92 protein-coding genes and 1 tRNA gene (1 of these 93 running past the window's edge) are annotated in these 90,721 nt (G+C 67.3%); 29 read left to right on the top strand and 64 right to left on the bottom strand.

The features are described 5' to 3' along the window. Positions 1-287: 287 nt before the first annotated feature. On the bottom strand, positions 288-1,541 hold the full coding sequence (gene murA, locus RMCB_RS02005) for a UDP-N-acetylglucosamine 1-carboxyvinyltransferase (protein WP_062827411.1): 1,254 nt from the start codon (positions 1,539-1,541) through the stop codon (positions 288-290). A gap of 87 nt (positions 1,542-1,628) precedes the next feature. On the opposite strand from murA, the gene RMCB_RS02000 reads away from it, so the two are divergent. Then, the gene (locus RMCB_RS02000) at positions 1,629-2,201 is read left to right on the top strand and encodes a cob(I)yrinic acid a,c-diamide adenosyltransferase (protein WP_062827410.1); all 573 of its coding nucleotides are present in this window, start codon (positions 1,629-1,631) and stop codon (positions 2,199-2,201) included. Here the strand turns inward: RMCB_RS02000 and RMCB_RS01995 are convergent. The 16 genes from RMCB_RS01995 to fadD1 form a co-directional block, all read right to left on the bottom strand. Next, positions 2,195-2,641 carry a DUF2550 domain-containing protein gene (locus tag RMCB_RS01995; protein WP_029374104.1) on the bottom strand — a complete coding sequence of 149 codons (447 nt, stop codon included), beginning with the start codon at positions 2,639-2,641 and terminating at the stop codon, positions 2,195-2,197. The two genes, RMCB_RS02000 and RMCB_RS01995, sit on opposite strands and share 7 nt — an antisense overlap. Positions 2,642-2,648: 7 nt before the next feature. After that, positions 2,649-3,014 (bottom strand): F0F1 ATP synthase subunit epsilon, encoded by a 366-nt coding sequence (locus tag RMCB_RS01990; RefSeq protein ID WP_029374103.1) that lies wholly within the window; start codon positions 3,012-3,014, stop codon positions 2,649-2,651. A gap of 36 nt (positions 3,015-3,050) precedes the next feature. Continuing rightward, positions 3,051-4,481: a F0F1 ATP synthase subunit beta gene (gene atpD / locus RMCB_RS01985; RefSeq protein ID WP_029374102.1), complete on the bottom strand. Its 1,431-nt coding sequence runs from the start codon at positions 4,479-4,481 to the stop codon at positions 3,051-3,053. 36 nt (positions 4,482-4,517) lie between these two features. After that, positions 4,518-5,444 (bottom strand): F0F1 ATP synthase subunit gamma, encoded by a 927-nt coding sequence (locus tag RMCB_RS01980; RefSeq protein ID WP_029374101.1) that lies wholly within the window; start codon positions 5,442-5,444, stop codon positions 4,518-4,520. 7 nt (positions 5,445-5,451) lie between these two features. Next, a complete protein-coding gene (gene atpA, locus RMCB_RS01975) occupies positions 5,452-7,101 on the bottom strand; it encodes a F0F1 ATP synthase subunit alpha (protein WP_029374100.1) in 1,650 nt (549 codons plus the stop codon). Positions 7,102-7,183: 82 nt separating this feature from the next. Beyond that, entirely contained in the window at positions 7,184-8,521 is a 1,338-nt protein-coding gene (locus RMCB_RS01970; RefSeq protein ID WP_029374099.1) for a F0F1 ATP synthase subunit B/delta, read from the bottom strand. Continuing rightward, entirely contained in the window at positions 8,522-9,037 is a 516-nt protein-coding gene (locus tag RMCB_RS01965; protein WP_029374098.1) for a F0F1 ATP synthase subunit B, read from the bottom strand. It abuts the gene before it with no gap. Between the two features lie 9 nt (positions 9,038-9,046). Next, the gene (locus RMCB_RS01960) at positions 9,047-9,298 is read right to left on the bottom strand and encodes a F0F1 ATP synthase subunit C (RefSeq protein ID WP_018599073.1); all 252 of its coding nucleotides are present in this window, start codon (positions 9,296-9,298) and stop codon (positions 9,047-9,049) included. A gap of 61 nt (positions 9,299-9,359) precedes the next feature. Continuing rightward, on the bottom strand, positions 9,360-10,112 hold the full coding sequence (atpB, locus tag RMCB_RS01955; RefSeq protein WP_029374097.1) for a F0F1 ATP synthase subunit A: 753 nt from the start codon (positions 10,110-10,112) through the stop codon (positions 9,360-9,362). 11 nt (positions 10,113-10,123) lie between these two features. Next, entirely contained in the window at positions 10,124-10,579 is a 456-nt protein-coding gene (locus tag RMCB_RS01950; RefSeq protein WP_029374096.1) for an ATP synthase subunit I, read from the bottom strand. Positions 10,580-10,803: 224 nt separating this feature from the next. After that, entirely contained in the window at positions 10,804-12,036 is a 1,233-nt protein-coding gene (locus tag RMCB_RS01945) for a glycosyltransferase family 4 protein (protein ID WP_062827409.1), read from the bottom strand. Between the two features lie 7 nt (positions 12,037-12,043). Then, complete coding sequence (locus RMCB_RS01940) at positions 12,044-12,706, bottom strand: L-threonylcarbamoyladenylate synthase (RefSeq protein ID WP_029374094.1); 663 nt, start codon at positions 12,704-12,706, stop codon at positions 12,044-12,046. A 15-nt stretch (positions 12,707-12,721) separates the two neighbouring features. After that, positions 12,722-13,591: a peptide chain release factor N(5)-glutamine methyltransferase gene (gene prmC, locus RMCB_RS01935; RefSeq protein WP_062827408.1), complete on the bottom strand. Its 870-nt coding sequence runs from the start codon at positions 13,589-13,591 to the stop codon at positions 12,722-12,724. After that, complete coding sequence (gene prfA / locus RMCB_RS01930; protein ID WP_029374092.1) at positions 13,588-14,661, bottom strand: peptide chain release factor 1; 1,074 nt, start codon at positions 14,659-14,661, stop codon at positions 13,588-13,590. Before prfA ends, prmC begins: the two co-directional genes overlap by 4 nt. Positions 14,662-14,746: 85 nt before the next feature. Continuing rightward, positions 14,747-14,986: a 50S ribosomal protein L31 gene (gene rpmE / locus RMCB_RS01925; RefSeq protein WP_029374091.1), complete on the bottom strand. Its 240-nt coding sequence runs from the start codon at positions 14,984-14,986 to the stop codon at positions 14,747-14,749. A gap of 128 nt (positions 14,987-15,114) precedes the next feature. Beyond that, complete coding sequence (gene fadD1, locus RMCB_RS01920; RefSeq protein WP_062827407.1) at positions 15,115-16,668, bottom strand: fatty-acid--CoA ligase FadD1; 1,554 nt, start codon at positions 16,666-16,668, stop codon at positions 15,115-15,117. Between the two features lie 128 nt (positions 16,669-16,796). Between fadD1 and RMCB_RS01915 the strand changes: the two genes are divergently transcribed. Then, a complete protein-coding gene (locus tag RMCB_RS01915) occupies positions 16,797-17,402 on the top strand; it encodes a TetR/AcrR family transcriptional regulator (protein WP_062827406.1) in 606 nt (201 codons plus the stop codon). Positions 17,403-17,468: 66 nt separating this feature from the next. On the opposite strand, the gene rho is transcribed toward RMCB_RS01915, so the two are convergent. From rho to argS, 6 genes are all read right to left on the bottom strand, one after another. Continuing rightward, entirely contained in the window at positions 17,469-19,391 is a 1,923-nt protein-coding gene (rho, locus tag RMCB_RS01910) for a transcription termination factor Rho (RefSeq protein ID WP_062827405.1), read from the bottom strand. 286 nt (positions 19,392-19,677) lie between these two features. Beyond that, positions 19,678-20,631 (bottom strand): homoserine kinase, encoded by a 954-nt coding sequence (thrB, locus tag RMCB_RS01905; protein WP_062827404.1) that lies wholly within the window; start codon positions 20,629-20,631, stop codon positions 19,678-19,680. A gap of 3 nt (positions 20,632-20,634) precedes the next feature. Further along, positions 20,635-21,741, bottom strand: coding sequence for a threonine synthase (thrC, locus tag RMCB_RS01900; RefSeq protein ID WP_234791956.1), 1,107 nt, complete (start codon positions 21,739-21,741; stop codon positions 20,635-20,637). Next, positions 21,738-23,060, bottom strand: coding sequence for a homoserine dehydrogenase (locus RMCB_RS01895; RefSeq protein ID WP_029374085.1), 1,323 nt, complete (start codon positions 23,058-23,060; stop codon positions 21,738-21,740). The genes thrC and RMCB_RS01895 overlap by 4 nt, the downstream gene beginning before the upstream one ends. Next, positions 23,057-24,481: a diaminopimelate decarboxylase gene (lysA, locus tag RMCB_RS01890; protein WP_062827402.1), complete on the bottom strand. Its 1,425-nt coding sequence runs from the start codon at positions 24,479-24,481 to the stop codon at positions 23,057-23,059. The genes RMCB_RS01895 and lysA overlap by 4 nt, the downstream gene beginning before the upstream one ends. Further along, the gene (gene argS / locus RMCB_RS01885; RefSeq protein WP_062827419.1) at positions 24,478-26,127 is read right to left on the bottom strand and encodes an arginine--tRNA ligase; all 1,650 of its coding nucleotides are present in this window, start codon (positions 26,125-26,127) and stop codon (positions 24,478-24,480) included. The genes lysA and argS overlap by 4 nt, the downstream gene beginning before the upstream one ends. Positions 26,128-26,241: 114 nt before the next feature. Between argS and RMCB_RS01880 the strand changes: the two genes are divergently transcribed. Then, positions 26,242-26,314 (top strand) — tRNA-Arg (locus RMCB_RS01880). A gap of 249 nt (positions 26,315-26,563) precedes the next feature. On the opposite strand, the gene RMCB_RS01875 is transcribed toward RMCB_RS01880, so the two are convergent. After that, entirely contained in the window at positions 26,564-27,226 is a 663-nt protein-coding gene (locus RMCB_RS01875; protein ID WP_062827401.1) for a DUF1942 domain-containing protein, read from the bottom strand. A gap of 420 nt (positions 27,227-27,646) precedes the next feature. Between RMCB_RS01875 and RMCB_RS01870 the strand changes: the two genes are divergently transcribed. After that, positions 27,647-29,587 (top strand): G1 family glutamic endopeptidase, encoded by a 1,941-nt coding sequence (locus RMCB_RS01870; RefSeq protein ID WP_062827400.1) that lies wholly within the window; start codon positions 27,647-27,649, stop codon positions 29,585-29,587. Here RMCB_RS01870 and RMCB_RS01865 read toward each other — a convergent pair. Continuing rightward, the gene (locus RMCB_RS01865) at positions 29,584-29,814 is read right to left on the bottom strand and encodes a hypothetical protein (protein ID WP_029366810.1); all 231 of its coding nucleotides are present in this window, start codon (positions 29,812-29,814) and stop codon (positions 29,584-29,586) included. The genes RMCB_RS01870 and RMCB_RS01865 overlap by 4 nt on opposite strands. A 183-nt stretch (positions 29,815-29,997) precedes the next feature. Here RMCB_RS01865 and RMCB_RS35760 point away from each other — a divergent pair, with 183 nt between their 5' ends. Continuing rightward, a complete protein-coding gene (locus tag RMCB_RS35760) occupies positions 29,998-30,333 on the top strand; it encodes a hypothetical protein (protein ID WP_131805476.1) in 336 nt (111 codons plus the stop codon). 18 nt (positions 30,334-30,351) lie between these two features. On the opposite strand, the gene RMCB_RS01860 is transcribed toward RMCB_RS35760, so the two are convergent. From RMCB_RS01860 to RMCB_RS01850, 3 genes are all read right to left on the bottom strand, one after another. Next, positions 30,352-30,912 carry a cadmium resistance transporter gene (locus RMCB_RS01860; RefSeq protein WP_062827418.1) on the bottom strand — a complete coding sequence of 187 codons (561 nt, stop codon included), beginning with the start codon at positions 30,910-30,912 and terminating at the stop codon, positions 30,352-30,354. Positions 30,913-30,977: 65 nt separating this feature from the next. Continuing rightward, positions 30,978-31,229, bottom strand: a complete 252-nt coding sequence (locus RMCB_RS01855; RefSeq protein WP_234791955.1) for a hypothetical protein — start codon at positions 31,227-31,229, stop codon at positions 30,978-30,980. Positions 31,230-31,425: 196 nt separating this feature from the next. Next, on the bottom strand, positions 31,426-31,989 hold the full coding sequence (locus tag RMCB_RS01850; RefSeq protein ID WP_062827398.1) for a PadR family transcriptional regulator: 564 nt from the start codon (positions 31,987-31,989) through the stop codon (positions 31,426-31,428). Between the two features lie 117 nt (positions 31,990-32,106). Between RMCB_RS01850 and RMCB_RS01845 the strand changes: the two genes are divergently transcribed. Genes RMCB_RS01845 through RMCB_RS01825 form a run of 6 tightly spaced genes read left to right on the top strand, consistent with a single transcriptional unit; the run spans position 32,107 to position 36,863 of the window. Beyond that, positions 32,107-32,517, top strand: coding sequence for a nuclear transport factor 2 family protein (locus RMCB_RS01845; protein WP_062827397.1), 411 nt, complete (start codon positions 32,107-32,109; stop codon positions 32,515-32,517). 26 nt (positions 32,518-32,543) lie between these two features. Further along, positions 32,544-33,587: an LLM class F420-dependent oxidoreductase gene (locus tag RMCB_RS01840; RefSeq protein ID WP_062827396.1), complete on the top strand. Its 1,044-nt coding sequence runs from the start codon at positions 32,544-32,546 to the stop codon at positions 33,585-33,587. 46 nt (positions 33,588-33,633) lie between these two features. After that, positions 33,634-33,903 (top strand): hypothetical protein, encoded by a 270-nt coding sequence (locus RMCB_RS35755; protein ID WP_029366804.1) that lies wholly within the window; start codon positions 33,634-33,636, stop codon positions 33,901-33,903. 2 nt (positions 33,904-33,905) lie between these two features. After that, on the top strand, positions 33,906-34,793 hold the full coding sequence (locus RMCB_RS01835; RefSeq protein ID WP_062827395.1) for a GlcNAc-transferase family protein: 888 nt from the start codon (positions 33,906-33,908) through the stop codon (positions 34,791-34,793). After that, positions 34,790-35,398: a 2OG-Fe(II) oxygenase gene (locus RMCB_RS01830; RefSeq protein WP_062827394.1), complete on the top strand. Its 609-nt coding sequence runs from the start codon at positions 34,790-34,792 to the stop codon at positions 35,396-35,398. The genes RMCB_RS01835 and RMCB_RS01830 overlap by 4 nt, the downstream gene beginning before the upstream one ends. 37 nt (positions 35,399-35,435) lie before the next feature. Then, entirely contained in the window at positions 35,436-36,863 is a 1,428-nt protein-coding gene (locus tag RMCB_RS01825; RefSeq protein ID WP_062827393.1) for an MFS transporter, read from the top strand. Between the two features lie 4 nt (positions 36,864-36,867). Here the strand turns inward: RMCB_RS01825 and RMCB_RS01820 are convergent, their stop codons facing one another. Both RMCB_RS01820 and RMCB_RS01815 read right to left on the bottom strand, forming a co-directional pair. After that, entirely contained in the window at positions 36,868-37,749 is an 882-nt protein-coding gene (locus RMCB_RS01820; protein ID WP_062827417.1) for an LLM class flavin-dependent oxidoreductase, read from the bottom strand. A gap of 13 nt (positions 37,750-37,762) precedes the next feature. Further along, positions 37,763-38,905, bottom strand: a complete 1,143-nt coding sequence (locus RMCB_RS01815; RefSeq protein WP_062827392.1) for a TDT family transporter — start codon at positions 38,903-38,905, stop codon at positions 37,763-37,765. Between the two features lie 105 nt (positions 38,906-39,010). On the opposite strand from RMCB_RS01815, the gene RMCB_RS01810 reads away from it, so the two are divergent. From RMCB_RS01810 to RMCB_RS01800, 3 genes are read left to right on the top strand one after another with little or no spacing between them, the layout of a single operon-like run. Continuing rightward, the gene (locus RMCB_RS01810; RefSeq protein WP_062827391.1) at positions 39,011-40,318 is read left to right on the top strand and encodes a sensor histidine kinase; all 1,308 of its coding nucleotides are present in this window, start codon (positions 39,011-39,013) and stop codon (positions 40,316-40,318) included. After that, a complete protein-coding gene (locus RMCB_RS01805) occupies positions 40,306-40,950 on the top strand; it encodes a response regulator transcription factor (protein ID WP_029366797.1) in 645 nt (214 codons plus the stop codon). Before RMCB_RS01810 ends, RMCB_RS01805 begins: the two co-directional genes overlap by 13 nt. Before the next feature lie 43 nt (positions 40,951-40,993). Then, on the top strand, positions 40,994-41,878 hold the full coding sequence (locus tag RMCB_RS01800; RefSeq protein ID WP_407662095.1) for a DUF4097 family beta strand repeat-containing protein: 885 nt from the start codon (positions 40,994-40,996) through the stop codon (positions 41,876-41,878). Positions 41,879-41,897: 19 nt separating this feature from the next. Here the strand turns inward: RMCB_RS01800 and RMCB_RS01795 are convergent, their stop codons facing one another. Then, positions 41,898-42,422: a GNAT family N-acetyltransferase gene (locus RMCB_RS01795; protein ID WP_062827390.1), complete on the bottom strand. Its 525-nt coding sequence runs from the start codon at positions 42,420-42,422 to the stop codon at positions 41,898-41,900. A gap of 55 nt (positions 42,423-42,477) precedes the next feature. Here RMCB_RS01795 and RMCB_RS01790 point away from each other — a divergent pair, with 55 nt between their 5' ends. Then, the gene (locus tag RMCB_RS01790) at positions 42,478-42,861 is read left to right on the top strand and encodes a VOC family protein (protein ID WP_062827389.1); all 384 of its coding nucleotides are present in this window, start codon (positions 42,478-42,480) and stop codon (positions 42,859-42,861) included. A gap of 8 nt (positions 42,862-42,869) precedes the next feature. On the opposite strand, the gene RMCB_RS01785 is transcribed toward RMCB_RS01790, so the two are convergent. From RMCB_RS01785 to RMCB_RS01750, 7 genes are all read right to left on the bottom strand, one after another. Then, positions 42,870-43,340 (bottom strand): Rrf2 family transcriptional regulator, encoded by a 471-nt coding sequence (locus tag RMCB_RS01785; protein ID WP_029366793.1) that lies wholly within the window; start codon positions 43,338-43,340, stop codon positions 42,870-42,872. Between the two features lie 19 nt (positions 43,341-43,359). After that, on the bottom strand, positions 43,360-44,025 hold the full coding sequence (locus tag RMCB_RS01780; RefSeq protein WP_062827388.1) for a pyridoxamine 5'-phosphate oxidase family protein: 666 nt from the start codon (positions 44,023-44,025) through the stop codon (positions 43,360-43,362). 6 nt (positions 44,026-44,031) lie between these two features. Further along, entirely contained in the window at positions 44,032-44,628 is a 597-nt protein-coding gene (locus RMCB_RS01775) for a cysteine hydrolase family protein (protein ID WP_029366791.1), read from the bottom strand. A gap of 164 nt (positions 44,629-44,792) precedes the next feature. Beyond that, positions 44,793-45,527 (bottom strand): 3'(2'),5'-bisphosphate nucleotidase CysQ, encoded by a 735-nt coding sequence (locus tag RMCB_RS01765; RefSeq protein WP_062827386.1) that lies wholly within the window; start codon positions 45,525-45,527, stop codon positions 44,793-44,795. After that, positions 45,524-47,368, bottom strand: a complete 1,845-nt coding sequence (cysC, locus tag RMCB_RS01760) for a sulfate adenylyltransferase subunit CysN (RefSeq protein WP_062827385.1) — start codon at positions 47,366-47,368, stop codon at positions 45,524-45,526. The genes RMCB_RS01765 and cysC overlap by 4 nt, the downstream gene beginning before the upstream one ends. A gap of 61 nt (positions 47,369-47,429) precedes the next feature. Beyond that, positions 47,430-48,359 carry a sulfate adenylyltransferase subunit CysD gene (gene cysD, locus RMCB_RS01755; protein WP_062827384.1) on the bottom strand — a complete coding sequence of 310 codons (930 nt, stop codon included), beginning with the start codon at positions 48,357-48,359 and terminating at the stop codon, positions 47,430-47,432. A gap of 90 nt (positions 48,360-48,449) precedes the next feature. After that, positions 48,450-49,784: an MFS transporter gene (locus RMCB_RS01750; RefSeq protein WP_062827383.1), complete on the bottom strand. Its 1,335-nt coding sequence runs from the start codon at positions 49,782-49,784 to the stop codon at positions 48,450-48,452. A 107-nt stretch (positions 49,785-49,891) separates the two neighbouring features. On the opposite strand from RMCB_RS01750, the gene RMCB_RS01745 reads away from it, so the two are divergent. Then, on the top strand, positions 49,892-50,311 hold the full coding sequence (locus tag RMCB_RS01745) for a PaaI family thioesterase (RefSeq protein WP_062827382.1): 420 nt from the start codon (positions 49,892-49,894) through the stop codon (positions 50,309-50,311). Between the two features lie 82 nt (positions 50,312-50,393). Here RMCB_RS01745 and RMCB_RS01740 read toward each other — a convergent pair whose 3' ends face one another. From RMCB_RS01740 to RMCB_RS01715, 6 genes are all read right to left on the bottom strand, one after another. Then, positions 50,394-50,885 (bottom strand): beta-class carbonic anhydrase, encoded by a 492-nt coding sequence (locus RMCB_RS01740; protein WP_062827381.1) that lies wholly within the window; start codon positions 50,883-50,885, stop codon positions 50,394-50,396. A 160-nt stretch (positions 50,886-51,045) separates the two neighbouring features. Then, positions 51,046-52,962 carry an ArnT family glycosyltransferase gene (locus RMCB_RS01735; RefSeq protein WP_084388337.1) on the bottom strand — a complete coding sequence of 639 codons (1,917 nt, stop codon included), beginning with the start codon at positions 52,960-52,962 and terminating at the stop codon, positions 51,046-51,048. A 27-nt stretch (positions 52,963-52,989) separates the two neighbouring features. Then, the gene (locus tag RMCB_RS01730; protein WP_029366783.1) at positions 52,990-54,297 is read right to left on the bottom strand and encodes a bifunctional glycosyltransferase family 2/GtrA family protein; all 1,308 of its coding nucleotides are present in this window, start codon (positions 54,295-54,297) and stop codon (positions 52,990-52,992) included. Between the two features lie 64 nt (positions 54,298-54,361). After that, the gene (locus tag RMCB_RS01725; protein WP_062827380.1) at positions 54,362-56,221 is read right to left on the bottom strand and encodes an ArnT family glycosyltransferase; all 1,860 of its coding nucleotides are present in this window, start codon (positions 56,219-56,221) and stop codon (positions 54,362-54,364) included. A gap of 4 nt (positions 56,222-56,225) precedes the next feature. Then, entirely contained in the window at positions 56,226-57,857 is a 1,632-nt protein-coding gene (locus RMCB_RS01720; protein WP_062827379.1) for a sensor histidine kinase, read from the bottom strand. After that, the gene (locus RMCB_RS01715) at positions 57,835-58,539 is read right to left on the bottom strand and encodes a response regulator transcription factor (RefSeq protein WP_029366780.1); all 705 of its coding nucleotides are present in this window, start codon (positions 58,537-58,539) and stop codon (positions 57,835-57,837) included. Before RMCB_RS01715 ends, RMCB_RS01720 begins: the two co-directional genes overlap by 23 nt. A 172-nt stretch (positions 58,540-58,711) precedes the next feature. Here RMCB_RS01715 and RMCB_RS01710 point away from each other — a divergent pair, with 172 nt between their 5' ends. Then, complete coding sequence (locus RMCB_RS01710) at positions 58,712-59,158, top strand: hypothetical protein (protein WP_029366779.1); 447 nt, start codon at positions 58,712-58,714, stop codon at positions 59,156-59,158. Here the strand turns inward: RMCB_RS01710 and RMCB_RS01705 are convergent. Further along, complete coding sequence (locus RMCB_RS01705) at positions 59,152-59,394, bottom strand: hypothetical protein (RefSeq protein WP_029366778.1); 243 nt, start codon at positions 59,392-59,394, stop codon at positions 59,152-59,154. The genes RMCB_RS01710 and RMCB_RS01705 overlap by 7 nt on opposite strands. 204 nt (positions 59,395-59,598) lie before the next feature. Between RMCB_RS01705 and RMCB_RS01700 the strand changes: the two genes are divergently transcribed. Genes RMCB_RS01700 through RMCB_RS01685 form a run of 4 tightly spaced genes read left to right on the top strand, consistent with a single transcriptional unit; the run spans position 59,599 to position 65,043 of the window. After that, positions 59,599-60,576, top strand: a complete 978-nt coding sequence (locus RMCB_RS01700) for an oligopeptide ABC transporter permease OppB (RefSeq protein ID WP_062827378.1) — start codon at positions 59,599-59,601, stop codon at positions 60,574-60,576. Further along, complete coding sequence (locus RMCB_RS01695) at positions 60,573-61,496, top strand: oligopeptide ABC transporter permease OppC (RefSeq protein ID WP_062827377.1); 924 nt, start codon at positions 60,573-60,575, stop codon at positions 61,494-61,496. Before RMCB_RS01700 ends, RMCB_RS01695 begins: the two co-directional genes overlap by 4 nt. Then, on the top strand, positions 61,493-63,319 hold the full coding sequence (locus tag RMCB_RS01690) for an oligopeptide ABC transporter ATP-binding protein OppD (protein ID WP_062827376.1): 1,827 nt from the start codon (positions 61,493-61,495) through the stop codon (positions 63,317-63,319). Before RMCB_RS01695 ends, RMCB_RS01690 begins: the two co-directional genes overlap by 4 nt. A 47-nt stretch (positions 63,320-63,366) precedes the next feature. Continuing rightward, positions 63,367-65,043 (top strand): oligopeptide ABC transporter substrate-binding protein OppA, encoded by a 1,677-nt coding sequence (locus RMCB_RS01685; protein WP_062827375.1) that lies wholly within the window; start codon positions 63,367-63,369, stop codon positions 65,041-65,043. Here RMCB_RS01685 and RMCB_RS01680 read toward each other — a convergent pair. After that, positions 65,033-66,271 (bottom strand): alpha/beta fold hydrolase, encoded by a 1,239-nt coding sequence (locus tag RMCB_RS01680; protein ID WP_062827374.1) that lies wholly within the window; start codon positions 66,269-66,271, stop codon positions 65,033-65,035. The genes RMCB_RS01685 and RMCB_RS01680 overlap by 11 nt on opposite strands. Before the next feature lie 80 nt (positions 66,272-66,351). On the opposite strand from RMCB_RS01680, the gene RMCB_RS01675 reads away from it, so the two are divergent. Continuing rightward, positions 66,352-67,566 carry an acyl-CoA dehydrogenase family protein gene (locus RMCB_RS01675; RefSeq protein ID WP_062827373.1) on the top strand — a complete coding sequence of 405 codons (1,215 nt, stop codon included), beginning with the start codon at positions 66,352-66,354 and terminating at the stop codon, positions 67,564-67,566. A 34-nt stretch (positions 67,567-67,600) separates the two neighbouring features. Here the strand turns inward: RMCB_RS01675 and RMCB_RS01670 are convergent, their stop codons facing one another. After that, positions 67,601-68,248, bottom strand: a complete 648-nt coding sequence (locus tag RMCB_RS01670) for a TetR/AcrR family transcriptional regulator (RefSeq protein WP_029366697.1) — start codon at positions 68,246-68,248, stop codon at positions 67,601-67,603. Positions 68,249-68,353: 105 nt separating this feature from the next. Here RMCB_RS01670 and RMCB_RS01665 point away from each other — a divergent pair, with 105 nt between their 5' ends. Together RMCB_RS01665 and RMCB_RS01660 are read left to right on the top strand one after the other, a co-directional pair. Beyond that, entirely contained in the window at positions 68,354-69,805 is a 1,452-nt protein-coding gene (locus tag RMCB_RS01665; protein ID WP_063979562.1) for a purine-cytosine permease family protein, read from the top strand. After that, positions 69,802-70,563: an MBL fold metallo-hydrolase gene (locus tag RMCB_RS01660; protein ID WP_063979561.1), complete on the top strand. Its 762-nt coding sequence runs from the start codon at positions 69,802-69,804 to the stop codon at positions 70,561-70,563. The genes RMCB_RS01665 and RMCB_RS01660 overlap by 4 nt, the downstream gene beginning before the upstream one ends. Before the next feature lie 6 nt (positions 70,564-70,569). Here RMCB_RS01660 and RMCB_RS01655 read toward each other — a convergent pair whose 3' ends face one another. Further along, the gene (locus RMCB_RS01655; protein WP_062827372.1) at positions 70,570-73,197 is read right to left on the bottom strand and encodes an AAA family ATPase; all 2,628 of its coding nucleotides are present in this window, start codon (positions 73,195-73,197) and stop codon (positions 70,570-70,572) included. Then, complete coding sequence (locus RMCB_RS01650) at positions 73,194-74,378, bottom strand: metallophosphoesterase family protein (RefSeq protein WP_062827371.1); 1,185 nt, start codon at positions 74,376-74,378, stop codon at positions 73,194-73,196. The genes RMCB_RS01655 and RMCB_RS01650 overlap by 4 nt, the downstream gene beginning before the upstream one ends. A gap of 129 nt (positions 74,379-74,507) precedes the next feature. On the opposite strand from RMCB_RS01650, the gene RMCB_RS01645 reads away from it, so the two are divergent. Beyond that, entirely contained in the window at positions 74,508-75,020 is a 513-nt protein-coding gene (locus RMCB_RS01645) for a SixA phosphatase family protein (RefSeq protein ID WP_062827370.1), read from the top strand. 9 nt (positions 75,021-75,029) lie between these two features. Here RMCB_RS01645 and RMCB_RS01640 read toward each other — a convergent pair whose 3' ends face one another. Beyond that, the gene (locus RMCB_RS01640; protein WP_062827369.1) at positions 75,030-75,587 is read right to left on the bottom strand and encodes a DUF3558 domain-containing protein; all 558 of its coding nucleotides are present in this window, start codon (positions 75,585-75,587) and stop codon (positions 75,030-75,032) included. Next, positions 75,584-76,177 carry a DUF3558 domain-containing protein gene (locus RMCB_RS01635; protein WP_072278388.1) on the bottom strand — a complete coding sequence of 198 codons (594 nt, stop codon included), beginning with the start codon at positions 76,175-76,177 and terminating at the stop codon, positions 75,584-75,586. The genes RMCB_RS01640 and RMCB_RS01635 overlap by 4 nt, the downstream gene beginning before the upstream one ends. Before the next feature lie 118 nt (positions 76,178-76,295). On the opposite strand from RMCB_RS01635, the gene RMCB_RS01630 reads away from it, so the two are divergent. Next, the gene (locus tag RMCB_RS01630; RefSeq protein WP_062827368.1) at positions 76,296-78,074 is read left to right on the top strand and encodes an ABC transporter ATP-binding protein; all 1,779 of its coding nucleotides are present in this window, start codon (positions 76,296-76,298) and stop codon (positions 78,072-78,074) included. A gap of 23 nt (positions 78,075-78,097) precedes the next feature. Next, positions 78,098-79,960 carry an ABC transporter ATP-binding protein gene (locus tag RMCB_RS01625; protein ID WP_109784141.1) on the top strand — a complete coding sequence of 621 codons (1,863 nt, stop codon included), beginning with the start codon at positions 78,098-78,100 and terminating at the stop codon, positions 79,958-79,960. 73 nt (positions 79,961-80,033) lie between these two features. Here the strand turns inward: RMCB_RS01625 and RMCB_RS01620 are convergent, their stop codons facing one another. From RMCB_RS01620 to RMCB_RS01575, 10 genes are all read right to left on the bottom strand, one after another. Beyond that, the gene (locus RMCB_RS01620; RefSeq protein WP_062827366.1) at positions 80,034-80,582 is read right to left on the bottom strand and encodes an ATP-binding transcription factor AbmR; all 549 of its coding nucleotides are present in this window, start codon (positions 80,580-80,582) and stop codon (positions 80,034-80,036) included. 79 nt (positions 80,583-80,661) lie between these two features. Then, complete coding sequence (locus RMCB_RS01615; protein ID WP_029366681.1) at positions 80,662-80,865, bottom strand: hypothetical protein; 204 nt, start codon at positions 80,863-80,865, stop codon at positions 80,662-80,664. Positions 80,866-80,890: 25 nt separating this feature from the next. Then, positions 80,891-81,163, bottom strand: coding sequence for an Ada metal-binding domain-containing protein (locus tag RMCB_RS01610; RefSeq protein WP_062827365.1), 273 nt, complete (start codon positions 81,161-81,163; stop codon positions 80,891-80,893). Further along, the gene (locus tag RMCB_RS01605; protein WP_062827364.1) at positions 81,160-81,876 is read right to left on the bottom strand and encodes a 2OG-Fe(II) oxygenase; all 717 of its coding nucleotides are present in this window, start codon (positions 81,874-81,876) and stop codon (positions 81,160-81,162) included. Before RMCB_RS01605 ends, RMCB_RS01610 begins: the two co-directional genes overlap by 4 nt. Continuing rightward, complete coding sequence (locus tag RMCB_RS01600) at positions 81,873-82,454, bottom strand: methylated-DNA--[protein]-cysteine S-methyltransferase (RefSeq protein ID WP_062827363.1); 582 nt, start codon at positions 82,452-82,454, stop codon at positions 81,873-81,875. Before RMCB_RS01600 ends, RMCB_RS01605 begins: the two co-directional genes overlap by 4 nt. Beyond that, a complete protein-coding gene (locus tag RMCB_RS01595; protein WP_234791954.1) occupies positions 82,451-82,927 on the bottom strand; it encodes an RNA polymerase sigma factor in 477 nt (158 codons plus the stop codon). The genes RMCB_RS01600 and RMCB_RS01595 overlap by 4 nt, the downstream gene beginning before the upstream one ends. After that, the gene (locus RMCB_RS01590; protein ID WP_062827361.1) at positions 82,924-83,493 is read right to left on the bottom strand and encodes a methylated-DNA--[protein]-cysteine S-methyltransferase; all 570 of its coding nucleotides are present in this window, start codon (positions 83,491-83,493) and stop codon (positions 82,924-82,926) included. The genes RMCB_RS01595 and RMCB_RS01590 overlap by 4 nt, the downstream gene beginning before the upstream one ends. Before the next feature lie 87 nt (positions 83,494-83,580). Then, on the bottom strand, positions 83,581-85,776 hold the full coding sequence (locus RMCB_RS01585; RefSeq protein ID WP_062827360.1) for a heavy metal translocating P-type ATPase: 2,196 nt from the start codon (positions 85,774-85,776) through the stop codon (positions 83,581-83,583). Positions 85,777-85,783: 7 nt separating this feature from the next. Next, positions 85,784-86,629: a DUF8832 domain-containing protein gene (locus RMCB_RS01580; RefSeq protein ID WP_062827359.1), complete on the bottom strand. Its 846-nt coding sequence runs from the start codon at positions 86,627-86,629 to the stop codon at positions 85,784-85,786. Positions 86,630-86,633: 4 nt separating this feature from the next. After that, positions 86,634-86,840: a heavy-metal-associated domain-containing protein gene (locus tag RMCB_RS01575; RefSeq protein ID WP_062827358.1), complete on the bottom strand. Its 207-nt coding sequence runs from the start codon at positions 86,838-86,840 to the stop codon at positions 86,634-86,636. Positions 86,841-86,876: 36 nt separating this feature from the next. Here RMCB_RS01575 and RMCB_RS01570 point away from each other — a divergent pair, with 36 nt between their 5' ends. Further along, positions 86,877-87,602 (top strand): response regulator, encoded by a 726-nt coding sequence (locus RMCB_RS01570; RefSeq protein WP_062827357.1) that lies wholly within the window; start codon positions 86,877-86,879, stop codon positions 87,600-87,602. Continuing rightward, entirely contained in the window at positions 87,599-88,693 is a 1,095-nt protein-coding gene (locus tag RMCB_RS01565) for a HAMP domain-containing sensor histidine kinase (protein WP_062827356.1), read from the top strand. Before RMCB_RS01570 ends, RMCB_RS01565 begins: the two co-directional genes overlap by 4 nt. A 4-nt stretch (positions 88,694-88,697) precedes the next feature. Here the strand turns inward: RMCB_RS01565 and RMCB_RS01560 are convergent, their stop codons facing one another. The 3 genes from RMCB_RS01560 to RMCB_RS01550 all read right to left on the bottom strand — a co-directional run. Further along, complete coding sequence (locus RMCB_RS01560; RefSeq protein ID WP_062827355.1) at positions 88,698-89,348, bottom strand: DUF305 domain-containing protein; 651 nt, start codon at positions 89,346-89,348, stop codon at positions 88,698-88,700. 80 nt (positions 89,349-89,428) lie between these two features. Beyond that, positions 89,429-90,526 (bottom strand): adenylate/guanylate cyclase domain-containing protein, encoded by a 1,098-nt coding sequence (locus RMCB_RS01555; RefSeq protein ID WP_062827354.1) that lies wholly within the window; start codon positions 90,524-90,526, stop codon positions 89,429-89,431. A gap of 14 nt (positions 90,527-90,540) precedes the next feature. Continuing rightward, positions 90,541-90,721 carry the 3' portion of a GAF domain-containing protein gene (locus tag RMCB_RS01550; RefSeq protein WP_062827353.1) on the bottom strand. 1,097 nt of this gene lie beyond the right edge of the window, so only the last 181 of its 1,278 coding nucleotides appear in the window; the start codon falls outside the window, past its right edge; the stop codon is at positions 90,541-90,543.

The following is a 90,721-nucleotide window of genomic DNA, read 5'->3' as shown; positions in this document are numbered from 1 at the left end:
ACTGGCATCCAAAAAAACAAAAGGTCACACCCTAAACGGGAAAAAGAATGCAACCAAAAACAACAAACAAAAACCACCAAACACACTATTGAGTTCTCAAACAACAGACCAGATTGTTTCGAGTTAGCCCCTTTAGGGCAACCCTGCCAGCTTAAACCATCTTCGTCAGAGAGTCAAGCGGCTTTGTCTCCCCGCTGCCGGGGCAACTCGACTAGATTAGAACTATCCGCCTTGGAGAGTCAAATGCCCTGGTCAGAAGCGTTTCGGCCGCACTGCGGCCGCCCCGACTAGCTTGCCCGCTCGATCTCAGCCCCCAGGCTGATCAGGTTCTCCACGAACAACGGGTAGCCGCGATCGATGTGAAAGACGTCGTGGACCTCGGTATCTCCGTCCGCGACCAGGCCCGCCAGGACCAGGCCTGCGCCGGCGCGGATGTCCGACGACCACACCGGGGCACTCGACAGCTGCGGGATTCCGCGGACCACCGCATGGTGTCCGTCGGTCCGGGCATCGGCCCCGAGCCGGATCATCTCCTCGACGAAACGGAACCTGGCCTCGAACACGTTCTCGGTGATCATCGAGGTGCCGTCGGCGATCGACGCCAGCCCGATGGCCATCGGCTGCAGATCAGTCGGGAACCCCGGGAACGGCAGCGTCGCGACATTGACGGCTTTGGGCCGCTCGTACTGGACCACCCGGAAACCATCGTCGTTCTGGGTGACGGTCGCCCCTGCGTCGTGCAGTTTGTGCAGCACCAACTGCAGGTGCTGCGGGTCGACACCCGTCACCGATATGTCGCCGCGCGTCATCGCCGCCGCGATCCCCCACGTGGCCGCGACGATGCGGTCACCGATCACGCGATGCTCCGTGGGATACAGCCGATCGACGCCGGTGATGGTCAGAGTCGACGTGCCTGCCCCGCTGACCTGGGCACCCATCTGGTTGAGCATCGCGCAGATGTCGACGATGTCCGGTTCCCGAGCCACGTTGTGGATCGTCGTCACGCCCTCGGCCAACACTGCGGCCATCAGGATGTTCTCGGTCGCCCCCACCGAGGGGAACTCCAGCTGAATTTCGGCGCCCCGCAGGTGATCTGCTTCGGCCACCACACAACCGTGCTCGATGCTGCATCGGGCGCCGAGCTGCCGCAGTCCCGACTGATGCATGTCCAGTGGCCGGGAACCGATGGCGTCGCCGCCGGGCAACGCGACCCTGGCTTTCTTGCAACGGCCGACCAACGGGCCGAGAACACAGACCGAAGCCCGGAATTGTCTGACCGCGGCGAAGTCTGCGTCGTACTTGAGTTCGTCGGGAGACGTGATCCGAACCGTCCCCCCGTTCAACTCGACGGTGGCACCCAGCCCGCGCAGCACCTCCGCCATCAACGGCACATCCAGGATGTCCGGGCAGTTGGTGATGGTGCTGGTGCCCTCCGCCAGCAGCGCGGCTGCCATCAACTTCAGCACGCTGTTCTTCGCTCCGCTGACAGCAACTTCGCCTGACAACCGGTTTCCGCCGGTCACCACGAATCGCTCGCTCACGCGGGTTAGTTTAAGCGGCGACCGAGTCAGATTCAGAAAGCTCTCTCAGAATGCCGAGGTGCATGTTGGGCCCGGTACGGTTCCCACATGGCTGTTCATCTCACCCGTATCTACACCCGCACCGGTGACGACGGCACCACTGGGCTGAGCGATTTCAGCCGGGTCGCCAAGAACGACGCGCGACTGATTGCCTACGCAGATTGTGACGAAGCCAACGCCGCCATCGGCGTTGCGATCGCCATGGGAGCGCCCGCCGAGGAATTGCTCGCCGTGCTGCGGCAGATCCAGAACGATCTGTTCGACGCCGGCGCCGACCTCTCGACCCCGGTCGTGGAAAACCCGAAATATCCGCCGCTGCGGGTCACGCAGGACTACATCGACCGGCTGGAACGCTGGTGCGATGAGTTCAACGAGCCACTGCCCGCACTGAATTCGTTCATCCTGCCGGGCGGGTCTCCGCTGTCCGCGTTGTTGCACGTGGCGCGAACCGTGGTCCGGCGAGCAGAGCGCTCGGCCTGGACCGCCGTCGCCGAGCACGGTGACGGGGTGAGCATCCTGCCGGCGAAGTACCTCAACCGGCTGTCTGACCTCTTGTTCATCTTGTCCCGCGTCGCCAACCCGGACGGCGATGTGCTCTGGAAACCGGGCCAGGGTCAGTAGGTGCGGCGGCGCGCACGGGGCGACGGTCGCGACTCAAGCCACGACGTGAATGCGGTCAGGGCTCCCCTGTCGAGCGCGATCTCGTAGCCCTGGCGGCGTTCGGGACTGGTGTCACGCAGTTCGAGCACGACGATCTCGGACGTCATGATGTCGAATTCATCGCCGCGCGGGGTGCGTCGTGACACCACCTCAAGACCCCGTCGGCTCAGCCGGCGATCCGGCCACCACCGCATGCTCGACAGCCGGTAGAAGCCGGCTTCACCGCCGCGGTAACGCATGACTCCGTGCCGCCAGCCATGACCGCCGACCGCGGGATAATCCCGCAAAATCGCAGCTGTCCCACCGACCTGGCGCAATTTCCAGAGTCGGTAGGACAGCGCAGTTACTGCCAGTAGCAGCACACAGACCAGCGCGACCATGCCGATCATGGACGCGCTCATCGGCATATCAGTCGATCTGGCCTAGGGCGCGCAGCCGCGCCCGGCCCCATGCCGCAGTTGCCTCATCGTCGGATTCGGAATCCCGCTTGGCCGCATCGGCATCGATTTCGGATTCCAACTGAGCGTTCTCGACCAGGATCCGGACGGCCTCTTCCGTCACCGACAGAAAACCTCCGTCGACGGCGATCCGCAGATCGTCCTCGCCCTCGCGTTCGACACGCACCATGGCGTCGTCGACGAGTTGGGCGACCAACGGGATGTGCCGCGGCAGGATGCCGATCTCGCCCGCGGTGGTGCGGGTGAACACGAAAGTCGCGTCACCCGACCACAGCTCGCGCTCCACGGCGACGATCTCGACGTGCAATTCCGCCACGTCACACCACCTTTCGGGCTAGAGCTCGCTTTGCCATCACAGCTTGGCGCCGAGGCTCTCGGCCTTCTTTGCCAGGTCGTCGAGGCCACCGATGAGGAAGAACGCCTGCTCGGGCAGATGGTCGAACTCGCCCTTGGCCAGCTTGTCGAAGGCCTCGATGGTCTCCTTGAGCGGCACAGTCGAACCCGGCTGGCCGGTGAACTGCTCGGCCGCCATCATGTTCTGGCTCAGGAAGCGCTCGATCTTACGGGCGCGGTACACCAGCACCTTGTCCTCTTCCGACAGCTCGTCGATACCGAGGATGGCGATGATGTCCTGAAGGTCCTTGTAGCGCTGCAGGATCCGGATGACTTCCTGGGCGACGCGGTAGTGCTCGTCGCCGACGACGCTGGGGTGCAGGATCGTCGAGGAGGAGGCCAGCGGGTCCACCGCCGGGAAGATGCCCTTGGAGAACACCGCACGAGAAAGCTCGGTGGTGGCGTCCAGGTGGGCGAACGTGGTGGCCGGCGCCGGGTCGGTGTAGTCGTCGGCGGGCACGTACACGGCCTGCATCGAGGTGATCGAACGACCACGGGTCGAGGTGATGCGTTCCTGCAGCTCACCCATCTCGTCGGCCAGCGTCGGCTGGTAACCCACGGCCGAAGGCATACGACCCAGCAGGGTCGAGACCTCGGAACCGGCCTGGGTGAACCGGAAGATGTTGTCGATGAACAGCAGCACGTCTTGGCCCTGCTCGTCGCGGAAGAACTCGGCCATGGTCAGGGCCGACAGGGCGACGCGCATACGGGTGCCTGGCGGCTCGTCCATCTGACCGAACACCAGCGCGGTGTCCTTGAGCACGTTCGCGTCCGCGAGCTCGACCCACAGGTCGTTGCCCTCACGGGTGCGCTCACCGACGCCGGCGAACACCGAGGTACCACCGAAGTTGCGGGCAATACGGTTGATCATCTCCTGGATCAGAACCGTCTTGCCCACGCCGGCGCCACCGAACAGGGCGATCTTGCCACCGCGCACGTACGGGGTGAGCAGGTCGACGACCTTCAGACCGGTCTCCAGCATCTCAGTGCGGGGCTCCAGGTCGGCGAAGGCCGGCGGCTTGCGGTGGATGGACCAGTGCTCGAAGTCCTTGCCGTAGCCGGGATCGTCGAGGCAGTCGCCGAGGGCGTTGAACACGTGGCCCTTGACCCCGTCACCGACGGGCACCGAGATGGACGCCCCGGTGTCCGAGACCTCGGTGCCGCGCACCAGGCCGTCGGTGGGCTGCATGGAGATGCAGCGCACCAGGTTGTCGCCGAGGTGCTGGGCAACCTCGAGCGTCAGGGTCTTGGCCAGCGCGCCGAAGCTGATGTCGGCGTGCAGCGCATTGAACAGGTCAGGAACGGCTCCACGCGGGAACTCGACGTCCACCACCGGGCCGGTGATACGGACAACGCGACCCGCGGTCTTGGTGTCTACGGCTGCAGTCATTTCTTCTCTTCGCTTCTCTAGCTCTCGACGGGGGCTCTACTTGCTGGCGTCAGCCAGCGCGTTCGCGCCGCCGACGATTTCGCTGATTTCCTGGGTGATCTGAGCCTGACGCTCGCGGTTGGCCGCCAGCGTAAGCGCCTTGATCAGATCGTCGGCGTTGTCCGTGGCCGACTTCATGGCACGGCGGCGAGATGCCGACTCGGAGGCCGCGGCCTCGAGCAGCGCCGCGTAGACGCGGGTCGCGATGTACCGCGGCAGCAGCGCGTCGAACAGCGTCTCGGCGTCGGGCTCGAACGAATACAGCGTGTGCGGACCGGTTTCCGGCTCGCCCACGTACTCGACCACCATGGGCGCGATCCGCAGTGCCACCGCGGTCTGCGACAGCATCGAGCGGAACTCCGTGGACACGATGTGCAGTTCGTCGACACCCAGGATGCCGTCGGCACCAGGCTCGTCACCGTCGTCGTCGGCTCCGGCCATGAACGCCTCCACCAGGGTGTCGGCGATCTTCTTGGCGTCCTCGTAGGTCGGCCGCTCGGAGAAGCCGGTCCACGACTCGGTCACGGTACGTTGCCGGAAGTTGTAGTAGCCCAAGGCTTTCCGACCGACAACGTAGAGCACCGGGTTCTTGCCCTCTTCTCGCAGGAGCGAGAACAGCTCCTCGGCACGCCGCAGCACGTTGGCGTTGTAACCGCCGCAGAGGCCACGGTCCGAGGACACCACCAGCACGCCGGCCCGCTTGCGATCGGGCCGCTCCACGAGCAGCGGATGATCCAGCGCGCTGGCACCGGCGAGTTCGGTGAGCATGTTGGTGATCTCCGTGGCGTAGGGCCGGGCCGCGTCGACCCGGGCCTGCGCCTTGGCGATCCGCGACGTGGCGATCAGCTCCTGGGCCTTCGTGATCTTCTTGATCGACGAGGCGGAGCGGATACGACCGCGTAGCTCGCGAAGTGTGGCTGCCATTGATTACCTAGTTCTTCTTCGGAGCCGGCTTGCGGACCTTGACGGATTCCTTCTCCAGGTCCTCGGGATCGAGCGCGTCGGCATCGGCTTCGGAGACGACCACCGAGCTGCCGTCGGACGCCGCGAAGCCCTTCTTGAAGTCGTTGATGACCGAAACGAGCTTCTCTTCGGCTTCCTCGGAGAGCTTCTTGGACTCCTTGATGCCGGTGAGGATCTCGGAGTGGCTGGCCTTCACGTGCTCCAGGAACTCGGTCTCGAAGCGCGAAACGTCTTCGGCGGGAACCGAATCCAGGTGGCCCTGGGTACCCAGGAAGATCGCGACGACCTGATCCTCGACCGCCATCGGGCTGTACTGCGCCTGCTTGAGCAGCTCGACCAGGCGGACACCACGGTCCAGCTGTGCCTTGGACGCCGCATCCAGGTCAGAGGCGAAGGCCGCGAAGGCCTCCAGCTCGCGGTACTGCGACAGATCCAGACGCAGCGAGCCTGCGACCTCTTTCATGGCCTTGATCTGCGCGGCGCCACCGACGCGGGACACCGAGACACCGACGTTGACGGCCGGTCGCACACCCTGGTTGAACAGGTCGGACTCCAGGAAGCACTGGCCGTCGGTGATGGAGATGACGTTGGTCGGGATGTAGGCCGAGATGTCGTTGGCCTTGGTCTCGATGATCGGCAGACCCGTCATCGAGCCTCCGCCCAGCTCGTCGGAAAGCTTCGCGCAACGCTCCAGCAGACGGGAGTGCAGGTAGAAGACGTCGCCCGGGTAGGCCTCGCGGCCCGGCGGACGGCGCAGCAGCAGCGAGATGGCACGGTAGGCCTCGGCCTGCTTGGTGAGGTCGTCGAAGACGATCAGCACGTGCTTGCCGTCGTACATCCAGTGCTGGCCGATGGCCGAACCGGTGTAGGGCGCAAGCCATTTGAAGCCGGCCGAATCCGAGGCGGGGGCCGCGACGATGGTGGTGTACTCCATCGCGCCACCCTCTTCCAGCGCGCGCTTGACGCTGGCGATGGTGGTGCCCTTCTGGCCGACGGCGACGTACACGCAGCGGACCTGCTGCTTGGGATCGCCGGTCTCCCAGGCTTCGCGCTGGTTGAGGATGGTGTCGACGCAGACCGCGGTCTTACCGGTCTTGCGGTCGCCGATGATCAGCTGGCGCTGGCCGCGGCCGATCGGCGTCATGGCGTCGATGGCCTTGATGCCGGTCTGCAGCGGCTCGCCGACGCCCTGACGCTGAACCACCGAAGGGGCCTGCAGCTCGAGGGCGCGACGGGTCTCGGCGGCGATATCGCCCTGCCCGTCGATCGGCTGGCCCAGCGGGTTGATGACGCGGCCCAGGAAGGCGTCGCCGACCGGAACCGACAGCACCTCCCCGGTGCGCTTGACCTGCTGGCCTTCTTCGATCTTTTCGAACTCACCCAGGATGACGGCACCAACGCTGTGCTCGTCGAGGTTGAGCGCGACGCCGAGGACGCCGCCGGGGAACTCGAGGAGTTCCTGGGTCATCACCGAGGGCAGGCCCTCGACGTGGGCGATGCCGTCGCCGGCGTCGATGACGGTGCCGATCTCTTCACGCTCGGTGTCGGCGGAAAACGAGGATACGTAGTCCTCGATGGCACCTTCGATATCAGCAGCCGAGATTGTCAACTCTGCCATGGTTTTTCGTCTTCCTACCTAGTTCCTGGGGTCGTTCGTGTCGTTCGGGGCGAGGCCTGTCGCTTCCTCGCGCAAGCGCTCGTCAGTCCGGCAAGCCGGTGGCGGCCGCAGCCAGTCGTGACGAGATGGTGCCGTCGATGACCTCGTCGCCGACGGTGATGGAGAGCCCACCGAGGAGATCCGGATCGACATGCAGCTGGACGGAGACCGGGTGCCCGTAGATGCGGGTGAGCACTGCGGTCAGGCGGTTGCGCTGCGTGTCACTGAGTTCGGCGGCGGCCGTGACGTGCGCGACCACCTCACCGCGCCGGGCCACGGCAAGCTCTGCGAGGTCGATGACGGCCTCGTCGGCCCGCTCGCCGCGGAGCAGGCCCACGGTCTGAGCCAGCAGCGCCGCCGCGGTGCTGTTGACACCGGCATTGCCCGTGAGCACCTTGTCGAGCAAGGCGATCCGACCGTCAGCCGGGGCGGTGTAGTCACTCAGCAGAGTGGACAGCCGCGGCTGGGCATCCAGGACGCGGCCGAACCGGAACAGCTGGTCCTCGACCTCGTCGACCTCGCCGGTGACCTCGGCACGCTTGAGCAGTGCCAGGCGGGCGGTGTGCTCGATGCCGTCGACCAGGTTGCCCTCCGTCGACCAGCGCTGCGACACAGCGGTCCGCACCAGGTCCAGCGTCGTCGCGCCCACCTTGCCCGACAGCAGCGTGTCGACCAGGCGCACCTTCGAATCGGGATTGTCGCTGGGCTCGGCGAGATGCCGATTGAGCACCGACTCCGACAGCAGCAGCTTGGCCACGGCGGCCAGCTCGTCGGCCAACGTGGTCAGCCCGGCGGCGTCGAGACCACCGGCGACCGCATCGAACTTGTCGACCAGGGCGGCCAGCGACTCGCGGCTGGCAGCCCGCAGCGTGGAGGTCGCGGCGGTGTCGATCACCGCGCTCGACGGTGCCATCTGGTCCAGCTGGTCCAGGAAGCGATCCACCGTGGCGGATTGCGCGGCCGGGTCAGCGACGTGGGCCCGGACCAGTGCGTCGGCCTTGGCCACGGACTCTTCGCCCAGACCGTTGCGCAGCCCGCGGATGAGCTGCTGGCGCATCAGCTGAATCTGTTGTGCGCCTTGAGCTTTGATGCGCTCCGCCTCCGCGCCCGCCTGCTCGGCGAGCTGCGCGGTGATCCGCTGGGAATCCTGGCGGGCCTCGTCGGTGACCTTGCCCGACTCGGCCTTGGCATCCGCGAGCGCCTTCGCGTGCATGGCGTCGGCGTCGGCGAGTTTCTTCGCCGCCTCGGCGCTCTCCGCGAGTGCGGTGCGTATTGCTTCCTGCTGCTTGGCCATCAGCGCCTTCACCGGCGGTACCACGAACCGCCAGATGATGTATGCGATGACCGCGAAGCCGATCAGCTGTCCGATGAAGATTTCCATCTACTGCGTCCCACCTGGTTTGACGTCGACGCCGAGGATGCGACTGGCCAGTGTGGCCGACAGGCCGTCTACCGACGACTGGAGGTCGGACCGCGCGGCGGCACCCTGCGCAGACAGTTGCTGGTCTGCGTCGCGAACGGTTGCGGCTACCTCACCGCTGGCTTCGGCACGTTTCTGGTCGACAACCGAGCGGCCGGCTGCGCGAGCTTCGTCCCGAATGGCCGAAGCCTCGGTGCGAGCCCCCGCCATCGCCGCTTCGTAGTCGGCCTGTGCGGCCGCAACCTGCTCGGCCGACTTGCGGTTGTCCGCGGCAGTCTTGGCCAGCATCGCTTCCCGCTCCGCCAGGACCTTACTGATCGGCGGCACCACCCATTTCCCGATCACGCCAAGCACGATCAAGAAGATGAGCAGCACGACGAAGAAGGTGCCGTTGGGGATCAGGAAGTTGCTCTGACCCCCGCCGCCTTCTTCAGCCGCCTGGCTGGACGCCAGGATCGTTGCGCTCAGTTGTTCCATCACGTTGGATTACGAAGCGCCCGGGGTCGCAAACACGAACAGAGCCATGAATGCCAGGTTGATGAAGTACGCGGCCTCGACCAGACCGACGGTGATGAAGAACGGGGTGAACAGGCGGCCCTGTGCCTCCGGCTGGCGCGCGATACCGGAGATCAGCGCGTTACCGGCGATACCGTCACCGATACCGGCACCGATAGCGCCACCGGCCATGATCAGACCGCCGCCGATGAGGGCACCGGCAACGATGGTGGGGTCGGTCATTCCTTATTCCTCCTTGGTAACTGGCAGCGATGCCACCAGGGTCTGTTGTGGTACTGGCAGGTCAGTGTTCGTCGTGGTCCAGTTCCATGGACTGGCTGAAGTACAGAATGGTCAGCAGGGCGAAGATGAAGGCCTGGATCAGACCGACGAACAGGTCGAAGGTCTTCCAGATGGCGTTCGGCGCCCACTGGATGTACCAGGGGAACATGGCGATCAGCGCGACCAGGATGCCGCCGGCGAACATGTTGCCGAAAAGTCGGAGGGACAGCGAGACGGGCTTGGCGATCTCTTCGACGATGTTGATCGGCGCCAGCACCGCGACGTGGCCCTTGACCAGCTTCTTCAGGTGTCCGAACGGACCGCGCCGCCAGATGCCCGCCGCGTGGTAGCAAAGGAAGACGAACAGGGCCAGCGCCAGCACGTAGTTGATGTCCGAGGCCGGCGGGGCCAGCAGTTCGGACGCCGCGCCGTCGGCCCCGCCGAACTGCACAGGCAGCACCGACAGCCAGTTGGACACCAGGATGAACACGAAGATCGTGACCGCGAGCGGCAGCACGAACGGAGCGATCTTCATGCCGATCGCGCTCTCGATCTGCTGACGCATCTGGATGGTGATGGCCTCGAAGAACAGCTGCACGCCACCGGGAACACCGGTGGAGGTGACCTTGGCCTTCAGGAAGAACGCCAGCGCGATGACGATGACGGCGGCGACCGCGGTTGCGGTGATCGTGTCAATGTTGAACGTCATCCCCAGCCATTGCACTTCTTCGTGGTGGCCGACGTGGATCGCTGCGGCAGAAACAGTCTCGGTCATCTGATGTCAGCTCAACCCTTCGAATCCGTGCCAGAGGTATCGACGGCGTCCAGGCCGTCGGTGCGGATCTTCTTGAGCACCGGGAAGCTGGTGGACATCACCAGCAGTGCCTGGAAGATCGCCAACCCGAACAGCACCGCGATGCCGCCCGAGTTCTTGAAGAAGAAGGCGATCGCGAGCGCGATCGCGGTGATGATCAGCAGCCGCGTGGCGGAGTTGACCGCCATCTTCTTCTTGAGGGGGTGCTCCTCCGCGGTGATCGACTCAACCGCGTGCCGCACCAGCAACGCATTGATCAGGCCAAGGCCGAGGCCGACGCCGAAGAACAAGCCGAAGAAAACGTGTCCGGTGAACGCAGCGGCCGCGACGGCAACGCCGGTCAGTGCCACACAGACGATCAGGAGCCGCAGTGGCCGAAATGCCACCGACGGGAACACCAACGGCGCATCTTGCGCTGGTGTCGTCACTGCTTCACCCCAATCCCTGTACAGCTTTTACCTGACAAAGTCCTGAATGTGCCCGACGAGCGTATCGAAGGGCGACGGGCGCGCTGGAATCACCCAAGGGGTAGCTCCCTTTGTCGGTCGTTATTCGGCGCCGATCGGCTTTTCGGAACCGATGGGCCGGGCCGGCAACCCGTGAGGTTTTTCGGGTTCTGCCAGCACCGTACCACATGGTAGAAGGCCTACTACTATTCGTCGTAATGATCGTCGAGCTGCGGTTCCCGCCCATCGGGACCGCGGCGCAAGAGCGGTATCAGGGTCACCACGATCGCGACCAGAATGGCCGCCGCCATCACCACGCCGGTGTAGCGCGGGTCGACGAAAATCGTGCTGGCCGCTCCGAAGGCGACGATCCCCACCCACAAGTAGATGAGTAGCACCACCCGGCGGTGCGAGTGCCCGATCTGCAATAACCGGTGATGCAGATGCATCTTGTCGGGGCTGAACGGGCTGCGCCCGGCGCGGGTGCGGCGCACGATGGCCAGCAACATGTCCAGGGCGGGCACAGACATGACGGCGATGACCAACAGGAACGGCGACATCAGGGCGAACACGTCGCGGGCACCGTAGGCGTTCTGGGAGATCGGGCCGGCCGCGGTGGTCGAGGCGGCGCCGAGCATGAGACCGATCAACATGGACCCGGAGTCCCCCATGAAGATCTTGGCGCGGTGAAAGTTGTGCGGCAGAAAGCCCAGGCAGGCGCCCGCGAGCACCACCGAAATCACCGCAGGCGGGTAGAACAGCACGTCGCCGCCGTGGTCACGCAGCAGGCCGACCGAGAAAACGCAGATGGCGAGCGCGGTGATCAACCCGAGCCCGGCCGCGAGACCGTCGAGCCCGTCGACGAAGTTCATCGCGTTGACGATCGAGACCGTCAACGCCAGTGTGAGCAGGATCGACGACACCTGATCGAGCACGATGGTGCCCACTCCCCCGATCGGGATGTAGAGCACGCTCCAGGCCACGCCCATCGTGACCAGCACGCTGGCGGCGGTGATCTGACCGGCGAATTTGGTCAGCGCGTCCAGACCCCACCGGTCGTCGATCAGCCCGATCGCCATGATCAGACCGCCGGCCACCACGACGGCCGGCATACCCGTCGAATAGACGAATCCACGGTTCAACGCCGGGAGCTGGGACGCCAACAGCACGGCCGAGGCCACCCCGACGTACATGGCCAGCCCGCCCATTCGGGGCGTCGGCTGTACGTGCACGTCGCGTTCGCGCGGATAGGCGACGGCGCCGAGCCGGATTGCCACGACCCGGACCCAGCCGGTGGCGAAGTACGTGATGATCGCGGCAGTCAGGCCGACGAGCGCCAGTTCGCGCAGCGGCACGCCGGCCCCTTGATCGGACAACGCGAGGATTCCGGCATCGGTGTGACTGCCGGCCGTGATCACCGGTGCACCGTACGTCAGCAAGCTGAGATCACTCCGTGAGTGTCGGGGCCAGCGCCGCGGCTTCCACGCCGAGAACCCTGGCGATGTCGTCGGCACTGATCGGGCCCGCGCGCAGGATGCGCGGCTGCTCACCGGTCAGATCGACGATGGTGGATGCGGCCTGCCGTTCGGCCGGGCCCCCATCCAGATAGACCTCGACCAGATCTCCGAGTTGCTCGCGTGCGGCGGCGGCGGTGACCGCGGCAGGCCGGCCGGAGATGTTGGCGCTCGACACCGCCATCGGCCCGACCTCACGGAGCAGTTCGATGGCCACGGGGTGAAGCGGCATCCGCAGCATCACGCTGCCGTTGACGTCGCCGAGGTCCCATTGCAGCGAGGGCGCCTGGCGGACCACCAAGCTCAGCGCGCCCGGCCAGAACGCCCGGATCAACTCCCGCGCGGCGTCGGGCACCGAGAAGACCAGGCCATCGATTGTCGTCCAGGACCCGACGAGAACGCCGACCGGCATATCGCGGCCACGGCCCTTCGCCGCGAGCAGACTGCCGACCGCGTCACGGTCGAAAGCGTCCGCGCCGATGCCGTAGACGGTGTCGGTCGGCATCACCACGAGCCGACCGCCCTTGAGCGCGCTGATCGCCGAGGCGATGCCCGTCGCGCGCTGATCGGAGTCACTGCAGTCGAAGGTTGTCATCTCGGCTCCATGAATTCAGCTTCTCGCAATTCGGATGGCTGTGACAAAGCGGGGTCGTCCGGCCAGGTCGCGGTGCGGCACGACGGACGCGAAGCTGCCGTTGTCGGTGAACATCGCGACGGTCTGCTCCGAGGTGGTGTCGTCATGCTCGACGGCGCAGCCGGCGCCGTCGCGTAACCACCGGGCGGCAAGCCCGACGATGGGGCCGATCACCTCCATGCCGTCGGCGCCGCCGAACAACGCATGCGCCGGATCATGCTCGGCCACCTCGGGATCCAATTCGGCGCCCGCCGGGATGTACGGCGGGTTGGCGACCAGCAGATCGACCTTGCCGTCGAGTTCCGGCAACAATCCCGGCGTCGTGACGTCGGCCGCGAGCACCTCGACCTGCGTGCCGGCCGCGTTGCGCCGGGTGTATTGCAGGGCGGCCGCCGAGTCGTCGATGGCGATCACCCGCGCGTCGGGGCGGTGCGCCGCCAGCGCGAGCGCCAGTGCGCCGGACCCGGTGCACAGATCCACGATCACGGGATCTTGTGGAAGTGCTTGCGCCAGAGCCCATTCCAGGAGCGATTCGGTCTCGGGCCGGGGTATGAACACACCCGGACCGACGGCCAGCAGCAGTGGACCGAATGCGGCGGTACCCACCAGATGCTGCAGCGGTACCCGCCGCGAGCGTGCTGCGATCAACTCGTCGAACGCCTCTTGGAAGGTCTCGCCAGGATCGTCGATGAGCATCAAGCGGCCCCGGTCGGTGCCTGCGACGTGGGCGGCCAGCAGTTCAGCATCGGTGCGCGCCGAGTCGATGCCCGCCGCGGCCAAGCTGTCGGCGGCCGTTTGGATGGCTCGCCGTAGATCGGTCGCGCCTTCCCCGCCGGGCCGGGTCATGCCTGCTGCAGCCTCGACTGCTTGTCAGCGGCGGCCAGCGCGTCGAACAGTGGGTCCAGCTCCCCGTCGAGCACCTGATCCAGGTTGTGCGCCTTGAAGTTGATCCGGTGATCGGCGATGCGGTTCTCGGGAAAGTTGTAGGTGCGGATGCGCTCGCTGCGGTCCACCGTGCGGATCTGGCTGGCGCGGTCCGCCGAGGCGTCGGCGTCGGCCTGTTCCTCGGCCAGCGCCTGCAGCCGCGCGGCCAGCACCTGCATGGCGCGGGCCTTGTTCTGCAGCTGGGAACGCTCGTTCTGGCAGGTCACCACGATGCCGGTCGGCAGATGCGTGATGCGGACCGCGGAGTCGGTGGTGTTGACGCCCTGGCCGCCCTTGCCCGACGAGCGGTACACGTCGATGCGCAGATCCGATTCGTCGATCTGGACCTGCTCGACCTCTTCGGGCTCCGGGTACACGAGCACACCTGCGGCGGACGTATGCACACGGCCCTGCGACTCGGTGACCGGGACACGCTGCACGCGGTGCACGCCGCCTTCGAACTTCAGCCGGGCCCACACGCCGTCGGCCGAATCGCCCTTGCTGCGGATGGACAGCGTCGCGTCCTTGTATCCGCCCAGGTCGGAGCTGGTTTCACCGAGCATCGTCACGGTCCAGCCGTGCCGTTCGGCGTAGCGGATGTACATGCGGGCCAGGTCGGCAGCGAACAGTGCCGACTCCTCGCCACCCTCGCCCGACTTGACCTCGAGCACTATGTCGTCGGCGTCGTGCGGGTCCCGCGGGGCCAGCAGATCGGTCAGCTGGGTGTCGAGTTCGGCGACGCGCGCCGTCAATTCGTCGACCTCTGCGGCGAAACTCGAGTCGTCGGCGGCAAGTTCGCGCGCGGCTTCGAGATCACCGCGGGCAGCTTCCAGCTTCCGATACGTGGCCACGACCGGTGAGAGCTGCGCGAACCGGCGTCCGACCTTGCGGGCAGCCGACGCGTCGGCGTGCAGGTTGGGATCGGCGAGCTGAAGTTCGAGGTCGGCGTGCTCGGCGAGGATCGCCTCGATAGCGGGTGCTGTTTCGGTCACGTCAACCTCCTCCTGACTTCCTGCTCAAACGAGAACGACGCCCGGATCTGACGCGAATGCGACAGATCGGGCGTCGTCGGCAAAGCTACTTGTCGGCCGCGGCCTTCTCGCCGGCCGGCTTGCGCTTGCCATAGCGCTTCTCGAAGCGGGCCACGCGGCCGCCGCTGTCGAGGATCTTCTGCTTGCCGGTGTAGAAGGGATGGCACTGCGAGCAGACCTCGACGACGATCTGTCCGCTGTTCTTCGTGCTGCGCGTAGTGAACGTGTTGCCACAACCGCAATGCACGGTGGTCTCGACATACTCAGGGTGAATGCCCGTTTTCATGGTTCCTCTTCAGTCGTTGGCCCGGGTCGCCCCTGTGGACGTGAACCGGGACCGAGGGTCGACGGTCCATTATGCCAGTTCGGCCGCCAGCAGCCTAAACGCGTGCTGGCCAGGCTCTATTCCACGCATCAAATGCGCACGTACACCGTTCCGTCGCGTTGCCACAGCACGCGGCCTGCCGGGTCGGTCCCGCGCGCGACCAGCTCGCGTTTGAGGATCTTGTTGGTGGCGGTGGTCGGCAGATCCTCGGCGAGCCACACGAAACGTGGCCAGGATTTGGGTGACAAGTCGGGTTGCGCGGCGAGGAATCTGCCGAACGCTTCCGGTGTCAGCTGCTGGTCGTCGCGCAGCACGATCGCGGCCATCACCTGGTCCCCGACAAACTCGTCCGGTACGGGATAGACCGCCACCCGGTTGATCACCGGCTGTCGCAACAGGATCCGTTCGATGGGCGCCGCCGTGATGTTCTCGCCGTCGACCCGCATCCAGTCCGCAGTGCGGCCCGCGAGATATATCCAGCCGTCGGCGTCGCGATAGGCGAGATCGCCCGACCAGTACATGCCGTGCCGGAGCCGTTCGTCGGTGGCGTCCTGATCGTTGTGGTAGCCGCGGAACATCCCGCTGCCGCCGGTGTTGACCAGCTCACCGATGGCCGCGTCGGCATTGACCAGGGCACCTGTGTCGTCGAAGCGCGCGACTTCGCATTCGGTGAGTGTCTCCGGATCGTAGATCGCGACGCCGGGAAAGCCCTTCCCCACACTGCCCGCCGGGCAGCCTTCCGAGCGGGTGATGATGATCGCGAGCTCGGTGGAGCCGAAACCGTCCCACACGCTGCAGCCGAACCGGCGGCTGAACTCGTCGATATCGCGGTCGGCGGCCTCGTTGCCGAAAGCCACCTTCAGCGGATTGTCGTGGTCGTCGGGCTGCTCGGCGGTGGCCAGGATGTACGCCAGCGGCTTGCCGACGTAGTTCATGTACGTCGCGTCGTACCTGCGGATGTCCGGCAGGAACCGCGATGCCGAGAAATCGGCGGGCGCCATCGCCGCACCGGAGGCCACCGCGACTCCCCATCCCGCGTACACCCCGTTGGAGTGGAACAACGGCATGGCCAGGTAGCAGGTATCCGCCGAGGTCAGCCCGTAGCGCTGGACCAGAGCTACCGCGGAGAACAGCACGATGGAGTGCGCCACCTCGACGGCCTTCGGCTCACCGCTGGTGCCCGAGGTGAAGATCATCATGAACGTGTCATCGGGCCCGACCTGGCGATACGGGACCAGCTCGCGTGCCGGCCACGCGGTCTGCGATACATCGATGACGGTGACGCCCGGCAGATCGACCCCGTCGAGCAGAGCGCGGTGCTGCGGGTCCACGAGCACGATCTGGCACTCGACCCTGGCGATGTCGCGGGCGAGTGCTTCGCCGCGGCGCGTGGTGTTGATGCCGCACAGCACATAGCCACCCAGCGCAGCGGCGGCCAGTGCCGTGAGCATGTCGGGGGTGTTCCCCATGAGCACGCCGACGTGGAGCGGCCGGGCGGGATCTGCGGCCGCGATCAAGGCCGCGGCCTGCGCGCGCGCCTGCGCGACGTGTTCGGCCCAGGTCCAGGTGCGGTCGCCGGATTTGATCGCGACAGTGTCCTGATCTGCACGTTCGCCCAGCAGCTGCTGCAGCGTTTCGGCCATTCGTCGCCCCCAAGGCTAGTGAACAGTTTTTCGAAACTGTCTACCATGGCTGTGGCGCCTGCCGGTAGCGTCAGGTACTTGGCACAATCATTACCACCGAGAATCGTCGCGACCAGGAGCCGCAGCAGTTGACCAGCACCACCGCCCCCCGCACCGTGCGTGATCGCCTGATCGACGCGGCGGAAGTCTGTCTGCGCGCCAAGGGCATCCGGGCGACCACGGTGTCGGAGGTGGCAGAGGCCGCCGGAGTGTCAAGAGGCTGGCTGTACCGCCACTTCCCCGACAAGGTCACCCTGCTCGGCGCGGCGATCGTGCGGCTCAACGAGGCGTACTGGTCTGAGGCGCACGCCATGCTCGCGCAGTACAACGGCCTCGACGAGAAGATCGCCGCAGGGGTCCGGCATGGCCGCACCGCCTACGACGATCCGGGCGCGTTGTTGATGAAGCTGCGGATGGAGGAACCCGACGAGTTCGCCGCGTGTGCGGGCGCAGGTGTGCAGGGCCTCGTGCCGGATCTCGCGGCGTTCTGGTCGCCGTACCTGGTCACCGCACGCGAAGCCGGTGAGATCCACCCCGACGCCGACATTGCCGAGGCTTCGGAATGGGTTGCGCGCGTATTGCTTTCGCTGGCGACCATGCCGGGCGAGCAACTCGACGCCAGTGACTACGACGCCGTACTGCTGCACGTGCGCCGCTACGTGATGCCCGGCCTCAAGGCCGACCCGGCGCTCTAGCCCTGCACAACGCACACTGCCCCGACACGCTGGGCGTGCGGGGCAGTGTTGCGTACGGCGGGTGGATTAGTCGACGTCCATCGAGCCCGGCGCGGTCTTGGACACCTGGACCAGGAACTCGTAGTTGTTCTTGGTCTTGCGCAGCTGGCTCATCAGCAGGTCGATGGCCTGATGGCTGTCGAGGCCCGACAGCACGCGGCGCAGCTTGTGCACGATCGCGAACTCGTCCGGCGACAGCAGCAGCTCGTCCTTGCGGGTGCCGGACGGGTTGACGTCGACGGCCGGGAAGACCCGGCGCTCGGCGATCTTGCGGTCCAGCTTGAGCTCGGCGTTGCCGGTGCCCTTGAACTCCTCGAAGATCACGGTGTCACCGGTGGAGCCGGTCTCGACCATCGCGGTGGCGATGATGGTCAGCGAGCCGCCGTGCTCGATGTTGCGTGCCGCGCCGAGGAACCGCTTGGGCGGGTACAGCGCGGTGGAATCCACACCACCGGAGAGAATGCGGCCTGAAGCCGGCGACGCGTTGTTGTACGCGCGGCCCAGCCGGGTGATCGAGTCGAGCAGCACGACGACGTCCTTGCCCTGCTCCACCAGGCGCTTGGCCCGCTCGATGGCCAGCTCGGCGGCCTGGGTGTGATCTGACGGCGGCCGGTCGAAGGTGGAGGCGATGACCTCACCCTTCACCGATCGCTGCATGTCGGTGACCTCTTCAGGCCGTTCGTCGACGAGCACCACCATGAGATGGCACTCCGGGTTGTTCTTGGTGATCGCGTTGGCGATGTCCTGCATGATCGTGGTCTTACCGGCCTTGGGCGGCGACACGATCAGCGCGCGCTGACCCTTGCCGATCGGCATGATCAGGTCGATGACGCGCGTGGTCAGACGCTCGGGCGTGGTCTCCAGGCGCAGCCGCTGGTTCGGGTACAGCGGCGTCAGCTTGGTGAAATCGGGCCGGTTCTTCGCGTTCTCGACCGGGCCACCGTTGACGCTGTCCAGGCGCACCAGCGGATTGAACTTCTGCCGCGGGTTCTGGCCGCCGCCCTCGCCTTCGCGGGGCACGCGGACCGCGCCGGTCACCGCGTCACCGCGACGCAGACCGTTCTTGCGCACCATGTTCATCGACACGTACACGTCGTTGGGACCGGCCAGGTAACCCGAAGTCCGGACGAACGCGTAGTTGTCGAGCACGTCGAGGATGCCCGCGACGGGCTGCACGACGTCGTCTTCTCGCAGCTCGGTCTCGTTGCGTCCGCCGCTTTCGCCTTCGCCGCCGCGCTCACCGCGCCGACGACGGTCCCGGAAGCGCCGACCGCGCCGGCCCTGACGACCGTCACCGTCGTCGTCCCCGGCATTTCCCCCGGCGTTGTTGCCGCCGCGGTTCTGCTGGTCGCCCTGCTGGTCAGAGCGCTCGTCGGCCGACTTGGTGTCCGCTTTGTCCGACGCGTCCTGCTTCTCGTGCTTGTCTTGCCGGTCCTGCCTGGCCGGCCGGTCCTGCTTGTCCTGTTTGGCGGGCTGGTCCTGCTGAGCAGGCTTTTCCTGCTCGGCGGGCTTGGCTTCCGCCTCGGCCGGCTTGGCGTCTTCGGCCTGCTTGGCCGGCTCGGCGTCGGCAGCCGGGGCTCCCGCCTGGCGGGACGAGCCACGGCGTTCGCGACGCGGACGCGCCGGCGCCTCGGCCGGAGCCTCGGTGTCGGACTTGACTTCGGCGCCGCGGCCGTTGGTCTCGCCCCGGTGGGCACGGATCGCGGCGATCAACTCGCTCTTGCGCAGACCCGACGCGCCTTCGACACCGATTTCCTTGGCCAGCGCGCGCAGCTCGGGCAGCACCATCGTCGACAGCGAGGCAGGCCGCGGGTTTGCGGCGCGGGCGTCGGACGTGGGCGCGGAGGGCGCAGCAGCCGGTGTCTCCACTGGAGCCGCTGCCGTCACGGCGTTCGACAGCTCTCCAGTGTCATTGCTGTTATCAGCCGTGAAGAGGTCCGTATCAGTCACGGATTTCCTTTCTTTCCCTCGCTGTTTACGTCGTGCGAGGGTTCCCCAAAGGTCGACACGCATTCAGCTGTACCGCTGAGCGTGTAGCTCGCACCGTCGCCTGTGCAACGGTGATCGCATGGGTTTGCCGTCGAACGGCGACCCGTTAGTCCACGAGTAGAACACAAGAAGTTTGGGTGGTCGTCCTAGTGTCTGCGCAGGCAGAGCCGCTGCGATTGCTGGACGACAGCGAGAATAGCCCGCTTTCAGGCGGGAAGCAAGCAACCCCCACGTGGGGCGTGTTACCTCAGTTGCGGACTGCAACACCCGACATCCACCGGACTCCGTCGCCCACCGACATCTCGCGCACCGTGAACCCGTTGGCAGTGCCGTATTGCAACGCCTCCGCAGGTAGACCAGCTTGGAAGCTCAGACCGAGCACGGATGGCCCGGCCCCTGAGAGCACTGCCGCTACTCCGTAACGTCGCAATATCCCCAGGTATTCCGACGAGGCGGGCATCGCCGCGGCACGCTGCGGTTGGTGCAGCACGTCCTGGGTGGCGTCCATCAGCAAATCGGGACGCTCGGTGAGCGCCACCATCAGCAACGCGACCCGGCTGATGTTGAAACGCGCGTCGACGTGGCTGACCTGTTCCGGCAGCAAGACTCGGGTCTCGGCAGTCGACGACCGCTGCTGCGGCACCGCGGAGAACAACCGGATGTCGGGATGGAGCCTGACGTGTGCGGCCGCGTAGCGCGGCTGCCCGCCTGCGACGCTCGGGGCATCCGTCCAGGACACCACCGCGCCGCCGAGCACCGCGGCGGCGGCGTTGTCCGGGTGGCCTTCGAATTCACTGGCGAGCTGGATCAGCTGATCCTCGCTCATGGGTTCCGAACCTGCCTGTGTCACAAGACCATTGACCACAGCCAGGCCGCCGACCACTGCGGCCGCAGATGAGCCCAGTCCGCGCGAATGCGGAATGTCGTTGCGGCAGCGCACAATCAGACCCGCGGCGGTGTAACCGGTGGCCCGCAGACCCGCTTCGATCGCGCGGACCACCAGATGCGTCGCATCCAGCGGCACCTGCCCCGCACCCTGCCCTTCGACCTCCACTTGGAGGCCGGATTCTGTTGTCTCGACCACGATCTCGTCGTACAGGCTGAGGGCAAGGCCCAGACTGTCAAAGCCCGGGCCCAGGTTCGCGCTCGATGCGGCGACGACGGAAGTGGCGGCGATGCCGACCGGCAGGGTTTGGCTCACAGATCAGACCAGTCCGAGCTTGGCGACGACGGCCATCGGATCGACGGGAACCGGGGTGACCGGCGGCACGCCACGCAGGGCGGTGTCCGGATCCTTGAGCCCGTTGCCGGTCACGGTGCACACCACGGTGGAACCCCGCTTGACCCAACCGTCCTCGATGGACTTGAGCAGGCCGGCGACGCTGGCCGCCGACGCGGGTTCGACGAATACGCCCTCGGTGCGCGCGATCAGGTGGTAAGCCGCCAGGATCTCTTCGTCGGTGGCAGCCAGGAACCGCCCGTTGGACTCCTGCTGAGCCTCTACCGCGGTGTTCCACGATGCGGGCGCGCCGATGCGGATGGCGGTGGCGATCGTCTCGGGTTCCTTGACGGGTTCGCCGAGCACCAGCGGCGCGGCACCGGCGGCCTGCGTGCCCAGCATGCGCGGCAGCCGGTCGGTCAGCCCGTCCCGGTGGTACTCGTTGTAGCCCTTCCAGTACGCGGTGATGTTGCCCGCGTTACCGACCGGCAGTGCATGGACGTCGGGGGCGGTGCCCAGCGCGTCGACGATCTCGAATGCCGCGGTTTTCTGGCCCTCGATGCGGTACGGGTTGACCGAGTTGACCAACGCGATGGTCGGGTAGTCCGCGGTCAGCTTGCGGGCCAGCTCCAGGCAGTCGTCGAAGTTGCCGTCGATCTGAATGATCTTGGCGCCGTGCATGACCGCCTGGGCGAGCTTGCCCATCGCGATCTTGCCCTGCGGCACCAGCACCGCGCAGGTGATGCCCGCCCGCGCCGCGTACGCCGCGGCCGACGCCGAGGTGTTGCCGGTCGACGCGCACAGCACGGCCTGCTGGCCGCGCGCCACGGATTCGGTGACGGCGACGGTCATGCCGCGGTCCTTGAACGACCCCGTCGGGTTGAGCCCCTCGACCTTGAGATGCACTGTGCAGCCGGTCTGTTCGGAGATGCGCTTGGCATGGATGAGCGGGGTTCCACCCTCCAGCAGCGTGATCGGCGTCCAGTCGTCACCGATCGGCAGCCGGGCGCGGTAGGCCTCGATCAGCCCCGGCCACGGCCGGTGCACAGCCTGCTCCGGACTGGCTTGTCCTTCTTGCATGCGGGAGCTCATGCGTCTGTTCCTTCCATACGAAGCACGCTGTTGATGGTCTGCACCACGTCGAGATCGGCGAGGGCCTCGACGGTTTCGGACAAGGCCGCGTCGGTCGCCTGGTGAGTCACCACGACGATGCGTGCGCCGCACGGCGATCCTTCGTCGTCGACCATGCCCTCCTGCCGCACCTCGGCGATGCTGACCTCACGTTTGCTGAATTCGGCTGCGACCGCGGACAATACGCCCGGACGGTCGGCAACGTTCATGTTCACGTAGTAGCGGGTCGGGATGAAACCGATGGGCGCGATCTTGAGCTTGGCGTACTTGGACTCACGCGGTCCGCGGCCGCCCTGCACGCGGTTGCGCGCGGCCATCACCAGATCACCCATCACTGCCGACGCGGTCGGCGCTCCGCCTGCGCCCTGCCCGTAGAACATCAGCCGGCCCGCGGCCTCGGCCTCGACCACGACGGCGTTGAACGCGCCGTTGACCGCGGCCAGCGGATGCGTCAGTGGCACCAGCGCCGGATAGACTCGAGCCGAAACCCGTTGCTTGCCTTCGTCAGTGGAGATCCGTTCGCAGATCGCCAAGAGCTTGATGGTGCAGCCGAGCGCCCGGGCGGACGCGAAGTCCTCGGCGCTGACCTTGGTGATGCCCTCGCGGTAGACGTCGTCGGCGGTCACCCGGGTGTGGAACGCGATCGACGCGAGGATCGCGGCCTTGGCGGCGGCGTCATAGCCCTCGACGTCCGCGGTGGGATCGGCCTCGGCGTAGCCCAGCGCGCTGGCATCGGCCAGCGCGCTCGCGTAATCCGCACCGGTGCTGTCCATCTCGGAAAGGATGTAGTTGGTGGTGCCGTTGACGATGCCCGCCACTCGCACCACGCTGTCACCGGCAAGCGACTGCGTCAGCGGGCGGATCACCGGGATGGCGCCTGCTACCGCCGCCTCGAAATACAGGTCGACACGGGCGTTCTCGGCCGCTTGGGCCAACTCACCGGTGGACTGCGCCATCAGCGCCTTGTTCGCGGTGACCACCGACTTGCCCTGTTCGAGCGCCGAGAGAATCGCCTTGCGGGCGGGCTCGACCGGGCCCATCACCTCGACGACGATGTCGACGTCATCGCGCGATACCAACGCGTCGATGTCGTCGGTGAGCAGATCGGCGGAAATGCCACGGTCGCCGGACACCCGGCGCACACCGACACCGCGCAATTCAAGCGGCGCACCGATGCGCGCCTCGAGGTCCGGGGCGCTCTCGTTGATGATGCGCACAACTTCGCTGCCGACGTTGCCCAAACCCAATACCGCTACGCCGATCGACTTCTTGCCGCTCATACGTCGCTCACCTCCAGACTCAACAGATCAGTGACGGTCTCCCGCCGCAACACCAGCCGCGCGCGGCCGTCCTTGACCGCAACCACCGCTGGGCGACCGAGCAGGTTGTACCGGCTCGACATCGAATAGCAGTAGGCACCGGTCGCAGCTACACCGAGCAGATCGCCCGGCGCGACGTCGTCGGACACCCACGTGTCGCGAACGACGATATCGCCTGTCTCACAGTGCTTTCCGACAATCCTCGCCAGCGCCGCGGGCGCCTCGCTGGCCCGCGATACCAGCCGGGCGTCGTACTCCGCGGCGTACAGGGAGGTGCGGATGTTGTCGCTCATCCCGCCGTCGACGCTGACGTAGCGCCGCTGCGCCGTCGGGCCGATGGCGACATCCTTGACGGTGCCGACCTCATAGAGCGTGATGGTGCCTGGGCCGGCAATCGCGCGGCCCGGCTCGACCACCAGTTTCGGCGCGGGCAGGCCCACAGCGGCCGACTCGTGGCGCACGATGGCCATGAGCTTGTCGGCCAGCTCGTCCATCGGCGGCGGATCGTCGTCGGGAAGATAGGAAATACCCAGTCCCCCACCGAGATCCACGATCGAGATCTGCGCGGTCTTCTCGACGCCGAACTCGGCCACCACATCTCGCAGCAGACCGATGACCCGATGTGCGGCCAGTTCGAAACCGTCCACGTCGAAGATCTGCGAGCCGATATGGCTGTGCAGACCCACCAGGCGCAGATTGTCGGTGGCGAACACGCGGCGCACGGCGTCCATCGCGGCGCCGCTGGCCAGCGACAGCCCGAACTTCTGATCCTCGTGCGCGGTGGAGATGAACTCGTGGGTGTGTGCCTCGACACCGACGGTGACGCGCACCAGCACGTCCTGGACGATGCCCGCCGCACCGGCGATGGCGTCCAGGCGCTCGATCTCGATCACGGAGTCGACCACCACGTGGCCCACCCCCGCGTTGACCGCCGTTGTGAGTTCCTCGACGGACTTGTTGTTGCCGTGCATGGTGATTCGCTGCGCGGGGAAGCCGGCGTGCAACGCGACGGCCAGTTCGCCGCCCGTCGCGACGTCCAGTGAGAGGCCTTCCTGATCGACCCAGCGCGCGATCTCGCTGCAGAGGAACGCCTTGGCGGCGTAGTGCACGTACTCGCCGCCGCCGAAGGCCGCGGCGATATCGCGGCAGCGCGACCGGAAGTCGTCCTCGTCGATCACGAACAGCGGGGTGCCGAATTCGGCCGCCAGATCGGTGACCGTGACCCCCGCGATGGACACCACGCCGTCAGCACCGCGAACCAGGTTGCGGGGCCACACATTCGGGGCGAGCAGCAGAAGCTCTTCCGGAGTCTGCGGCCGTGCGGGCGCCCCGGGGTGGTGGATCTCATCGGCGTGCCGGGGGCCGGCCGGATGTGCGCTCACATCCGCTCCGGTGCGGTGACGCCAAGGATGGCAAGGCCGTTGGCGATCACCTGGCGGGTGGCCTGGCACAGCGCCAGCCGCGCCGAGTTCAGCTCGCTCGGTTCTTCGTCGCCCTGCGGCAGCACCCGGCAGGCGTCGTAGAACCGGTGGTAGTCACCGGCCAGATCTTCCAGGTACCGGCACACGCGATGCGGTTCACGCAGCGCCGCAGCGGCTTTCAGCACACGCGGGAACTCACCGAGGTTGCGGATCAGCGTGCCCTCTTTGTCGTGGTTGAGCAGATCGAGCTTGTCGGTGCTGGCGACCACTCCCAGGTCGGCGGCGTTGCGGGCCAGCGCCGACAACCGAGCATGCGCGTATTGCACGTAGTACACCGGGTTTTCGTTGGACGCGCTCGACCACAGGGCCAGGTCGATGTCGATCGGGGTGTCCACCGACGAACGGATCAGCGAGTACCGCGCGGCGTCCACGCCGATGGCCTCGACCAGGTCGTCGAGCGTGATGACCGTGCCGGCCCGCTTACTCATCCGCAACGGCTGCCCGTCGCGCACCAGGTTGACCATCTGACCGATGAGCACCTCGACGGTGTCCGGGTCGTCGCCCAGCGCCGCAGCGGCGGCCTTGAGCCGGGCGATGTAGCCGTGGTGGTCGGCGCCGAGCATGTAGATGCACAAATCGAAACCACGCTGGCGCTTGTCCAGGTAGTAGGCCAGGTCGCCGGCGATGTAGGCCGGGTTGCCGTCGCTCTTGATGACGACGCGGTCCTTGTCGTCACCGAACTCGGTGGTGCGCAACCACGTTGCGCCGTCCTTTTCGTAGATGTTGCCGGTCTCACGCAACTTGGCGATGGCCTGCTCGACGCGACCCGAGGTGTGCATCGAATCCTCGTGCGTGTAGACGTCGAAGTCGGTGCCGAACTCGTGCAGCGACTCCTTGATGTGGGTGAACATCAGGTCGACGCCGACCTCGCGGAAGGCTTCCTGCTGCTGATCGGCGGGCAGGCTCAGCGCATCGGGCCGCTCGGCCAGCACGGCCGCGGCGATGTCGTTGATGTAGGTGCCCGCGTACCCGTCCTCCGGCGTCGGCTCCCCCTTGGCCGCGGCGACCAGCGACCGCGCGAACCGGTCGATCTGCGCGCCGTGGTCGTTGAAGTAGTACTCGCGGGTGACGTCGGCGCCCTGGGTGGACAGCAGCCGTCCCAGCGCGTCACCGACGGCGGCCCAGCGGGTGCCGCCGATGTGGATGGGACCGGTCGGGTTGGCCGAGACGAACTCGAGGTTGATCTTCTGGGCGAGCTCGGCGGAGTTTCCATACGCGTCACCCGCGGCGAGCACGTTGGTGACGATGACGCCCTGCGCGGACGCCTCGATGCGCAGATTGACGAACCCCGGCCCGGCGACCTCGGCCGCGGCGATGCCATCGGTGCTGCTCAGAGCCGTCGCCAGCCAGCCGGCCAGCTCGCGGGGATTGACGCCGACCTTCTTGGCCAGCTGCAATGCGATGTTTGTGGCGTAGTCGCCGTGCTCAGGGTTGCGCGGGCGCTCGACCGTGACAGTGGCCGGCAGCGCGGCGGGGTCCAGGTCATGGTCGGTCAACACTGCCGCAGCAGTGGCCTTGAGCAGCTCGGCGAGGTCGGCGGGGGTCACGGGGGTCCATCCTATGGCCTGGGCATTCACGCCCCGAATCGGTGTTCCGGTTCTGATGCGCTACGCTATGCACGCCCAATGGCACAGATGTCTCGGACAGCCCGTTGACACTGCGCCCCCGTAGCTCAGGGGATAGAGCGTCTGCCTCCGGAGCAGAAGGCCGCAGGTTCGAATCCTGCCGGGGGCACTCTTCAAAACCGGCGTTTAGCAGCGCATTCGCTCGACACGTCCGTTACCGATCGAGCACAAGCCGTCTCACTCTCCCCGGCAGGGTCCCGCGAATGGCACAGATCCGCGTGCCCGCGCCGACCATGGGCACCGGGGCTGGTGCTCGTTCTCGCCGATCCCGCTGAAGCAGAACCGATTCGGAGTTGGGGCCAGCAGTCAGCCCAGTTCCCCACGGTTGCCCTCGTCGGGCAACCGTGGGGTTAGTTGCTCAACGATGTCCACCACCGCCGCCGTGGTCTCCGCCATTGAACCCTGGTGCAGCCAGCTCCGGTTGGGTGAGCTGGTAGGGGGGCGGCGCGACGACTTGAGGGGCAAACTCATCGCCCCCCGTTGGAGCTTCCTCGGCGGGTGGTGGGGCGATGATCTCGGAGGACTCGCCTGCCGTGTCTGGCGGGCCACCAGGGACGCCACCCTCCGGGGCGCCGGACACCCAAACCAGAAGGTCCTGAACGCCGTCGTTGTAGACGACGCTGTTCGGCGGATCGCCCACTACGTCGAAGTAGAGTGTGCCGGTCGTCGTCCCGCCAGGCGGTGCCGGCGGCACGCCCCCGCCGATGACCCGGTAGTTCGCCCCGCTCTCGGCGCGGGCGTTGAACAGCGGGATCAACGGGGTGGCCCAGCCTCCGAGCCCTGAGACTTTCACGATCGCTGCATACAGTTGGCCGTTGTGCGGCACGGGGTCCGAACTCGGGGCAAGGCCCTTGACCGTGTAGCCGATCATCGGGGCACCGGTGCCGTAGTCGTTCAGCGTCTCCTGCTGGCCGTACGGCCTGATGTTGTTGGCCGCAGAGGCGGGGCCCGCCGTAGCGCCGGCCATGCCGACCCCGATCGCGGCGATGCCAACGGGCGCCGCAAGCTTGTTGATCTTCACCCGTATCTCCCCTTCCCAACGCCCAGGCTGTGTCCATCGCGGAGGGTACCTCGCCGCGCCACTGTCCAAATGCAACTTGCCGCAATTGGATCAGTGATGTTCCTGGCCTTCACCCGGATTTTCGACCCGCGCGACGATCACCGCAATGGATCGGTACCGGCAACGACGAAACTCGTTGCCGGTCTTACTCCTTCAGCGCTTGATCAACTGTCGCGTGGAGTGACGCTGCTGCCTTGCCTTCAGGAGACTCGCCCCAGCCGCCGCAAGGCCCTCCGCAATCGAGTAGTCGACTACTCGAGGGTGTGCTGCCCGCCCGAGCCGATACTTGTCGTGCCACGGTTCTTGGCCCGGCTGAGTGGCGTATCGCAGCTGAGGCGAAGGCCCGCCGTTCACTGATACTTACCTGAGAGTGGAGCAGCCATGCAGGTGCGAGAAGTACCGCAGATCACTACATTTGACGTTCCACCGGATCGCTGGGACCCCGCGGCGGCCTCCGACCAGGATCTGATGCGGTACGGCTTTCCGAAACGTCCGGCAGACCCGCGGCAGCGTGAGCGCTACGACCGGCTCCTCGCGGATCTGCGGGGCATGAAGGTCGTGACGGCCGAGGTCGAACTTCATCCCGAAGGGCTCCCCGGCCGGCGCCCGACGCTGAGGTTCGCCGACAACGCCGCGTGGTGCGGCGCGGTCGTCTCACCACCTCAGGGAGACTCGTTCGACTGGGTGCTCGGCGAGTGGACCGTGCCCCACGTCGGGGTACCGACCGATGATCAGAGCTACTACTGCGCGAACTGGGTGGGAATCGGCGGGTTTCACCCGGGCTCCGATGTGTGCCAGGCAGGCATCGCGTCGAAGAGCTCGGTCGGGTCGGGCGGCAACATCAACGCCGGGCCGGTCGACCTGTACGCGTGGGTGGAATGGGTTCCCGCCCAATCGGTCACGATCTCCAACTTCGTCGTCACCGTCGGTGATGCGATCACGATCATCGTCGTGCCGGATGGGGCGGCATCCACCACGGCATCGGTGTTGTACGTCAACAGGACCCGCTCGACGGTCACTTCCCTGACAATCGGCAAACCCGGTGGCGCCAAGTGGCGCGCAGACTCGGCGGAGTGGGTCGTGGAGCGGCCCGAGTCGGGGCCGTCCGTCAACCCCAGCCTCACCCAACTGGCCGACTTCGGGACGCTGACGTTCGATGTTGCCGACTCCGGCACGCACAGTGGCTTGGCGCTCGGAGCCGGTACGGGCAAGACACTCAACATGTTCGACGACCGCGGCCGCATCATCGCGAAGGCATCGCTGCCCGGTTCCACGACCGTGCGCTGCACCTACGTCAACCCGTGGGTGGGCTGGTCCCAGATCCGATCGGGCGTGTTCAGCGATCTGACCCCGGTCGGCGCGGCGGCGGACGGTTCGAACATCGACTTGTATGCGGTCGGACAGGACGGGCCGGTCTACACGAGCTGGTGGCGCGGTGGCCCACACTGGTCGAACTGGATACCGGTGCGCCCCATGTCATTTCCTCAGGGGGCGCCGATCACCGCGCTGGCTCGCGGCTCGGATCGCGATCTGTATGCGGTGCACGACGATTCTCGGGTGTACACAGCATGGTGGCGAGGGGGTCCCCACTGGAGTGGTTGGGCACCCATCGGTCACCGGCAGTTCGCACCTGGAACGCGCGTCAGCGCACTGGCACGCGGTGGAAATATCGACCTGTATGCAGTGGCCACCGACGGTCGCGTGTACTCAGCATGGTGGCGGGGCGGACCGAATTGGGGCGGCTGGGCGACGATCGGTAGCGGGGTGTTCTCGCCGTCGACGCCGGTGACGGCGGTCCTTCGCGAAGACGAAATTCATCTGGTCGCGGTCGGAACCGACGGCGCTGTCTACTCCGCCTGGTGGGGACAGGGCGACGGCTGGCACGACTGGACGCCGATCGGCTCTGGCACCTTCAGCCAGACGACTCCGATCGCAGCGGCGGTGCGCGGCAAGAACATCGACCTGTTCGGTGTCGGCATGGACGGCGCCGATTCGGCTGTGTACTCGGCGGGGTGGCGTGAGGGCGAAGGCTGGCGCGACTGGCAACCAGTCGGCACCGGGCTGTTCGCCCAGCTGACCCCGCTCACAGCCGTGGCTCGCGGCACCAACCTGGATCTGTTCGGTGTCGGTACCGACGGCGGTGTCTACACCGCCTGGTGGCGAGCCGGCGCCGCCGGCTGGGAGGGATGGAACGAGGTGGGCGGTGCCCAGTTCAGCCAGAAGAGTCACGTCGCCGCGGTCACGCACGACGACACGGATATCGACTTGTACGCGGTCGACCCGAACGGCCATGTGCTGACCGCGTGGTTGAACCTGCCCTAGACGCGCCTCGCAGCGGGGAACCGGCGGTGCAGTTCATCGATCAATCGATGCTCGTGGTACAGCTCGTGGCGTAGGTCTGCGGCCGCGCGGCGGTGGTGCGAACTGACGCCGGCATGCGCACGGGCGAGTCGGCGTTCGGCTGCTTCGAGCTTCGATGACGTGTCGTTCACCTGCTCCCACAGCGCGGCCAGCAGAACGCGGGCCTGGGCGGTGTTTGCGTCGTCCACGCAACGCATCGTCGCATTGTTGTCGCGGTCTCGCGACTCGGGTGACGATGACCTCGTTCCAGAACCGGCGGCGCCAATTGTTTGCTGTAACAACAAGTCCGCGACTTGTTTTGCTCATTGTCGCCACGCCGACAGGGATGTCAATCCGGACCGGAGAAGAGTAGGCTCCATTACCGCGACCAGGTGCGAACAATCGCGCAGGACCTGGCCGGGGTCGGACTGGCTATGAACGAGGTGGCGCCACCCATGAAACTCAAGCGAACATTTGCCAAAGCCGCTATCGCCGGAGGGTTGGGCATCGCCGCCCTCGGCCTGAGCGCCGGTATCGGGCATGCCGCTCCCACGTCGCAGGACCTGTCGACAACGACGTTCGTACAGGGCTGGGGCTGGGGGCATCACGGCTGGGGCCCGGGCTGGGGACAACCGTGGTACTGGGGTCCGCCGCCACCTCCGCCGCCGCCGCCGTGGGGCTACCCTGGCTACGGCTACGCAGGCTGGGGCGGCGGTTGGGGCTGCTGACCGCTGCCATCCGGCACGTCACAACCCGAACGCGTTGCCCTGGACCAGGATCCGTAGCCCGATGCCGATGAGGATGACGGGCAGGACGATGTGCCCCCACCGCGACAGCGCTGTCGCGATGGCGGGCCTGCCTGCGAGGTAGTAGCCCGCAGCGCACCAGATCGCGACGCCGACGAGGAACACCGCGACGTAGCCGACGATGCTGCTGATGCCCGCGACCGCGAACACCGGGACGTAGACGCCGATGTTGTCTCCGCCGTTGGCGAAGGTCACCACAGCGACGTGAAGTAGGCCGACGCCGTCGTCGCGATCGACGTCGTGGGCCGGCTCGTGTCGTGAGCGCCACGCCATCCAGCCCGCGCGGATGCCCAGGGCGACCGGAAGCAGTCCGAGGTACGGGACGGCATCGTCCGGCAGGAGCGTCGCGCCCAGTGCGCCGAGCACCGAAACGGCGACGATCGCGCTGAACCCCAGATACTGACCGGCGACAACACGCGTCACTGCCGGCCGTCTGCCTGCGGCCCTGCCGAAGAAGACCGTCAGCATCACCATGTCGTCGACATTGGTGACCGCGAACATCGCGGCAGCTTGGCCGACAAGTGCCAGTTCCACCGCCGCGACACTAGAGCACCGTCAGTCGACGATCAGTGCGGTACCGCGAAACCCTCCGGCGTCGTGAAGGTGAACGGCGGTGTCGCCACCGAGGTCGCAGGCGACTTTTCGGCCGTCGTTTGAGTGACGGTCTGGCCGGTCGTCATCTCGGGTTGCGACTGCATCTGCAGGCCGCCGGACGCACCGCTCGCGAGCAGCCCGACAGCGCCCATCGCCACCACGGCGGCCAGCCCAACGCCGGCCGAAACGGTCTTGAGCCGTCTCTGATTGTTCTTCAATTGCACCTCTGACCACCCCACTTGGTCACCGGTAACCCCGCCCGGGTTGAGCGGGTCTTACCAATTGCAATCAACGGCCCACAGCGGTTATTCCAAGACTTCCCAACTTTTTCGATCCGCGTCCACAGCCAGCAGGCACGAAACAGCCAGCAGAGAGCCAGTTTTCGCAAGTCAGGCGGACATTTGGCCGCCGCGGGCCCCACTATCGGAGCGCGTTGATTCTCCGTTCGATGGCGGCCACCGTGTGCTCGGCCCATCGAATGTTCTCCTGCTCGAACGAGATTCCCCGCAGCAGGGTCAGGTAGGGGCCCACCCGCTCGGCCTCGTTGAGGTACTGCTCCTCGGTGCGCCCATCCAGCAGAACCGCCCGGCCCCGTTCGTAGCGAGCGAGTTTCACCGTCGCGCGTTGCGCGAATTCAGCAACCAGGTCGCGCACCGCGGCGGCGTCACCGGCATCCAACGCCGCCACCTTGACCAGTAGCTCGTCGCGCAGCATCGAGGGTTTGGGCGGCGTGGCAGTGAACTGCCGCAATGCGGCGCGGCCAGTGTCGGTCAGGGAGTACATCCGCTTGTTCGGGCGCCTGTCCTGCTGGACCACACGGGCCTGGATCAGTCCGTCCTCGGCCAACCGGTCGAGCTCGCGGTAGAGCTGCTGGGGCGTGGCCATCCAGAAGTTGGCCACCGAGGCGTCGAACGCCTTGGCCAGGTCGTAGCCCGACGATTCGCCGTCGAGCAAGGCGGCGAGCACCGCATCACGAAGCGCCACGCCGGGGATCGTACAACATGAATAGTCACCTAATTGACTATTCGGCCTCTAGACAGCGAGGCCATCCACCGTTACCGTGGCTCCAATACTCAACAAATTGACTATGTGAGGTGTGGGATGCATCCGTTCCGACAGGCCGTCGAAGCCCGCGACGAAGAGGCCATGGCCGCCCTGCTGGCCGACGACGTGGTGTTCACCAGTCCCGTGGCCTTCAAGCCCTACCCCGGCAAGCCGATCACCGCCGCGATCCTGCGCGGGGTCATGCGGGTGTTCGAGGACTTCCACTACATCCGCGAGATCGCCGACGCCGGCGGCCGGGATCATGCCCTGGTGTTCGAGGCGAACGTGGCCGGTAAGAAGATCACGGGATGCGACTTCCTGCACATGAACGACGACGGCCTGATCGATGACTTCATGGTGATGGTGCGGCCGTTGTCGGGCGCGCAGGCGTTGTCCGAGGCGATGGCGGCACAGTTCGGCCGCATCCAGGCCGAGGCCCTCGACGAGATCAGCGCCAAGCAGGCCTAGCCGCGACGAGACGGAGGACTCCCATCATGCGCATCGGTTTGGGCATCAACTACGCAGGCGGATTCAAGGACGTCGCGGCCGAGGTCGCCGACCTGGAACGGGCCGGCATCGATATTATCTTTGTGCCAGAGGCATATTCGTTCGACGCAGTCAGCGCGCTCGGCTATCTGGCCGCCTGCACCGAGCGGGTTCAACTGGCTTCGGGCATCCTGCAGATCTACACCCGCACGCCCACGCTGACTGCGATGACGGCCGCCGGATTGGACTACGTGTCCGACGGCAGATTCATCCTGGGCCTGGGCGCCTCTGGACCGCAGGTCATCGAAGGCTTCCACGGTGTGCCCTACGACGCCCCGATCGCGCGTACCCGCGAGATCATCGACATCTGCCGCCGCGTGTGGCGTCGAGAGGCTCTCGAGTTCGTTGGTGACCACTACACCATTCCGCTCCCGGCTGACCGCGGGACGGGCCTGGGCAAGGCCTTGAAACTCATCAATCATCCAGTCCGCGAACGTATTCCGATCTTGCTCGCCGCTCTGGGGCCGAAGAATGTCGAGCTGGCTGCCGAGGCCGCCGAGGGTTGGCAGCCGATCTTCTACCTGCCCGAGAAAGCCGGCGAGGTCTGGGGTGACGCTCTGGCCACCGGGCAGGCCAGACGCGATCCCGCGCTAGGGCCGCTCGAGGTCTACGCCAGCCCGGTGCTGGCCATCGGTGACGACGTCGAGCCGCTGCGCGAATTCGTCAAACCCCATGTGGCGCTGTATATCGGCGGCATGGGCGCCAAGGAGAAGAATTTCTATCACCGCCTGGCGACCCGCTATGGCTATGGCGCACAGGCTGATCGGATCCAGGAGCTGTACCTGGCCGGTGACAAGGACGCCGCGGCCAAGGCCGTTCCCGACGAGCTTATCCGGGACATCTCCCTGATCGGACCCGCCGGGTTCGTCAAGGAACGCGTGCAGGCCTTCCGAGAATCTGGTGTCACGGTGCTCAACGTGGTCCCGATCGCCGCGACGACCGCCGACCGGGTGAGGCTCATCGAGCAGTTGCGCGACCTCACAAACGAGTAGTCCACTACTCAATCCAGCGCGCTTTCGGCGGCCTAGCGTTTCGCACATGCCTTCCGAACAGCACGTCATCGATCACGTGATCGCCACTTACGGGCCGATCATCAATCTCGCCGAGCGCCCCGAGACGCTCATCGAGATCATGCGCCGCTACGTCCTGGACGATCTCGACGGAGGACTCCCGGGCGGAACACCGCCGCCTCCTCCGCCGGATCCATGCAAGGTCTTGGAGGAGGTCACGCTCAACGAGGTGATGCGCCAGCTACTCAAGCTCAGCCGGGACGTCGCCGCGCTCAACAAACGACTCGACGCGCGCTGACCATGTCAGGGCTGCCCCGGATCTACGTGCAGATCCCCGCATATCGCGACACCGAACTACCCAAGACGCTGCTGGACCTGTACGGCAAGGCCGCGGCACCGGAACGGTTGCGTACGTGCGTGATCTGGCAGCACGCCGCGCACGAGTCGCTGCCACCCGAGGTGTGGGAGCTGCCGGGGATCGAGATCGTCGACATCGACGCCGACCGCAGCCGGGGCTGCAACTGGGCCCGCTCCATGGCCCAACAACGTTGGCAGGACGAGGAATACACCCTCATCATCGACTCGCACCACCGGTTCGCCCGTGGCTGGGACGATTCGGCGATCGCGATGCACCGGCAGCTGCACGAGCAGGGTGTCCGTAAACCGTTGCTGACGGCCTATCTACCGGCCTACGACCCCCAACGTGAACCCGGTGCGCGGCGTAAAAGGCCGTATCGGATCATCCCCTATGGCCGGGACCGTGGCATCCTCACCAAGCTGGCCAGCACACCCATACCGTGGTGGACGAGCCTCACCGAACCCGTCGTCGCGGACTTCGTGTCACTGCACTTCATCTTCACCGCAGGCGAATTCAATCGCGATATCCGCTTCAGCCCCCGCATCTACTTCTTCGGTGACGAGGTGGTGACCAGCGTCCGGGCGTATACCCACGGGTACGACCTGTATCACCCGCACCGCATCCTGGGCTGGCATTGCTTCGACCGGGCCGGCCGGATACCGCACTGGAACGACCATCCCGACTGGCACCGCCAGCACGAGCGATCACTGTCGGTGATGCGCCGGTTCTTCGCCGGTGACTACATCGACGACGTGCTCGTCCTGGGCACCGAAAGGACTGTCGCGGAGTACGAAAGCCACACTCTCACACCGTTGGTCGCCCTTCGATGACCACGCTCGCGCAACGCCTGGAGCACGACCGCATCGCGTGGGACGACGACTTCCTCACCGCACAGGAGTGTGCGGCGTTCGTCGAAGGACTCGAGTTTGCGTTGTGGCGGCGCAGTTCGGTGGTCTCACGCTCACCGGCCGGCCATCTGAAATCCTTCCAGTCGTCGCGCCGGACCAGCGAATCGACCACGCAGTACTGGTTTCCCGATGAGTTGAGGCCACGGCTGGCCGATCTGGAATCGGCGGTGTGCACCGCGCTCGACGTCGACGCGGCACGCCTCGAATACTGGCAGGCATTACGTTACGGGTACCGCACAGGCTTCAAACGCCACCACGACGCGGGGTTGTTCGCGGCCGAGCCGGGCGGTGAACGCGCCACCACCGTACTGCTGTACCTGCACTCGCCCGACGTAGGCGGAAGCACCTGGTTTCCGCACCTTCACCTCAGTGTGGCCGCCCGCGCGGGTCGCCTGCTGGCCTGGAAGAACCTGGCGCCAGACGGATCTCCGGATCCCGCGATGGACCATGTGGCGCGGCAGGTACGCAAGGGCCGCAAGATCGCCCTGACGACATGGGCCAGGATGAACCACGGAGCGCGTCAATAACGCTACATGCGCAGGTCGCCGCACCTACGATGCGATCGTGAGCCAGCCCCCGGTCGCCACGTCACCCGACGCGGGCGGCACCGCGCTCTCGCAACGCCAGATCGTGTTCATGGTTGCCGCGCTCGTCGCGTCGGTGATCTCGTTTCAGCTCAACGCCACCATGGTGGCGCCGGCCTACCACGCCATCACCGCCGAGCTGGGTCCCAATGCATTCGTGGCGATGTCGACGTACTTCTACCTCGCCGGGGCCATCGCCAACGTGGTCCTGATCCGGTGGAGCGACTACATCGGCCGCAAACGCGTGCTGCTCGCCATCATGATCGTGCTGTGCCTCGGCACGGTGCTGTGCATCGTGTCCACCTCGTTGCCGCTGTTCGTGCTGGGCCGCGCCTTGCAAGGTGGGTCGAACATCACCTTCGGGCTGGCGTTCCTCATCATGCGTGAGCGACTCAGTGGCCCGATGTTCGGCGTGTGTTGCGGCGTGATCTCCTCGATCAACGGCGGCGTGGCCGGCGGCGACGCCCTTCTGGGCGGACTGATGGTCGATCATCTCGGCTTCCGGTCGATCTTCGTACTGATCCTCGTCGTGGGTCTGCTCGGGCTCGGATTCGCCTGGAAATCAGTGCCTTCCGATGATCCCGGCAGCCGTTCGACGGGCCGGATGGACTGGTTGGGTGCGGCGCTCATCTCATTGACAGCGGCGGGCATCGACCTGTTCTTCGGCGCAGGCGGTCACCAGGGCTGGACCTCGGGGTCCGCGCTGATGTGGATCGCCGTCGCCGTGCTCGCCCTGATTGCGCTCGTCGTCGTCGACAGCCGGGTGGCGCACCCGCTGATGGCCATCAAACACATGCGCTCACGTGAGGCGTGGCCGCTGATCATCGTGACCATCCTGGTGATGGGTTCCTTCATGGTGGTCACTGGCTTCCTGGTTCCTACGCTGGCCGAGGACACCGACTCGGGCTTCGGCCACAACGCCACCATGACGGCACTGCTGTTCCTCACGCCGGCGTCGATCGTCCAGGTCATCGCCGGCCCGTTCGTCGGCAGACTCGCGGTCCGCATCGGGTTCGTCACCGTGCTGCGGGCGGGAATCGTGCTCTCCGTTGCCGTTACTGCCCTGCTGGCGGTGTTCGCCAAACAGGAGAACGTCTTCATCGGACTGATGGTGCTCTACGGGCTGGCGTTCAACGCCGTGCTGTTGACGGCGATGAGCTCGCTGGGCGTCATCCAGGCCTCCGACGAGGAGCCGGGCGCCTTGCCGGGCATCGCCAACGCCAGCTACGGCATCGGCGCGTCACTCGGATTCGCCTGGGCAGGACCGATTGTCGGGTCCGGCACCGATACGACCTTTCAGCACGCGTTCTGGGTCTGTATGGCCATCGGTACGGTCGCCTTGGTGTTCAGCGTCGTCCTGAAACCCAGACCGGGCCCGTTGGTGGCGACGGTCGGGCTGTCCCACTAGAGACTCAAGCGAAGTCGGCCACCACCTCGGCCACTTTGCGTACCTGATCGAGATCCGAACTCGTCGGGATCAGATGCAGCTCGTCGGTACCGATGGCCGCGAACCGACGAAAGGTATCCGCCAACTCGTCCTGCGAACCGGCCCAGCCGGTGGTGGGGGCGATCGCATCGACGTAGTCGCCTGGGATCCAGTTCATATAGCGCCGCAGATGGCTGCGGACCTGATCGCGCGCGGCGTCGGCCGAGCCCACGGCGAACCAGAACGACGTCGCCAGATGCGGCACCGGCTTGCCGGCCTGTGCCCAGGAGTCGCGGGCGACATCGAACAACTCGTTCTGCTTGGTGGTATCGAGATCCATTGTGATGCCTGCCAGTCCGTCGGCCCACGACGCTGCGCTGCGCACTGTTCTCGGACCGATGGTGCCCACCAACAGCGCCGGCCCACCTGCCCGTACCGGCGCCGGGCCGACCGGCAGCACCGAATCGGTGACCTTCTCACCGGCCCACACCCGACGCATGATCTCGACCCGCTCGGCCATCCCGCGCATGGTCTGGGTCGTCGGGTCCGCACCTACCGCGTGATAGTCCTCGTGCCTGCCCCCGATGCCGATGCCCACGGTCAGCCGGCCACCGCTGAGCAGATCGCCGGTGGCCAGGGCTTTCGCGCACATCACCGGATCGTGCAACTGCGGAACGATGACGGTGGTGATCAACTGCACGCGGTCGGTCCAGGCCGACAATGCTCCCAGCAGCGTGAGGCTGTCGGGGTTGTCGAACGCGATGCGCTCACCCCAGCACAGCGACGAGAACGGCCCGTCGTCCACGGTTTTCGCCCACGACTTGAGCAGGGCGGCATCCAGGTCCGGTTCCATCACCGGCATGGTCATCCCGATCTGCATGTCAGCGCACCGGATCCTTGTGCGCTTTGACCGGACCGGTGGCCGGTGGCGGCTGGAACAGGTTGCCGCGCAAGCTGCCCCGCGTCGTGCGCGCCGCGACCAGACACCACGTGAACAGCAACCCGGCGTAGGCGATCACGGCGGCGACCTTGAATGCCGGAAGATGGGTGTGGACCGCCAATTGCGTGGTTCCCGTGACGAACGTGCCGACGGGGAATGTCAGGCTCCACCACGTCAGCGCGAACGGCATGCCCCGCCGCAACGTACGCACGGTCAGTCCGGTCGCCAACGCGATCCACAACACCGCGAAGCCCCACATCGGGACCCCGAACAGAATGCTGAAAACACCGAAGCCGGCTGAGATCTCGCGGTCGACGGCCAGCGCCGCGTTGGTGCCGAGCAGCCCGGCGGCCGTGATGGACTGACCGACCGGTCCGAGCACGATCCACAGTGTGGGTACCCGCGCCGTGCCCGATGTGCCGTAGTGGGTGAGCCGGCTCCAGATCATCGAGATGATCAGCAGGGCTGCCACCAATGACAGCCCGAACATCGCAAAGCAACCGTAGAGCATGGTGGCCCGGCCGGTGCCGGGGACCATGTGCGGGATCAGCAGAGCGCCGGTGGCCGCCGACACCATCGGTGGCACCACGGGCATCAGCCAACCGCCGAACGCGGCATCGGGCTCGACATCGTGCTGGGTGAACATCAGGTAGGGAATGCTGACCGCGGTGAACAAACCGCCCAACGTTCCTGCGGTCCACAGCACCCAGCACACGTCGACCGCGACCCGCTCGCCGATCAGGTCGCGCCCCGCCAGGATGGCGCCGGAGCCCACCGTCATCAGCGCCATGGGGGCGGCTCCGTAGAAGTGCGCCATCTGCGGGTTGCGCGCATGACTGCGGGCCACTGTGGGGTGACGCAACCAGTGCCCGCCGACCAACGCGATAAGAGCGACCAGCAGCACCGCGGCGATGATCCACACCACTTCTGCGAAGGCGCGCAAACCGGTGAACTGGATCGGCAGCGTGGCCGCGGCCGTCGCCACGATTCCGGTTCCCATCACAGAGGCGAACCAATTGGGCCCGATGTTGCCCAACACCTCGACACGGGACCGAGGCTGATCCGGGGTAGATGACGTGGCCATGGCCGCACCCTACGTCTTGGCGCGGGTGCGACCGGGGGATATCCCCCACGGGGTTCGCGGGAAAACGCTGTGTCGCCGAGCCCGACAACTTCGTAGGTTGAACGCATGGTCGCAATCAGCGAAACGGGCCCACCCGTCGTTCCCGCACCCGCCCGGCCCCGCACACTACCGCGCAACATCGGTGTGACACCGACGGCATCGATGATCACCGGCGCCGCGGTAGCACTGGTGTGGTGCTGGATTCCGTTGTCGATCATGGTCATCGGCATATCGTCGATCCCGTCGCTGGTCGGCTTCGTGCTCGCAACGGTGGTGTTCGTCTACCTGATGCGCGGGGTCGAATGGGTGGAACGCGCCCGCAGTGAGGCGGTTTTCGGCCTGCGCATCGGTGTTCCACCGCGACGGCTCTCCCCCTACACCGGATTGCAGGGTTGGGCGCATCAACTGTGGCTGGACATCAGTGGCACGCGGTTCTGGAAGGCCGTGGCGCAGCATTTCCTGCGGATGACCTACGACCTGCTCGCCACCGGCCTGGCCTTCGGACTGCTGGCCTTCGCATTCCTGGGCCCGGCCGCCTCGATCGCCATCCGGCACAGTGACGACAAGGCCGGCCTGGTGTTCATCTCGCCACCGATCGCATGGCTGCTGGCCATCATCGCGTTCACCGTCGCGGTCGCGGTGCTGGTTTTCGCGCCGGCACTGGACGCCGCGATCGACCGGTGGCTGTTGTCGCCCTCGCCCACCGCGGCGTTGCAGTATCAGGTCAGTGCGCTGGCCGACGCGCGGGAAGGCGCGGTGTCCTCGGCCCAGACCGAAAGGCACCGTATCGAACGCGATCTGCACGACAGTGTGCAACCGCGGCTGGTGTCCCTGGCGATGACGATCGGCTTGGCCCAGACCAAGCTGGACAGCGATCTGCCCGCCGCAAAGGCCCTGATCTCAGAAGCGCACGATGACGCCAAGAGCGCCCTGGTGGAGTTGCGCAACGTGGTGCGCGGCATCGCACCGACCATCCTGGCCGACCGCGGGCTGGACGCCGCCCTATCGTCGGTGGTGCAGCGGGCCGAAACCTCGGGTGTGCCAACGACATTGCACGTCGAACTGCCGCAGCGGCTGCCCGACGAAGTGGAATCTGTGGCGTACTTCGTCGTCGCCGAGGCGCTGACCAACATCGCCAAACACGCCAACGCAACCCAGGCCGTGGTCACGGTGCGGTGGGACCCGTCGGCGAATGTGCTGCACGTGTCGGTGTTCGATGACGGTGCGGGCGGCGCGGTGATCGGCACCGACGAGAACGCCACGGGCCTACGGGGTCTGGATGAACGGGTGCGGGCGGCCGGTGGATCGTTCGGGGTGTCCAGCCCGGTCACCGGACCGACGATCGTCACGGCGGTGCTGCCATGCGCATCGTGATCGCCGAGGATTCCGCGTTGCTGCGGGCCGGTATCGAGCGAATCCTCGCCGACGCCGGGCATGAGGTCGTCGCAGGCGTACCCGACGCCACCAACCTGCTGCGCCTGGTCAACGACAAGCGTCCGGACCTGGCCATCGTCGACGTCCGGATGCCGCCCACCTTCACCGACGAGGGCATCCGCGCGGCAGCGCTGTTACGCAAGCAGAACCCCGACTCCGCGGTGCTTGTCCTGTCCCACTATGTCGAGGAGCGCTACGCCGCCGACCTCATCGCCTCGGACACAAAGGGTTTCGGCTATCTGCTGAAAGACCGGGTGGCCGACGTGCCGGCGTTTCTCGACGCCGTCACCGTGGTGGGCGGCGGCGGCACGGTGCTCGATCCCGAGGTGGTGTCACAGATCTTGGTGCGTTCCCACCGGCGCAGTGCGCTGGACCAACTGACTCCCCGCGAACACGACGTGCTGCAACTGATGGCCGAGGGCAGGACCAACTCGGCCATCGCTGCCGCGCTGCACATCTCGGTCGGATCGGCCGAGAAGCACATCGCCTCGATTTTCACCAAACTCGACCTGGCTCCCGACGAGAGCGAGAACCGCCGCGTGCTGGCCGTGCTCCGCTATCTCGAGTCGTAGCCCGAGTTCTCCTCAAACCTCCACCCCGGGAAGGACTTCCAACGTGCAGACCCTCATGCCTCCACCGATAGCCGCGCAGCCGCCGCAGCTGTCCCCGGGCGGGCGCACCGCCTTTCGCCTGACCTTGATCGCCATCGCAGCACTGGTGGTCGCCACGACCGTGGCGGCGCTGGGCGTGACCGCGTGGGGGGTCAGCGCGCTGCGGGTCATCACCGACAGCCAGGCATTGCCTTCGGCCATGCGCACCCTGGTGGTCGACACCGCGCGTATCCCCGTCGCGATCCGCATCACCGCCGACCGCGAAACCCGCGAACCCAAAGCCGATCTGCGCCTGCTCAACACCACGCACAGCGGAGCACACCACCTGTTGGTGAGCAGCGTCGGCGGCGAAACGCGCCTCACCATCGCCGGCAACCCCGGTCCGATGCTGGAATGGGCCCGCGGCGGCGAGATCACCGTCGCGCTGCCGCCCGATCAGGCGCGCCGGATGACCGTGCGCACCGAGCAGGACTTGGGTGCCGTCATCGCGCAGGCCGACCTGGACCAGCTGATCGCCCGCACCAATGACGGCGAGATCGTGTTGCTCGGCGGTGCACGGCGGATCGAGGTGCACACCGTGGACGGCGAGGTCATCACCCGCGACCCGATCGCGGTGAGCGAGCAGTTCGTCGCCGGCACGTCTGACGGCGATATCGCCGTGGACTTCCGCGACACCGCCCCGCGCAGCGTCGAGGCCACCACCCGCAACGGCAATGTCGCGATCGGGCTGCCCGAACGCGGGCCGTATCTGGTCCGGGCACAGTCCAACGGTTCGACCGATGTGCAGGTGCCCGAAACCAACAGCCCGGAAGCCGCGGTCGCCCAGATCACCGCTCGCTCGTCCAACGGCGACGTGGTGGTGCAGCAGCTCTCACTGCGCAATCGGTGAGACACCCGCGGATGGTCCGCTACCGCAACGCTTTTCCGAACATCAGCACGTCCTGTGGTTGCTCGCTGATGTTCGGGAACATCGAGTAGCGGACCAGCCGGCCCTCGCGCGTCAGACCACACCGGCGCAGCACGCCGGCTGACGCGGCATTGTCGACGTGGCAGAACGCCGACACCCGATACACCGCGGTATCGCGCACGATCTCGTCCAGCAGCACCGCGACCGCCTCGGACATCAGTCCCCTCCCCCACCAGTCCCGCGCCAGGCAGTACCCCAGCTCGACCTCATGGGGCTGCCGGTAGCGGCGGGCGCACAGGCCGACGACTTCGCCGCCGACCTCGATGAGACGCGTTATCTCGTTGCCCGCGTTGAACAACGACGTGATCACGCGCCGGGTCTCGGCCACATCGGGATGCGGACGCCAGGCGAGGTAGCGCGTCACCTCAGGGTCGGCGGCGATGCGCGTGAACATCGCGTCGGCGTCGGTGACCGCGGGAGCCCGTAGCCGCACCCGCGGCCCGGTCAGTGTCGGTACCTCGGCCATCCCCATATCCTGCACCGTTGCCGCCCGTATCGGCGCAGGGGTTTACTGGATCTACATGGCCATCACCTTCAACCACACCATCGTTGCCGCCAAGGACCGCGAGGAGTCGGCGACCTTCCTCACCGACCTGTTCGGTCTGCCCAGCGCCAAAGAATTCGGCCACTTCCTGGCCGTGACGCTCAACCACGGCGTGAGCCTCGACTACGCCCAGGTGGGCCCGGATGAGGACATTCGGCCGCAGCACTACGCCTTCCTGGTCTCCGAGGACGAGTTCGACGCGATCTACGGCCGCATCCGGGAACGCGGGCTGCAGCACTGGGCCGATCCGCGGGCCGCGCGGCCGGGCGAGATCAACCACAACGACGGCGGCCGCGGGGTGTACTTCCAGGATCCCTCCGGGCATTACCTGGAGATCATCACCCGGCCGTACGGCGGCTGAGTCCTCGCCTAACCGTGACCCCGCTGCGCCTCTTGACTGAGGTAGGCGCCCGCCAGCTTCGCAACGTGGTCCGGCAGCGCGCCGCTGGCCACATCCGCCAGGCTGGTCTCCTCCAGCACCGATCGCATACTGGCCCGCAGCGCCCGCCACACGTCGGTGAGCGCGGCGGTCGGACCCGAGTAGGGCAGATCGCCCAACCCGATGTCGCGGACGCTGGCGAGCGGGCCGTCGATACAGCGCAACACGTCGGCGATGCTGATCGCGTCGGCCGGGCGGGCCAGCTCGTAGCCACCGTCGCGGCCGCGGTGGCTGCGAACCAGGCGGTCGGTTCGCAAATCGGACAGGATGTCGACCAGGAACTGCGCCGGGATGCCCTGCGCCTTGGCCAGATCATCGGTTTTGACCAGGTCGCCCTCGCCGACAGTGGCCAGTTCGACCATGGCGCGGACGGCGTACTCCGCCTTCGCCGACATCCGCATGGTGTGGATTCTGCCAGCGCTACCGCGGGGCGGTGTTGCGCAGGGCACCCGTCATGGCGCGTACCGAGGGCGGCACCGGTGTGCCCGGAGCGACGTCCGGGGCGGTTTGCGGCGGCCCGTACTGCGTCGTCAACGGCACCACCCCGGCCCAGGCTCCGGCGGCGACGTCCTCAGGCGGGTCTTCCGGCCAGCCGTCGCTGATCTTCAACGACCAGTTGTCGACGCCGATGGGCAGCCGCAACGCCAGCGTCGCCGCCAGTTCCTTGGCGGTGCTGTCCCGCAGTTCGGCGACGCGGCCCGGCACAAACGTATCGGTCAAGATCTGCAGGTAACCGGTCTTGTCCGCGTCGGCGACGCGCTCGAACGTCCCGAACACCACCGCACTGCGATAGGCAAACGACGATTCGAACGCACTGCGCGCCACCGTCACGCCGTCCAGTGCGGTGACCGACACCGCGACCGGCGCCCCGTCGGCCAACGCCCGCATCCACGGTGAGCCGGTCGAACCGTGGATGACCAGATCGTCCCCAATACGGGCGAATCCGATCGGGAACACCACGGGATGACCGTCGCGCACGAGTGCGACAGTGGCCAGCGGCGTGCTGTCGAGCAGTTGGTCGAGCCGGCTGCGGGAGGTGCTCTGCAGCTCGGCGAGCCGCGTCACCCGGGTGTCGGGGTGCGTCATGGCGGGCTAGTCGGGGATGTCTGCGGTGCCCGGCACCACGACGGCCACCAGATCAGCGAGGCCCGCGAGGCTTGCCGCCTGCAACGCCGCCGCCGGTACCGCCTGACCGTCCGGGCCCGCCAGGCTGCGGGTTGCGGTCGCGGCGGCGACCACCGTCGGCGCATAGCCGAGGCTGAAAGCACCGCGGGCCGTGGAGTTCACACACATGTGAGTCATGAAGCCGGCGAGCACCAGGTTCGACGCGCCGACGGCCTTGAGCCGCTCGTCGAGGTCGGTCTGCACGAACGAGTTCGGGAACTGCTTGACCACCACGGGCTCATCGCCGCGTGGTGCCACCGCATCGACGATCGCGCCACTCTCCCCCTCGATGTCGTACAACGAGCCAGGACCGTCCGAGTGCTGGATGTGGATGATCGGAATACCAGCGGTGCGGGCGCGTTCGAGCAGTTCCGCAGTCTCGTCGAGCGCGGCCTGGACGCCTTCGAGCTCCATGACCCCTTGTGTGTAGGTCTTCTGGCAGTCGATGAGGACCAGGGCGGAGTCGGCGAGGCGCACGGGTTCGACGGGCAAGCTGGCAAGTTCGCGCAGAGTGGGGCGGGTCATCTCGATGAGCCTAGTGGCCCGCGACGGCGCTCAGGCTCCAATCGTGGGACTACCCGGACTGGTCCCACGCCGGTCAGCACTCTTGCTTCAGCCGCTCGACATACGCGTCCAGCCCGGCCAGCACGGCCGGACTGTCGCGGTAATCGAGGCGCGCGTGGCGGAGGCTACTGCGGAGCAGTGACGGCGAGCACCCGCTCGGCCAGCTCGGGGCGGCACACCAGTAGATCGGGCAGCTTGGGATCGGCCGAGTTGTAGACCAGAGGCGAACCGTCGATGCGCGACGTGTGCAGCCCGGCGGCCCGCGCCACGGCGACCGGCGCGGCCGAATCCCACTCGTACTGCCCGCCGGCGTGTACGTACACGTCGGCGACGCCGCGGATGACGGCGGCGACTTTGGCTCCGGCCGAACCCATTTCGACCAGCGTGCCGTCCAACGCGTCACGCACCGCAAGCGCCACGGCAGGCGGCCGGGTACGCGACACGACCACCCGGGGCGGCCCGTCGAACGCGCGGGGCGCGGCCACGTCGGGCGTGGACAGGGTGGTGTTCTGGGCGGGCAGGGCCACCGCGCCCGCGACCAATTCGCCTGCCTCCCACAGGGCCACGTGCACGGCCCAGTCGTCACGGCCGAGTTCGGAAAACTCGCGCGTGCCGTCGAGCGGGTCGACGATCCACACGCGGTCGGCGCTCAACCGGACCGGATCGTCCACTCCCTCTTCGGACAGCACGGCGTCGCCCGGACGATGCGCCGCCAACTCCGCCATCAGGAAGTCGTGGGACTGCTTGTCCCCGGCCGCTTTTCGCTCCTCGACCGTGGCGTCGGCGAAGTCGGCACGCACATCGAGCAGCAGATCCCCTGCACGGGTGGCCAGCCGCGCGGCCAGTTCGTGGTCGTTCATCGGCCGCCTTCCAGCAGGTCGATGACCGACTGCGCCAGCTCGTCCGGGCTGCGGTCGGGGGTCAGCCGCAGATCGGGGTTCTTCGGCCGCTGGTACGGGCTGTCGATCCCGGTGAAGTGGGTGATCTCGCCGGCGCGGGCTTTGGCGTAGAGCCCCTTGGGATCTCGCCGTTCGCAGTCTTCCAGCGGGGTGTCACAGAACACCTCGAAGAAGTCCAGGCCCGCTTCGGTGGCGACCTTGCGCGCCAACGCGCGATGCTCCTCGAGCGGGCTGATGGCGGGCACCAGGACGACCTGACCGGAGTCGGCGAGGATGGCGGCGACGTGAGCGAGCCTGCGCTGATTCTCCGCCCGGTCGGCCATCGAGAAGCCCAGGTCGGCATTCAGCCCGTGCCGCAGGTTGTCGCCGTCGAGAACGTAAGCGGGAATGCCCTTTTCGAGCAGCTTCTGTTCCACCAGCATGGCCACCGACGACTTCCCCGAACCGGACAGCCCGGTGAACCACACGGTGCGACCCTTCGACAGTCGGTCCTCGGCGGTGCACAACGACTGGTGGCGCACCGTGTTGGGGCTCGAGGTCTCGTTGCGGGTGTCACGCAACACCATGCCCGCGGCGACGGTGCCGTTGGTGTTGGGATCGATCAGGATGAACGACCCGGTGGCGGCGTTGCGGCTGTACTCGTCGAGCAACAGCGGCACCTGGGTGCGCAACGAAATACGGCCCAGCTCATTGAGTTTGAGTGCGGTCGCGGACTTGTCGCGGTGCAGGGTGTTGACGTCGAGGCGATAGTCGAGGCCGACCACCTTTGCCCGCGTGGTGCGCGTGGTGTGCTTGACCAGATACTCGCGGCCCGGCTCCAACGACGCGTCGTCGGCCATCCAGCACACGGTGGCGTCGAAATCCTGCACGACGCGCGGCTGGTTGTTCGGTCGCGCGATCATGTCGCCGCGTGAGATGTCGATGTCGTCGGACAGGCTGATCGACACGGCCATTGGAGGGAAGGCCTCGTCGACGATGCCGGACGGGCCTTCGATCTCGGTGATCCGGGTGGACTTGCCTGCGGGCAGCACGACGACGTCGTCGCCGGTGCGCAGCACGCCACTGGCGACCGTGCCCGCGTAGCTGCGGTGGTCGGCGTGCTCGTGGGTCTGCGGCCGGATCACGTACTGCACCGGGAACCGTACGTCGACGAGGTTGCGGTCACCGGCGATGTAGACGTCTTCCAGATGGCTCAGCAGCGCCGGACCGTCGTACCACGGCGTTGCGTCGGACTTGGTCACCACGTTGTCCCCGAGCAGCGCCGAGAGCGGGATGGTGGTCACGTCGTGAACGTCCAGGCGGGCCGCGAACGCGTGGAACTCGTCGCGGATGGCCTCGAATTTCTCCTGATCCCAACCGATCAGGTCCATCTTGTTGACCGCGAGCACGATGTGCTGGATGCCCAGCAGCGACGCCAGGAAGGCGTGCCTGCGGGACTGCTCGAGCAGGCCGTGGCGGGCGTCGACCAGCACGATGGCCAGCTGTGCGGTGGAGGTTCCGGTGACCATGTTGCGGGTGTACTGCAGGTGCCCGGGGGTGTCGGCGATGATGAATTTGCGCTTGGCCGTGGCGAAGTAGCGGTAGGCGACATCGATGGTGATGCCCTGCTCACGCTCGGCGCGCAGGCCGTCGGTGACCAGTGCCAGGTCGGTGTAGTCGTGACCGCGTTCCTTGGAGGTGCGCTCGACGGCGGCGAGCTGGTCCTCCATGACGGCCTTGCTGTCGTAGAGCAGCCGGCCGATCAGCGTGGACTTGCCGTCGTCGACGGAACCCGCGGTGGCCAGGCGGAGAAGAGTCGTCATGGTCAAATCCCCCGTCGCTTCGCTCGCCCCAACCAATTCCCCCGTCGCTTCGCTCGCCCCATCAGAAGTAGCCCTCCCGCTTACGGTCTTCCATACCCGCCTCGGAGATCCGGTCGTCGGCGCGGGTCGCGCCGCGCTCGGTCAACCGCGACACCGCCGTCTCGGCGATCACCTCGGACACCGTGGCCGCGGTCGATTCGACGCAGCCGGTGCAGGTGACGTCGCCGACGGTGCGGAAGCGCACGGACTTCTCGATCACCGGCTCATCTTTGCGCGGCTGCATGTGCCGGTGCACGGCGAGCAGCATGCCGTCACGCTCGAAAACCTTGCGCTGGTGGGCGTAATAGATCGAGGGCAGCTTGATCTTTTCTGCGCCGATGTAGGACCAGATGTCGAATTCGGTCCAGTTCGACAACGGGAAGACGCGGATGTGCTCACCCTTGTGGTGCCGGCCGTTGTACAGGTTCCACAACTCGGGGCGTTGCGCCTTGGGGTCCCACTGGCCGAACTCGTCGCGGAAGCTGAACACCCGCTCCTTGGCGCGCGCCTTCTCCTCGTCGCGGCGGGCCCCACCGAATGCGGCGTCGAACTTGTTCTCCCGGATGGCCCGCAGCAACGTGACGGTCTGCAGGGGGTTGCGTGACGGGATGGTCTCGACGACGCGACCGGCGTCGATGTCGTCCTGCACCTTGGCGACGATGAGCCGCACGCCGTGCTCGGCGACCAGCTCGTCGCGGGCGGCCAGCACCTCGTCGAAGTTGTGGCCGGTGTCGACGTGCATCACCGGGAACGGCAGCCGTCCCGGCTTGAACGCCTTGATGGCCAGATGCAGCATCACGATCGAGTCCTTGCCGCCGGAGAACAGCAGCACGGGACGCTCGAACTCGGCGGCGACCTCACGGATGATGTGGATGGCTTCGGCTTCGAGCGAGCGCAGATGGCTCAGCTCGTAGTGCCCGGTTTGTTTCTCAGCCTTGAGCGTTGCGGTCATCACTTCTCCATTAAGTTGGTAGAAATGGCCAGGATTGCAAGCATGGCCAGGAATCTATCGGCATACGGTACGAGTGTCAACGCCCGAAGGTCAGCCGTCATGCCCGCTGACATGCGCCCCCGCCGTACGGGGCAGCCGCAGCGTCTCGACGAGCGTCAGCGCCAGCAGCGCACCGAGCACCAGATAGGTCCACGGATAAGACGCCAGCTGGCTCAGCAGCAGCGCCGCCACCGCGATGCCGAGGCCGGCCGCGAGTTCCTGCACCGACGCGTTGAGCGTGTTGGCGTGCGTCAGCCGATCCCCCTCGACGTCGGAGAACGCCAGGCTGTTGTAGGCGGTGAACCCGATGGAGCGCAGCGCCCCGCTGACATAGAGGATCGCGGCCATCAGCACGACGGGCAGGCCCGGCCGCAGCAGCGCCAGCAGACCGAACCAGCCCACCGACAGCACGCCGTTGACGAGCAGCACGGTCCGGATGCCGAACCGGCGCATCAGAGGCGTGGTGATCGGCTTGATGGTCAGGTTGCCCGCGAACAGGGCGGCCACCATCAAGCCGGCCGCAAACGGCGTCCACCCGAACACCAGCTGGTACTGCAGCGGCAACAGGAACGGCACGGCGGTGATCACCATGCGGTACAGCGACCCGGCCGACACCGTGATACGCAGCGTCGGCACCCGCAGCACCCGCAACTGCACGAGCGGCGACGACGCACGCAGCAGATGCCACACCGCACCGGCGAGCAGGACGACGGCCCCGGCCGCACATCCCGCGACCAGGCCCCAGTCCGTGCCGGATACCCGGACGTGCTCCAGCGCGATCAAGGCCGCGGCGATCCCCGACCCCAGCGCCAGCAGGCCCGGCCAGTCCAGGGTGCGGGGCGACGCTATCGGTGCGCCGCGGATCAGCTTGAGCGCCAAGACGAATCCGATGATGCCGATCGGCACGTTGACCGCGAAGATCCACCGCCAACTCCCGAGGGTGGCGATCCCGCCGCCGAGCACCGGCGCCAGCACGGGAGCCGCGAGCGCAGGCCAGGTCAGCAGGGCGATGGCCCGGACCAGATCGGACTTGTCGCTGTAGCGCAGCACCGCGAGCCGTCCGACGGGCACCATCATCGCGCCGCCGATCCCCTGCAGCACCCGCATACCGACGAGCATGGGCAGCGAGAGGCTCACCGCACACCCGATGGATGCCAGCGTGAACACCGCGATGGCGGCGATGAACACCGGGCGGATGCCGAACCGGTCGGCCAGCCAACCGCTGGCCGGGATCAGCACGGCCACGGTGACCAGGTAGGCCGAGATCGCGACGCTGACATCGACGGCTTCGACGTGCAGCGACGACGCGATCAGCGGAATGGCCGGGGTGATGATGGTGGCGTCGAGAATCTCCATGAAGAACGCGCCTGCGACGAGCAGGGCCATGCTCCGGGGAAACGGTTGAGGCTCTGGTGTCGACACCGGTGCAAATCTAGTGGCATTACTTGCCAGGTAATTGAACCGATGACCGGCGGTGCGCAGACTACGGTGCCATGGGCACCCAGACCGGACCGGAAGTCATGGCGCAGTTCATCCCGCAATCCCCGTTTGTGGCGAAGCTCGGCATCGTCGCCGAATCGCTCGACGCGGTCGACGGCGTCGTGCGGCTACGCCTGCCGTGGGATCCCGGCAACGTCACCCTCGGCGACATGGTGCATGGCGGCGCCATCGCGGCGCTGGCCGATGTCACCGTGATGGCGGCTGCCTGGGCCCGCGCCGATGTCCCCGATTCCCTACGCGGGGTGACGGTGTCGATGGCTGTGCAATACCTTGCCCCGGCCCGCGCGACCGATCTGATCGGCGTCGGGCGGGCGCTGCGGCAGGGGAAAGCCTTGGTGCACTGCGAAGTCGACGTGATCACGCCGGAAGGCGATGCCGTGGCCAAGGCGGTCGCCACCTACAAGGTGGGTTAGCGCGTCACCGCTCGCGAGTGTGCGTCCTCTGCGAAATTTTCGCGAAATTTTCGCAGTGGACGCACGTTCGCGGCTGGACGGGTTAAATCGTCACCTCGTCGAGCTTGCCGGTGGCGACGTCGAAGATGAAGCCGCGCAACGATTCGTGCTTGGTGACGAAGGGATTGGCCTCGATGCGCCGCAGCGACTGCCGGACATCCTCTTCCAGATCGCCGAAAGACTCCGCGGCCCACTCGGGCTTGATGCCGGTCTCGTCCTGGATCCTGCGCTTGAACTCGTCGTCGGTGAAAGTCAGCATGCCGCAATCGGTGTGGTGGATGAGGATGATCTCTTTGGTGCCCAGCAGGCGTTGGCTGATGGCCAGTGACCGGATCTCGTCGTCGGTGATGACACCGCCCGCGTTGCGGATGACGTGCGCCTCGCCGTCGCCCAGGCCGAGGATGCGGTAGACGTCCAACCGGGCGTCCATGCAGGCCACCACCGCGACGTGCTTGCTCGGCGGCAACGGCAGCGGGCCCGTGAAGGTCTTGGCGTACTGCGCGTTGTTGGCCAGGTACTCGTCGGTGACGGACATGCGCCGGAACCTAGCCGCTTCGCCGGACGTCGTCACCGGTCAGAATCGGCGTGACTTTTACGGCGAAAAGACACGCGGGTACCCGAACACTAGCGTGTCGGGGTACCTGCGTGTCTGCTCGCCGAAAGAAAGTCGCCGAAAGAAAAGGTGCGGGAAGAGCTCAGGCGCGGGGGTGCTGCAGGTCGTAGACGGTGATGCCGCCGATCTCCTGCGGGGTGAAGTGCGCCTTGACCCAGTTGGTGATGTCCCCGGCACTGCCGTGCGGATCGTGCGGCGGGCCGCCGTGATCGCCGGCGGGCCGGTCGAAGAAGTACCGCACATCACCGTTGGCGACGTATTGCTGGAACTGCGCCAACGTGGGCGAGTTGTCCCCGCCGGTGAACCCACCGATCGCCATCAACGAGGCGCCGGTCTTGAGTTCCAGGTCGCTGACCATCATCGAGCCGACACTTGCTGCGGCCCAACGGTTGTTGAGCCCGGTCATCAGCTCACCGAGTGCCACGTCGTCGGCCTTGCCGAATCCACCCGGCCCACCAGGCCCACCCGGGCCGCCATGCCCGCCCGGGCCGCCGAATCCCATGTCGCGCTTGGGGCCTGCCGTCGGCATCGGCCCGCTGCTGTGACTGTTGACCACCGTCTCGATCGAGTAGGCCACGGTCGCCCCGAGCCCGAACACCGTGGCCGCCAAGGCAACCACTGCCGTCGCACGGCCCAGCCGGTTCCCACCGACCGCGAGCACCACGGCGGTCACGACGGCGCCGACGACGACGATCCAGCGCAGCGCGGGCAGCCAGTCAGGTGTGCGGTCGAGCAGGACGAAGGCCCAGATTCCGGTGGCCGCCAACATCGTTGCGAGCACCAGGCGGGGCAGCAGCTGTGCCCGCAGCGGCCAGAGTGCCGCCACTGACATGCCCACCAGCGCCGCGATAGCCGGAGCCAGCGCCACGGTGTAGTACGGGTGGATGGTGCCGTCCATGAAGCTGAACACCGCACCGGTGACCAGCAGCCAGCCGCCCCAGAGCAGCGCGCCTGCGCGCAGCCTGTCGGTCCGCGCAGCCCGGCGGGTCAGCCACAGCAGGGCCACCAGACCGATCAGCGCGGCAGGCAACAGCCAGGATGCCTCGGTGCCCATCGACTGACCGAACATGCGGCCGATACCGGCCTGGCCGCCGAAGAACAGGTTCGGCCCGCCACCGCCGCCGGGGCCGTGCCCGAACCCGCCACCGGGCTGGTTCTGCCCGACGATGCGGTCGATTCCGTTGTAGCCGAAGGCCAGTTGCAGCAGGCTGTTGTCGGTCGAGCCCGCGATGTAGGGCCGGGAATCCGCAGGCCACAGCGACACCAGGGCGATGTACCAGCCGGCCGAGACGATCATCGTCGCCACTCCGACGGCCAGCGCACCGATGCGCTTCCACAGCGGGATGGGCGCGGCCACCAGGAACGCCAGGGCCAGCCCGGGCAGCGGCAGGAACGCCTGCAACATCTTGGTCAGGAACGCGAAACCCACCACGACACCGGTCAGCGCCACCCAGCGGGTACCGCCGTTCTCGGTCGCGCGCACCATGCAGTAGGCGGCCACCACCAGCAGCAGCACCAGCAACGCGTCGGGGTTGTTGTACCGGAACATCGCCGTGGCCACCGGGGTGAGCGCGAGCACCGCACCGGCGAGCAGCGCCGCACCCGGACCGCTGCTGCGCCGGACCGTCGCGTAGAGCACGGCCACCGCGGCCACACCCATCAACGCCTGCGGCAACAGCTGGGTGAACTCGTTGAAGCCGAAGAGCCTGCCGGACAAGCCCATTGCCCACATCGCGGCCGGAGGTTTGTCGACCGTGATGGCGTTACCCGGATCCAGTGACCCGAACAGCCAGGCCTTCCAGGACTGGGTTCCGGCCTGTGCGGCCGCGGCGTAGTAACTGTTGGCCCATCCCGCGGAACCGAGCCCCCACAGGTACAGCACCGCGGTCGCCGCGAGCAGCACCCAGTAGGAGGGGCGCACCCAGCGGGGTTGCACCGGGGCGGGGCTTTCACCGGATGCCGTCACGGCGTCCGATTGTGGATCAGTGATCGTCAACATGTCCGTCGTCTTTCAGTCAGTGGCGGTTCAGCGTCGCGTCCGGGACGGGTGGAACACCCAGCCGCGCAACAGCACGAAGCGGACCACCGTGGCAACCAGATTCGCCGCCACCAGCACACCCAGCTCGACCGCGCGATGCGGGACCGGGGTCAGCAGGTGCAGCAGGCCCAGCGAACCACTGGTGATCGACAACGCGATACCGAACACGATGAGGCCTTCGAAATGGTGTCGCGTGACATTGCCGGCGCCCGCGATGCCGAAGGTGAACCTCCGGTTGGCGGCGGTGTTGCCGATCGCGGTCACCAGCAGCGCGACCAGGTTGGCCGCCTGGGCACCAAGGCCCGACCGCAACGCCATGAAGAGCAGCAGGTAGGCCAGGGTGGACACCACGCCAACGGCCCCGAAACGCACCGCCTGGCGCAGCAGCGAGCTCGGCGGGGCCGACTTGCGTGATGAACCAAGCTGAGCGGCAATGGTATTGACAGGGATCGAACCGTTGGCGAACCCGCGCAGCAGCCGGCCGATGCCCTTGAGGTCGGCGGTGGCGGTGGCGATGATGTCGACGCGGCTGTCCGGGTCGTCGACCCAGTCCACCGGCACCTCGTGGATGCGCAGACCGCTGCGCTCGGCGAGCACCAGCAGTTCGGTGTCGAAGAACCAGCCGGTATCGGCGACGTACGGCAGCAACTCGTGCGCGACGTCGGCGCGGATGGCCTTGAAACCGCACTGCGCGTCGGAGAACCGGGCCGACAGCGTCGATTTCAGGATCAGGTTGTAGCAGCGAGAGATGAATTCGCGCTTGGCACCGCGGATCACGCGAGAACCCCGGCTGAGCCGGGTGCCGATCGCCAGATCGGAGTGCCCGGAGATGAGCGGAGCGACGAGCGGCGCCAGCGCGGCCAGGTCGGTGGACAGATCGACGTCCATGTAGGCCAGCACCGGGGCGTCCGAGGTGGACCACACGGCGTGCAGGGCACGGCCGCGGCCCTTCTGTTCCAGCCGCACGACGCGCACGTCGTCGAGTTCGGCGGCCAGTTCGGCAGCGATCAGCGGGGTGTCGTCGACGCTGGCGTTGTCGGCGATGGTGATACGCGTCGGCATCGCGAAGTTCTCCCGCAGGTAGCGATGCAACCGGCGCACTGAATGGGCGAGCGCTGCCTGCTCGTTGTACACCGGCACGACGACGTCGAGTACCGGGACGCCCGCGGCACGCGCGGCGACCGCCGCGTTGGGCCGCGACGCGAAATGGAACCGGCCCGGCTGAACGTCGCCGTCATAAGCGGTGTCGTAGTCAGCGTCGAAGTGGAAGTCCGACCGCGTGGCGATTTCTGTCATGTCTTCAGAATTCTCCCGTGGTGTGTGTTCCCCGTTGGGCGAAGCTATGCGCCGGCTATGTGTTCTATCCACGGTGCGTCAGGTCGTAGATGGTCACGTCGTCGACGGTGATCGGGGTGAAGTGGTTCTCGACCCACTCGGCGATGCGGGAGGCGTCCTGACTGCCGCTGGTCGTGCGGCCGCCGAAGCCGCCCATGATCCGGCTCTGGATGAAGTAGTGGATCCGGTGTGCGTCGACATCGCCGATGAACTCGTCGAGGGTCGGTGCGGGATCGGTACCGTTGAATCCACCGACGGCCATAACCGGTGCGCCGGTGGCCAATTGGTAACCGGCAGCGTTGCTCGACCCCACCACGGCCGCCGCCCACGTGTACTGCGCGGCGTCGGCGGACAGGCGCGCCGTCAGCACCGGGCCGGGTTCGGGTGAGCCGAACATGCCGCCGAAGCCGCCGAACGGGCCACCGCCGCGCGACGGTCCGACCGACGGGATGGCGCCGCTGTGTGGGTTGGCGGCGGTCGCGACGGCATAGGCTGCGGGCCCGGCCAGACACGACAGCAGAGCCAGGGCGGCCACGGCGGGCACCACCCGGCGCTCCAGCCATCCGTTCACCAGCAGCAGCGCGGCGGATCCCACTCCCCCGACCGCGACGGCGGCCCGCAGCCACGGCATGGGATCGCCTTGGCGGGCCAGCAGTACCGCGGCGAGGATCGCCGTGACGAGCACCGCGCCCGACATCGCGGTCGCGGACCGAATGTCGTTGCGCCGCTGCCACATCAGCGTCGCGCCGATACCGATCAGAGCAGCCACCGCGGGCGCCAGCGCGACGGTGTAGTACGGGTGCACGATGCCGTTCATGAAGCTGAACACCGCCGCGGTGACCAGCAGCCAGCCACCCCACAGCAGCAGCGCGGCCCGGGTCTGGTCGGTGCGGGGCGCACGCCGCGTGATGAGCAGCCCGGCGACCAGGCAGATCAGCGCGGCCGGCAGCAGCCATGCGATGTCGGCGCCCATCTGCGAGCCGAACAGCCGCCCGGCGCCCACGTCGAAGTTCATGTTGCCCAGACCACCGGTCTCCTCCCCGGTGAGCCTGCCGAAACCGTTGTAGCCCAATACGAGTTCGACGATGCTGTCGTGCTGAGATCCACCGATGTAGGGCCGCGACGACGTCGGCCACAACTCGACCAGCAGCAGATACCAGCCGCCGCTGACCACCATGGCCGCAGCGGCGGCCAGCAGATCAGCGAGCCGTCCGCGCAATGGCCGGTCCCCCGCGGTCAGTGCGGCCGCGGCCAGGCCCGGTAGCACCAGAAACGCCTGCAGCATCTTGGCCAGGAACCCGAAGCCGACGGCGGCACCCGCGGCGACGAACCACCACCGGCTCGCGTCCTTCTCGATACCCCGTTGTACGCAGTAGGCGGACACCACCAGCAGCAACACCAGCAGCGCGTCGGGATTGTTGAAACGGAAGATCAACGCGGCCACCGGGGTCAGCGCCAAGACCACGCCGGCCAGCAGCGCAGCGGTGGGACCCGCGGCCCGGCGCACCGCGGCGTAGAGCATCGCGACGGCGGCGACGCCCTCAAGCGCCTGCGGCACCAGGATGCTCCACGAGCTCAGCCCGAACAGCCGCACCGAGAGGTCGACGATCCACAGCGCGGCCGGGGTCTTGTCGACGGTGATGGCGTTCGCCGCGTCACTGGAACCGAACAGCATCGCGGTCCAGTTGCTGCCTCCGGCCTGGGCGGCCGCGGAGTAGAAAGCGTTGGCCCAGCCACTGATCGAGAGATTCCACAGGTACAGCGCCGCGGTCGCCACCAGCAGGACCGCCAGCGCCAGGCGTTCGCGCCCGGCCACCCGGAGCGTCAGGGTCCGGTCCTGTGCCCCAACCTCTTCCACGACAGGGTCGACAGCAACCAGACTCACACTCTCATCGTTGCGACGGCAACTTGGTGTCGGATTGGTCGGACCTGTGCGTAGCCTGTGAGGGCTGAACACCGGGAAGACGGACGGTGAACGCCGTCGCACCTGGGGTGCTGCGCACACTGATGGTGCCGCCATGGGCTTTGACGACAGCGGCCACGATCGCCAATCCGAGCCCGGTGCTGCCCTCGCGGCGCGACCGCGACGAGTCCCCGCGAGCGAACCGTTCGAACACCTCGGGCTGCAGCGATTCGGGTATGCCGGGCCCGTCGTCCGCGACGGTCAAAGCGACCGAGCCGTCGTGATCGGGTTCCAGGGTCACGGTGACGGAGGTTCCCGGTGGGGTGTGGGTACGCGCGTTGGCCAGCAGATTGGCCAGCACCTGATGCAGCCGGGCCTCGTCGCCGTCGACGACCACCGGGTCATCGGGCAACTCAAGCGACCACTGATGCTGCGGCCCGGCGACGTGCGCGTCGCTGACGGTGTCGACCACCAGCCGCGAAAGGTCGACCGACTCACGCTCCAGCGGACGACCGGCGTCCAGGCGCGCCAGCAGCAGCATGTCCTCGACCAGCTGGGTCATGCGTGCGGTCTCGGATTCCACGCGGTTCATCGCGTGCGCGACGTCGACGGGCAGATCGTCGCGTTTGCGCTGCGCCAGCTCGGTGTAGCCCCTGATGGCAGCCAGCGGCGTCCGTAGTTCATGGCTGGCGTCGGCGACGAATTGACGCACCCGGGTCTCACTGGCGTGCCGCGCGGAAAGGGCGTTGGCGATGCGGTCCAGCATGCGGTTAAGCGACGTGCCCAGCTGCCCGACCTCGGTGTGCGCGCTGGCCGGGTCGACCTTCACGATCGGGGTGGGCAGCCGCACCTCACCGCGATCCAGTTCGAGGTCGGCCACCGCTCGAGCGGCAGCGGAAACCCTTGAGAGCGGGGCTAATTGGCGGCGGATGATGAGGATGCCGCCGAGCGTGGCGGCGATCAGCGCGACGACGGCCAGCACCGCGAACATGCCGAGCACCCACAGCAGCGTGTCGTCCACCACTGAGGTCGGCAGCCCGGTCACGATGGTCTGCGGGCCGCCGTGCCGAGGATGCAGGCCGATCACCCGGTACCGGCCGAGCCCGTCGACGTCGATGGTCCTCGGGGTGTGGTCGGGGGGCACCTGGGCCAGCTGATCGGCGGCGGCGGCACTGACGAACACCCGGTCACCGTCGGAGGTGATCACACCCGCGTCGACCGGCCGCCCGGGGGCGACGACAGCTCCCACCGTGCGCGCGGCCTGCCCGGGCGCGTTGAGAAACCCTGGGCCCGGGCCGCGTTCGGGGTCGAACAGTATGTGGTGGCGTCCCGGCGGCGGGTTCATGGGCCGCCCATCCGGGCCCAGCGGGGGCGGGAACATCAGTGGGGGCGGCGGCAATTCGAAGATTGCGGCCGACCGGCGTCCGGCCTCCATGACCTGGTCGTCGAGTTGGTTCATCAGGAACCGTTGCAGCGCAAACTCGGTCGCGACACCGATGCTGACGCACACCACGGCCAGCAAGGCCACCTGGGTCAGCACCAGCCGCCGGCGCAACGACCACGTGCGTGGCTGCCACCACCTGGTTCCGGCCACCTCAGCGCGGGGGCCGGAGGACATAACCCGCGCCACGCAATGTGTGGATCATCGGTTCGCGGCCACTGTCGATCTTCTTGCGCAGATACGACACATACAGCTCGACGATGTTGGAGCGGCCACCGAAGTCGTAGCTCCACACCCGGTCGAGGATCTGCGCCTTGCTCAGCACGCGCTTGGCGTTGCGCATCATGAAGCGCAGCAGTTCGAATTCGGTCGCGGTCAGCGTGATGGGCTCGCCCGCACGGGTCACCTCGTGACTGTCCTCGTCGAGAACCAAGTCGCCGACGATGATCTTGGCGCCGCCGTCCTCACTGGTCACGCCGGTGCGCCTAAGCAGGGCCCGCAATCGCAGCACGACCTCTTCGAGGCTGAAGGGTTTGGTGACGTAGTCGTCGCCGCCCGCGGTCAGACCGGCGATGCGGTCCTCCACCGAGTCCTTCGCGGTGAGCAGCAGCAGCGGCAGTCCCGGAATCTGTTCCCGGAGCTTCTGCAACACCTCCAACCCGCTCATGTCGGGCAGCATCACGTCGAGTACCACGACGTCAGGCGGGTTTTCCCGGGCTGCGGCGATGGCGGTGGCGCCGTCACCGGCGGTGGCGATATCCCAGCCCTCGTAGCGCAAGGCCATCGACACCAGTTCGGCCAGCACCGGTTCGTCGTCGACGACGAGCACCTGGATCGGGTTGCCGTCGGCGCGGCGCATCACGGCACGGGCGGGTTCGTTGTCGTTGACGGCTGCAGGCACACGCCCATTATTCGCCGACGCGATGGGGCCGCCCTATGCGTTGTCTATGCCCGAGCTGTGAAACTTGCGCTCATCTGCCGCTGACTCCACTCACAGCCGACGCACAGACGATGCCTGCACGGTGGGTGCCATGAGTGTGAGGCGGACGGTTGCCGCGATCGGCGTCGCCGCGGCGATAGCCGGACTCGGCGGCGCCGCGGTGTACGCCGCGACGGATTCCCCGGGCATGGGTGAGGCCGGCCCGGCCGGTCACCACGGCGACGGTCCCCCGCCCTGGGCGCAGCCCGGGCGCGACAATCGCGACAATGCCGACGCCGCAACGGTTCACAGCGAGTCGGTCCGCCGCGACGGCCATGGTGGCTACACCACAGAACTCACCCAGGTGGGGATGATCACGGCGCTGACCGCCGATTCAGTGACGGTCGTGAGCACTGACGGGTTCAGCCAGACCTATGCGTTGCCCGCAACGCTCAAACCCACGTGGGCGGTCAACGACCGCGTGTCGGTCCGGGCCACGCGCTCCGGCCCGACAGCCACCGTGACCAGCATCGGGCAAGCTGCATCCGCCGGTCAGTGAGTGGTCGCGAAGCCTGCCGGCGGGTTGTAGCCCTTGATGCCGGGCACAGCCATCGACGTGGCCGGAGCGGTCGGCGGGGTGGTCTCGGTGACCGTCGCCCCGAGGTTCATGGTGCTGGTCGCCACGGCGGACGACTGCTCGTGGCCGAGCAGGCCCAGGGCACCGAGGGCGACAACCGCGGCACCCCCGGCCATCGCAGCGATGAATTTCACGTTCTGAGGTTTCCCGATGGTCATGACATCGCCCCTTGATTGATCTCATTCAGTCAGCGTTGGCGAAATCGCCAGGTAGCCCCCAGTGAACCCGCCACAACTTTGAAGACGCTGAGCCCGCGCTGGAAATTCCCAACCAGGCGGTTAGTGGCGCGCCGGATCCTCAGCTTCGGGACGGTTGCGCCTCGCCTCTTCTACTGTGTGTGCCATGCAGCAGGGACCAACCGGATGACGCGCTTCCTGGCGCGCCGGCTGCTCAACTACATCGTGCTGCTGGCGCTGGCGTCGTTTTTGACGTTCACCTTGACCTCGTACACCTTCGAGCCCCTCGACAGCCTGCTGCAACGCAATCCGCGCCCGCCGCAGTCCACGATCGACGCCAAGGCTGCCGAACTCGGCCTCGACAAGCCCATCCCGATCCGGTACGCGCACTGGGCCGCAGGTGCTGTGCGAGGCGACTTCGGCACAACGGTGACCGGCCAGCCGGTGTCCGATGAACTGTGGCGCCGCATCGGGGTCAGCCTGCGGCTGCTGGTCATCGGATCGGTGCTGGGCACCGTGATCGGCGTCGTCGTCGGCGCGTGGGGCGCGATCCGGCAATACCGGCTCTCCGACCGCGTCATCACGCTGCTGTCGCTGCTGGTGATCAGCACGCCGACCTTCGTCATCGCCAACCTGCTGATCCTGGCCGCACTCGACGTGAATTCCGTTCTGGGAGTGCGGCTTTTCGAATACACCGGGGAGACCTCGCCCGACGCCGTCGGGGGCGGCTGGAACCAGTTCGCCGACCGGTTGCAGCATCTCGCACTGCCGACCTTCACACTGGCCCTGTCGGCCATCGCCGGTTACAGCCGCTACCAACGCAACGCCATGCTCGACGTGCTCGGCCAGGACTTCATCCGCACCGCGCGGGCCAAGGGGCTGACGCGGCGCCAGGCCCTGTTCAAACACGGCCTGCGCACCGCGCTCATCCCGATGGCGACGCTGTTCGCCTACGGCGTCGCGGGACTGGTCACCGGAGCGGTGTTCGTGGAGAAGATCTTTGGTTGGCACGGCATGGGCGAGTGGGTGGTTCAGGGCATCGCCACCCAGGACACCAACATCATCGCCGCCATCACGGTGTTCACGGGCTCTGTCGTGCTGCTGGCCGGTCTGCTGTCGGACGTGATCTACGCGGCGCTGGATCCGAGAGTGCGGGTGACGTGACCGATACCACAGCCACCGCAGCACGTTCGGGTCTGCACACCGAGGAGTTCGCCACCCGGCGCACGCTCGTCTTCCGCCGATTCATGCGCAACAAGCCCGCGGTCGCGGCGCTCGTCGTGCTCGCGGTGATGTTCGTCGGCTGCTACGCCCTGCCCCCGCTGCTGCCGTACAACTACACCGACCTGGACTACTACGCGCTGCAGACACCGCCGTCGACCACCCACTGGTTCGGCACCAACGCACTGGGCCAGGACCTGCTGGCCCAAACCCTGCGCGGCATGCAGAAATCCATGTTGATCGGCGTGTGCGTGGCGCTCATCTCGACGGTCATCGCCGCAACAGTCGGGTCCGTCGCCGGCTATTTCGGCGGCTGGCGCGACCGGACGCTGATGTGGGTGGTCGATGTCCTGCTGGTGGTGCCCAGCTTCATCCTGATCGCCATCGTGACCCCGCGATTGGGCCAGTCCGACCGCGTCTTCTGGCTGATCATATTGTTCTCGCTGTTCAGCTGGATGATCAGTTCGCGCATCGTGCGCGGCATGACGATGACGCTGCGGGAACGTGAATTCGTCGTCGCCGCACGGTATATGGGTGTGCGCAGCTGGCGGATCATCGTGCGCCACATCGTGCCCAACGTGGCGTCCCTGCTGATCATCGACGCCGCGCTCAATGTCGGCGTCGCGATCCTGGCCGAAACAGGGTTGAGCTTCCTGGGTTTCGGTATCCAGCCGCCTGACGTGTCGCTGGGAACGCTGATCGCCGACGGCACCAAATCGGCGACGACGTTCCCGTGGGTTTTCCTGTTCCCCGCCGGGGTCCTGGTGCTGATCATCCTGTGCGCCAACCTCGCCGGTGACGGCCTACGCGATGCACTCGACCCGGGCAGCGGTCAGCTGCGGCGACGGAAGAAGCGCCGATGAGTCTGCTCGAGGTCACCGATCTGACGGTGACGTTCCCGACCGACGCCGACCCGGTGGCCGCCGTGCGCGGTGTGAGCTTCCACGTCGACGCCGGTGAGGTGGTGGCCCTGGTCGGCGAATCCGGCGCCGGGAAATCGGCAAGCGCCATGTCGGTGGTCGGCCTGCTGCCCGAGTTCGCCGAGGTCTCCGGATCGGTGCGACTGCGCGGCGAGGAGCTACTCGGGCGCTCCGACGCGCAGATGTCGAAGATCCGCGGCAACACCATCGGCACCGTCTTCCAAGACCCGATGTCGGCGCTGACCCCGGTCTACACGGTCGGCGACCAGATCGCCGAAGCACTCGAGGTGCACAACCGCGAGCTGGGGCGGCGGGCCGCACGAGCGCGGGCCGTCGAGTTGCTGGAGCTGGTCGGCATCGCACAGCCGGAGCGACGGGCCCGCGCGTTCCCCCATGAACTGTCGGGTGGCGAACGCCAGCGCGTGGTCATCGCCATCGCCATCGCCAACGATCCCGATCTGTTGATCTGCGACGAGCCGACGACCGCGTTGGACGTCACCGTGCAGGCCCAGATTCTCGACGTGCTCAAGACCGCGCGGGACGTCACCGGGGCGGGCGTGCTGATCATCACCCACGATCTGGGAGTGGTCGCCGAGTTCGCCGACCGGGCGCTGGTGATGTACGCCGGGCGCGCGGTCGAGCACGCGACCGTCGGCGAGCTGTACCGCGACGCGCGGATGCCTTACACGGTCGGTCTGCTCGGCTCGGTACCACGGCTGGACGCTGCCCAGGGCACGCGGCTGGTGCCCATCCCCGGTTCACCGCCGTCGTTGACCGTGACGCCGCAGGGCTGCCCGTTCGCACCGCGGTGTCCGCTTGCAATCGACGAATGCCGCGCTGCCGAGCCGGAACTGGTCACGGTGTCCGCAAACCACCTGGCTGCGTGCATTCGCACCGCCGACGTGCATGGCCGCAGCGCCGCGGACATCTACCACGTGCCGACGGCCCGCCCCGAGGCTCCGTCAGACGACGCACCGGTGGTGCTGCGGGTGCAGGACCTGGCCAAGACGTACAAGCTCACCAAGGGCGTGGTGTTCCGCCGCCAGGTCGGCGAGGTCCGCGCGGTGGACAACGTCAGCTTCGAGCTGCGGCAGGGCCGCACCTTGGGCATCGTCGGTGAATCAGGTTCCGGTAAGTCGACCACGCTGCACCAGATCCTGAACCTCGCTGCGCCGCAATCGGGTTCGATCGAGGTGCTGGGCACCGACGTGGCGGCGCTGGACCGCCACACCCGCCGCGCCGTGCGCACCGACCTGCAGGTGGTCTTCCAGGATCCGGTGGCCTCCCTCGATCCTCGCCTCCCGGTTTTCGACGTGTTGGCCGAACCGTTGTCCGCCAACGGTTTCGACAAGCAGCGCACCGACGAACGCGTGGCCCAGCTGCTGGAGGTCGTCGGCCTGCGGCGTGCCGACGCCAGCCGCTACCCGGCGGAATTCTCGGGCGGGCAGAAGCAACGCATCGGCATCGCCCGAGCGCTGGCACTGCAGCCCAAGATCCTGGCGCTCGACGAACCCGTGTCGGCACTCGACGTGTCGATCCAGGCGGGCATCATCAATTTGCTGCTCGATTTGCAGGACGAATTCGGCCTGTCCTACCTGTTCGTTTCCCACGACCTGTCAGTGGTCAAACACCTTGCGCACGACGTCGCCGTGATGTACAAGGGCGCGATCGTCGAACAGGGTTCCTGCGACACGGTTTTCGCCAGCCCGTCACACGAGTACACCCAGCGGCTGCTCTCCGCGGTGCCACAGCCCCAGCCGCGCTGAGCGGGTCATTCCCCCGAGCGCACGTTGCTGCATCTAGCATCGGCGGGGTGAACGGGAAGAACCTGCGTCGCCTCGCCATCGCCACCTTCGCCACCGCCCTCACGCTCACCGCGTGCTCAGGGGGTGATCGCCAGGTCCCCTCGGCCGGCGGCAACGCGGAGGTCGGAACCACCAGCGACGTCAACCCGCAGGATGTGGCCAACCTCAAGCAGGGCGGCAATCTGCGGTTGGCGCTCACCGAGTTCCCGTCGAACTTCAATCCGCTGCACCTGGACGGCAACACCGGCGATGTCGGCTCGCTGTCCAAGCCGACGCTGCCCCGGGCCTTCACCATCGCCGCCGACGGCACCACGACGGTCAACACCGACTACTTCACCAGCGTCGAACTCACCTCCAAGAACCCGCAGGTGGTCACCTACACGATCAACCCGAAGGCGGTGTGGTCCGATGGCACCCCGATCACCTGGGAAGACATCAAGTCCCAGATCGATGCCACCAACGGAAAGAACCCGGCGTTCGTGATCGCCGCGCCCAACGGCAGTGAGCGCGTCGCCTCGGTCACCCGCGGGGTCGACGACCGTCAGGCCGTGATGACGTTCGCCGAGCCGTATGCGGACTGGCAGGGCATGTTCGCAGGCAACGGCCGGTTGCTGCCCAAGAGCATGACCGAGAACCCCGAGGTCTTCAACAAGGGCCAGCTCAACGGTCCCGGGCCGTCGGCGGGCCCGTTCATCGTGTCCAACCTCGACCGCGGTGCGCAGCGAATCACCTTGACGCGCAACCCCAAGTGGTGGGGCACCCCGCCGCTGCTGGACAGCATGACGTATTCGGTGCTCGACGACGCCGCGCGCATCCCGGCGCTGCAGAACAACACCATCGACGCCACCGGAACCGCGTCGCTCGACGAGCTGACCATCGCGCGCAACACCCCGGGGATCTCGATCCGCCGCGCGCCCAGCCCCAGCTGGTATCACCTGACGTTCAACGGCGCGCCGGGGGCCATCCTGGCCGACAAGGCGCTGCGGCAGGCAGTGGCCAAGGGCATCGACCGTCAGGCCATCGCCAACATCACGCAACGCGGGCTCACCGACAATCCGGTGCCGCTGAACAACCACATCTACGTCGCCGGCCAGAAGGGCTACCAGGACAACAGCGCCGATGTGGCGTTCGACCCCGAGAAGGCCAAGAGCGAACTCGACGCCCTGGGGTGGAAGCTCAACGGGCAGTTCCGGGAGAAGGACGGCAAGCAGCTGGTGATCCGCGACGTGCTCTACGACGCGGGCAGCACCCGTCAGGTCGCACAGATCGCCCAGAACACTCTGGCCCAGATCGGCGTGAAGCTCGTCATCGACACCAAGCCCGGCACGGGATTCTTCACCAACTTCATCAGCAAGGGCGATTTCGACATCGCGCAGTTCGCCTTCCTCGGCGACGCGTTCCCGTTGGGATCGCTGACCCAGATCTACACGCAGAACGGCGCGAGCAACTTCGGCAAGATCGGCAGCCCCGAGATCGACGCCAAGATCGAGGAGACGCTGCGGGAATTGGATCCCGACAAGGCGCGGACGCTCGCCAACGAGCTCGACAAGATGCTGTTCGCCGAGGTGTTCAGCCTGCCGCTGTTCCAGTCGCCCGGAAACGTCGCGGTGCGCAGCAATCTGGCCAACTTCGGCGCGTTCGGACTGGCCGACCCGGACTACACCAAGATCGGCTTCATGAAGTAGGAGCGCGGTCCGGCAGCACCGACTCGCACGCGGCCGCAACCGCGATCGCCGACATGGCCAGCCGCAGCCCGGGCCGTACCGGCAACGCGTCCAGCTCCGGGGCGGTCGCCGAAAGTTGTTCCGCCGCACCGTTGCGGACGGCGTCGATCACCGCCAGCGCGGCGCGTTCGCGGCTGTCGAGCACGCTGTGTCCGGCGGTCGGCATCGATACCAGGACGGCGTCGGGCACCAGCGTGGCGATACGCTCGGCGATCGCCGGCGGCGTGGTGAGATCGCGGCCCCCGGAGATGATGACGGTGGGCCAATCGAACTTCTGCATCTCGGCGACCAGGTCATAGGGCTCGGCATCGAACGGCTCGTAGCGCCCCGGGTTGCCACCCAGGTGGGGGTCCAGCGCCGGATCCAGTGGCAGGCCGTCGGGCACACCCGCGTAGTTCAATTCGCGAAAAGCGATCCGGCCGACGAGATCTGATTCGTTGCGGTACGGGACTTTTCGGGTCGCCATCCGGCCCAGCCGGCTCAGCGCCGACCACACCAAGGTGTGCCCACCCATCAGCAGGTCGAGTTGGCGGTCCAGCAGGGCCGCACCACCGTAGCCGTACAGGGTTCCGGCGACCTGACCGCCCGCGGAGCCCAACACTCCGGCCTCGATCAGCGTGCGAGCCTTGGGTGCCAGTGCCGACGCCTGCGGATCCGAGCCGTCCCACAGCAGGCCGCGGATGGCGGTGCGCATGGCGTCGATGTCGCCGGTGGACAACAGCGGCGAATCGAGGACCATCGCCTCGACGCGCTCGGGATGGCGCACACCGACCCCCGAGGCGAGATAGGTGCCGTACGAGGTGCCGTAGAACGTCGCGGTGGACACCCCGGCGTCGTCGAGCACCGCGACGAGGTCGTCGACGGCCTGGTCGATGGTGATGGCATCGGGCGGCAGGTCCGCACCGGAGTCGGTGTGCCGCGACATCCCGACGCCGCGATGCTCGACCATGATGACGTCGACACCCGCGGCTGCGGCGTGGCGCCGCAACCCGCGGTAGGACTGCACCGACGCGACACCCGGCCCGCCCGGGATGATCACGACGGGATGTGCGGACTTCCGGCCGGACCGCACGTAATAGAGGTTGAAGTGCTCATCGCTGCCCGGGGTCACCGGCCGCCGGACCGCACGGACGCCGGGTTGCGCGGCGAGCTTGTCGTGCCTGCGCCGGCGCTTCGCGTTCATCGTCATCGCGGTCCATTGTGCCGCGTTCGGTTCCCGCTGATCCAAAGCCGTGCCTGCGGCGGCGGGGCGTCGGTACAAACGGTGCCATGACGACCCTTGAGAATTCGACGCGTGTCCTTCCCGGAACGCCCGCGTGGACCGAACTACTGGCCAAGGTTGCCGCAGGCGCCAAGGACCGCGACCTCAACGATGAAAACCCGTTCGATCAGGTGGCCGCGCTCAAACGTGCCGGCTTCGGCACGCTGCGCCTACCCGAGTCGCTCGGCGGCTCGGGATTGACCGTGCCCCAACTGTTCTCGGCAGTGATCGACGTGGCACAAGCCGATCCGATTGTGGCGCACATCTTCCGGACGCATTTCTGGTTCACCGAGGAGCGGTTGCGCACTGCCGACGACCCCGCCTCGCAGCGCTGGCTCGCGAAGGTGGCCGACGGCAAGATTTTCGGAAATGCGTTCAGCGAGAAGGGTTCCCTCGCCGTGGGCAGCCTGGTGTTCAACACCCGGCTGCTGCCCGGCCAAGACGGCGGTTACCTGCTCACCGGTGAGAAGTACTACAGCACCGGCACCCTGTTCTCCGATTACCTCACCGTCACCGCCACCACCGATCACGACTCGGTGGCCAACGTGGTGATCCCGGCCGACCGCGACGGGGTCCGCATCGTCGACGACTGGGACGGTTTCGGCCAGCGGCGCACCGGTACCGGCACCACGAGCTTCGACGATGTCGCCGTCGCCGCCGACGAGGTGCTCTCCGACACCCCGTACGACGCCGAACCGGTTCCGACCGTGCAGTACGCGTCGCTGCAGCTGTTCATCCACGCGGTGGTGGCCGGGATCCTGGCCAATGTCGTCGACGACGGCGTGGCGCTACTGCGGTCGCGCGAGCGCAACTTCAGCCACGCGTTGACCGAACGGCCGACGGAGGATCCGCTGCTGCAGCGCCAACTCGGCGTGCTGGCCAGCACCGCGTACGTGGCGCGGGCGGCGGTGCTGGACGCCGCGGCGGCGATCGCTGCGGCGACGGACTCCGCGGTCGACGGGGTGCCCGATGCGCGACTGGCCGAGGAAGCCCAGCTCAAGGTCGCGAAGGTCAAAGTTCACCTCGACGATGTGGCGCCCGAGGCTGCCACCCGGCTGCTGGAACTCGGCGGCGCGTCCGCGGCCAGCCGGCAACGCAACCTCGATCGGCATTGGCGCAACATCCGCACCATCACGCTGCACAACCCGGTCGTGTACAAGGCCCGCGTGATCGGTCAGAACCTGTTGCACGGCACGCCGGTTCCGGCCAACGCCTACTTCTGAGCCGACAGGACTGCCCGCGCGGGCGGCTTGTCGTCTAGCCCAACGCGCGGGCGTCCAACCCCAGTTCCTGTTCTGTTGTGCGCAAAAGCATTTCGGTGACGATCGGGTAGTTCACCAACGACGTCCCCGCCAGCGCCGTACGTACGGCGCTTTGGCCGAACGTGCCGTCGATCATGGCCAGGATGCGCATCGCCGCCGCGGCGCAATCGTCGGTGACGAATTCCCCAGCGGCCACTCCGCGGGTGAGCACGTCGGTCAGGTTCGCGATATCGGTCTCCATCTGACGGATGACCTCCTGCTGCAACGCCGGTCGGCGTCGGCATTCGCGCCAGGCATCTAGCCACAGCAGTGCCACGGAGTCGTGGTCGGCAGCGAGCGTGTCCTGCAAGAACATCCGCAGCTCGGTTGTGGGGCCGTCCGACTCGGCAGCCACCTTGGCCTTCAGCGTCTCGCGGCGGCGTTCGTTCACGGCCGCGAATGCGGCCGCGACGAGCTCGTCGACCGAGCGAAAGTAGTGATTGACCAGACCCGGGTAGACACCCACGGCCTCGGCCACGCGTTTGGCGGTCACCTGAGCCAATCCGTCGTCCTGGGCGATCCGCCCGGCGGCTGCGGCAATCTCACCCCGTCGCTTCTCCGGAGATTTGCGGCGCGGACGTGACGCAGCCGCCGTGGAACTCATGGCCTGACGTTAACACCGCGAATCCGGTGACAACGCACCCACGACCCCTTATTGTTCTTCACACCAATAATTATTGGTGTTGACACCAACAAGGAGGTTGCGAGGATGGCGGGCGATACGGACGAACGGGAGGTGGTCACCGACGAATTCGGCAGGGTGGAGACCCGCGGCATCGATTTCATCCCGGCTCAAGAACGCCACGGCAAGCCCCGTGACCTGTTCAAAGTGTGGGCCGCCTCCAACATCAACTACCTCTACATCGTTCTGGGCGGTCTGCTGACGGTGTCGGGCCTCAACATCTGGCAGGCCACGCTGGTCGTGGTGGTGGGCAACCTGTTCTGGTTCGCAATCGGCGTGATGGCCACCAGCGGCCCGGTCGCAGGCGCACCGAGCAGCGTCATCATGCGAGCGATGTACGGGATCACGGGCAACAGGCTGAACCTCGGGATCTTCCAGTGGCCGGTATTCATCGCGTACGAAGCCATCAACCTGTGTGTCGGCGCATTGGCCGGATATGCGGTCGTCGAAGCTGCCGGGGTGTCTCTGCCGGTACCGGTCCGGGTGGCCATTGTCGTGGTGATCGCCGCAGCCACACTGGTGATCAGCGTCTACGGCCACGCGACCATCATGCGCATGAGCGGCGTGTTCACGGTGATGCTCGCCGCGGTGATGATCGTGTTGGGCATATTCGTCGTGGCCCACGCCGATTGGGCTTACCACCCCGACACAACCCTCAGCTCGGGCTCGCTGTGGGCGACGATGGCCGCCGGAACCGCGATCATCGCCGCAGCGCCACTGTCGTGGGGGGTAAGTCCGGATTACGCCCGGTACCTGCCCACCGAGACCTCGGCGCGGGCGGTCGCGATCTGGACGGCGCTGGGCGGATTCATCCCCTCCGTCGCGCTGGGAGTGCTTGGCATACTGGCCGGAACAGTCATCGACATGGCCGATGCGCAAGGCAATCTCGCCAAGATCGTGCCGGCGTGGTTCTACCCGGTGTTCCTGCTGGTGATCGTCGTCGGTTCGATGGCCAACAACGTGCTGACCATGTATTCGTCCGGGCTGTACCTGCAAGCCGTGGGTATCGCGTTACGCCGTTCGATCACTGTGCTGTTCGACGGTCTGCTCGGAACAGCGCTCGCCTGCTACGCCTTGTTCGTCTCCGATTTCACCAGCGCGCTCAGCGGCATTCTCGAATCGAGCATTCTGCTGGTGGGTCCGTCGGTTGCCATCTATGTCACCGATCAGTGGTTGCGGCACAACCGTTATGACGGCGTCGCGCTCAACGATGTCAGCGCACACAGCGTCGCCTGGTACACCCGCGGGTTCAATATCGCAGGCATCGCAGCGTTTCTCGCGGGCGCGGCCGCGGCAGCCTTGTTCGTGCAGAACAGCGAATTCGCCGGGCCCCTCGCCGGCGCACTGGGTGGCGCTGACCTGTCCTGGCTGGTCGGCCCGCTGGTCTCCGCATGCGTCTACATCGCCGTCACGAGGCTCTGCTACCCCGCCCTGCCCACCGGGCAGGACCTGACAACACGCAAGACCTTCGTCCAGTGAGCCGGCAACTTCCCTTGGCCCGCTCGTGGTTTCGCACCCGTGCGGTGAGTCCGACGCTCGACCGAATCGATGAACCGCACGTTCACGACCTGCTCCGCGCCAACATCTGGCACGTGCGCGGACGAGATCGCGATCTCGTCGTCGACACCGGTCTCGGCGTGGCGTCGCTCCGTGCTCACCTACCGGAGTTGTTCGCACGGGATCCCGTCGTGGTGTTGACCCACGCCCACCTCGACCATATGGGTGGTGCCCACGAATTCGATTGCTGCTGGGCATATCCCGGCGAACCGTTTCACACACCTCCGCCGGGCAGTCTGTATCCGGAGCCCTTGGCGGACGAACTGGGAATCAGTGCCGCGGAATTCGGCATCGACGGTCCGATACTGCTGGATGCCCTACCGCGCTCGGACTACGCGCCCGGCGACTACCGCCTGCAGCCGGCACCGAAGATCGGATGGCTCAATGAAGGTATGCGGATCGACCTCGGTGACCGTAGCTTCACGGCGCTGCACCTGCCCGGCCATACACCGGCCAGTGTCGGTCTGTTCGACGAAGTACACGGCACGCTGTTCTCGGGTGACGTCGTCTACGACGACATCCTCATCGACAACTGCGTCGGCTCGCACATCCCTGACTACCGCATCACCATGAACCGGCTGAGCGAACTCGACGTCAGCGTCGTGCACCCCGGCCACGGGGACAGTTTCGACCGAAACCGGTTGTGCGACATCGCCAACGACTACCTGCGGCGCACGTGAGCAGGCTCACAACTCGATGTGGTGGGCGGCGCCCACGCCCGCGTAGCGCTGCGGGCTGCAGGTCAGCACGATCACCTGGCCGTCTCCGCCCACCGCATCGAACACCGCGCCCATCTTCACCAGCCGCTCGGCGTCGGTGAACCCGAGCGCATCGTCGATGATGACCGGCACGTTGTCCTCCTTGGCCACCAGCGCCGCACCCGCCAGCCGCGTCACGATGGCCAACTGCTCCTTGGCACCCCCCGACAGCGACTCGTAGGGCACCGTGCGGCCGGACACCGTGCGGGTGCAGATCCGCAGCTCGCTGTCGACGTCGACGTCGAAGTCCTCGCCGAACACCAGCCGGCCGAGGCGCTGCACTTCGAGCCGGAACGGGTCGGCGTAGCGCTGCCGCGTGGCATCGCGGTGCCGGCTCATCACCGAGCGCAGCATCTCGGCCGCCCGGGCCCGGCGATGCACCTGCCGGTATTGCGCTGCGGCATGCTCGCGTTCGGTTTCGGCAGCATCGAGATGTCCCTTGCGGCCCTCGGTGCCGTACACCTTCAGTTGCGCCGCGACCTCACGCAGACCGTCCACCGCCGCATCGTGGCGCGCGGCGAGCTCTTCGGCCGCGCGTACTGCCGCAGCCAGTTCGGCGTTCACGAGATCCGGTGTGTTGCCCTCAAGTTCGCTGCGTAGAGCCGTCACTTGAGCGGCGGCCGACGCGGCGCGGTCACCGTCGGCCTGCGCCGCCACGGCCAGCTCGTCGTCCCCGACGGTGGCGCGCTGCGCGGCGAGACGGCCGGTATCCACGGTCAATTCGGCCTGAGCCGCGGCGAGCTTCTCGCGCAGCACCGTGACGCCGGTGGTTGCCTGCGAGAGCTTCCGCGCGGCCGCGTTGGCCACCTTGCGATGGGTTTCCGCATCGATGACCGCCTGCCGGTGAGCCGCGACTGCCGCGTCGAGTTCCGTTCTGGCCGTGGCGATGTCAGCGGGACCCTCGAGGTCGAAGAGCGCCGCTTCGGCCGGCTGGTCGGCGCTCAGGCTCGCCAGGCGCGTCCGCAACGCCGGCACCAGGTCGTCGCCGGTCAAGGCATCCACCGTGGCCCGCGCCCGGTCCCTGGCCCCGATGAGCTCGCGGCGGCGTTCGTCGAGCGCCCGCGCGGCGGCGACGTCGGCGACCCCGGCGGCCGCCAGCGCGGAGGCCAGCACACCTTGTGCCGCGGTGAGCTTGGCCCTGGTCTCGGCGGCGGGTGTGCCCGGCACCACCGTCACGGTGAGCACACCCGGCACCTCGACATCGGTCTGTGCGGTGGTGCGCACCGACCACTGCGCGCGGGCGTCGAGCACCACGTCGGCGCCGCCGACCCGGACCGCGACATCGGTGGCCGCGACGAGTTCGATACGCGCCGAGGCGAGTTCATCCTGCCCGGCCGCACGTTCGACGGCGACCGCCGCGGTTTCGATGGCCCGCATCGCCGTCTCGTCGAGGGTGATCGTGGCGAGTTCCCGGCTGATCCGGTCGCATTCGCGTTGCGCGGCGTCTATCCGGCCCAGCCGAGTGGCCAGCCGCTCGACCTCCTCGCGCGCGGCGAGACGATCGACCGTCGCACGCGCAGCGTCGACCCGGTCTACCCGGTCGCGCACCGCTGCCTGGGCCAGTTCGGCGGCGTCCTCGGCGGCCTCATGGACCTCGTGCGCCGTCTCGGCGTCTGCCGCGGCAGCCGTGACAGCAGCGGTGAGCTCGGTGATGGCCGCGGTGCGCTCGTCGATGTCGGCGCGCAACCGGCGGCGCTCGGTGAGTGCCGCTGTCGAGGCGGCATGTGTGGCCAGGGCGGCCGCAGCCACCACCTCCGCCTCCTTGAGCTGCGCGGTCAGGGCCGCGACGGCCTCGGCCGCGGTTCGGGCGGCGGTCAGCCGTACCGTGGCCCGGGTCCGCTCCTCGGCCAGACGGCTCACCTCCGCGGTCAGCTCGGTATGCCGGTGCACCGCGTCGTCGACCTCGGCCACCGCGGCCGCGCGGTGGGCCACCTCCTGGTCGGCCTCGGCCAGCCGCTTGATCACCGCGGCCCATTCACCGGTGGGGCGGCCCGTGCCGGTGAAGTACCGCGCGTACTCGGCATCGATGCGCTCGACGAGCAGCGGCTCCTCACCGGAGAGCGAAACAGCTTGGCCCGCAGCGACATCCAGTGCCCGCGCCAGGGCGTCCGAACCGGAAAGGTCCACCGGTGCGGTGGGGGCCGACTGCAGTACCCGCTGAGCCTGCCACAGCTTGGTGTCCACGGTGTCGTTGAGCATGGCCAGTACGCGTTCGTGGGCCTCATCGCCGCTGAGCTGTTCGCGTCGGGGCGCCAGCACCGTCAGTTCGGTCTCGGCACGCTTGTGGAACCGCTTGCGGTACACGAATCGGTATGGGCCGGTGGAGATTTCCGCCGTCACCTCGGCGCCGACGTCGGCATGGGTGGGCTTGACCTGCTTGACGTCCTTCTTGGTCGAGCGGTCCTTGGCCTCGATCAGCAAGTCCAGCGCTTCGATCATCGACGACTTGCCGATCTCGTTGGCGCCACTGACCACTACCACACCGTGATCGGGAAATTCGATCTCGCGGTGGGTGATTCCGCGGTAATTCGTCAGGACGAGCCTGTGCAGTTTCACGCCACTCCCTTTGCTCTACGCGCAAGCGGCTCATCGGAAGCCCTGGTGTCGACGAGCCGAAGCAAAAGACCCAGCGCGGCCCGCGCGTCCTCGGCGCCATCGGCGTCGGACCGCGCGGTGGCGACCAGCTCGTCGACCGCTGCCGCGGCGAAGCCGCCGATACCCAGATCGTCGAACTCGCCGTCGGCAGGCAGCACCGCGATGTCGGTGTGCCGCTCCCACACGGTCAGTGCCGCGAACAACCGGGCGTACTTGTCCAGGCACGCGTCGAGAGCCGCCTTTGCGGTCACCGTGAGCGAGCCGGTCAATGCCAGCCGCACGACGGTACGCTCCTTGTCGCCCAACTGATCCAGGTTGATGTCGAGATCGGCTACCTCGCGATCGCTGTCGACGTCACGGCGCAGCGTGACGAAGCGCCAACGGCCCACCCGTTCAGAGCCGACCCGAACCGGCCGCTGCGGGTCCTCCTCGTCGATGTCGACGAGAAGCACATGGCCGGAATCGGATTCGATGTCGTCGTAGTTCGTGACCTCCGGTGCGCCCGAGTACCACACGCGCCCCGTCGATCCCACCTCCGTGCGGGAGTGCTTGTCCCCCAAGGCCACATAGTGCACAGCCCCGCGCGTCACCGCCGCCTCGACGGTTGCGAGCCGGATCAGCGACGGCTTGTCCTTGTCGGGGTCGAGCACATCGACACCGCCATGGCCGACCACAATGCGGGTCACGCCATCGGCGGGCAGATCGGCGAGCACATCACCGGTGAGGTCGGTGGTCGGCGCCTTGGACCGCCACGGCGCTGCGACGATCTGCAGGCCGGGCCGCACGTCATGCACCCCGGCGCGGTCCAGGACAACGACGTTCTCGGGCCGCTCGGCGAGAAACAGCGCGCTGGTGTACACCGACGCGGCGTCGAGGGGATCGTGATTGCCCGGCAGCAGGTACACCGGAACGCCGATGGCACGCATGGCCTCCAGCGACTGGCTGATCTCGCGGGGGGCCAACTGGTTGTGCTCGAACACGTCGCCGGCCACCACCACGAACTCGGCCCCGGTGCGGGCCGCCAGCGCACCCAACCCGGCCACCGCGTCCCGGCGAGCGGCCGAATACCGTGGCTGCGCCTCACCGTTGAGAAAATGGCGGGTCATGCCGAGCTGCCAGTCGGCGGTGTGCAGAAAGCGCATCGCAGCCCGTCCTTCCTGATCCGTTCGCGTCGTTCGTCGTCGAGCAAGGCGAGTGTAGGTCGGGGCGCCGACAAGTCCGGGGACGTCGATCGGCATGGCCCTTCGCCGGATCCCCGATAACCTCATGCGATGAGCACCCGCACCAACACCCTGCTGCTGTTGCGCCATGCGAAATCGGACTACCCCGACGGTGTGGCCGATCATGAGCGCCCGCTGGCGGCCCGTGGCATCCGGGAGGCCGCCCTGGCCGGCGACTGGATCCGCGCCAACGTGCCGCCGATCGACGCCGTGCTGTGCTCGACGGCGACGCGTACCCGTCAGACCCTGGCGCGCACCGGGATCGACGCGCCGGTGCGCTACCTGGACCGCATCTACGACGCCACAGCGGGCGCCGTGATCGACGTGATCAACGGCGTGGAATCACAATTCGGCACCGACGTGTCGACGGTCCTGCTGATCGGCCACGAACCGGCCATGTCGGCGACCGCACTCGGACTGTCCGACGGCAGCAATACCACGTTGACACAGGAGATTTCGCTGAAGTTCCCCACGTCGGCCATCGCGGTGCTGCAAACCGGCAGCAGCTGGGACGCGCTGAGCCTCGGCGGCGCCCAGCTGGTCGACTTCCACGTACCGCGCTGAGCCTGCGGCTCAGGAGTTGGTGTTGAGCGTGAGCTCCATCAACTTGACCGCCATGGAGCAGGCGTCGATGCCCGGCGCCTGCGGGTTCACCCACCACCCGACCACACCGGCGGCGTCACTGGCCACACCGCACGCGCCGTTGGGGCTGTTGGGCTTCATGATGATCGAGTCGACCCCGTTGATGCGGCGGGATTCGATCCCGTACTGCAGCTGCTGAGCGACCTTGCGTTCGTTGTCCAGGCTGCCCTGCTCGTACCAGAAGCGGGTGATGTCGATCAGGCCCGCCGGGTTGGCCGCCTGCCAGCGGCACACCGCACCGACGAAGGTGCTCTGGATGTCCAGCGGGTCGGCCCCGACGGTCTTGGCCAGGATGTCCTGGGTCAGGACGTCGCACTCCTTGAGCAGATTGGGGTACTGCTTCTCGGACTTGTTGTTGCTGGGCCCGCCGCTGGAGCCCTCCTTGGCCGCGACGCCCTCGACCGTGCGGGTGCAGCCGGTGAGACCGGCGAACACTGCCAACGCGGCCACCATCACGGCAAGTCCCTTACGACCCCTGTGCACGCTCATTTGGAGTTCACAATCGACTGGCGGGCGAGCTCCTTGGCCACGCCGCACGGTTCGGGAAACGGCTTCTGATCGAAACTGACCGACCATTCGATGAAGTCGTCGTTGAACTGGATACCGACCTCACACAGGTTGGACGTGTTCTGCAGCGGGTCCTGGCCGATGGCCACGAAACCGCCGTGCCCTTCGATGTTGATGTCTTCCACGCTGGTGCGCGAGAGTTCCTCGGTCTTGCGTTCCCGCCCGATCGGGCTCCCACGGAACCACGTGAACGAGAAGTGCGGACCGAGGATGCTGCCGCCCTGCAGCCACTGGCATCCCGACGAGTTGGCCGCGGTGTTCACCAAGCCCTGCACCTGGGTGAGTTCGGCGACGGTCTGGTCGCTGACCCCGCCGCACTGCGGGAAGAACGGCCCGTGCTTTGCGGCGGCCGAAGGCGCCGGCGAGGCCGGCTGCGACGCACCGGGCCCTGCCGAATCACCGGCGCCCGAGCACGCGGCGAACACCGGGACTGCCACGGCAGCCAGCACTGCCAACCGAGTGGCCGTGCGGGTCCGTCGTAGGGCAGTCGTGCGTCCAGTCACGCCATGCACTGTAGCTGCACCCTGTGAGGGCAACCACCGACATGCCGATTGACCAGGACTTTCCAACTCACTTTCCGGTCAGCAGCCAGACAGGTTCGGCGCCGTCGCGGTGTGCGACAGTAGCTGGATGCTCTGGGCGCTGCTGCGGCGGTACGTGCGGCCGTACCGGTCGCTGCTAGCTGCCGTGGCCGCGCTGCAGGTCGTGAGCACTCTGGCGTCGCTGTATCTGCCGACGGTCAACGCCGCGATCATCGACGACGGGGTAGCCAAGGGCGACACCGGCCGGATCGTCGATCTGGGCGGGGTGATGCTCGGCGTCACCGCGCTGCAGGTGCTGTGCTCGGTCGGCGCGGTGTTCTTCGGGTCGCGAGCCGCCATGAGCTTCGGACGTGATCTGCGTTCGGCGATCTTCCATCACGTCACGACGTTCTCCGCCGCCGAGACCGCACGGTTCGGTGCCCCGACGTTGCTGACCCGCACCACCAACGACGTCGGGCAGATCCAGCAGCTGCTGCAGCTGACCTGCACGATGCTGGTCACCGCGCCGATCATGTCGATCGGCGGCATCGCGATGGCCGTGCACCAGGACGCCGGGCTGTCGTGGCTGCTGCTGGTCAGCGTGCCCGTGCTGGCGCTGGCGAACTACACGATCATCAAGCGCCTGATGCCCGTCTACCGCCGGTTGCAGCGCGTCATCGACGGCATCAACCGGGTGATGCGCGACCAACTCTCCGGCATCCGGGTGATCCGGGCGTTTTCCCGCGAACCCGTCGAACGGGTCCGGTTCGCCGAAGCCAACGACGCGCTGGCGGGCACCGCGATCGAAGGCGGCCGCTGGCAGGCGCTGATGCTTCCCGTCACCACGCTGGTGATCAACGTGTCCAGCGTCGCGCTCATCTGGTTCGGTGGGCTGCGGATCGACGCGGGCCACATGCAGGTGGGGTCGCTGATCGCGTTCCTCGCCTACTTCATGCAGATCCTGATGGCCGTGCTGATGGCGACGTTCCTGCTGGTGCTGTTTCCCCGGGCCTCGGTGTGCGCCGAACGGATCACCGAGGTGCTGGACACCTCGCCCGCGATCACCAGTCCCGAGGAGCCACGGCAACCGCGGGCCCGCACCGGTGAAATCACCCTGCAGAACGCCACCTTCAGCTATCCGGGTGCGGATCGGCCTGTGCTGCAAGATGTTTCATTCACCTCACCCTCGGGGACGACGACCGCGGTGGTCGGCTCGACGGGTTCAGGCAAGTCGACGCTGCTGTCGCTGATCTGCCGGCTCTACGACGCCACCGCAGGTGCGGTCCTGGTCGACGGCGTCGACGTGCGCGAACGCGACATCGAGGAGCTGTGGTCGACGATCGGTCTGGTGCCGCAGCGCGGCTACCTGTTCACCGGCACGGTTGCGGAAAACCTGAGCTACGGTGCGGCCCCGGGACAGGAGCTGACCGACGACGACATGTGGGAGGCGCTGCGGGTCGCGGCCGCCGACGACTTCGTGCGCGCGCACCCCGATGAGCTGCAGATGCCGGTGGCCCAGGGCGGCATCAACTTCTCCGGCGGGCAGCGGCAGCGCCTGGCCATTGCGCGGGCCGTGATCCGCAGGCCCGCGATCTACTTGTTCGACGACGCGTTCTCCGCATTGGACGTCCACACCGACGCCAGGGTGCGAGATGCACTGCGGGCGGTGTCGGGCGGGGCGACGGTCGTCATCGTGTCGCAACGCATCTCCACGGTCACCGATGCCGACCAGATCATCGTCGTCGACGACGGCCGCGTCGTCGGCATCGGAACCCACGAGTCGCTGCTCGCCCACTGCCCCACCTACGTGGAGTTCGTCGAGTCGCAGTCGGTGGCCACAGGCGAGCCACCGATGAGCGCTTGCGCGAAGAGAAGACGACCTCAGTGACCATCCCGTCCGCGCGCCGCGCAATGCTCGCCGCACCGGCCGAACGCACGCGCGACTTCCGCGGCTCGGCGCTGCGACTCGTCAGACTGCTGGTGCCGCAACGCGGCCCGGCGATCGTGGTGATCATGCTCGGTGTCGCCGGCGTCGCGATCGGGGTGATCGGCCCACGCATTCTCGGCCACGCCACCGATCTGCTGTTCAACGGGGTGATCGGGCGCGAACTGCCCGCGGGCCTCACCAAGGACCAGGCCGTCGCGGCGGCGCGGGCCCGCGGTGACACCACGTTCGCCGATCTGCTGTCCGGCATGAACGTGATCCCCGGTCACGGCGTGGATTTCGCCGCCGTCGCGCGCACTCTGGCCCTGGCCCTGGGCCTGTATCTGCTTGCCGCCCTGTTCGTCTGGATCCAGGCCCGGCTGCTCGTGGTGGTCGTGCAGCGCACCATGGCCACACTGCGCGCCGACGTCGAGAACAAGATCCACCGACTGCCGTTGTCCTACTTCGACTCCCGCCAGCGCGGCGAGGTGCTCAGCCGCGTCACCAACGACATCGACAACATCTCGTCGTCGGTGTCGATGACCATCAACCAACTGATGAGCGCGGTCCTCACCGTGATCGCCGTGCTGGTGATGATGCTGACGATCTCGCCGTTGCTCACCGCGCTGACCGTGATCACGGTGCCGCTGTCGTTGTGGGTGACCCGCTGGATCGCGCGCCGGTCGCAGCGGCTGTTCGTCGCGCAATGGCGCAACACCGGGCGGCTCAACGCCCACATCGAGGAGACCTACAGCGGTTTCACCATCGTCAAGACGTTCGGCCACCGGGCCGCGGCGCGGCACCGATTCGCCGAGCTCAACGGCGAGGTGTTCCAGTCGAGCTTCGCCGCCCAGTTCTTCTCCGGTTTGGTCTCCCCCGCAACGATGTTCATCGGCAACCTCAGCTATGTCGCCGTCGCCGTGGTGGGCGGCCTGCAGGTGGCCACCGGTCAGATCACCCTCGGCAGCATCCAGGCTTTCGTCCAGTACGTGCGGCAGTTCAACCAACCGCTCACCCAGATCGCCGGGATGTACAACACCATGCAGTCGGGAGTGGCCAGCGCCGAGCGTGTCTTCGAACTGCTCGACACCGCCGAGGAGCCGCCCGACCCGCCCCGCCGACTCGACATCCGGCGCGGCAGGGTGGAATTCGATCGCGTCAGCTTCAGCTACCGGCCGGGCACCCCGGTGATCGAGGACCTGTCACTGACCGCAGAACCGGGCAGCACGGTGGCCATCGTCGGGCCTACCGGAGCGGGTAAGACCACGCTGGTCAACCTTCTGATGCGGTTCTACGACGTGGATTCCGGGCACATCCGCATCGACGGCGTGGACATCTCGGGCGTCAGCCGCGAATCCCTGCGGTCCTCGATCGGCATGGTGCTGCAGGACACCTGGCTTTTCGGCGGCACGATCTACGACAACATCGCCTACGGCCGCCCGGATGCCGGCGAGGAGGACGTGATCGCGGCGGCCCGCGCGGCCCACGTGGACCGGTTCGTGCACACGCTGCCCGACGGCTACGCCACCCGCGTCAGCGACGACGGGGGCAGCATCAGCGCCGGCGAGAAACAGTTGATCACCATCGCGCGGGCATTCCTGGCCGGTCCCGCCCTGCTGGTGCTCGACGAGGCCACCAGCTCGGTGGACACCAGAACCGAGCTGTTGATCCAACACGCGATGAACGTATTGCGCCGGGACCGAACCAGTTTCATCATCGCCCACCGGCTCTCGACCATCCGCGACGCAGACCTGATCCTCGTGATGGACAACGGCCGGATCGTCGAGCGCGGCAGCCACGAAGACCTGATGGCGCGCCACGGCAGGTACTGGGAGATGACTCAGGCCTGAGCCTCGCCGAGGCGACGGGTTTTGGCGTGAAATCGCCGAGAACGCACGAAAAACCGTAGTGTCGGCGGGGGAACTAGAGGTTCGGGCCCTCGGCGCGCAGATCGTCGACGTTCTTCATCGCTTCCCGCAGCTTGCCCAGCCACTCCTCGGTGTGCTGACCGACCAGCTTGACCGACCAGGCCAGGGCATCGGAGCGGGACCGGGCCACACCGGCGTCGACGAGGGTGTCCAGCACCTGCCGCTCGGGCTGCTTGAGCCGGGTCATCACCGGAACGGCGATGTGAGTGAACAGGATTCGCTCCGCAGGGGTTCCCACCTCGACACCCCAGGAGACCTTGCGGCCGAACTTGTTCTGCGCCTCGTCGGCAATCCGCATGCGCTCACCGCGCGTCTCTTCGCGGAAGCGGGCGGCCCGGCCGGAGGCCCTGGCCTCGCTCTCGCCCTCGGCGGGATCGGGCAACCGCCCGATGACGGTGATCTCTTCGCGGTCGACGACGACTGTCGGGTCGCCGGTGAACCAGCTGTCGGGCAGGCGCCCGGCGAACCATTCGGGTGCGTCGTGGGCCGGCGGTTGCTGGGCCTGTTGCCAGCCGCCCCGGCCATGTTGGTGATGTTGCTTCATGTATTACATGATTACACCGTTACACCGCCGGTAGCGCGGCGTTCACCATCGGCGAACACCTCCGATCAGGCGCGCGGGCTCAGTTGCGCTTGAGCAGCAACGCTGCGCCGCCCGCCAACACGAGCGCGACCAGCAGCAGCCCGGCCCAGGCCGGGCCCATCAGCCACCAGACCACGCCGAGCACGACGATGACTGGCGACAACACGAACAGCACCATGCCCGGGTGCTGCTTGAAGACCGCGAGGGCGCTCTGCGCACGGACCCGGTCGATTTCCTTTGCCATGGCACCAGAATGCCAGTGCTGTGCCCTACTGTCGCGGCCCCTTGCCGGCTTTCCACAGCCGATAGGCACCGGGCAGGCACACCGCGCACGGCCGGTAACCCGCGGCGACAGCGGTCGCCTCGTCGGCGAAGAAGACGCGGTGCGCGACATAGCCGCCGGCGGCCAGGGCACGCAGCGCTGACGGGCAGTCCAGCCGGCCGTAGATCCTGCCGCGGCGGTAACCGCCCAGCGTGCCGGGCACTGCGCTGCGGTACGGGCGACCGTCTGCGGCGAGCAGGGTATAGGGCCGAGTTGTCATGCCGCGTCGTGGAATACGAGTCCGAGGGTGAACCGGACGCCGGAGCGCACGACCGAAACCCCGTGCCGCACCGGTGCCGCCGACCAGCCCCTGGCCGAGCGCACCGGGCGGTCTCGGGTGGTGAACACCAGACCGTGGCCGTGCGGGATGACGACGGCCGTGCCACGCGATTGTGCGCGCGGCCGCTGTTCGTAGAGCAGGAATTCCCCGCCGGTGTGGTCGACACCCGGATCGTTCAGGTTGACCACGACCTGCAACGGAAAGACCATGTCGCCGTACAGGTCTCGATGCAGCGCATTCCAGTCCCCCGCACCGTACCGCAGCAGGATCGCCGTTGACTTGGTCTGGCCGGCGCCATGACAACGGCGCAGCCAGTCCTCGAAGTCGTCGGGCCAGGGCGTATCGCGGCCGAGCCTGGTCCACCATTCCCGGGCGATCGGCAGCAGCCTGGGATAGAGCGCTTGCTTGAGGGCGGTGACGGCGCGGGGATACGGCTCGGCGAAGTAGCGGTACTGCCCCTCGCCGAACCGGTATCGGCCCATGTCGATGGTCGACCGGAACCGCGCGTCATCGGGATAGAGCGCGACGATCTCGGCGGCCTCGTGCGGCGACAGCAGGGGTCCGGTCAGGGCGCAGCCCACGTCGTCCAGTCCGGACTGCACACCGTCCCAGTCGACCGCCTCGACCCGGCCGCGCCACGGACCGGCACTCATGCCGCGGCCTCCAGGTCGAGCAGGAGCCGCTTGGCGTCGGCACCACCGAGGTAACCACCCATCGCGCCGTCGCTGCGGACCACCCGGTGACACGGCACCACGACCGGAAGCGGGTTGGTGGCACAGGCCGTCCCGACCGCACGCACCGCCTTCGGGTTCCCGGCCAACCGCGCCACCGCGGCGTAGCTGGCGGTCTGGCCGTAACCGATTTCCGGCAGATGATGCAACACAGTGCTGCGGAATCCGGCCGACAACCGCCAATCGAGGGGCAGGTCGAATTCCCGTCGCGCCCCGGCGAAGTACTCGTCGAGCTCGCGGGCAACCGCGTCCAGCCGGCCCGGTGCGTTCAGGATGCGCGGACTGATCTTGTCCGCCAGGGTCTGCAACACCGCGTCGTGGTCTTCACGCGCGTAGGCCACCCGGACGATGCCTTGCTCGGTGGCCGCGAGCAGGAGCTGCCCGACGGGGCTGTCGACGACCCGGTAGGCGATGTCGAGCACACCGTCGCGTTGCGCATCGGCAGCCAGGCGCGCCTTCAATACCGCCAGATCGTGAATCATCATGTCGTCGTTGGTCATCGGAGTTCTCCCTTGAACGTGCGCCGGAGCGCGGCGACGCCGTCGGCTGCTGCGCGGCGGGCGGCCGCCTCACTGCCACCGAGGATTTGGGCGATGTCGCGGTAGGGCAGGCCGGCCAGATAGTGGTATGCGACGGCGTGTCGCTGTTTGTCGGCGAGGCGATCCAGCGCCTCGATGAGGTCATCGTGATGTTCGGATGCCGGCGGTCGTGGCGGTTCCGGCACATCGTCGACCGGAATCGCCCGTCGCGCCCGCGCGCGGGTGATGTCGATGGCCTTGCGGTGCGCGATCGTCACGAGCCAGGCCTCGATGTTGGCATCGCGGTCCAGGTCGGGGTAGGCCTTCAGCGCCGACAGGAAGGTCTCCGACCAGGCGTCGTCGGCGTCCACCGGCCCGACGACGGCGCGGCACACCCGCAACACCGTCGGGCCGTGCCGACACACCACCGTCTCGAAAGGCTGTTTGACTGTCACACTCTGTAGACGTTTCGCCGAGGAGTTTCGTGAGGTGTCCATCGTGGCAGATCCGATTCGGCGACAGCAGACCGTCGATGATCGCGTTCGAGTTCGAGCAGCCGGCGTTTGCGGGCGAGTCCGCCGGCGTAACCGGTGAGCTTTCCGCCCCGTCCCACGACACGGTGACACGGCACCACGATCGACAGCGGGTTGCGCCCCACCGCCACGCCGACCTGCTGAGCCGTCGCCCCGTCGATCTGGGCCGCCAGCGCGCCGTAGGTGGTGGTGACGCCATAGGGAATCCGTGCGACGAGCCCCCACACCGCCATCTGAAACGGATCGCCGTGCACGCTGAGCGGCAGCTCGAACCGCGTGCGCGCACCGGCCAGGTATTCGTCCAGCTGGCCGATCACCTCGTCGAAGCCGTGGTTGCGCTCCCGACCGAAGGCGGCCGAACTCGGCCGGTACCAATGGTGCGGGAAATACAGTCCGCACAAACCTGTTTCGTCCCGGACCAAGGTGAGCAGGCCCAGCGCATTCTCAACCACACAGTGCCATGCCGGTGCGCTCTGACAGTCGGACATCTCGTCTCCTTCCGTCGCGACCAATTTCGCAACTGGGAGGAAGACGCCCGTGCAGGCGGCGATGTGAGTTTCGCCGTCGTCAGCGCCTCACCGGAAACGGCGCAGCCGCAGACTGTTGCTGACCACGAACACCGACGAGAACGCCATGGCGGCGCCGGCCAGCATCGGGTTGAGCAGCCCGGCCGCGGCCAGTGGCAACGCTGCGACGTTGTAGGCGAACGCCCAGAACAGGTTTCCCTTGATGGTCGCGAGCGTCCGCCGGGACAACCGGATCGCGTCCGGCGCGGCCCGCAGGTCACCGCGGACCAGGGTCAGATCACTGGCCTCGATGGCGACGTCGGTGCCGGTTCCCATCGCGAGCCCCAGGTCGGCCTGCGCCAGGGCGGCCGCATCGTTGACGCCGTCGCCGACCATCGCGACCACGGCGCCGTCGCTCTGCAGCCGTTTGATCACTTCGACCTTGTCCGCGGGCAGCACCTCGGCGTAAACCTCGTCGATACCTACCTGTTCCGCGATGGCGCGGGCGGCTGCCTGGTTGTCGCCGGTCAGCATGATCGGGGTGAGGCCGAGCGTCCGCAGTTGGGCGATGGCTTCCGCGGAGGTGGGCTTGACGGCATCGGCCACCACGAGCACCGCCCGGGCCTCACCGTCCCATCCCACCGCAACCGCGGTACGTCCCTGCGTCTCGGCGTCGCGCACGGCCGCGTCCAGCGTGTCCGGCAGCGGCAGAGCCCAATCGGCAAGCAGGCGGCGCCGCCCGACCACGACGGCGTGACCGTCGACAACTCCCTGTACACCGAGGCCTGCGACATTGCCGAAGTTCTCCACCGCGGGCAGATCGCCGACCTTGTCGCGCGCACCCGTCGCAATTGCCTTGGCAATCGGGTGTTCCGACGCGTTTTCCAGAGCACCGGCCAGGCGCAGCGCCTCGGCGTCGTCGACGCCTTCCGCTGTGATCACGTCGAGCAGCGTCATCGCGCCGGTGGTGACGGTCCCGGTCTTGTCGAGCACGATGGTGTCGACCTTGCGGGTGGATTCGAGCACCTCGGGTCCTTTGATGAGGATGCCCAGCTGAGCTCCCCGCCCCGTACCGACCAGCAGTGCGGTCGGGGTCGCCAGACCGAGGGCGCACGGGCAGGCGATGATCAGCACCGCCACGGCCGCGGTGAACGCGCCGGCCACCGAGCCACCGGTACCGATCCAGAAGCCGAGCGTAGCCACCGCCAGTGCGATGACGATCGGCACGAAAATGCCCGAGATCCGGTCGGCCAGTCGCTGCGCCTGCGCCTTGCCGTTCTGCGCCTCCTCGACCAGCCGGGCCATTAGCGCCAACTGGGTGTCGGAGCCGATTCGGTTCGCGCGCACCACAAGCCGCCCGCCCACGTTGACGGTGGCACCCACCACCTGATCCCCCGGGCCGACCTCGACGGGCACCGATTCGCCGGTGAGCATGGATGCGTCGACGGCCGACGATCCCTCGGCGACCACCCCGTCGGTCGCGATCTTCTCCCCCGGTCGCACCACGAACTCATCGCCGACCGTCAGGTCGTCGATCGGAATCCTTTGTTCCACACCGTTTCTGCGCACCTCGACGTCCTTGGCGCCCAACTCGAGCAGCGCGCGCAGCGCCGCCCCGGCACGGCGTTTGGACCTGGCCTCGAAGTAACGTCCGGCCAGGATGAACGTGGTGACGCCGGCGGCCACCTCGAGATAGATGTTCCCCGTGCCGTCGGTGCGCGAGATGGTCAGCGTGAACGGGTGCGTCATCCCCGCCACCCCGGCGGTGCCGAAGAACAGCGCGTAGAGCGACCACCCGAACGCGGCGAGCGTGCCCATCGAGATCAGCGTGTCCATGGTGGCCGTGCCGTGCCGCAGATTGAGCCACGCGGCACGGTGGAACGGCCAGGCACCCCACACCACGACGGGTGCGGCCAGGGTCAGCGACAGCCACTGCCAGTTGGTGAATTGCAGAGCAGGCACCATGGCCATCGCGATGACCGGTACGGCCAGCACGGCCGAAACGATCAGCCGGGTCCGCAGCGATGCCGTCGGATCGTCTTGCACAGCAACCGTTTCGGGTTCGGGCGTGGGTACATGTGCGGTATATCCCGCATCCTCCACGACCTTGATCAGCGCCTCCGCCGCAACGTCGCCCTCGACGTGGGCCTTCTCGGTCGCGTAGTTCACGGTGGCGGTGACGCCGTCGAGCTTGTTCAGCTTCTTCTCGATGCGTGCGGCACACGAGGCGCAGGTCATGCCGCCGATCTGCAGTTCCACGGTCATCTCCTCATCAGTGCTGGTGCCCGCGCGGCACGGTCACGGTGAACTCGGCGGTGTGCACGGTGTCTCGATGCTTGAAGTCCAGGTACAGCCGATAGGACCCGGCGCTGGGGAACGCGGTGTGGAACCGGATCTCGGGTCCGGCGGGCGTGACCCCGTCGCCGGGTTCACCCATCGGATGCACGTGCAGGTACGCCAGGTCCTCGGCGCGCAGCGCGACCAGGTGTCCGTAGGCACCGAGGTAGGGCTGCAGGTCGGTGACGGGCGCGCCGCCACGGGTGACCGAGAGCGCCAGTTCCGAGGCCGCTCCGGCCGTCGGCTCGCCCGACAACGTGACGGTGTAGCCGTCGACGGTCGCCGCGGTCGAGGGCGGCGGCAGCGGTTGGGGGTCGTAGCGCCCGGCGACGTGCAGGTCCGCGCCGAGCGTCACCGCTTCCCCACCCGCGGGTACGAAATCGGCGAAGACCCGGTAGACGCCGGCGCTGCTCAGGTTCAGCGGGACACTCCAGGTTCCCGCGCTGTCACGTACCGGGTGCACGTGCTGATAGCCGGTGAAGTCGCGGCGGACGACGATGAGGTGCAGTTCTTTGTCGTGACTGACGGTGTAGTCGGTCACCGGCGCGCCGGACGGGTCCTTGATCAGGAACCGCAGCGGCACCTGAGGACCCGTCCCGGCCAACGATTGCTCCAGTTGCAGGGTGTAGCGGTTCTCGCCGGACGGCCCGGCGGGCTCCGCATGTTCGGCATGTCCGGCGGGTGCGCCGGCGGGGCCGAAGACAGCGCCGATCCCGAATGCAGCGGCGAACACCACCGCGAGGGCGGCGGCGAACGCGGCGATCTTCGTGGCGGCGCTCATCGCCTCAGCTCGCGACCTGATAGCCGGCCTCGGCGACGGCGGCGCTGATGGCGTCCGCGTCGAGGTCCGCATCGCTCTCGATCGTGACCCGGCCGGTCTGCAGATCGACGTCGACACCGGTGACCCCGGGGATTCCGCCGACCTCTTCACGCACGGAGGAGACGCAGTGTCCGCAGGTCATGCCGGTGACGGTGATGGTCTGAATGCTCATAACTGATACTATACCCCCCTAGGGTATGAAACGGTGATGCTCGTGCACCATGAAGTGGTGGACCCAACACCGGCCGGCTACCGCGCCCTGGTCGTCGACGACGAGACCGCCCTGGCCGGCATCGTCGCCAGCTACCTCGAGCGCGAGCAGTTCGAGGTCAGCCTCGCCCACACCGGGCCCGAGGCGCTGGCTCTCGCCCGTGAGGTCGACCCCGACGTCGTGATCCTCGACCTGGGCCTGCCAGGGATCGACGGCATCGAGGTGTGCCGCCGGCTGCGCACCTTCTCCGACGCCTACGTGGTGATGCTCACCGCCCGTGACACCGAGCTCGACACCATCGTCGGACTCTCCGTCGGCGCCGACGACTATCTGACCAAGCCGTTCAGCCCGCGCGAGCTGGTCGCCCGGGTACGCGCGATGCTGCGCCGGCCGCGCACCACCGCCGCGACCGCGGAGAACGATCGGGTGTTCGGACCGCTGCGCATCGACGTCGCGGGCCGCCAGGTGTCGATCGCCGACGAGCCGATCGTGCTGACCCGCACGGAGTTCGACGTGCTCGCCGCACTCTCGGCACACCCGGGCGTGGTATTGAGCAGGCGTCAGCTCCTCGAAACAGTCTGGGAGCCGGGCTATGTCGGTAGCGAACATCTCGTCGACGTTCACATCGGTCACCTGCGCCGCAAGCTCGGCGACGACCCGGGCGATCCGCGGTACGTGATGACGGTCCGCGGGGTCGGATACCGGATGGGCACCGGCCGATGAGCCGCCAACGCCCCGGGCTCGGCGCCCGGCTGCTGTTCGCCCAGGCCTTGGTGCTCGCCGCGGCGGCAGGCACCACCGGCGTCGTCGCGGCCGTCGTGGGGCCGCCGCTGTTCCGCGAACATCTGCACCGCGCCGGGGTTTCCGGCGATTCGGCCCAGCAGATGCACGCCGAGCAGGCCTACGTATACGCGACCGTCATCTCGGTGGGCGTCGCGGTGTGCGTGGCGGCCCTGGCCGCCCTGGTGGTCACCTGGTACGTCAGTAGGCGGCTGCAACGCTCGGTCACCGACGTCGCCACCGCCGCCACGGCGATCGCCGACGGCCGTTACGAATCGCGCGTGCCGCCGGCTCACCTGGGAGACGAATTCGATGCCCTGGCACAGTCTTTCAACGAGATGGCGGGCCGCCTGCAGGCCGTCGACACCAGCCGCCGCAGGCTGTTCGGCGACCTTGCGCATGAAATCCGTACTCCCGTATCGGTTTTGGAAGCCTACGTGGAAGCCGTCGAGGACGGGGTGCGCACCCTCGACGCCGACACGGTGGCCGTGCTGCGCCAGCAGACCCGCCGGCTGGTGCGGTTCTCCGATGACGCCGCCGCGCTCGCGCAAGCCGAAGAGGGCCGGGCCAGCATCGAACCCGCCGTGGTATCGGTCGCCGAGCTCGTGGCGGTAGCGGTGGCAGCCGCTGCCGATCGGTTCGACACCAAGGGCGTCACCCTGCACACCGACGTCGACCCTGCGCTGCCACCCCTGTGGGCGGATCCGGACCGCCTCGGTCAGGTGCTCGGCAACCTGCTCGACAATGCCCTGCGCCACACCCCGCCGCGCGGATGCGTCGACATCGCGGCGAGCGCAACAGCATCCACGGTGACACTCACCGTGACCGACACCGGCGAAGGCATCGCCGCCGAGCACCTTGGGCACGTCTTCGAGCGCTTCTACCGCGCCGACACGGCACGTGACCGCGACCGCGGCGGTTCCGGCATCGGGCTGTCCATCGCCAAGGCCTTCGTCGAAGCTCACCACGGCCGTATCAGCGTCGGCAGTTCCGGTGCAGGCACGCGGTTTACCGTCACTCTGCCTGCCGGTTAGCGCGCTAGAGCGTGCCGAGGATGGCGCGCATGGTGTCGATCTCCTGCTGCTGCGTGGTCACGATGTCATGTGACATCTTGACCGCGTCGGGGTACTGACCGTCTTTGATTTCGTTCTGCGCCATGACGATTGCCCCTTCATGGTGGGCGATCATCTGGGTCAGGTACAGCTTGGCCGCCTCGACACCCTGGGCATCGCGCAGCGCGGTCATATCGGCGTCGGACATCATGCCCTGCATGGCGGGCTTCCCGGACATGCCGGGCATACCGCCGTGACCCATGTCGCCCGACGACATCGGGGGCATGCCGGGGTTGCCCCACGCGGTGAGCCAGCCCTGCATCTGCTGGATCTCAGGCGCCTGCGCGGCCTTGATCTGCGTGGCGAGGTCGGTGACGCGCTTGTCGATGCCCTGCTTGGCCAGCAGCATGTCGCTCATCTCCACGGCCTGCTGGTGATGCGGAATCATGTGCTGGGCGAACATGACATCGGCAGCGTTGTGCGGCTGGTCGCTGACGGCCGGGCTGGTCGTCGGCGCCGCCGCGGAGGTGCTCGTCGTCGGGCTGCCGCTCGCGGGAGTGCTCGAAGAATTCGTACAGCCTGCCGCGATCGCAACGGTCGCGAGCGCGGCGGCCCCTGTCGCCAAGGTTCGTTTCATGTCCACGACTCAAGCCTGCACAGCATCGATATGCCCGGCCTAGTCGTTCTGTGAAGATTCGATAAAGCTCGTCGGCGCTGTCAGGCGGGCCGTGCGCGGAACAGCTTCACCTCGCCCTTGATGCCCTTGAGGCGTCGCGCACCGGCGAAAGACCACGTGAACCGCTCGGTCTCGCCGATCGCCTCGCGGGTGGATTCGGCAACCAGCACACTGCCCGGCCGGGCCGCACCGGTGACGCGGCTGGCCAGGTTCACCGGACTGCCGAACCAGTCACCGGCGCGGCTCACCGCGAGCCCGGTGGCCAGCCCCACTCGCAGCCGCGGGAAATCCTCGTCGGTCTCGGTGGCCGCGACAAGTGCCAGCGCAGCGTCGAGCAGGGCGGCCGCATCGGGACTGACCAACATGACCGCATCGCCGATGGTCTTGATCAGCCGCACGGGCCCCACCGCGACCTCGCGCGCGGCGTCGGCGAGCCGGTTGGCCAGCCGCTCCAGATCCTCGGGCGGCACCACCTCGCCCAACCGCGTGAACCCCACCAGATCAGCGAAGGCCACGCTGACCACCCGGGCACCGGGCAGCGGCACTCCCTCGGCCCGTTCGGAGGCGTTGACCGCCTCGGTCTCCAGTGCATGCCGCAGCTGGACGAACAGCATGTCCTGGATCATCGGCCCGATCAGCGGCGCCACCGCGGCCACCAACTGCTCGGACGCCTGAGCGATCTGCAGCTCGGTCGCCCCGGGAGTCAGCACTGCCGCCAACGCCGCGTAACGCATCACCTCGGCGGCCCGGCCAAGGCCCTCGGCAAGCACGCGGGTGATCAGCACGACCTGGTCGGGCTCGACGCCCAGTTCGATGAAACGCTGGGCGAGAGCCACGACTTCGGCGTCGGCCCGCGGCAGCACCGCGGCATCGGGATCGTCGACCGACTGCAACCCCATGGCTCGCTGCAGACGTTGCAGCAGGTCGAGATCGATACCGACCTGCTCGCTGATCTCCCGCGCCGACACGTACCGACCGTCGTCCCCGAGGATGCGGCGCGGCGCCAGCAGCGCCGGAGCGATCTCATGGCGGATCTGCTCGACGGTGAACCCGCGGTCCAGTAGCCACGGGATCAACTCGGCACGTTCGGCGCGGGCGTCGCCTTCCAGACCATCGAGCAAATCGTCGTCTGACACCACGCCAAAGTAACGCGTCAGGGGATGGCGCGGACCGCTCGCACCGCCGGGGCCGTCGACGCGGTCAGCAGCGTCGTCATGTCCTGCGGATAGCGGACGTCGACCAGCACCGAATCGGCGAACCGGTACGGCTTGCCCGACAGCAGGCCGACGAACTGCTTGCGCAGCCGGGACATCTCGGCGCGCACCGTCACCACG

It is taken from the genome of Mycolicibacterium brisbanense (assembly GCF_001570425.1).
Lineage (GTDB): Bacteria > Actinomycetota > Actinomycetes > Mycobacteriales > Mycobacteriaceae > Mycobacterium > Mycobacterium brisbanense.
This window is presented reverse-complemented; position numbering and strand designations above follow the sequence as displayed.

Coding starts and splice junctions, on each gene's coding strand:
- RMCB_RS02000 (WP_062827410.1), top strand. CDS start 1,629: ATGGCTGTTCATCTCACCCGTATCTACACCCGCACCGGTGACGACGGC.
- RMCB_RS01995 (WP_029374104.1), bottom strand. CDS start 2,641: ATGAGCGCGTCCATGATCGGCATGGTCGCGCTGGTCTGTGTGCTGCTA.
- atpD (WP_029374102.1), bottom strand. CDS start 4,481: ATGACTGCAGCCGTAGACACCAAGACCGCGGGTCGCGTTGTCCGTATC.
- RMCB_RS01980 (WP_029374101.1), bottom strand. CDS start 5,444: ATGGCAGCCACACTTCGCGAGCTACGCGGTCGTATCCGCTCCGCCTCG.
- atpA (WP_029374100.1), bottom strand. CDS start 7,101: ATGGCAGAGTTGACAATCTCGGCTGCTGATATCGAAGGTGCCATCGAG.
- RMCB_RS01970 (WP_029374099.1), bottom strand. CDS start 8,521: ATGGAAATCTTCATCGGACAGCTGATCGGCTTCGCGGTCATCGCATAC.
- RMCB_RS01965 (WP_029374098.1), bottom strand. CDS start 9,037: ATGGAACAACTGAGCGCAACGATCCTGGCGTCCAGCCAGGCGGCTGAA.
- RMCB_RS01960 (WP_018599073.1), bottom strand. CDS start 9,298: ATGACCGACCCCACCATCGTTGCCGGTGCCCTCATCGGCGGCGGTCTG.
- atpB (WP_029374097.1), bottom strand. CDS start 10,112: ATGACCGAGACTGTTTCTGCCGCAGCGATCCACGTCGGCCACCACGAA.
- RMCB_RS01940 (WP_029374094.1), bottom strand. CDS start 12,706: ATGACAACCTTCGACTGCAGTGACTCCGATCAGCGCGCGACGGGCATC.
- prmC (WP_062827408.1), bottom strand. CDS start 13,591: ATGACCCGGCCCGGCGGGGAAGGCGCGACCGATCTACGGCGAGCCATC.
- rpmE (WP_029374091.1), bottom strand. CDS start 14,986: ATGAAAACGGGCATTCACCCTGAGTATGTCGAGACCACCGTGCATTGC.
- fadD1 (WP_062827407.1), bottom strand. CDS start 16,668: ATGGCCGAAACGCTGCAGCAGCTGCTGGGCGAACGTGCAGATCAGGAC.
- thrC (WP_234791956.1), bottom strand. CDS start 21,741: ATGAGCTCCCGCATGCAAGAAGGACAAGCCAGTCCGGAGCAGGCTGTG.
- RMCB_RS01895 (WP_029374085.1), bottom strand. CDS start 23,060: ATGAGCGGCAAGAAGTCGATCGGCGTAGCGGTATTGGGTTTGGGCAAC.
- RMCB_RS01870 (WP_062827400.1), top strand. CDS start 27,647: ATGCAGGTGCGAGAAGTACCGCAGATCACTACATTTGACGTTCCACCG.
- RMCB_RS01860 (WP_062827418.1), bottom strand. CDS start 30,912: ATGTTCGCGGTCACCAATGTCGACGACATGGTGATGCTGACGGTCTTC.
- RMCB_RS01845 (WP_062827397.1), top strand. CDS start 32,107: ATGCATCCGTTCCGACAGGCCGTCGAAGCCCGCGACGAAGAGGCCATG.
- RMCB_RS01840 (WP_062827396.1), top strand. CDS start 32,544: ATGCGCATCGGTTTGGGCATCAACTACGCAGGCGGATTCAAGGACGTC.
- RMCB_RS35755 (WP_029366804.1), top strand. CDS start 33,634: ATGCCTTCCGAACAGCACGTCATCGATCACGTGATCGCCACTTACGGG.
- RMCB_RS01835 (WP_062827395.1), top strand. CDS start 33,906: ATGTCAGGGCTGCCCCGGATCTACGTGCAGATCCCCGCATATCGCGAC.
- RMCB_RS01830 (WP_062827394.1), top strand. CDS start 34,790: ATGACCACGCTCGCGCAACGCCTGGAGCACGACCGCATCGCGTGGGAC.
- RMCB_RS01820 (WP_062827417.1), bottom strand. CDS start 37,749: ATGACCATGCCGGTGATGGAACCGGACCTGGATGCCGCCCTGCTCAAG.
- RMCB_RS01815 (WP_062827392.1), bottom strand. CDS start 38,905: ATGGCCACGTCATCTACCCCGGATCAGCCTCGGTCCCGTGTCGAGGTG.
- RMCB_RS01810 (WP_062827391.1), top strand. CDS start 39,011: ATGGTCGCAATCAGCGAAACGGGCCCACCCGTCGTTCCCGCACCCGCC.
- RMCB_RS01805 (WP_029366797.1), top strand. CDS start 40,306: ATGCGCATCGTGATCGCCGAGGATTCCGCGTTGCTGCGGGCCGGTATC.
- RMCB_RS01795 (WP_062827390.1), bottom strand. CDS start 42,422: ATGGCCGAGGTACCGACACTGACCGGGCCGCGGGTGCGGCTACGGGCT.
- RMCB_RS01790 (WP_062827389.1), top strand. CDS start 42,478: ATGGCCATCACCTTCAACCACACCATCGTTGCCGCCAAGGACCGCGAG.
- RMCB_RS01785 (WP_029366793.1), bottom strand. CDS start 43,340: ATGCGGATGTCGGCGAAGGCGGAGTACGCCGTCCGCGCCATGGTCGAA.
- RMCB_RS01780 (WP_062827388.1), bottom strand. CDS start 44,025: ATGACGCACCCCGACACCCGGGTGACGCGGCTCGCCGAGCTGCAGAGC.
- RMCB_RS01775 (WP_029366791.1), bottom strand. CDS start 44,628: ATGACCCGCCCCACTCTGCGCGAACTTGCCAGCTTGCCCGTCGAACCC.
- RMCB_RS01765 (WP_062827386.1), bottom strand. CDS start 45,527: ATGAACGACCACGAACTGGCCGCGCGGCTGGCCACCCGTGCAGGGGAT.
- cysC (WP_062827385.1), bottom strand. CDS start 47,368: ATGACGACTCTTCTCCGCCTGGCCACCGCGGGTTCCGTCGACGACGGC.
- cysD (WP_062827384.1), bottom strand. CDS start 48,359: ATGACCGCAACGCTCAAGGCTGAGAAACAAACCGGGCACTACGAGCTG.
- RMCB_RS01750 (WP_062827383.1), bottom strand. CDS start 49,784: ATGGCCCTGCTCGTCGCAGGCGCGTTCTTCATGGAGATTCTCGACGCC.
- RMCB_RS01745 (WP_062827382.1), top strand. CDS start 49,892: ATGGGCACCCAGACCGGACCGGAAGTCATGGCGCAGTTCATCCCGCAA.
- RMCB_RS01740 (WP_062827381.1), bottom strand. CDS start 50,885: ATGTCCGTCACCGACGAGTACCTGGCCAACAACGCGCAGTACGCCAAG.
- RMCB_RS01735 (WP_084388337.1), bottom strand. CDS start 52,962: ATGTTGACGATCACTGATCCACAATCGGACGCCGTGACGGCATCCGGT.
- RMCB_RS01730 (WP_029366783.1), bottom strand. CDS start 54,297: ATGACAGAAATCGCCACGCGGTCGGACTTCCACTTCGACGCTGACTAC.
- RMCB_RS01720 (WP_062827379.1), bottom strand. CDS start 57,857: ATGTCCTCCGGCCCCCGCGCTGAGGTGGCCGGAACCAGGTGGTGGCAG.
- RMCB_RS01715 (WP_029366780.1), bottom strand. CDS start 58,539: ATGCGCCGCGCCGACGGCAACCCGATCCAGGTGCTCGTCGTCGACGAC.
- RMCB_RS01710 (WP_029366779.1), top strand. CDS start 58,712: ATGAGTGTGAGGCGGACGGTTGCCGCGATCGGCGTCGCCGCGGCGATA.
- RMCB_RS01705 (WP_029366778.1), bottom strand. CDS start 59,394: ATGACCATCGGGAAACCTCAGAACGTGAAATTCATCGCTGCGATGGCC.
- RMCB_RS01700 (WP_062827378.1), top strand. CDS start 59,599: ATGACGCGCTTCCTGGCGCGCCGGCTGCTCAACTACATCGTGCTGCTG.
- RMCB_RS01690 (WP_062827376.1), top strand. CDS start 61,493: ATGAGTCTGCTCGAGGTCACCGATCTGACGGTGACGTTCCCGACCGAC.
- RMCB_RS01680 (WP_062827374.1), bottom strand. CDS start 66,271: ATGACGATGAACGCGAAGCGCCGGCGCAGGCACGACAAGCTCGCCGCG.
- RMCB_RS01675 (WP_062827373.1), top strand. CDS start 66,352: ATGACGACCCTTGAGAATTCGACGCGTGTCCTTCCCGGAACGCCCGCG.
- RMCB_RS01670 (WP_029366697.1), bottom strand. CDS start 68,248: ATGAGTTCCACGGCGGCTGCGTCACGTCCGCGCCGCAAATCTCCGGAG.
- RMCB_RS01665 (WP_063979562.1), top strand. CDS start 68,354: ATGGCGGGCGATACGGACGAACGGGAGGTGGTCACCGACGAATTCGGC.
- RMCB_RS01650 (WP_062827371.1), bottom strand. CDS start 74,378: ATGCGCTTTCTGCACACCGCCGACTGGCAGCTCGGCATGACCCGCCAT.
- RMCB_RS01645 (WP_062827370.1), top strand. CDS start 74,508: ATGAGCACCCGCACCAACACCCTGCTGCTGTTGCGCCATGCGAAATCG.
- RMCB_RS01640 (WP_062827369.1), bottom strand. CDS start 75,587: ATGAGCGTGCACAGGGGTCGTAAGGGACTTGCCGTGATGGTGGCCGCG.
- RMCB_RS01630 (WP_062827368.1), top strand. CDS start 76,296: ATGCTCTGGGCGCTGCTGCGGCGGTACGTGCGGCCGTACCGGTCGCTG.
- RMCB_RS01625 (WP_109784141.1), top strand. CDS start 78,098: ATGCTCGCCGCACCGGCCGAACGCACGCGCGACTTCCGCGGCTCGGCG.
- RMCB_RS01620 (WP_062827366.1), bottom strand. CDS start 80,582: ATGAAGCAACATCACCAACATGGCCGGGGCGGCTGGCAACAGGCCCAG.
- RMCB_RS01615 (WP_029366681.1), bottom strand. CDS start 80,865: ATGGCAAAGGAAATCGACCGGGTCCGTGCGCAGAGCGCCCTCGCGGTC.
- RMCB_RS01610 (WP_062827365.1), bottom strand. CDS start 81,163: ATGACAACTCGGCCCTATACCCTGCTCGCCGCAGACGGTCGCCCGTAC.
- RMCB_RS01605 (WP_062827364.1), bottom strand. CDS start 81,876: ATGAGTGCCGGTCCGTGGCGCGGCCGGGTCGAGGCGGTCGACTGGGAC.
- RMCB_RS01600 (WP_062827363.1), bottom strand. CDS start 82,454: ATGACCAACGACGACATGATGATTCACGATCTGGCGGTATTGAAGGCG.
- RMCB_RS01590 (WP_062827361.1), bottom strand. CDS start 83,493: ATGTCCGACTGTCAGAGCGCACCGGCATGGCACTGTGTGGTTGAGAAT.
- RMCB_RS01585 (WP_062827360.1), bottom strand. CDS start 85,776: ATGACCGTGGAACTGCAGATCGGCGGCATGACCTGCGCCTCGTGTGCC.
- RMCB_RS01580 (WP_062827359.1), bottom strand. CDS start 86,629: ATGAGCGCCGCCACGAAGATCGCCGCGTTCGCCGCCGCCCTCGCGGTG.
- RMCB_RS01575 (WP_062827358.1), bottom strand. CDS start 86,840: ATGAGCATTCAGACCATCACCGTCACCGGCATGACCTGCGGACACTGC.
- RMCB_RS01570 (WP_062827357.1), top strand. CDS start 86,877: ATGCTCGTGCACCATGAAGTGGTGGACCCAACACCGGCCGGCTACCGC.
- RMCB_RS01565 (WP_062827356.1), top strand. CDS start 87,599: ATGAGCCGCCAACGCCCCGGGCTCGGCGCCCGGCTGCTGTTCGCCCAG.
- RMCB_RS01560 (WP_062827355.1), bottom strand. CDS start 89,348: ATGAAACGAACCTTGGCGACAGGGGCCGCCGCGCTCGCGACCGTTGCG.